Raw genomic sequence first — 81,364 nt, 5'->3', positions numbered from 1 at the left:
GTGTACCCCCACCGATACAACCCGCCCCGCGTCGAGCCCAGCGGATTCTTCACCCCGTGCCGATGCGAGTTATGACGATCCAACTCCCGCCACACCGTCGAAAAGTCGGTACCGACCGCTACCGCGATCTCCTCGAACGTCGCACCCTGCCGCCACAGATTCTCGATCACCAACCGCAAATCCGCCGTCAGCACATGAGCCCTCGCCACCCGCGACCCCTCTCAACCAGCCAGCACCAAGAAGGTCAACGACCCACTTGCACCGACCGGTTGAGAGGAAGGTCGGGCTTGCCCAAAATGCCCGGACATTCGCGCAAGATCGTCGGCGCTCTGCGGATCCGTGAAGAGCGGGGACGCCGTTCGCCTCGGGCGGCTTGGCCTTTGTCGCGACTGTCCGATATGGGCGCCCGGTGGGGTTGATCGTTTACGGCTGTGGTGTGAAAACGGCTGCCGGATGCATGATCGTTTACGGTTCCGGGGCGCGCCGACCGTCCCTGGCTACACCTGACGCGCAAACGATCATGCAGAGCGGGCTGGATTGACACCCCGGCCGTAAACGATCAAGGAATCGGTGATCCCGGTTCACCTGACGGAAGATCGTTCCCGCATCACAGGAAACACTCGACGGCGAGGCGGCGTTGGCGTGATCCACAGCGGCTGAGCGGTAAAACCCGCCTCTCATCCAAGATCCAAAGCGCCTCAGATGCGGCATGTCGGCCCTGGCTACATCCCAGCCGCACTGGATCGAGGGAGCGGCCCGAAAACTACATCTCAGGCGCGAACGATCACCAGCGAACCGACCCGCCCGACCTCCATATCGGACAGTCGCGACAAAGGCCAGGGGTCGAGGCGGACCAGGGACGCGGTGAACGGCGACCGGGCGGCGGCGAACGATGCTTCGCCCCACTCACCTGGCAGTGGAGGCGCCCCCGGCGCCGGAACGGTCTCCCGCGCGAGGAGCGGAGGTGAGATCGACGAACCCGGGAAATAATGATCTTGCAATAGATCTTGAGGCACCCTTCAGTGGATTGTCAGGCGTCACGGTTAGTCTGGGCGCCGGTGGGTATGGACCGCCCCGGCCATCGGTGACTGGAGTGGAGAACATGCAGATCGAGCACGACCTGACGGGTTCCGGCCCTTCCCTTGTTCTCGCCCTCACCGGCGAGTTGGACATCGCGACCGCCGAGCACGCCGGTGCGGCACTGCTGGCGGCGGTGGAGATGCCGGGCCTGGCCCAGCTCGCGATCGATCTGGCAGCGGTCCCGTTCATCGACAGCACCGGCGTGACGCAGCTGATCAGGGCCGTCGGCCGGGGCAAGGTGCGCGGGGTCACGGTGAAGGTCATCAATCCACGGCCGGCCCACCGATATGTCTTCAACGTGCTGCAACTCAACCCGCTGCTCGGCGTCGAGGACGAGGCGGGGGCCGCGGCCGCCGTGTGATGCCGCTCAGGTGAGCATTTTGACCGGGCATCGGGGGGTTTACGCCGATCCCGGGCGGGTACGCGCGCCCGCATGCACGTCGCCATGATCTCCGCGGACGGTGGCGCTCGCCCGCTCGCGGAGGCCCTGCACCAACTGGGGCACCAGGTCAGCCTGTACGCCGACGCCACCGACCTGCCGTCCGATGATCCACCGGATGTCGTGCACGCCTTCGCGGGCCTCGCCGACGCTGTGGCCTACCGGGAGAAGACCGGGGCGCCGGTGGTGGCGACACCCGCCGCGCTGGCCGCCGGAGGCGTCCCGGCCGCCGACGTCGACCGGATCGTGGCGCCGACGGCGGTGGGCGTACCGGCGTTGCTGCAGGCCGGGGCGGTGCGTACGCAGATCCAGGTGGTTCCGCCCGGCATCGACGTGGACTTCTTCCAGCCGGGTCCGGACGGGCCCGGATCGAGGACGCCGGACCGGCCCGCGCGCGTCCTGTGCGTCGCCGGGCCGGGCGGGGCGGGACTCGCCGACGCCGTGGGGGCGCTACGCCGGGTGCCGGGGGCCCAGCTCATCGTCGAGGGGATCAACCCGTCGGCCACCCCCGGCCGGGTGCACTGGCTCGGCGACGTCCCGCTCGAACGGCGGCCGGCGCTGTTCCGGTCGGTCGACGTGTTCCTGGGTACCGCCCCCGCCGGTATGACCCCGGTCGAGGCGATGGCCTGCGGCACGCCCGTGATCGCGTACGCGCAGGGCGAAGTGGCCGACCAGGTGGCGCACGGGGTCACCGGCACCCTCGTCGAACCCGGCGACGTGGCGAGTCTCGCGGTCGCCCTGCGGGACCTGCTCGACTTCGAACCCCGGCGGTACGCGTACGGGGCGGCAGGGGTCAGTCGCGTCCGCGCCCGGCACGCCTGGCCGCTGGTGGCGGAGCAGATCGAGGCGGTGTATCAGTCCGTGGTCTCGCTGACCGAGCCGGACTCAGCATCCGCCTGATCGCCGCTCCGCATCCGCCTGATCGCCGCTCCGTATCCGCCTGATCGTCACTGCGACGCATATCCCGCCCGGATCGGGGTACGCCTTGGGCAACCGACGAAACGGAGGTAGCCGACCATGGCTCACAAGACCGAGTCCGTCGACGTTGCCGTCCCTGTACGCACGGCGTACAACCAGTGGACGCAGTTCGAGCAGTTCCCCCGGTTCATGCGGCAGGTCAAGGAGGTACGCCAGGTCAACGACACGCTGACGCACTGGACGGTCGAGATCAACGGGATCCGCCGCGAGTTCGACGCGCAGATCACCGAGCAGCAGCCGGACCGGCGCATCGCCTGGTCCTCGATCAACGGCATGCATCAGCGGGGCATGGTGACCTTCGAGCCGATCGACGCCGGCCACACGCGGGTGACCGCGGAGTTGGATCTGGAGCCGAGCGGATTCGCCGAGCACGTCGCCGACGCGACCGGGATGATCGGGCACTCCGTGCACGAGGACCTGGCCAATTTCAAGGAATTCATCGAACATCAGGGCGGCGAGGCCGGCGCGTGGCGGGGCCGTGTCGAGGACGGCCGGGTCACCGGATCATCGGCGGACATCCCCGCCGGGCCGGCCGGACCTGGACGCTCGACCGGGCTGTCCGACCCCGCGACCGGGATGACCGGGATGTCCGACCCCGCGGGAGCACGCGGCATGACGGCACCGGCGGGCACGGGGCCGAGGCCGGGGAGCATGGAGGCTCAGGGCCTGTCCGATCCGGCGGGGATGGCGTCGGCGGACGACGACCGTATGACCCCGCTGAACGACCGGGTCACGCCGCAGACGCTCCGGCAACGCATGACCCCCACACACGGCGCCGGTACGCCGTCCGAACCCGGGGCGATGACCGGCCCTGACACGATGACCGCCTCGGGCGGGGGCGCGATGGCCGGGATGTCCGCGCCGGATCCGCTCGACGATCCGCTGCTGGCCGACCCGGCGCTCAACGACCCGGGGATGGGCGAGCACGACGAGCGCATGCACCGGGACGAGCGCATCCCGGACGACGGCGGGCAGCGGGACGAGCACGGCCGGGACCGGCAGGACCGCGATCCCGACCAGCCCGGCACCTGGCGTCACCCCGACGCCTGATCCGCAGTACCGATCCCGAAGGGCGGGGCTCCGGCCCCGCCCTTCCCTGCTGCCACCCGTCCCTTCTTCCGCGCCCTTCCTCCGCGCCCTTCCTCCGACGATCTTGCGCGAGTGCCCCGAATTTCGCGGCCTATGCCCGAATGGCCCGGACATTCGCGCAAGATCGCCGCAAGAAGAGGGCGGGGGCGGGGATGGGGGTCGATATGGGGTGGTTGGGGGGAGAGATGCGGATAGCATCACGTTTAGGGCCGGCGGAGGGCGGTGAATGATCTCCGATGCACTCAGTCTGGTGGACCGCCGTGGCCGCTGCCGGCGCGGCCGTGCTGGCCCTCATCGCGGTCTCGATCGTCCATAGTGCCGTCGCCCGGCTCGGGCGCCGCTCCGTGGTTCCCGCCGAGATCGCCGCCCACGCCCATCGCCCCTTCCAGATCGTCGCCGTCCTGCTGGCGTTCCGGCTCACGTTGCGCATCTCGCCGGTCCCGGTCGCCGACGGGCTGCTGCACTTTCTCGGGATCGCGCTCATCGTGTCGGCCGCGTGGCTGATCGCCGCGATCCTCATCGCCCTGGAGGACGCGGCCGAGTCCCGCTACCGCATCGACGTGCCGGACAACCGGCAGGCCCGCCGCATCCGCACCCAGGTGGTCATGCTGCGGCGGGTGACCATCGCGGCGATCGTGGTGGTCACCCTGGGACTCATCCTGATGACCTTTCCCGAGGTACGCGCGGTCGGCGCCAGCCTGCTCGCGTCGGCCGGCGTCATCGGGATCGTGGCCGCCCTGGCCGCCCAGAGCGTCCTGGGCAACGTGATCGCGGGACTGCAGATCGCCTTCTCGGACGCGATCCGGCTGGACGACGTCGTGGTCGTCGAGGGCGAGTGGGCGCGGGTCGAGGAGATCACCCTCAGCCATGTCGTCCTGCAGATCTGGGACGACCGGCGGCTCATCATGCCGACGTCCTATTTCACGACGAAGCCCTACCAGAACTGGACGCGGCAGAAGTCCGAGGTGCTCGGCACGGTCGAACTGGACGTCGACTTCGCCGCCGACGTCCAGGCCCTGCGCGAGGAGTTGCGGCACGTCGTGGAGGCCGCCGACCTCTGGGACCAGCGGGTCTGCGTACTGCAGGTGACCGATGCCGTGGAGGGACGCGTACACCTGCGGGCACTGGTCAGCGCGCCCGACGCGCCCCGGCTGTGGGACCTGCGCTGCCTGGTACGCGAGCACCTCGTCGGCTGGATCCGCGACCACCAGCCGACGGCGTTTCCGCGTACGCGGGCGGAACTGGCGACGGCCGACGCGACCAGGAACTTCGGCTGGACCGCCACCCGGCCGGTGCCGCACCGGCCGATGTCCTTTGAGGAGGGTGACGACCGCGTGTTCAGCGGGAGCGTGGACGGCGAGGCCCGGGCGCAGCAGTTCACCGGGCCGGATCCGTCGCTGCAGTCGGTCGTCCTGGCCGAGCAGGCACTCCTCGACGAGCCCGCCGACGAGGCGGATCACGACGGCGAAGCCACCGACGAGTCCACTATGCACGGTCTTTCCTGAACGGTCGCCTCGCCGGTCGCTGTGACTTTGCTGTGCAGGTGGTAACGGAACGAGCTTCCGCGTTTGCGCGGTGCCACTCTGGGTAGAGCGTCGCGCAACACGTCCACGGCGGCCCGCACCCCGGGCCGCCGTCCGAACAACAGGAGGCTGCCATGACCGTCACCGCGGACCGCGCCACGTCCGAACTCGGCAGCCTGCTGCTGTCGCGCTATGAGGAGACCGCCGAGCGGTACCAGACCCAGCTGCACACCGCCGTGGTGCTGCGGCGCGACGGCCGCGAGCTCGGCGACATCGCCGACGAGGGCACCATGGCCGCCGACGTCGAGCAGCAGGACATGCTGACCGCCTCCCTGCACGAGCAGCTCGTCCGCATGGAGGAGGCGCTGCGGCGCTACGAGGACGGCTCGCTCGGCACCTGCGAGCGCTGCGGGGGGCAGATCCCGGAGGGCCGGCTGGAGATCATGCCGTGGGCGACGCACTGCGTACCGTGCCAGGCCGCCGCCGACAAGCACCGGTGAGGGCGGCCGGACAGGGCTTCATCGAGGGGGGTGTCGCGTGATCGGAGTCGCCGGCGGGGCGGCTCCGATCACGCGAACGTCTATGGAGCCGGTCTAGCCCTTCGGGTGCACCGGCAGCGCGGTTGTTCCGTACACAATGGACGCCGGACGGAACGGCAGGGTGGCCGGGTCCGCGGCGAGCCGCAGATCCGGGAAGCGCCGCAGCAGCGCGGGGTACGCCTGCCGCAGCTCCATCCGGGCCAGCTCCGCGCCGACGCAGCGGTGGATGCCGTGGCCGAAGGCGAGATGCGGGGAGACCGCCCGGTGCGGGTCGAATCCGTCCGCGCCGCCGTTGCCCGGGTCCCGGTCGGCCGCGATGAGCGACACGAGCACCACGTCGCCGGCCTTGACGTCGATGCCGCAGATCGTCTGGTCCCGGGTCGCGAAGCGCGGGAAGGCCACCTGCACGACCGTGAGATAGCGCAGCAGTTCCTCGACGACGCGGTGGACGTCGGCCGGGCCGCCGGCGCGTACCAGGTCGGCGGCCTCGGGATGGTCCAACAGCACCAGTACGCCGAGCGCCAGCATGCTCGCGCTGGTCTCCAGCCCGCCGGTGAGCAGGCCGTCGGCCAGGCCCGCCAGCTCCTCGTCGCCGATCGCGTCGCCGTTGTCCCTGATGAGCGCGCCGAGCAGCCCCTCACCGGGATGGGCCCGCTCCCGGGCGACGAGTTCGCGCATGTAGACGAGCGAATCGTCGAGCGCCTCGAAGGAAGCGCTCGTCTTGCCGAACATGTCGAACCGGGCCGCGCTGAGCTCCTGGAACTTCTCGCGCTCGGCGTACGGGACGCCGAGCAGCTCGCAGATCGTCAGTGTCGGGACCGGCAGCGCGAACGCCTCCCAGAGGTCGACCGGGCCGTCGGCGGCCGCGATGGCGTCCAGCCGGCCGGTCACGATCGCGTCGATCCGGGGTTCCAGGCGGGCCAGCCGCCGCATCGTGAACTCCGGGGTCAGCAGCTTGCGCAGCCGGGTGTGGTCGGGCGGATCGGCGAAGCCCAGGCCGCCCGGGTGCGTGGCGCCCGCCTGGCCGACCCCGCCCGCGAGGTGCCGGAAGTCGTTGGAGAAGCCGTCCGCCGTCGAGAGCACGGTCTTGGCTTCCTCATGGCCGGTGACCAGCCACGCGGTGATGCCGAACGGCAGCGGGAAGCGGCTGAACGGGGCGGCGTCCCGCCAGGCGGCCAGCGCCGGGACCGGGTCCATGCCGTCGCGCCGCAGCGGCATGAGCACCGAGGGCGGCAGCATGCTGATCCCGGACAGGTCCGTCGGCAACCGGTCGAGGTGCCGCAGCGCCCGTCCACGCGCCCAGGAGGTCACACGGGCGCGTACCACGTCAAGCATCTGGGTCTCACCTTCCGCCGAGGAGTTGTGCGGTCGAGGCTTGTTGGTCGCGGTTCGCCGCTCAGGAGTTCCCCGCTATGAACAAGTCCACCCGATCACCGGCCGGTTCCCGTCAGAACCTCCGGGTGAACGGCAGCGGTTTGCGCATGCGTACGAGCAGCAGCAGCGGCAGCAGGACGTAGGGCAGGTTGAACGCGAGGAACTTGGCCGGATTCTGCGTACGCGACGCGGCCTCGCCGAAGAACTCCACGCCGAACACGATGACGCCGGTGATGGACGAGATCATCGTCGCATAGATCACGGCCGGCAGCTGTACCCAGTTCCAGCCCTTGACCAGGCTGAACACCAGTACGACGTAGAACGGCATGTACACGAACGCCGACAGGCCGGTCACGATCCGCATCCAGTCCGGCGGGTTCATGAACAGCGGATCGGCGTCGTGCGCGTACCAGTAGTTGGAGTTGACGAAGAAGTTCGACGACGGGTGGGAGAAGTCCACGCCGATCGTGGGCAGCAGGTCGCTGATGATCGAGGTGATCGTGAAGGCCGAGAAGACGACGGCGAGCACGATGTCGATCCGGCGCTCACGCAACGGCAGGTTGCCGGGGGTCATGCCGGATGATCTTAGTGGCCCCGCGGCGGGCCGGGGATCGGTGGAATGGCGCCGGACGTCACCGAAAAGCCGCGAAGTCCGTCGTTTTTGAGCGGAATTGTCGGTTGTCGCGCGAGAATCACACCGGACGGCCCACGGGGGGCCTCCGAAGTGGGGGCCGATCATGACTGCGCTCGCCGACACGTCGCTCCAGCAGACGCTGCTCGCCGACCGGTTCGAGCCGATCCCGTCCTGGCGGACCCTGCCCGCCGTGGCCGTCGGCGACCCGCCGGGCGACGCCGTGCGCGGCGTACCGGTGGCGGTCGGCGCGGTCCCCCGTGGCCTGGACGCCTTCGGTTTCCACGGTGAGATCGGCCAGACCACCTTGACCACCGGGCCGGGCGGCGGACTCGTCGTCGCGTACGGGGTCGGCGAACCGGGTTCGCTGACGCCGACGGGGATACGCGACGCGGCCGCCGCCTGTGCCCGGGCCGCCGCCGACGCCCCCAGCATCGCCCTGGAGATCCCGGATCCCGGGCTCACCGCCGCCGCCGTCGAAGGCGTGCTGCTCGCCCGGTACCGGTACGCGACGTTGCGGAAGGACGCTCCCGGCGTACCCCTGGACAAGCTGACGATCGTCGGCGGCGACCTGGACGGCGTACGCCGGGGTCTGGCTTATGCGCAGGCGGGGGTGCTGGCGCGGGACCTGGCGAACGCGCCGCCGAGCCTGCTGACCGCGACCCGGATGGCGAAGGCAGCGCAGCGGGTGGGTGCCGACGCGGGCCTGAGCGTGGAGGTCTTCGACAAGGCCGCGCTGCTGGAGATGGGGTGCGGCGGCCTGCTCGGGGTGAACGCGGGCAGCGCCGATCCGCCCATGATGATCAAACTGAGGTACGCGCCCGCGGCCCCCACGGCCCGGCTGACCCTGGTCGGCAAGGGCATCATGTACGACTCGGGCGGCATCGCCCTGAAGCCGGCGGACGCGGTGCACGCGACCATGAAGAACGACATGTCCGGCGCGGGGGCGATCTTCGCGGCGATGAGCGTCCTGCGCGACGTGGCCTGCCCGGTCGCGGTGACCGGCTATCTCATGTGCACGGACAACATGCCGTCCGGCTCGGCGACCAAGCTCGGCGACGTCCTGTCCATCCGCGGCGGCACGACCGTGGAGGTGGTCAACACCGACGCCGAGGGCCGCCTGGTCATGGCGGACGCGCTGGTGCTCGCGACCGAGGAGCCGACCGACGCGATCGTCGACATCGCCACGCTGACCGGGGCGTGCATGCGCGCCCTCGGTACGGAGATCGCCGGCGTGATGGGCAACGACCAGCCGCTGATCGACCGCGTGATCGCGGCCGCCGAGGCGGTCGACGAGCCGGTCTGGCAGTTGCCGCTGGCCCGCCGCTACCGCCGGGAGCTGGACTCGCAGATCGCCGACATCAAGAACCTGGGCGGGCTGAACGCGGCCGCCATTCACGCGGCGCTCTTCCTGGAGGAGTTCGTGGCCGGCAGACCGTGGGCGCATCTCGACATCGCCGGGGTGGCGCAGGTGGAGACGCCGTCCTCGTGGCGTACGCCCGGATGTTCCGGTTTCGGCGCCCGCCTCCTGCTGGAGCTGGCCGAACGGTTCGCGCGGTGACCGCCGAGGCGCTGCCGGCGAAGCGCACCTTCACCCAGCGGATGCTGGACGGAGTCGAGCGCGCCGGCAACAAGGTCCCGCATCCCGTCATGATCTTCCTGATCCTCATCGGACTGATCATCGTGCTGTCGGCGATCCTGGCCGCCTTCAACGTCAGGGTCACCTACGAGGTCGCCGCGCCGGCCCCGGTCGTCGCCGAGCAGACCTACGACGGCGGCACCTACGAGCCCGGCCTGGAAGCCCACGACGTGCATCCGCCGGTGGAGACGCACGTCGAGACAGCCAAGATCAAGAGCATGCTCACCGCCGACGGCATCCGGTTCATCTTCACCTCGGCGGTGCAGAACTTCACCAACTTCGGCGTTGTCGGCGTCATCCTGGTCGCGATGATCGGCGTGGGTCTCGCCGAGCAGGCCGGCCTGATCGGCGCGCTGATCCGCAAGCTGGTCGCGGTCGCCCCGAAATGGTCGCTGACCTTCATCATCGTGCTGCTCGGCATCGTCTCCTCGATCGCCTCGGACGCCGGCTACCTGGTCCTGATCCCGCTGGGCGCGGTCGCGTTCATGAGCGTCGGCCGACATCCGCTGGCCGGACTCGCGGCGGCGTTCGCCGCGGTGGGCGCGACCTTCGGCGTCAACGTGCTGATCACACCGATCGACGGCATCGTGACCGAGGTGACGAACGAGTCGGCGGCGCTGGTCGATCCGACGCGGACGATCGGGCTGACCGCGAACCTGTTCTTCGGCATCGGTTCGACGATCTTCCTCGCCTTCCTGATCACCTTCATCACCGAGAAGATCGTCGAGCCCCGCCTCGGCAAGTTCACCGGGAAACCCGTCGCCGCCGGTCCGGACGACGTCGCGGCGGACGCTCCGGACGAGGGAAACCAGCAGCGCGGCCTGCGGTACGCGCTCTGGGGCTTCCTGGTCGTCTTCGTCATCCTGCTGCTGATGACCGTGCCGAGCTGGGGCATCCTGCGCAACCCGAAGACGGGCAGCCTCGTCGAAGACTCGCCGCTGATGGACAGCCTGATCTTCCTGATCATGCTCATCTTCCTGGTCTGCGGCCTGGCCTACGGCTACGGCGCCGGTACGCTCAAGGGCAGCGCGGCGGCCATGAGCGCGATCACGAAGACGTTCGCCGGCCTGGGCGGCCTGATCTTCATGCTGCTCGTGATCGCGCAGTTCATCGCGTACTTCAACTACACGAACATGGCGACCGTGGCCGCGGTGAAGATGGCGGACTGGCTGGAGAGCGCCAACATCGGTCCGTTGTGGCTGCTCATCGGCTTCATCATCGTGACGCTGATCCTGGACATCATCATCCCGGGCGTGATCCCGAAGTGGGCGATCTTCGCCCCCATCTTCGTCCCGCTCTTCCTGCGGCTGGGCGTCGCGCCGCAGACCGTGCTGGCCGCGTACCGGGTGGGCGACTCGCCGATGAACGTGGTCACCCCGCTCATGGTCTACCTGCCGTTCATCGTGCTGCTCGCGCAGAAGTACAAGAAGGCGGCCGGGGTGGGGACCGTGGTGTCGCTGATGATCCCGTACACGCTGATCGTCGCGGTGGGCTGGACGCTCTTCTTCGTGGCCTGGTACCTGATCGGCATCCCGCTCGGCCCCGGCGCCCCGGTGCACCTGCCATGAGGACTCCCGGCACGCCTGGAAGAGCCTCCGTGTCGTGAGCGACGCGACCGTCTGCCTGATCATCCTGGTCGCGGTCGTCGCGCTCTTCGTCTGGAACCGGCTGCCGGTCGAGATCGTCGCGGTCGGTTCCGCCCTCGCCCTGTGGGCCGCCGGCGTCCTGCCGTTCGCGCAGGTCTTCGCCGGGTTCGGCGACCCCGTCATCCCGTTCGTCGCCGGGCTGTTCGTGGTCAGCGAAGGGCTGAACGCGTCCGGCGTGACCGCGTGGCTCGGCCGCCAGCTCGTCCTGCGCGCCGGCGAGAGCCGCCGCCGGCTGCTCGCGGCGACCATGCTGCTCGCCGCCGCCCTGGCCGCCCTGATCAGCGTCAACGGCGCGACCGCCGCCCTGCTGCCGATGGTCGTCCTGCTCGCCGTCCGGCTCGGCCGCTCCCCCGCCGGCCTCGCCATGCCCGTCGCCTTCGCCGGCCACGCCGGCTCGCTGCTCCTGCTCACCGCCACACCGATCAACCTGCTGGTCTCGGAGGGCGCCGTCACCGCGGGCGGCCGGGCCTTCGGATTCGCCGAGTACGCGCTGGTCGGCGTACCGCTCGTGGTCGGCACGATCGCGCTGACCACCGGGCTCGGCGACCGGCTGCTGCCCGCCCGCACGCCCCGGTCGCTGCCACCGGACCTCGGCGGCCACGCGCGTACGCTCATCCGCCACTACGACCTCACCGCCCAGGCGGCCGGGTTACGGGTCGGCCCGCACTCGGACGTGTCCACCCTGGACGAACCGGGTCTCGTGGTCTTCGGCGCGGTGACCGCCGACCGCCGGCCGCGCGGAGACGCCCCGCCCCAGCCCGGCGACGTCCTCGTGGTCCGCGGCCCGGAGGGCGTCGTGCACGCGTACGCCGACCGCCGCGGCCTGGCCCACGTCCCCCGCGACGTGAGCGACAAGCTGGCCACGATCCTGCTCAACAACGAGCTCGGCGTGGCGGAGGTGGTCCTCGGCCCGCGCAGCGCCCTCGTCGGCGACACGGTCAGCCCGGGGATGACCACGGACAGCGGCGAACTCGTGGTCCTGGCCGTACACCGCAACGGCGACCAGCTCGGCCCCGGCGCCGTGGCTCTCGTACCCGGCGACATGCTGCTGGTCCAGGGCTCCTGGCTGGCGCTGGACCGGGTCACCGGCGACCGCGACGTCCTGCTCGTCGACGAGCCCTCGGCCGTACGCCGCCAGGCTCTCCCGCTCGGCCCCGGCGCCCGGCCGGCCCTGGTCATCCTCGCCGCGATGATCGTGCTGCTCGCGACGGGTCTGTTCCCGCCGGCCGCCGTCGCCGTCCTGGCCGCCGGGGCGATGATCGTGTCCCGCGTCCTGACGATGGGGCAGGCGTACGAGGGGATCTCCTGGACCACGATCATGATCGTGGCGGGGCTCATCCCGCTGTCCGTCGCGATGCGACAGTCCGGACTCGCCGACGACCTCGCCCACCTCGTGGTACGCCTGTTCGGCGCGAGCGGGATCCTGCTGCTGCTCGGCATGTTCCTGCTCACGGCGATCTTCGGGCAGGTCATCAGCAACACGGCGACGGCGCTGATCGTCATCCCGATCGGCGCGGCGGCCGCGACGGAGGCCGCGATCTCGGTCCAGCCGGTGATGATGTGCATCGCGGTGGCCGCGGCGGGCGCGTTCCTCACACCGATCGCCACGGCGGCGAACCTGATGGTCAAGGATCCGGGCGGGTACCGGTTCGGCGACTACTGGAAGCTGGGGCTGGTCCTGCTGAGCTGGTTCCTGCTGATCGGCGTCATCGTGGTCCCGTTCATCTGGCCCCTCTGACCGGCGCTCTTTCCAAGATCCCGCTTGGATCAGGGAAATCACTCGAATCTTGGGCTCTTCCCCTGCATGTATTAGGTCGATGACGGTGGGGGTGGATCAAAATCATGATCAATTTCTTGTCCCGGTTTCGTCGATCTCACCTCCGCTCCTCACGCGGGAGACCGTTCCGGCCTCTCCGCTGCGCTCCGAGGCCTCCACTGCCAGGTGAGTGGGGCGAAGCATCGTTCGCCATCGCCCGCTCACGGTTTCACTCCGACCCGCGCCCGTCCCGCGCCCGTCCTGTGTCACCCCGGCCTTTGTCGCGACTGTCCGATATGGGGCTCGGGCGGGTTCGGCGGCTTGATCATGTGACGCTATTCCGGCGGCGGGACCGTCCTGGCCTTGATCATGTGACGCCAGTTCGGCGGGAGAGCGCGATCTCACCGAACTGGCGATACATGATCAAGGAGGTGGCCGTGATCATGTCCGGTATCCACTGCGGGCCTGTCGCCATCCAGGTTGCGGGAGGGATCTTCCCGACAGTGCGACGCGCCTCGTGCTTTGCCCCGACCTTGCCGTTTCCCTGACCACCGGGCCTTGATCATGTCGCTGATATATGTCGAAGTGGATGGCCAAGCCTTGATCATGTAACTCATATATGTCATAGCGGCCGTATTTCGACATATATGAGTTACATGATCAAGGCCGATACGCGCACGCCCGGTTCCGGCCTGACGAGAGCGCACGAGTGGGCCGCCGGGCCTGTGATCATCTGTGGCTGGGAGGTAGATGCGTCTGGGGCCGCCATGGGTCACGTCCGAGCCGTCCCGCTGCCGCCCTTGCTCGGCGATGCAGGGAACGGTCTTCCGTTAGTGAACGGCCGTCGCCGGCGGCCCGCCCAGCGCGCATAGCGGACAGTCGCGACAAAGGCCGGACCGAGACAGGACTGCGGGGCGAATCTCGGCCATGATCGTGTGGATCGCTGATCCACACGGGATCTTGGAAGCCCGTCAGGAGAGGGAGAGGGTGCGGGTGGCGGCGTGGAGGTGGGTGAGGAACTCCGTGACCGCCGGCGACGGCGTACGCCCGGCGGCCGTCGCCGCGAAGACCCGGCGTACCGACTCGTCGGCGGGGTGCAGGCGGAGCAGGGCGATGTCCGGCGGCGTACCCCGGACGGCCAGGGCCGGGATGAGCGCCACGCCCAGCCCCGCGGCCACGCACCCGAGTTTGCCGGTCCAGTCGGCCGCGATGATGTCGATCCTGGGCCGGAACCCGGCCGGCAGGCTGGCTCGCAGCAGCGTCTTCTCGGCCGTCGCCGACCCGGCGATGAAGGGCTCGTCGGCGAACTCCGCGAGGCGTACCGTGCGGCGGCGCGCGAGGCGGTGACCGCGCGCCACGGCCAGCAGCAGCCGCTCGTCGAGCAGGTGGTGCAGCTCGAAGCGCTCCGGTTCCAGCAGGTCCGCGGGCGACGAACTCACCACCGCGAGGTCCGCCTCCCCCGCCGCGAGCCGGTCCAGCAGTGCCGGGGTCAGTCCCTCCACCAAGGACAGAGCCACTCCCGGGTACGCCTCGCGGAACGACGCCAGCGCCCGCGGGACGAGGGCGGCGACCGCGGTCGCGAAGGCGCCGACGCGTAACCGGCCGCTGCCGAGGCGGCGCCGGTCGTCGAGGTCCCGGCGGGCGGCGTCGAGGCGGCCGAGGACGGCGTCGGCGTACGGGAGCAGGGCGGTCCCCTCGTCGGTCAAGGTGACGCCGCGGGCGAGCCGGTCGAACAGCCGCCCACCGAGCTCGGCCTCGAGAGCGGCGATCTGCCGGGAGACGGCCGACTGGGTGTAGCGGAGTTCGCGGGCGGCCGCCGAGATCGACCGCGTCCGCGCGACGGTCCTGAACACTTCCAGCAGTTGGGTCTCCACGCCCGACAGGTTAGCCGGACATGCCGGTCACGCATGGCTCGCATGCGATTCATTCGTTGGTGGCATGCCCGGTCGCGGCCTAGGTTGGTGGCATGACCAAGATCGCCGTGCTCGGCACGGGAACCATGGGCGCCGCGATGGTCCGCCGGCTGCTGTCGGCCGGGCACGACGTCACGGCCTGGAATCGCACTGCGGCCCGGGCGGCCGCGCTCGCCGCCGACGGTGCCCGGATCGCCGCGACCGCACCGGACGGCGTACGCGACGCCGACGTCGTCCTGCTGATGCTCAGCGACGGGCCCGCCGTCGAGACCGTGCTGGACGAGATCGGGCCGGCTCTGCGTACGGACGCGGTGATCCTGCAGATGTCGACCATCGGGCCGGACGAGACGGTGGCGCTCAGCCGCCGCGTGCCCGCGGGAAGGTACGTCGACGCGCCGGTGGCGGGGAGCATCGGCGCGGTGGCGGCGGGGACGCTGACGATCCTGGTGGGCGGTGACCCGGCGCCCGCGCAGGCCGTGCTGGACACGCTCGGCACGGTCGTACGCTGCGGCGACGTCGGCGCGGGCGCGGCGACCAAGCTGGTCGTGAACACGGGCCTGGTCACGGCGCTGGCCGCGCTGCGCGACGCGCTCGCGGTGGCGGCGGCCCTGGGCGTGCCGCGCGAAGCGGCGCTGGCGGCCCTGGGCAAGGGGCCGCTGTCCGGGGCGGTCGGCCGGGCCACGCCGTCGCCGGGCGCGGCCTTCTCGGTCGGCCTGGCCGCGAAGGATCTCCGCCTCGCGATCGACCGCGCCGGCGATCTGCCGGTCACCCTCGCCGCGCTCGGCCTGCTGGACGCCGAGGCGGATCAGTCCGTGGACGTATCCACCCTTGTGACGGAGTAGAAGATGCCGCTGCTGAAGGACAACCCCGTCGCCGCACCGTTCGGCGACCGGTTCGCACATGTCGCCCGGATCGACGGCGGCAGCCTGCTCATCACGGCCGGCCAGGTCGCCGTCGACGACGACGGGGCCGTGGTCGCGCCGGGCGACGTCGTGGCCCAGTCGGAGCGGATCTTCGAGATCCTCGGCGGCATCCTGGCCGCCCACGGCGCCACGTTCGCCGACGTCGCGCACGTGCGTACGTTCATGACGAACCTCGACGACCTGCGCGGCTACGGGTCGGTACGCGACCGCTTCTTCCCCGCCGACCCGCCCGCGAGCACGACGGTCGAGGTGAGCCGGCTGTTCCTGCCGGGGGCGGTGCTGGAGGTCGAGCTCACCGCCGTCATCCCCTCGGGCGGCGCAGCCAGTCCTCGAACGTCGTAGCCGCGAGCAGCGCGCCCTCGTCCGGGATCAGGGCCTCGCCGGACATGCTCAGGCCGAACCCCGCCCGCCAGGTCGGCACGATGTCGATCGTCTCGCCCCGGTGGGCGTACGCGCGGCGGAGCATGTCGACCATGTCCTCCGTCCGGGGCCCGGCGAGGTCCAGCCGGCCCCGGGGAGCGCCGCCCGCCACGAAGACCAGCGTGTCGGCGACGTCCTCCGGGGCGACCGGCTGCAGCAGCAGCGGCGCCAGGGCGACGGTGTCCCCGGTCCGGGCGCGCTCGGCGATCATCTCCGGGAAGTCGTGGAACTGGGTCGCCCGGACGATCGACCACGGGACCGGCCCGGCCGCGACCAGGTTCTCCTGCGCCACCTTGCCGTCGTAGTGCGGATTGCCGGCGATCCGGTCGACGTTGACGATCGAGAGCAGCACGTGGTGGCGTACGCCGGCCCGCTGCTCGGCCGCCAGCAGGTTCTCCGTCGTCCGCGTGAAGTACGCGACCGGCTCCGCCGCCCCGGCGTTGACCGCGTCGACCACCGCGTCCACGCCGTCGAGGGCCGCGTCGAGTCCGTCCCCCGTGGACAGATCCACGCCGAGCGAGCGGCTGACCCCGACCGCCTCGTGCCCGTCCCGTGTCACGGCCGCCATGGCCAGCTTCCCGATCCGCCCCGTCGCCCCGATGATCGCGATCCGCATACGCCGACCGTAACCCGGCCCGGCCGGCCCCCGCCTCATGATCGCCATCACGCTCGTGGCCCGGCTCCGCGCCATGATCCCGTTTGGATCAGGTCTTCCACCCGAATCATGGCCCAAGATTCGGGTGATTTCCCTGATCCAAACGGGATCATGGAACAGGGTCACAGGTGGTAGGTCTTCGCGACCATCACCAGTTCGGAGGTGTGGGAGCCTTCGACGCCGATCCCGGCCGGGCGCGGGATGAAGCCCGGCAGGCCGGCCAGGCCGTCGCTGCCGTCGAGCACCTTGAACGTCGTGGGCCCCGGCTTGTCCAGGACGAGCGAGACGACCAGGCCGTCGGTCGGCACGTTGTGGAACAGCACGCCGAACTCCCCCGCCAGCGCGTCGGCCGGGACGGGGCGGCCGTCGACCGTCGCGCTGATCACGTGGGCGTCGCGTACCTGGAGGTAGGCGAGCCGGACCGACCGCTGCGGCTTCAGGTTCAGGGTGACCGTCCGCTGCCCGCCGGCCGTGCTGTCGGACGTCACCGTGAGCGCCGGGGCGGGCAGGTTCGCGGCCTGCGCCGGCCCGGCGGCCATGTCGTCGCGCAGCAGCGGGAACTCGTCCTTCAGATCGGCCCGGCCGCCGGCCAGCTGCTTCGCCCAGGATCCCGGCCGGTCGTCGCCGCTGACCCACTGCGCCTGGCCGGTGTCGGTGTCGAGCGCGTACATGAGCTGTTCGGGGGCGGGGTGGCGGACGTCGAACGAGTCGACGGCCAGGCCGACGCCGAGGAACACCACGAACGCGAGCGCCGCGCCGATCGCGGGCCACCACGCGCGGCGCGGGATCAGCAGGATCAGCGTCAGGCCGAGCAGCGCCGCGAAGAACGCGGGCGCGGCCCCCGTGGCCAGGCCCAGGGCCGGGAAGAAGAGCAGCACCGTCGGCGCCAGGATGACGACCGCCACCGCCGCGCCGAGGGTCAGGGCGAGCAACTTCACCCATCCCGTACGCACGACCAGCGCCACGATCCCCGCGACGCCCCCGGCCAGCGCGGGCAGCGCGGTCAGGTAGGAGCCGCCGGGCGCGAAGGCCGCGAGGACGATGCCGAGGACGGCCAACCACGCGAGGCCGCCGACGGCCAGCGCCCAGGAGCCGAATCGCTTGCGCAGCAACGCGTACCAGACAAGGACCGTGGTGGCGACGAGGGCGACCACCGCGAGCCGGAACCAGTCGGGCCGCCAGGGGTCGAGCATGGGCCGGTAGCCGGGCCGGACCGCGACGAGGATCGCCCACAGGACCTGGGCCAGGACCGGCGCGAGCAGGATCGGGACGAGCGCGAGGCCGAAGGCGGCCGACAGGCGGCCGAAGCCGAACTTGCCGCGGCGGCGGCCGAGCCAGGCGAGGGCGAGCACGGCGAGCAGCGCCAGGATCGCGAGCGGCCAGACCAGCCAGCCGGGGTAGCGCACGAGGTAGCGCAGGACCGGGAAGTACGTGGCGTCCGAAGCGGACGGCTGCGACAAGGTCTTGAGGTCGGCGCCGCCGAACGCGCGGGCGAGCGCGAACGCGTTGGAGCCGTGGTGTTGCAGGCTCGCCTGGTCCATGTACTCGGGCCGGTCCTCGGGCGAGTGGTAGACCGCCGACCCGTCGATGTACGCCGTGTTCAGCCCCGTGAACCGCCCGGCGTCCCGGAACGGGGAGAAGTCGGTGTCGTTGGGCAGGATCCGGTAGACCTCGACCGCGAAACTGGTCGCGACCGGGTACGGGACCGAGTCGCCGTAGACGCCGACGACCCCGGCGTTCTCGCGGGTGGTCTCGAACATGATGGCCGGGCCGCTCGACCCGCGGGCCTCGAAGTTGAGGACCACGCCGCCGTCCGCGGCCAGCGGGTCGGAGTGCACGAACGCCTCCGCCCCGCACAGGCACGCCTCCTCGGCCTCGGTGAAGACGAAGACGATGTCGTTCTTCGGAGCCGGGCCGGTCTTGAGCGCGCGGACCGTCTCCAGCAGCGTCGCCACGCCCGCGCCGTCGTCGTTGGCGCCGTACGAGACCTGGACCGAGTCGTAGTGGGCCATCATGAAGATCCGGCCGGTCGGATTCGTGCCGGGCAGGACCGCGACGACGTTGCGTACGCGGGCCATGGTGTAGCCGTCGCCGAGCGCGTCGTCCGCGCCGACCGCGTCCTGGATCCGGGGGTCGAGCCCGTCGTCCTGGAGCGTCCGGACGATGTACGCCCGCACGTCGTCGGCCGCGCCCGACCCGGCCACGTGGACGTTCTGCCCGATCTTCGCGACGTGCGCGTACGCCCGGGCGCCGCTGAACTCGCCGGCGGGCGCGTCCGGGCCGAGCGGGGACGGCGGTCGCACGGCCCACAGACTGGCCAGGGTGAGGGCGGCCAGGAAGATCAACGCGACCAGGCCCGCGACGATGCGGCGTACTCCGGTGTGCTCCACGTGCACATGATCGCCCCTGGTCCAGCCGAACGCACGTACCCGGACGGCTGGATCTTGGTGATTGACAGGTCTCGACGTTACACTGTCCACGCGCGACTGATCGTGGGGACGATCCAGCAACACCGGTCCGGGCATACGCATACCCTCACGGCCGAAAGGACCGCCCCCGTGAAACGCATGCTCGGCGTGCTCGCCGCGCTCACCCTCGGCGCCACCGCCCTCCTCGTCACCCAGCTCGGCCCGGCCGAGGCCGCCACCGCCTGCTCGGTCACCTACCGCGTCAACGAGTGGACCGGCGGCTTCGTCGGCTACGTCGACATCACCGCGGGCGCCACCGCCATCCACGGCTGGAACGTCACCTGGACCTACGGCGGCGACCAGCACATCACCTCCGGCTGGGGGGCCACCGTCACCCAGACCGGTGCCAACGTCACCGCCGTCAACCTGTCCTACAACGCGGACGTCAACCCGGGCGCGACCGTGGAGTTCGGCGTACAGGGGACGTGGTCGGCCGCCGACCCGACGCCGACGACGCTGCTGCTCAACGGCGCGCCCTGCGGCACGGCACCGTCGCCGTCGGCCTCCGCCGCCTCCCCGTCGCCCTCGGTCTCCCCCTCGCGGTCCGCGTCGCCGTCGCCGTCGGTCTCGCCGTCGCGCTCGGCCTCACCTTCCGCCTCCGCTTCGCCGTCCGTCTCACCGTCGGCCTCGCCTTCGGTCTCGCCCTCCACGTCGCCGGGCGCGGGCTGCGGCTCGCTCGCCCTCTGCGACGGGTTCGAGAACCAGTCCGGGAGTACGCCGAGCGGCGCCTGGCAGGCCACCTACCAGGACTGCCAGGGCGCGGGTACGGCCGTGGTCGACTCGACGGTCGCGTACCGGGGGGCGAAGTCGTTGAAGATCAACGGTGCCGAGGGCTACTGCAACCACGTCTTCGCGAAGGCGACCGCGAACCTGACCGGGATCGGCCCGATCTGGTACGCCCGCTTCTACGTACGCCACACGACGGCCCTCCCGACGGCGCATGTGACGTTCGCCGCGCTCAAGGACTCCGCCGACGGCGGCAAGGACCTGCGCATGGGCGGCCAGAACGGCGCCCTGCAGTGGAACCGGCAGTCGGACGACGCCACCCTGCCCGAGCAGAGCCCGGCGGGCGTCGCCCTGTCCGTGCCGCTGCCGGTGAACTCGTGGAACTGCGTGCAGTTCATGGTGAACGGGACCGCCGGGACGATGTCGACCTGGCTCAACGGGACCGAGGTCGCCGGGCTGCACGAGGACGGGGTCGCCACGCACGACGTCGACTCGCAGTGGCTGGGCCGGGCCGGCTGGCACCCGGCACCCGCCGACTTCCGGCTCGGCTGGGAGTCCTACGGCGTCGGCACCGACACCCTCTGGTTCGACGAGGTGGCCCTCTCCGCCACCCCCATCTCCTGCTGACCCGTTCGTCACAGCCGTCCCCGGCCGCCCGCCGGGGACGGCTAGCCTCGGGGGATGCGAACCGCATTCGAGCAGGCATGGGCGGCGCTGGGCGGCGGGCAGCGGCCGGAGGTCGAGGTCGTCGACGCGCCGGTGCTGCCGGGAGCGCTGCCGACCGCCGATCTCGCGCTGGCGACCGTCGCCGCGTGCGCCTGCGCCGCCGCCGAACTGGCCGTCGCCCGGGGCGGCCCGCCCGTCCCGGTGGTACGCGTCGACGCCGCCCGGGTCGCGACCGCGTTCACCAGCGAACGGCACCTCCGCCGGGGTACCGAGGCGTTCACGGGGTTCGCCCCGGAATCCGCCTTCTTCGCGGCGTCCGACGGCTGGGTGCGTACGCACGCCAACTATCCGCACCACCGCGACCGGCTCACGTCCGTGGTCGGGGCCGACGTGGCGGCCGGGATCGCCCGGCGTACCGCGATCGAGGTCGAGGAGGACGTGCTGGCCGCGGGCGGGTTGGCGTTCGCCGTGCGACCGGCCGGGCAATGGCCGGCCGGAGACGTCCCGCTCATCGCCCGGCGCCCGGTCCCCGGACCGCACCAGCCGCTCCCTACCCCCCATGACGGCCGCCCCAGTGACGGCGTACGCGTGCTCGATCTGACGCGGGTCATCGCCGGCCCGGTCGCGACGCGCGCGCTCGCCCTGCTCGGAGCCGACGTGTTGCGAGTGGACAGTCCGCGGCTGCCGGAGATCGAGGGGCAGCATCTCGACACGGGACTCGGGAAGCGTACGACCCTGCTCGACCTCGACCGGGCGGCCGACCGCGCGACGTTCGAGGAGCTGCTGTCCGGCGCGGACGTCGTCATCACGGGCTACCGGCCGGGGGCGCTCGACCGGTTCGGGCTGACCCCCGACGCGCTGCTGGAACGGCGGCCCGGCCTCATCGTCGGGCGGCTGGCCGCCTGGACGGGCGGCTGGTCGGGCCGGCGGGGCTTCGACAGCCTGGTCCAGGCCGCGACCGGCATCGCCCTCCGCGAGGGGCACGACGACCGCCCCGGCGCGCTGCCCGCCCAGGCCCTCGATCACGGCAGCGGGTACCTGCTGGCCGCGGCCGTGCTGCGGGCCCTGGCCCGACGGCACACCGACGGCCACGGCGCGGTCCTGGAGCTCGCCCTCGCGCGTACCGCGGAATGGCTTCTGGCCTTGCCCGCGCGGGAACATGTCGCCGGGCGCGCGCCGGAACCGACCACTGTGGAGCTCGGCGGGCTGACGGTGGCCCGGCCGGCGTTCGGCGACCTGGAGTGGCCGGCGCCGCCGCGCCCGTGGGGACGGGACGCGGCGGCCTGGTGATCAGCGGCGGCCTGGTGGTCAGCGGCGGCCTGGTGGTCAGCGGCGGCGGGCGGCGCGGCCCAACTCGACCAGCTCGGCCAGGCGCTCGACGCGGTGGACGAACGCGGCCGCGAGCAGGAACGTGACCAGCGGGACGAGGACGAGCCCGGCCCACTCGCCCGCGGTGAGCAGGACGGGCGGATCGAAGCGCGGGCTGGAGGCCGCGAACCCCGCGTAGACCCGGTGCACGACGACGATCAGCGCGACCGGCGGCGCGACGAACGCGGCCAGCCGCAGGCGCACGGCAGGAGCGAGCCGGCGCAGGCCGAGGAGCACGGCGATCGCCGCCGCCGCCAGGAACACGTCGGCGGGCAGGTTGTCCAAGCGCCAGTTGTAGATCAGGTAAACGTGGAACGGCGCGCGGACAAGGGGCTCCAGGGACTCGCCCGGTACGGCGCGGGTGAGGGCGTAAGTGCAGAAGGTGCCGATCACCGCGAGGACGGCGCCGATGGCGAACGTCTTCGGGATCAGCCGCGGAGCGCCGCCCGCGACGGTCAGGCCCAGCGCCGCGATGAACGAGGCGACGATGACCCACGTGCCGTCGAGCACCGCGACCGGATCCTCCAGATAAGACACTCCCAGCACTGCCGCCTGCGCGGCGGCCGCCACCCACGCGGCGACCGCCGCGGTCCGGCGCAGCGGCGTCAGCACGAGCACCGCCGCGACCGCCCAGACCGCCGCGAGCAGCGACACCTCCGGCGTGACGGCGCCCCACGCGCGCGGCAGATGCAGCGCGAACCCGGCCATGACCGCCACCGGGTGCACCGCCTTCACCGCCAGTCCCAGCACCAGCAGTACGCCTGCCACAGCGGCACCCTCCCGCCAGCGGGGATGGCCGAGCGCGGTGCCCGTGCCGGTGATACGCGTACGCAGGCCGGTCACGACGAGGACGGCGGCCTCGGCCGGGGTGGGACGACGCCGGCCGGGCGCGGCATCGTCCAGTAGTACGCCGATCATCTCCTCCTCGTAGTGGTCGCGATGATCGGCGGGATACCAGCGCAGGAGCTTCCGGTAACGGGCGGCGAGAACGTCTTCGGCGGTTTGGCTTGTTCCTTCGGCTTGGACGTCCTGGGGGTCGGTCATGCCGTGCCGCCGGCGGTCCGGAGGTTGCGCAGCCGGCTCGCGGCGGCCTTCGCCTGGGTCTGACGGCGCTCGGTCTCGGCCGCCAGCCGTTCGACTCCCGCGCCCGTCAACCGGTAGTAGCGGCGCAGCCGGGACTGCTGAACCTCCTCGCGCTCGATCTCGACCAGGCCCCCGCGGTGCAGGCGGTCGAGAATCGCGTACAGGGTTCCGGTGTGGAGGGTGACGTCGTTGCGGGAGAGGTCCCGGACGTCGGCGAGGATGGCGTACCCGTGCTGCGGCGGCCCGGCCAGGGCGGTCAGCACCAGGTACGCCGGTTCCGAAAGGGCATCGGTCATGGGCACCACTATATACGTGTTGGACGTATATCCGTCCACACTCTTCGAACGGGGACCGGACCGGATGACGGGTGCTTGACGGGCGAGTGAGAGGCGTCTATGTTGAGCGGGATTCTCGGAAAGCGCTTTCCATCCACGGTCGTCCCAGAGCGCTCAAGGAGCACGCAATGCGTACACGCAGCCTCGGCGGGGTCCTCCTCGCCCTGGGCATCCTGCTCGCCGCCGGCACCCCCGCGTACGCGTGGCCCGGACCCTACGTCACGGTCGCCGTCGACGGCACCGGCGACTACACCTCGATCCAGGCCGCCGTCGACGCCGTACCCGCCGGGAACGCGTCGACCTTCACCATCAAGATCAAGCCCGGCGTCTATCAGGGCCAGGTCGTCATCCCGTCGACCAAGCCCTACATCACGTTCCGCGGCCAGGGCCCGAATCCGGCCGCCGTCGTCATCTCCGACAACCGCGCCAACGGCACCCTCAAGCCCGACGGTACGCCTTGGGGCACGTCCGGCAGTGCTTCAGTGACGATCGACGGCCACGACTTCACGGCCCGCAACCTGACCTTCGAGAACGCGTTCGACGAGGCCGCCCATCCGGAGATCACCAACCGGCAGGCGGTGGCCGTGCTCACCCGGGCCGACCGGATCGTCTTCGACAACGTGCGGTTCCTCGGCAATCAGGACACGCTCTACCTCAACAGCTCGGCCGCGACCGTGGTCGCCCGCGTCTACCTGCGCCAGTGCCATATCGAAGGGGACGTCGACTTCATCTTCGGCCGCGCGACCGCCGTCTTCGACCGCTGCGACGTACGCTCCCTCGACCGCGGCTCGACCACCAACAACGGGTACGTGACGGCGGCCAGTACGAGCATCGGCAACGCGTACGGGTTCCTGTTCACGCACTGCTCGTTCACTGGGTCGGCGCCGGACGGGACCGTCTACCTGGGACGGCCCTGGCATCCGGGCAACGATCCGAACGCCGTCGCGCAGGTGCTGATCCGGGACTCGAAGATCGGCCCGCACATCATCCCGGCCGCGCCGTGGACGGACTTCGGCACGTTCTCCTGGCGCGACGCCCGGTACGCCGAGTACCACAACCGGGGGCCGGGCGCGGTCGACAGCCCGGACCGCCCGCAGATCGACGAGGCCACGGCGGCCGCGACGACTCCCGAGGCCTACCTCGCGGGCTCCGACGCCTGGAACCCCCTCCGCTGACCCCGCCCGCGTCACACCCGCCCGGTCCCGCCCCTTGATCCCGTTTGGATCAGGGATCGCCACGTAATCTTGGCCCAAGATTCGGGTGATTTCCCTGATCCAAACGGGATCAAGGCGGCGGGATCACGGGGCAGGTAGGGGCGGGGTCAGATGCCGAGGAAGTCGGCGACGGCGGGCTTCATGGCGCCGTTGAGGAGCGACACGCCGTGGTCACTCGTGGGCAGGATGCTCAGGACCTTGTGCTTCGACGGGCACGACGCCGCCATCGCCTTCGCGTCGGTCGCGAAGTTGCCGTCGGTCTCCCCGGCCGCGAAGATCACCGGCACGGTCAGGTTCTTCGCGGCCGCGCCGGCGTCCATTCCGTCGTAGAGAGCCGGTCCGGACAGGCTGACCACGCCGTCGACCGGCGGCTGGATCTGCGCGGACGCGACGATCGCCGTGGTCGCGCCCATCGACGTGCCGACGACGAAGACCTTGGTCACGCCCTCCTTCCGCAGGTACGCGACGGCCGCGATCGTGTCGTCCACTCTGGACGGCTGCGTGATGTCGACGGCGAAGCCGCGCAGCCCTCGCTGGGCCAGCAGTTCGGCGTACGGGGTGAGCTGGCAGAGGTCGCCGTCGGACTGGTGCAGCAGGACGACCGCCGTCGACCCCTTCCCGGCCGAGTACGCGAGCCCGAGGTCGTCGCCCTTCGTCGGGTAGGTGACGAGCTTCGCGGCCCGTGCCCCGGGCGCGACGCAGGTGGGGGCGGCGCTGTCGATCCGGGCCTGGCGGGCCTGTTCGGCGGCGGGCACCTGCGGCGCCGACGGGGTCGACGTCGAGCAGGCGGCCACCGCGAACAGCGCCGTGAGCACGCCCACGTGGACGATTGTCTTCAGCATGCCCACGTAACGCCCGAGGCATTGGTGAAGGTTGCTCACAGCGAGCGCTGGTACTCCTCCCAGGTCAGGATCGGCGACACGGCCGGACCGTCGTCGGCGGCCCGGTTCGCCAGCCCGTTCAGGCCGAGGTAGTAGTCGCCGACCTGGTGCTGCGCCGCCGGGGACTGGTCGGTGTCGGAGATCGCCACGGCGTGGATGTGGTACGGCCAGTCGCCCTGCGAGGGATTGCGTACCCAGGCGGCGAAACCGACGACGCGCAACTGCTTCGCCACCGCCGTACGCGTCGCGGCCGTCATCCCGTCCACGCCGATGTCGAGGACGCCGCCGCCGTCGTGCGTACCGGCCGACGCGGCTTCGCCACCGGGGTTGTAGGAGCCCTGCGTGATGGTGAGCGTGCGGCCGAGCAGTCCTTCGGCGGCGAGCAGCATCGACTGCGTACGCGTGTTCATCTGCACGCCGCGGTAGGTGATCCGCGAGCCGGGCGAGAGCAGCTTGGTGACCGTGTACCGGTTGGTGCCCAAGGTTTTCAGCGACGTCGGGCCGGGCAGGCCGGACGCGTCCAGTCCGGTGTACCCGAGCGAGCGCTGGTACGCCGCGTACGCGTCGATGGTCTTCGTGCCGAAGTAACCGTCCACATAGGTGGATGAGAGCAGGCCGGCGGCCGCGAGGGCCTGCTCGACGAGCAGGACACTGGCCTTGGCACCGGGGGTGAGCGTGCTGTCCGCGCGGCGCGGGTCGATCTGCGCGGCCTTGACCACCGCTTCCATGTCGACGACGGGCAGGGCGGCGTCGGCGCGCGCGCCGAGGCCGGCGGTGAGCGCACCGGCGGCGACGGACATCAACGCTTGTCTTCTTGTGATCATGCGCAGACGCTAGGTCGCCCGGCTACAACCCCAGTACAGGGTCGCTACAGGCGCAGGCGGGCGGCGGTCAGCCGGCCGTCGAGGAAGGCCCGCTCGACGTCGTTGTCGGTGAGGGCGAGCGCCTCCTCGTAGGCGGGCACGGCCTCGGGCCAGCGTCCGAGCCGGCCGAGGAACTCGGCGCGGGCCGCGCTCAGATACCCGTACGCGGCCAGCACCGGCTCGTCGAGCAAGGCGTCCAGCGCCGCCAGCCCGGCCGCCGCGCCGTCCCGCTCGCCGACGGCGACCGCCCGGTTCAGCTCCACGACCGGCGAATCCCAAAGCGACCGGAGCACGTCGTACAGGCCCACGATCTCGGTCCAGTCGGTCGCCGCCCAGGTCGGCGCCTCGGCGTGCACGGCCGCGATGGCCGCTTCGACGGCGTACCGGGAAGGCCGGCGGGACAGGGCGACGGTCAGCAGGCGGACGCCCTCGTCGATCCGGGCCCGGTCCCAGCGCGCGCGGTCCTGCTCGCGCAGCAGCAGCAGGCGGCCGTCGGGAGCCTGGCGCGTCGCCCGGCGCGCGTCGATGAGCAGCAGCAACGCGAGCAACCCGGCCACCTCGGCGTCGCCGGGCAGCAGCTCGTACAGCATGCGGGCCAGCCCGATCGCCGACTCCACCAGATCACCGCGTACCAGCCGGTCGCCGATCGGCGCCGTGTGCCCGGTGGTGAAGAGCAGATGCACCACCTGCAGCACCGCACTCACCCGCGCGGGCAGGTCCGCCCGCGTCGGGATCCGATAGGGTACGCGCGCCGCGGCGATCTTCTTCTTCGCCCGCGTGACCCGGGCGGCCATGGTCGCCTCGGAGACGAGGAAGGCCCGGGCCACCTCGCCGGTCGACAGTCCACACAGGAGCCTGAGGGTCAGCGCGACCTGCGCCTCGCGGCTCAGCGTCGGATGGCAGCAGGTGAAGATGAGGCGGAGCCGGTCGTCGTCGACCGCCGGGCGCTCGGGCGCCTCCTCCGGACCCGGCGTGCTCTCCTCGGTGACCAGCAACGGCAACCGCCGCTGCAGCGCGGACTCGTGCCGCAGCCCGGACACCGCCCGGTTGCGGGCCACGGTCGTCAGCCACGCCCCCGGCCGGTCCGGTACGCCGTCGCGCGGCCACGATTCGAGCGCCTTCGCGAACGCGTCCTGCGTACATTCCTCGGCGAGGTCGAGGTCCTTGGTGACGCGTACCGTGGCGGCGAGGACCCGGGCCCACTCGGCGCGGTGGGCCGCCGCGACCGCGTCGGCGATCGCGGCGGACCCGGGCGCGTCCGTCACTGCTCGACCAGCGGCCGGATCTCGACGCCGCTGTGCCCCGCGTGCACCTCGTAGAGGCCGCTCGCCATCTCGACGACCTTGTCCAGGTCCGGCGCCTCGACGAGGTAGAAGCCGCCGAGGGCCTCCTTGGTCTCCAGGAACGGCCCGTCCGTGGGCACCACGCTGCGGTCCGGCCCGCTGCGCAGGCTGGTCGCGGTCGAGGAGCTCTCCAGCTGGGCGCCGAGGACGAGCGAGTCGCCCGCGGCCGCGGAGAAGGCACGGTGGGCGGCGAACAGGTCGGCGACCTCCGACTCCGTCATCGCGTCCCACTTCTGCTCGACGCCGTAGATCAGGATGAGGTATTTCGCCATGTCACAAGGCCTTTCCCCGGGGCCGCCGTTCGGCCCTTCCACCCTAACGACGCACGCGCCCCCGCTCCATCGACACCGCGCCCCGACCTTTCACCCGACGATCTTGTACGCCGGCCGGGTGCGCGTATCGATCCGATGGCGTGCCAATCCCGTTCCGGTGACACGCGGGCGCTGCCCGGTTCGCCGGAACCGGTGCCCGTCTCGTCCCCCTTCCGGAGCGTTCATCGCTCTCCGTAGTGACGGGGTCGACTCCTTACGCCTGGGGACGTCGAGCTCGCTCCGGTACGCTGTGCGCCGACCCGGAAAGGACCGCCCTGTGACCTCGACACCCCCGCGACGGCGCACCTCGGCCAGGTTCGTACGGAGAGTAGCGGCACTACTCGCCATGGTGATCGTCGCGTCCCTGTTCACCGCGCCCGGCAGCGCGTACGCCACCGGCGGCGAGGACGACCCGAAGCTGCTGCAGAACGTCGAGGCCGCCGCCCGCGGCTACGTCGCCGCCAAGCAGGCCTACGATGCGGCCAAGGCCCGCCAGCAGGAGCTGAACAAGCGGCTGGACCAGATCGAGTCGGACCTGCTGCCGCTGCGCATCCAGGTCTCGAAGATGGCCGCGCAGGCGTACGAGAACGGCCGCTTCTCCAGCGTCACGGCCCTGCTGTCCAGCCCGACGCCGTCGGCGTTCCTGGAACGCGCCACCATGCTCGAAGAGATCAACACTCGCGACAACGACGCCATCGGGGCGCTGGCCTCGGCCGAGGACGAGATCTCCCGGGACAAGGCGGAGATCGACGCGCAGGTCAAGATCATGGCGCAGCAGACCACCGAGATCCAGTCCCGCATCCACGCGGCCGAGCTCGCCCTCTCGTCGGCCGGCGGCAGCCGCGCCAACCCCAACTTCGTCGACCCGGCGGTGAAGACGGCCGTGCCGTCGCCCAAGACCTCCAGCGGCAACTGGCCGAAGCAGAGCGCCTCGCTCGACGACCCGACCTCGGGCGGTCACATCACCCCGCGCCTCGCGCATGCGCGTACGGAAGCGATGAAGGCCGGCTTCACGTGGTTCAACGCCTGCTGGCGTGAGCAGAGCTGGGGTGAGCATCCGCTGGGCAGGGCCTGCGATTTCGCGACCTATCCCAGCGGCTTCATGGGCCCGGCCAAGGGCGAATACCGCCTGTACGGCCAGCGATTGGCGTACTTCTTCGTCTACAACGCCGACCGGCTGGGGATCTTGTACGTCATCTGGTACCGCATGATCTGGCTACCGGGCCTCGGCTGGCGGAACTTCACGCCGTCCGGCGGCGAGTCCGGACCGTCCGGCGAGCACACCAACCACGTACACCTCTCCATCATCTAGCGCCGCCCCCTTCCGACGATCTTGCGCGAATGTTCGGGCCCTTCGGGCATTCCGGACGAAATTTGGGACACTCGCGCAAGATCGTCGGGGGTCGGATCTTTTGAGGGCATTTTGTCCCGGGTTCGTCGATCTCACCTCCGCTCCTCGCGCGGGAGACCAGGAGGCCCCGTCACCGTCTCACCCCCGCGTCTTAGGCTTTGTCGCGACTGTCCGATATGGACACCGGGGGCCGCTCGATGCCCATGATCATGTAGCACTATTCCGGCAATGCTGGCGGTCGAGCGTTGATCATGTAGCGCCATATCGGCGGGAGAGCGTTTTCTTGCCGATATGGCGCTACATGATCGAGGATCTCGACGCGATCATCCGGGGCCGCAAAGCTCCTCGCGCCGACTTTGTCGCGACTGTCCGATATGGCGGTCGGGTGGATCGGCTGGTCGGTGATCGTTCGCGGCTGGGATGTAGTTTCGGGTCCGTTCCCTCGATCCAATGCGACTGGGATGTAGGCAGGGGCCATTCTCTGCATCCCGACCGCTGTGGATCTTGGGCGAGGGGCCGGTTCTACATCTCAGCCGCTGTGGATCACGTCCACGCCGTCCCGCCGATGGCCGTAGCCCGTGATGCGGGAACGATCTTCCGATAGGTGGACCCGGGGCGCCGTCTTCTTGATCGTTCACGGCTGGGGTGTCCATCCGGCCCGAACTGCGTGATCGATGACGCCCCAGGTGCAGCAGAACCCGGTCAGCGCGCTCCAGAACCGTAAACGATCATGCATCGGGTGGCTGTTTCCACACCTCAGCCGTAAACGATCACGCCGTCAAGCCGTCGGTCGACGGCGGGCGCGCAAGTCGGACAGTCGCGGCAAAGGCCGGGGCGAAGGCCGGGGCGGTGGGGTGAGACGGTGGCCGGTGACGGATGCGGCGGCCGGCTCAGACGGCAGGGCTTTCCGGGGAGAAGGATGCTCGGGCAGACCAGCGCCCGTCACGGCGCGTCACCTCGATCGGGTGGTCGAACGCCGCCGACACGTTGCGCGTCGTGACCGTCGCCGCCGCCGGACCGGCCGCGACCACCCGCCCGTCCGCGATCAGCACCGCGTGCGTCGTGGTGGAGGGCAGTTCCTCCAGATGGTGCGTGACCAGCACCGACGTCACTCCGGGATGCGTACTGTCGAGCAGGTCGATGGTCGCCAGCAACTGCTCCCGCGCGGCCACGTCCAGGCCCGTCGTCGGCTCGTCGAGCAACAGCAGCCGCGGCTCGATGATCAGTGCCCGCGCCACGAGCGTCCGTCCCCGCTCTCCCTGCGACAGCACCGGCCAGACGTCCTCGGCCTTCTTCGCCAATCCCAGCGTACGCAGAAGGTGGTCGGCCTTGTCCCGTTGCTCGGCCGTCGGCGTCCACCGGGCCGGCAGGTCGATCGAGCCGGTGAGACCGGTGTACACGACTTCGCGTACCGTCAATGCGTAGCGCAACGGGTGGCGCGGGTTGACGTGGCCGATCGTGCGACGCAGGGCCTGCAGTTCGACGTGGCCGAGGCGGTGGCCGAGGACGTCGACGGTGCCGGTGCTCGGGTGGGTGACCGCGCCGCAGAAGCCGAGGATCGTGCTCTTTCCCGCGCCGTTCGGGCCGAGCAGCGCCCAGTGCTCGCCGGAACCGATCTTGAGGTCGATCCCGTGCAGGATCTCCTTGCCGTCGCGGCGGAAGGTGACGTCGCGCAGTTCGATGGCGGCGGTCATGCCAGGGCCTCCTTCAGCGAGGTCAGGTGCGTGCGACTGTCCGCGGCCGCGGCCCGGGCGTCGCGCGCCGCGATGGCGTCGGCCAGCGCGATGTGGGCGTCGTGGTCGGCGGCGGGCGAGGCGAGCGGGCGGGCGCGCAGCATCGCCACCATCGCGGTGCGGATACGCGGCACGAACGTGTCGAACAGCTCGATCAGGACGTCGTTGTGGGCCGCGACGAGGACGGCCCGGTGGAAGGCCATGTCGGCGTCCACGTGGTCCTCGATCGACGCGTGCTCCTCCCCCCGGTACGCGAGCGCGCGCCGGATCGCACGCACGTCGGCGGGCGTACGCCGGTCGGCGGCCAGCGCGGCGGCCTCGGCTTCGACGGCGATCCGCGCCTCCAGCACAGCGACGACGGAGACCCGGGTCAGCACGGCGTCCCAGTCCTCGGCGACGTCCAGGGCGGTCACGTAGACGCCGGACCCCTGCCGCGAGTCGAGTACGCCCTTGCCGGCCAGCTCGCGGATCGCCTCGCGTACGGTCGACCGGCCGACGCCGAGCAGCGCCGCCAGGGTCGTCTCGCCGGGCAGCCGTCCGCCGAGCGGCCACTCGCCCGCTCTGATCCGGCCGAGCAGGACTTCCGCCGTCTGCGCCGCCAGCGGATGACGGCGTACCGTGGTGGTCATCGGTGGCCAACTCCTCTACTTGTCTGAGGACTTGGCGAGCGTACTCCCCTGGTCGGCGCGTAGCGGGCGCGGGTACCGGCGGGCGGCACCCGCGCCGGGACGAGACCGTCCGGCGGGACTACTCGGCCGAGCGGATCAGGCGGTCGATCTGGCCGTCCTTGTCGTCGTCGTACATGGCCGCGTCGAACTCGCCGTCCTTGTTCTCGTCGACGAGGATCTTGTCGGCCCGCCCGTCGCCGTCCGTGTCGTACGCGACCACGTCCGCCTGGCCGTCGCCGTCGGTGTCGAAGGCGTACAGCGGGTTTTCACTCATCTCGAACTCCCTGATCTTCCAGCGGTCGGCCTCCTACGGCCGGGTACATCGTGCCTCCGCGAGGGTCGTCGGGGAAGTCCCGAGGTCACAAGCCATCCGCAGAGATCCGACAGCGGTCACCGCCGCAGGCTCGTCGCCCGGCCCATGAAGGTCAGCTTCTCGGGGTTGCGCACGGCGTACAGGCCGGTGACCTGGCCGTGGTCCAGCCGCAGGGCGAGGACGGTCAGGATGCCGTCGTCCTGCCGCACGACCAGGGCGGGATAGCCGTTGACCTGCGCTGTCAGCAGACCGGCCGCGACCGGGATGCGGCGCAGCACGTCGATCACCTTCGCCGCGCCGACGACGGGAGCCAGGGCCGCCGACACCACGCCGCCGCCGTCGGTCAGCAGCACGACGTCCGGCGCCAGGATGTCCAGCAGCCGCTGGAGATCACCGGTCTCGACCGCGCGCTGGAACGCGTCCAGCGCGTCGCGGGTGTCGGCGGCGGAGATCGCCGTCCGCGGCCGGCGGGCGGCCACGTGCCCCCGGGCGCGGTGGGCGATCTGGCGTACGGCGGCCGGCGTCTTGTCCACCGCCGCGGCGATCTCGTCGTAGTCGACGTCGAACACCTCCCGCAGGACGAACACCGCCCGCTCGGTCGGGGTCAGCGTCTCCAGCACCAGCAGCATCGCCATCGACACGCTCTCGGCCAGTTCGACGTCCTCGGCGACGTCCGGGGTCGTCAGCAACGGCTCGGGCAGCCACGGTCCGACGTAGGTCTCGCGCCGGCGGCTGAGCGTACGCAGCCGGTCCAGGGCCTGCCGGGTGGTGATCCGGACCAGGTACGCGCGCTTGTCGCGGACTTCGTCGAGGGCCACGCCCGTCCAGCGCAGCCAGGTCTCCTGCAGGACGTCCTCCGCGTCGGCCGCCGAGCCGAGCAGTTCGTACGCGACCGTGAAGAGCAGGTTGCGGTGCTCGACGAAGGCGGTCGTCGTCTCGTCCAGTACGTCCATCGGCGGTTCCTCGTTCCCTCGCGGCTGTGCCTACCCAGCGTCACCCACAAGACGCCGGTACGCCCGTTCGTGTGACATCCGTGCCCTGGCTCACAGGTGGGAGTCCCTTTCGGACTCCGGAGCACTGGCGCCGCTTCACTAGACTCGCACCGAGAGTGGCCGGTTGATCACCATTCGCCGGAAGGAGCCGCCGGTCCCCGTGGACGACGCGCCGGAACCGCAGCAGACCCCCGCATCCCCCGAGACCCCTGAGCCCCCGGCGAGCGCGGCATCCCCGCCGGCCGTGCCCGTCGTCAGCCGGCGGCGGATGATCCGGACCGCGTGGCAGCGGGAGCGCTGGACCGTCCTGATCGCCCTCGCGTCGGTCGTGGTCGCGACGACCCTCGCCGTCCTGCGCAGCGTGCCGGCCGTGGCCGCGCTCGGTGCCGTCGTCGAGCGGCTGGGCGACGGCGCGCTGCTGGTCAGCGTACTTGTCGGCGTGATCGGCACGCTCCGCGCGTTCAGCGGGGCCGCCCGGGAACAGGTCGCGGAGGCGGTCGCCGACGCCGTCGCCGAGGAGCGGACCAAGGCCGAACGGCCCGCCGACCAGGCTGAACGGCCCGCCCGCCCGGCGAAGCGGGTCGGCCGGTGGGTGGGCTTCCTCGTGCTGCCGGCACCCCTGATGTACGGCGGCTCGGCCGTGGTGGTCCTCCTCGTGTGGGCCGTCTACGTGACGACCGTTCCGCCCGTGATCGGCTTCGGCTTCGACGGCCGCACCGAGGGCGGCGGCAGCGGCACCGGTGGTGGCGGGCATTCGGCGACCGCGGGCGCCCCGCCCGCCTCCCCGTTCCCGTCGGCCGGGCCGTCCGCCGACCCGTCCGCCGGAGTGAGCGCGGCATCGCCGAGCGGATCCCCGCGATCATCCGGACCCGGCGGCGGGTCGCCGAGCCCGAACGGCGGCGGTAGCACCGAGGCCGCCCCCGCCACCTGGGGCTTCGCGTTCGTACGCCACGTCACCGACCCGGTCGGCTCGACCCATCCGCTCACGGCGAGCCCGCAGCACGACACCAACGACGAGGCGAACTGGACCTACGGCCCGTGGCGGCTGGATCCGGCGACCGCCGCGAGCGCGCCGACGGCGTACCACGGGGGGACCGGGCGGCAGGTCGTGACCTTGCCGGGGGTCGGGCGCACCGGCGGGATCGTGCTCGCCCAGGCGTACGACTATGCCGGCACGGGCGCCGTCTGCCAGCCCGTGCAGTGGCGGCGGAGCAACGCCGACGAGGTCGTCGAGGTCGCCTGCTTCGACCACACCGGCGCGCCGGCCGACATCCCGGTCGCCGTGCTGTTCCTCGGCGGCACCGGCGGCTCGGCGTACGCGGCCGGGGGCGAGCGGGGTTTCGTCCACGCGTCCGCCCCGGCGGCCCAGAGCTACACCCCCGGTACGCCGAACGCGTCCGGCACCGGACGGATCAGCCGGACGGGCCGCGGTGCGTACACGGTGGAGCTGACCGCCGGAGCCCGCTCGGTGCAGGTGTCCCCGGTCGGCGGGGCGGCCCGGTACTGCGCGCTGGCCGGGCGTACGGCGACGGCCGTGCGGATCACCTGCGCGGCACCGGGCGGTACGTCGGCCGACACCGCTTTCGTGCTCGCGTACGCGGGACGGGGCAGCCTGCTCGACGACGTACGCCGGCCCCAGGCCGCCGCGGTCGTGGTCGACGACGCGGGCGGCCCGGTGGTCTCGTCGTGGTGGCTCACGAAGCCGGGGACGCCGACGGTCACCCGGCCGCGTACCGGCCATTACCAGATGAAAGTGCCGCTCGGGCAGGTGCCCAGCTTCACCGGGGTGACCGCCCACGGCGGCGGGTACTGCTCGGTCGAACTGCGCAACGACTACAGCGCCAAGGACGACGTCACCCTGTACGTCGAGTGTCTCGACGCGTCGGGCCGGCCCGCGAACAGCGGCTTCGACCTCGCGTACGCGACCGCGTCGGCGAGCGACTGACCACGGGGCGCGATCACGGGGCGCGATCACGGTGCCTGGTACGCCGTCCGGTACCGCCGGGTGAAGTCCCAGTCCCCGTCGAACGGCACGGCGACGCTGACGAGCGCGGACCGTTCCGGACCGGTGAGGTCGGACGCGTCGGCGGGGGTGTAGTTCAGGGCCACGAAGACCTGTCCGAAGCCGCCGACGAACGCGTGGAAGGTGTTCACGGCGTCCACCCTGTACCCCGGCTGCTCGAAGACCCGGCTCAGCAGCACGGTGCCGTCGGCGCCCAGCACGGTCAGCCGCAGCCGCCGGCAGGTCGCCGCGGATCCCTGGGCCACGCAGGCGTAGTCCTGCTGGCTCAGGTACGCGATCCGGCCCGTCGCGTCCGCCGCCACCGCGGCCCCGTCGAGGCTGTCGATGCCGTAGAGCGATCCGCCGGGGAGTGTCTCCGGACGGGACCACGCGATCGTGCCGCCCGGCCGCACGCGGGTCACCGTGGTTCCGTGTCGGTCGGCGCTCACCTGCACGAGGTAGCCGCCGCCGTCTCCCGTCGCGTAGAAGTCCTGGTACGCACAGCTCGCGTACGCGGGCGGGACGGTGACCGTCCACTGCGGACCCGACCTGTCCATGCGCTCCATGTCGGAGCCGCAGTCCCCGCCCGACGGCGACCAGACCGCGCTGACCTGCCGGGCCGCCAGCGCGGCGGTCTCGTCGGCCGGTCGCGTGCCGAATCCGTCGGGCAGCGGGTCCGTGCCGGTCGCGTGCGCGCCGGTGGCCCGGTACCGGTAGCCGATGCCCCGGTTGACGCCGTCGGGCTTGAAGACGAAGTAGTCGGCCGTCGCCGCCAGCGGTCCCCAGGCCGAGTCGCCGAACACGTACTTCACCGCACCGGTGTGCGGGTCGAGGACGGCCGAGTGCTCGCCGATCAGCAGCAGCTGCGTCCGGTCGGGCGTGACGTCGATGAGGCCGGTCTGGCCCGCGACCGGGTAGGTCCACCGCACCGTCCCGTCCGGACCGTACGCCCGCACGACCTTGGTGGCCGAGGTGTCGAGCACGTAGGTCCAGCCGTCCGCGCTCCAGACGGTGTCCCCGGCCGAGGTCAGCTCGTAGAAATGGTTGTCGCGCGGGAAGTTCGCGTTGTCGCAGACCGTCGTCGGCGCCGGCCCGGAGACGGAGCCGTCCCGGGCGATGTAGGAGGCGGCGCGGACCAGTCCGGAGCCGGTGCCGGTGAAGCCGCACAGGAGCACCTCGCCGCGCGGGCCGGGACCCCAGATGCTCGGCAGGTAGAGGTCCGTGGTCGCGAACTCGTGCACCGGCGGCGATCCCGGCAGCGGCAGCACGTTCGACGAGCCGGGCGCGATGACGTCGACGGCGAACGCCTGCTGCGCCGACCGCCCGGCGCCGTCGCTCACCTTCAGCGTGAACTGGGCGTACGCGGGTGCGGTCGGCGTACCCACGAGGTGGGAGCCGCTGAGGGACAGGCCGGCCGGCAGCGTTCCGGCGGTCTTGGTGACCGTGAGCGGCGGCGAGCCGGCCAGGCCGAGGGCGGCGTCGTAGGCCAGGCCGACCTCGCCCCGCGGCAGGGTACGCGTCGTGAACCTGGGCCCCGGCCAGGGACCGCTCGCGCGGGCGAGCTGGAACCGGCCGAACACGTACGCGCCGAGTTCGTAGCTGAAGTCGGTGAACCAGAGGTCGGCCTCGAACGCGACCTCGACCTCCAGGCCGCCGTCGACCTTCCACCACGGGTCGCCGCTCGTGGAGACGGTGCTCTCGGCGAACAGGCCGCCGAACAGCGAGACCCCGACCGCGTCGGCGAACTTCACGGACGCCTTGGGACCGAAGGTCACCTTCGCGGTCAGCTCACCGGCCGCGGCCGGCGCCGGTTCCGTGCCGGACACCGATCCACTGTGGATCCACTGCATGCCGCCGTTCCGGTACGCGGCGCCGACGCGTACCTGGCCCTTCACCTCGCTCGTGAGGGTGAGGCCGCCGGAGAACTCGAGTTTGAACGCCGGCTGGAGCACCGGCACGAAGCCCCACACCGGCGGCAGCGGGATCGCCGGCGGCAGGCCGATCTCGCACGACGCGTGCCCGCCGACGGTCAACGTGATCGTCCCGGCGACGTCCAGCTCGAAGACCAGGGACAGCTCGTCGACCGAGCCGAGCCCCCAGCGTACGTCCAGCACGAAACGGGCGTGGATGCCGAGGTTGACGTCGTAGGTGATCGGGCTGCCCTCGCAGTCCGCGTGGACGGGACCGGTCGCGGTGTGCACGAAACCGTTGCGGTCGGCCACTTTCCGGCCCGCGTACGCCCGCAGTGCCGACGGGCCGGCGAGCTCGCTGGAGTCGACGCTGCCGTGGATCTCGCCGCTCGGGAACGCCTCCTCCAGGCGGGCGGGCGTGGTGTGCACGATGGTGCCGCCGCCGCCCGGCGTGGTGCCGGTGACCTTGCCCAGGATCGTCCCGGCCGCCGAGGTGCCCGGCTCGACGAAGACGAACTGGCCGGTGGCCGGGGCGGCGCCGGTGACGGTCAGGTCGCCGCTGCTCTCATCGACCTGGCTTACCTGGTCACCCGGCACGATGGTCGTGCCCGCCGGCTTCTCGACGGTCCCGGTCAGGCCGGTCGAGATCCAGCCCACCACGTCCACGATCAGATGCACCGTGCCGGAACTGTTGTAGAGCCGGATCGCCCCGTCCGCACTCAGTTTGGTGACGACGAGGTTGGCGGCGGTCTGGCCGCGTACCAGATTGAGGTTGCTCGCGGTGGGACGCGCGGCGCCGTCGGGATAGACGGTGACGAAGGTCCCGGCCGAGGCCGCGGTGCCCGTCAGGTTGAGCACGACGGCGCCGACGCCGTCCGGCGGCACCTCGCCCTCGCCCGTGAGCTGCAGCCGGACGCCGGCATCGGGCCCGACCGCCTGGCTCTCCCGCGTGTCGAGGAACCGCGCCGGCGTCAGGCCCGTGTAGTCGCCGCCCGCGGCGATCCAGCCCACGACGTCCGCGATCAGGTGCACCGACCCCGAGTTGTTGTAGAGCTTGACGACGCCGTCGGCGCCCAGCTTGGCGATGACCAGGTTCGGGCGCGTCTGGCCCGCGGTCAGGTTCAGGTTGCTGGCGGTCGGCCGCACGGCGTCACTCGGGTACGCGGTGACGAAGGTGGCCGCCGTCGGAGCCGTGCCGGTGAGGTTGAGCACGACGGCGCCCGCCGTGTCGGGGATGTCCGCGACGCCGCCCAGCCGCAGGCTGATCGTCTTCTGTGGACCGACCGCCCCGGCCGGCGCCCCGAGCCCGGACCGGGTGTCCAGTACGCGCACCGGCGTGAGCCCGGTGAACGCCCCCGCCGCCGCGAACCAGCCGAGCACGTCCGCGATCAGGTGGACGCCGCCCGCGTAGTTGTAGAAGCTGATCCGGCCCTGCGCGTCCGGCTTGGCGACGACCAGGTTTGGCGAAGTCTCGCCGCTGGTCAGGTTCAGGATGCTGGCCGTCGGCAGCGGACCGCCGGCCGGGTACTCGCTGACGAAGGTGGCCGCGGTGGCACCCGTCCCGGTCACGTTGAGCACGACCGCGCCGACCCCGGACGCGGGTACGCCGCCCGTGCCGGTCACCTTCAGCGTGATGCTCTGCCCGGCGCCGACCGGTCCGGCCGCCCCGAGTCCGCTGCGCGTGTCCAGGATCCGTGCCGGATCGACGGCCTGGTACGCCCGGTCGGAGATCGTCACGGTGCCCGCGGCGGCCGTCGCCGGACCGGCGGGAACCGCCGTGACCAGCGAGAGTCCCAGCAGCAGACTGGAGCCCAGCCCGAGTACGCGTCGAAAACGCATCCGCCCTCCCGGCGCCGCAGTGACCTCCGACTCTAGGTGCGACGGTCCTCAGCGGACACCGGGTGATCGCTTCCGGTGGCGGGCCGGAGGGCGGCCGGGGCGCGGTCCGTTCGACCTACCCCGGCCTGGGTACCACGGGAGTGTCGGCGCGGGGCCGGCTCGCCGCGGGCAGCCGGGTTCACAGCAGGGACAGGGCCGCCATCGTGATCCGGCCGACCACCGGCGCGTCGGTCGCGGACTTGGCGTCGGTCGAGTTCACCGAGTAGACGACGCGCGAGGCGGCGTCCGGCGTACCGGCGATCGCCGCCTTGTAGCCGTAGCGGGAGCCGCTCTTGCCCCAGACGACCCGGCCGTCGGGGAACGTGACCAGCTTGGTCAGCCCGGCACTGTAGGTCGCGGGCCCGCCGGTCTCGTGGTCCGGCACCTCCGGCACGGTGAACAGCGCGGCCTGCTGCGCCGCGGGCAGCAGCCGGCCGCGGAAGAGCGCCGCCATGAAGGTGTCGAGATCGCGTACGGACGAGACCATGTCCCCCGAGCCGGGCGTCGAGGACTGGTTCCACCGGCTCACGTCGAACAGCGTGCCGTCCGGCATCACCTGGTATCCGTGCGCGTGCGGGCCGTGGATCGCCGGATCGTCGCCCGGCAGCGAGCTGTCGCGCAGTCCCAGCGGGCGCAGGATCCGCCGCTCGATCTCCTCGGCGTACGTGTTCCCGGTGACGCGCCGGATCAGCACGGCGGCCACGATGTAGCCCATGTTCGTGTAGTTCTGCCGGGTGCCGGGCGCGAACTCGGGTTCGCCGCGCAGGGCCAGCCGGACCAGCTCCTCCGGCGTGTACCGGTCGAACCGGTGCTCCACCTGCCACACGATGCCGTCCGGCCAGGCCGGGCTGGGCAGCCCGGTCCGGTGGTCGAGCAGGTGGCGCACCGTCACCGCGTCGTACGCCGAGGGCAGGAAACCCGGCAGGTAACGGCGTACCGGGGCGTCGAGGTGCAGGCGGCCCTCCCCGGCGAGCTGGAGCACCACCGTGGCGGTGAACGTCTTGGTGATGCTGCCGATCCGGAACCGCGCGTGCTCCGGGACCGGGGCTCCGCTGTGGACGTCGCGGACTCCCGACCGCCCGTCCCACCGGTCGGCGCCGCGGGTCAGGCGTACCTGGGCGGCCGTCGCGGTGGACTCGGGCAGTCCGGCGATCGCGTCGCGCATGGGGGCGTACCACTCGGCAGGCGTGGCGGCGATCGCGAGGCCCGGGTAGGACGCCGTGGCGGCGACCCCGCTCAGGGCGGCGAGGGAGAAGAGGGTGCGGCGGGAGAGCGTCATGCCTACGAGCCTCGCAGCGCGCCACGTTCCGGACATCAGGGCCGCAACCCGGAAAGATTCTCCGGTGCATCCCTGAGGCCTACCCGAGAAGGCTGCCCGTACGCAGCACGGCCAGGATCGCGATGTCGTCGGAGACCGCCTGGTCACCGGCGAGGCCGACGGCCGCGTTGCAGATCTCCAGCGCGCTCGATCCGGCGACCGTACGCGCCAGTTCGGCGATGCCGTCGTCGATGACCCGGTCGCGCCGCTCGACCAGCCCGTCGGTGTAGAGCAGCAGCGTCGCGCCCGTGGGGAACGGCAGGGTGTACGTCCGGCGCGGCGCGTCCGGGAAGACGCCCAACGGCAGGTCCGGGCGGGTGTCCACCGGACGGGCCGGGGCGCCGGGGCCGGCGTACACCGGTGGGAGGTGGCCGGCCAGCGACAGGTGCATCACGTCCCCGGCGGGCGGGATGACCACGTACGCGGCCGTGGCGAGGGCACCCGGCTCGAACAGCTGGATCTTGCGGTCCAGCCGGGCCAGCACCTCGGCCGGGTCGTCGTCCTCCAGCGCGTACGCGCGCAGGGCGCTGCGGATCCGGCCCATGATCACGGCCGCCGCGAGGCCGCTGCCGGCGACGTCGCCGATGACCAGGCCGGTGTGGCCGCTCGGCAGCCGGAACGCGTCGTACCAGTCGCCGCCCACGCCGACCTGCTGGCCGGGCAGGTAGCGGGCGGCCAGATCGAGCCCGGGCAGCGGGGCCGGCCGGGCGGGCAGCAGGCTGCGCTGCAGGGCGAGGGTGGCGGCCCGGTCGAGCCGGCGCAGCTGGGCGCGGGTGGCGAGGCTCGCCCGGTCGGCGACCAGCCGGAGCACCTCCACGTCCTCGCCGGTGAAGGTGCCCTGGCGCCGCCGGCCGACGTACAGGACGCCGATGACCTCGTCCTGGTCGAGCATCGGTACGCCGGCCATCGAGATCAGGTGCTGGTCGAGCAGGACCGGGCTGAACACGTTACCGGGGTCGACGTGGTCGAGGATCATCGGCCGCGCGGTGGCCGCGATCCGTCCGGTGAACCCCTCCCCCACCGGTACGCGGATGCCCAGCCGCACCTCGTCCTCCAGCCCGGCGGCGGCCGTGGCGACCAGTTCCGTGCCGGACGGGTCGAGCAGCATGATCGCAGCGGTGTCGGCGTCGAGCACCTCGCGGGTGCGGTCCAGCAGCTCGGCGAGCATCGCGTCGAGGTCCAGACTGGACAGTGCCGCGTCGGTCACGGCCTGGATGCGTCGCAGCTGGGCGGCCGCGGTACGCGTAGCGGTCACCGCTGCGGCCATTCCCCGGACAGGAACTGCCGGACCCCGGTCATCTCCAGGATCCGCTCGACGGTGCCGGTCGCCTCGGTGACCGTCAGCGGCACGCCGGCCTCCCCGGCGGCCCGGCGGGCGTTGGTGAGCACGGCGATGCCGGTGGAGTCCATGAACGTCAGCCCGGACAGGTCGACCACGACCGGCCGGCCGGCCTCGATCGCCTCGGCGAGCGCCGCCTGCAGCCGCGTACGCGACCCGAGGTCCAGCTCGCCGGCCAGCGCCACGACGGTCGCCTCCGCCTGGTGGTCAGTGGTGATCGACAGCTGCGTCACGCCGGTCCTTCCCATGCGCCGGGCACTTACCCGCACTGTATCCAGGTTCCTGGGCTTTCGCGCAGCTGGACGGGCAGTTCAGCGGATCAGTCCGGACCGGTAGGTGGCGAAGAACGGCTCCCAGCCGAGCGCGGCCCGGGCCCGGGTGTTGCGTACGCGCCAGGAGGGGAAGGCGATCCGGCCGCCCGTCACCGGGGCCGCCGCCCCGGCCATGGTCGCCACCTGCCCGAGGACGTCCCGCCAGGGGGCCGGCTCGTCGTCGGCGACGATCAGGGTCTGCCGCGACGGCCACCACTCGACCGCCGCCGCGGTGGCCGCCGCCATGTCCTCGACGCGGACCAGGGAGACGTAGTCCTCGCCGTCGCCGGGCAGCCGCAGCCGGCCGGAGCGCGCCCGCTCGAACCAGTCGTCGTCGAGCCCGGTGCCGGGGCCGTAGAACAGGCCGCCGCGCAGGATGAGCCAGTCCACACCGGACCCGCGGATGCCCTCCTCCATGTCGCGGGCGGCCGCGATGGCCTGCCCGGCGACCGAGTCGTCGGCCGGCAGGCAGGTGTCCTCGTCGGCCCACTCCGCGCCGGCGCCGCTGTTGACCATCGAGATGCTCTGCTGCAGCAACCGGGGTACGCCCGCTTCGCGGCAGGCGGTCACGAGGATCGGCGTACCCTCGCGGCGCAGCCGGTCGTTGGCCGCGAAGTCGCCGCCGCCCCGCGGGCCGGGGAGGGTCGTGGCCAGGTTGACCACCACGTCGCAGCCGCGCAGGGCGGCGGCGAGCGACCCCGGCTCCAGCAGGTCGGCGAACTGGACCTCGGCGCCGCACGCGTGGGCGACGGTGGCCGTCTCGGGCCGCCGCGCGAGCGCCCTCACCTGCAACCCGCGCCGGGTGAGCAGGGGCAGGAGATGGCGGGCGTAGACGCCGGACGCGCCCAGGACCGCGACGGTGGTTCCCACGGCCGCAGCCTACCCCCGCCGCCCGTCGATGAACCGCCCCGTCGCGGGCGGCCCCCTGGCGCAGCCCCGCCCGATCGTGACACGACCGTGCCGACTGACGGCCGGATACTGCGTCAACTTGGCCAACACATGCATGTATGTCTATTGATAGACACAGTGCATGTCTGTCATCGCCAGGTCCCTGGATTCCCTGATCGACGACCTGCCCCAGCTGCCCGCCGACACCGACTTCGGCCCAGACATCGACCGAGCCAACCTGATCCTGCTCTCGGACGCCGACCGGGCCGAGAAACGCGCGGCCTTCTGGAAATGGTGCGCCCGGTTCACGCCGTGCCTGTTCGGACGGCTGTCCTCGCACGCCGACAAGGGCATCGCGCCGTCGAAGGGGCTGACCGCGTACCTGCTCTGGCTGGACGACGCCGACCTCGCCCTCGGCGCCACCCACGTCAGCGCCGAGATCCAGCGCGGCCGCCGCGAGTTCAAGGATCTCGCCGAACGGGGCGAGGCCAGCGGCTTCCTCATCATGATCAACAGTGCCCGGCTCGCGTACGCGGCGCCGGGGCAGGAACTCATCGACGTCTGCGTCGAGTTGTCGAACCTCTACCTCACCGAGCACGCCCCGATCCAGCAGGACGTCATCTATACCGAAGCGGTGCCGCTGCGGACGGCCGAGGGGCAGCTCACCCTGTTCAAGGCCGGCTGCAACATCTTCTACGGCGGCGCCCACCGCACCCGCAACCACGACCGGCGGGTCCCCGGCGGCCTGCTGTTCTCGATGAACTCCCCCGGCCACTACGCCCAGTCGATGCACCTGCGCGGCCTCATGCCCAAGCTGGAGGACGCCATCGAGTTCGTCCGCGACACCGCGTACCGGTCGATCGGCAACGGCGGGCTCGGCGTCGACGGGGTGGCGAGCCAGAGCTGGCACAACCGGCTGGCCGAGGGCAAGTGCCCGGTGCAGCACGACGGCAAGCTGCCCGGCTACGTGCCGAAGGACTTCGACCCGGCCCGCTACTCGGCGCTCTACCACACCGACGTCCTCGTCCCCACCGACGCGACCCGCGACGGCCGCGACGTCACCGGCGTCGCGTACGAGGAGACGGACCTGGAGATCTGGTCGCACCTGATCCTCGACTACATCACCGACCAGCGGTTCCCGCAGGACCACCTGAACTACGGGCTGTTCCACGGCCACCCGACCGAGGACAGCAACAAGTACCACAACCCGTGGCCGGCCCGCCGCGCGCACAACACCGAGCTCTTCGAGTACTGACCGGCCGCCACCGACCGGCTCCTACCGACCGGCTGCTGAAGGCCGGTTCCATCGGCAGTGAGGAGACCCCAAGGACGATGAACATCTCCAGCCCCTCGGCCGGCGTCGGCGACGCCGAGCAGCAGACACCGTACCTGCTGTTCGACGTCGGCGTCGCCGTCGCCCAGTACCGGCGCCTCACCCAGGCGTTCGGCGACGCGACCGCCTTCTACGCGGTGAAGGCCAACCCGCAACCACGCCTGCTCTCGGCGCTCGTCGCGCACGGATCGGCGTTCGACATCGCCAGCCCCGCCGAGATGGATCTCTGCCTCGACCTCGGCGCCGACCCGTCGGCGCTGTCCTACGGCAACACGATCAAGAAGGCCGCCGACATCGCGTACGCCTTCGACCGCGGCGTACGCATGTTCGCCTTCGACAGCGAGTCCGAACTGGACAAGCTGGCCAAGTACGCGCCGGGGGCCGCGGTCTACTGCCGCATCGCCGCCAGCAGCGCCGGTGCCCAGTGGCCGTTGAGCAACAAGTTCGGCTGCTCCCCCGAGATGGCCGTCGCGCTGCTGCTCGCGGCCGCCGACCAGGGACTCGCCCCGGTGGGTGTGTCGTTCCACGTCGGGTCGCAGCAGCTCGACCCCACCCGCTGGGGGCCCAGCGTGGCCGACGCGGCCCGGGTGTTCAAGGCCGTCGAGGCGGGCGGCGTACGCCTGACCCTGCTCAACGCGGGCGGCGGTTTCCCGGCCGCGTACCGGCAGCCCGTGCGGCCGATCGAGGACTACGCCGGGGCGATCCGCGCGGCGATGGACCGGCACTTCGACGGCGACCCGCCGGCGCTGGCGATCGAACCGGGCCGGTACGTCGCGGCCGCGGCCGGCGTGCTGCGGGCGCAGGTCGTCCTCGTGGCGCGCAAGTCGTTCACGGACGACAAGCGCTGGGTGTACCTGGACGTGGGCCGCTTCGGCGGTCTGGCCGAGACCGAGGGCGAGGCGATCCAGTACGCCATCGCCACCCCGCACGACGGCGACGGCGAGGACGGCCCGGTGATCCTGGCCGGGCCCACCTGCGACAGCGTGGACGTGCTCTACCAGCGCGCGGCGTACCGGCTGCCGATGGCGCTCGGCCCGGGCGACGTGGTGGAGATCCACGGCACCGGCGCCTACACCACCACCTATTCGTCCGTCGGCTTCAACGGGTACGACCCGCTGGCCACCGTCTGCATCGGAGACTCCGCATGAGCGACGACTTCCCGTCGATCCGGCACGACGGCCGGGTGCTGGTGCTGGGCTGCGGCTCGGTGTCGCAGTGCCTGCAGCCGCTGCTGCTGCGCCACCTCGACATGGACCACGGCCGGCTGACCGTGATGGACATGCTGGACCTGCGCGACCGGATCCCCGAGACCCTCGCCGCCGGGGCCCGGTTCGTCCAGCGGCAGATCACGCCGGAGAACCTGGCCGCCGAGCTCGGCGAGCAGCTGGGCGAGGGCGACCTGCTGGTCAACCTGAGCTGGAACATCGACACCGGCGACATCATCGAGTGGTGCCAGCGCAACGGCGTGCTCTACGTGGACACCTCCGTCGAGGACTGGGACCCGTACGCCAACCAGGCCCTCACCCCGCCGCAGGACCGCACCCTCTACCACCGGCACATGAAGCTGCGCCGGCGCGCGGCGGGCTGGCCGGCCCACGGGCCGACGGCCGTCGTGGAGCACGGCGCCAACCCGGGCCTGGTCAGCCACTGGACGAAGGTGGCCCTGACCGACATCGCCCACGCCATGCTCAAGGAGCCGGAGCGGCTGCCCGCCCCGCTCGCGCCCGAGCGGCGGGACCGGATCGAGACCGCGCTCGGCGACCGGGACTTCGCCCGGCTGGCCCGCGAGGTCGGCGTCAAGGTCATCCACATCTCCGAGCGCGACACGCAGATCGGCGACGTGCCCAAGCGGGTCGGCGAGTTCGTCAACACCTGGTCGGTCGAGGGCTTCTACGAGGAGGGCATCGCCCCCGCCGAGATGGGCTGGGGTACGCACGAACCCGAACTGCCGGCGTACGCGTACGAGCACGAGTCGGGTCCGCGCAACCAGATCTGCCTGGCCCGGACCGGGATCAGCACGTTCGTGCGGTCCTGGGTGCCGGCCGCCGGTCCCATCATCGGCATGGTCGTACGCCACGGCGAGGCCTTCACGATCAGCGATCACCTGACCGTGTGGGAGGGCGACCGGGCCGCGTACCGGCCGACCGTGCACTACGCGTACCTGCCGACGGATGCCGCGATGGCGTCGCTGCACGAGTGCCGGATGAACGGCCACCGGCTGCAGACGGACCAGCGGATCATGAACGACGAGATCGTCGACGGCGCCGACGAGCTGGGCGTGCTGCTGCTCGGCCACGACCTCAACGGCTGGTGGGTCGGCTCCCAGCTGGACATCCACGAGACGCGTACGCTCACCCCGCACCAGAACGCCACCACCCTGCAGGTCGCCGCGTCGGTGCTCGGCGCCGTGCACTGGATCCTGCGCAATCCCGACCGGGGGCTGTGCGTACCGGACGACCTCGATCATGAGCAGGTGCTGGCCGTGGCCAACCCCTACCTGGGCCCGAGCCCGTCGGTGGCGACCGACTGGACGCCGCGGTCGGCCGCGTACGAGCCGTTCTCGACCTTCCGGCCGGCCACCGGTTCGAGTGTAGAACCATGGGCATTCGGCAACTTCCTCGTAGAGTGATCCCTCGTCGGGGGCGCGGTCGCGGTCGCCCGCCGCCGCGCCCCGTGTCCGCTAAGGAGCTTCCGTGCGCCACCGTCTCGCCCTGTTCGCGGCCGCGCTCTGCTGGGGCACCGCCACGGGGATCACCAAGTACGCGCTCGGCGGCTTCGCCCCGATGACCCTGCTGCTGTTCGAACTCGTGGTGGGTACGGCGCTCATCTGGATCGTGCTGGCCCTGCGCGGCCGGATCGGCTTCCCGGGCCGGCCGGGACTGCTCGCCGTCATGGGACTGTTCGAGCCGGCTCTCGCGTACGCGGGGCTGACGGTCGGGCTGACCCGCACGACGGCCGGCAACGCCTCCCTGCTGTCCAGCCTGGAGGCCGTGTTCGTGGTGGTCCTCGCGGTGGTCGTGCTGCGCGACCGGATCGGGGTCCGCTCGGTGCTCGGCGTGGTGCTCGCGGCCGTCGGGGTCACCGTCATCGAGGGCGCCCATCCGGTCGCCGCGGTGGGCCTGGGCGACCTGCTCATCATGGGCGGCGCGCTGTCGGCCGCGATCTACGTGACGCTGGCCGGCCGGATGGCTGGTTCCATCGACCCCACGCTGATGACGGCCTGGCAGTTCCTCTTCGGACTGATCTTCACCATCCCCGTCGCCGCCTGGCAGTGGGGCACCGGCGCGGAGAGCGTCTCGACCTCGATCCCGGCCCGGTTCTGGGTCGCCGGGGCGCTCGCGGGCGTGCTCGGCTTCGCCGCCAGCTTCCTGCTCTACAACTACGCGATCACCGGCGTACCGGCCAGCTTCGCCGGCTTCACGCTCAATCTGATCCCCGTCTTCGGGCTGCTTACCGCGATCGTCTGGCTCGGCGAGCCGCTGCACGCGGGCCAGGCCCTGGGCGGCGTGCTGATCCTGGCCGGGCTGGTGCTGTTCTCCGCCCACACCGACGCCCCCGCCGAGGCCTCTACCGACGCTCCTACCGAGGTCCGCACCGAGGTCGTCTCCGCCGGCGACGAGGCCGAAGCCGCGCGGGTCAGCGACTAGTCGCGCAGGACGCCCCACTGGGCGGCCAGCGCGATCGCCTCGGGTCGGGTGGCCACGCCCATCCGGCGGTAGAGCTGCGCGAGCCGCCGGTGCAGTTCCCGCTGCGAGTAGCCGACCCGCCGGGCGAGATCGACGACCGAGCCGCCGCGGGCGAGCTGCCGCAGCCAGAGCGTCTCCTGCGGATCGAGTTCCACCATCGCGGCCCGGCCCGGCACCGTACGCGCCATCGCCCGGGCCACCTCCGTCGGCAGGGTCGTGAACCCGCCGAGCGCGGACAGCAGCGCCTGCAGGATCTCGGCCGACGACGCCGACCACGGGATCGCGGCGTGCGCGCCCGCGTCGAGCAGCCACCGGCAGTCCACCGGATCCGGTGCGGACAGCAGCCCGACGATGGCCAGCTTGGGATGCTCGGCGTTCAGCGTACGGATGATCTTCTCGGCCGCGGGGGTGCCGACGATCACCACCGCGGCGTCGGCCGTGGTGTCACGCAGCCACCGCAGCGGGTCCACCGGCTGGGCGACGTCGAACCCTTTCCCGGTCAGGTACGCCGCGATCCCCTCGCCGAAGGCCGGCACATGGGAGACGACAAGAATCCGTTCGGCCACCATCTCAGGCTACACAGCCATTGTGAACTAGCAATCCATAGTGGAGGAATTATCGGGGCTGGTAGTGCCACCAAATGGCATAACATTGACAAATTTCTACATTGACGCAACACGTTGCCTGTCACTTTAGTGTCAAGGCCCCCGGCCGCCGGGTGGTCGCCGGACGCCCGCGTCCCTAGACTCGGACACCAGACTCCCCCCGGCGGAGACGAGGTACCGTCTTGCTGTTCCGGATCCTCGGTCCGGTCGAGATCCAGCATGACGCGGGGCTGATCGACCTCGGCCCGCGGCGTGGCGAGCGCTGCCTGCTCGGCCTGCTCCTGCTGGCGGCCGACGGCGGCATCCTGGCCAACGACCGGCTGCAGACCCTGCTGTGGGACGACGATCCGCCCGCCGGCGCGCAGCGCACCGTGCACACCTACGTCGCCCGGCTGCGGGCCCGCCTCAAGCCGCACGGCATCCGGATCGCCACCCGCGGCAACGGCTACCGCATCGAGATCGACCCGGCCCAGGTCGACGCGCACCGCTTCACCGCCGCCGTCGCGCGGGCTCGCGACACCGACGATCCCGGCGTACGCGCGGCGGTGCTGGCCGAGGCCCTCACGCTGTGGCGCGGCCCGCTCCTGGCCGACGCCGCCGGGGACTATCTGCGGGCCCGGGTCGGCGCCGCCCTGGAGGAGCGGCGGTTCACCGCGATCGAGCTGCTCGCCCAGGCCGACCTGGACTGCGGCCGGCACGAGAAGGTGCTGACCGACCTGACCCGGCTCGTCGAGGAGCACCCGACCCGCGAGCACCTGACCGAACTGCTGATGCTCGCGTACTACCGCGCCGGACGGCAGGGCGACGCGCTCGCCGCGTACCGCCGGGTGTGGAAGACCTTGGACACGGAGCTCGGTGTCGCGCCGGGGCCGGGACTGCGCGACCTGCAGGCGCGGATCCTGGCGAACGACCCGGGCCTGGCGATGGCGACCGTGCCGCGGTTCCTGCCGCGCGCGGTGCCGGACTTCGCCGGGCGCGAGGCCGACCTGCGGCGCCTGGACGAGATCGCCGGCGAGAGCGCGGCCGTCGCGGGGTCCGCGCTGATCACCGGCGCGCCCGGCGCCGGCAAGACCGCGCTGGCCGTCCACTGGGGACACGCTGCCGCCCATCGCTACCCCGACGGCCAGCTCTACGTCGACCTGCGCGGCTTCGCCACCGGCCGCCCGCTGCGCCCGGTCGACGCGCTCGCGCAGGTGCTGCGCGCGCTCGGCCAGCCGAGCGACCGGATCCCCGTCGATCCCGCCGAAGCCGCGGGCCTCTACCGGTCGCTGCTCGCCGAGCGCAGGGTGCTGGTCCTGCTGGACAATGCGGCCACCATCGACCAGGTACGCCCGCTGCTGCCCGGCGGCGCCGGCAGCCTGGCCCTGATCACCAGCCGCGACCGGCTCAGCGGCCTGGTCGCCCGCGACGGCGCCCGCCGGCTCGACCTCGGCGTCCTGTCCGCCCGCGACGCCGAAGACCTGCTCGCCCGCGTCCTCGGCCGGGACCGCGCGGGCGGCGAACCCGACGCCGTCGCCGACCTCGCCGCCGCCTGCGGGTACCTGCCTCTGGCCCTGCGCATCGCCGCGGCCAACCTCGCCGACCAGCCCGGCAAGCCGATCGCCGACTACGTCTCGCAACTGCGCGGCGGCGACCGGCTCGCCGCCCTGGCGATCGACGGCGACCAGGACAGCACGGTCCGCGCGGCCTTCGACCAGTCCTACGCCCGCCTCACCGCACCGGCCGCCCGCCTGTTCCGCCTGCTCGGCATGGTCACCGGGCCCGACATCCCGCTGCCGGCGGCCGCCGCGCTCGCCGATCTGCCCCTCGACACCACCGAGACGCTGCTGCGCCGCCTGACCGCCGCGCATCTCGTCCAGGAGCGGGCCGACGGCCGCTACTCGCTGCACGACCTCCTGCGGCTGTACGCGTACTCGCTCCGCGACCCGGAGACGCCCGGGGCCCGGCAGCGGCTGATCGGGTGGTACCTGGTCCGCGCGGACGCGGCCGCCCGCCGGATGATGCCGAACCTGCCCCTGCTGCCGCTGCCCGCTCCCGTCCCGGCGCCGGTCCCGCCCGGCGACGTCCCCGCCGACTGGCTCGACGAGGAAGCCGCCAACCTCGTCGCCTGCGTACGCGACGCGTACGACCACGATCTGCCGGAGCACTGCTGCGCCCTGGCCGACCGGTTGCGGCCCTACTTCCACCTGGCCCGGGACATGATCGACTGGTTGCCCACCGCCGAGTACGCGCAGTCGGCCGCCCCGGCCGTCGCCGACCCCTTCCTGGCCGCCGCCGAAGCCGCCGCGGCCGAACTCAGCATCGCCTTCTACTTCCGCGGCCTCGGCCGGTACGACGAGGCGAAGGCGTACGGCCGCCGGGCGGTCGACCTCGCCGAACCGATCGGCTGGGCCGACGGCCACGCGGCCGCCCTGGTCAACCTCGGCGTCGTCCACTTGTGGACCGGCGAATACGAGCAGTCGGCCGGGTACGCCCGGCGCGCCCTCGACGCGCACCGGCTGACCGGCAACGGTGCCGGCCAGGCCCAGGCACTCGGCACCCTGGCGTTCGTCTGCCTGTCGGTCGGCGACCTCGGCGAAGCCGAACGCTGCTTCCGCGAAGCCGTCGGCCTGCACCGGGAGGCGGGTGCCCGCAACAGCGAAGGGCTGGCCCTGGCCAACCTCGGCGACACCCTCCGGTACGCCGGCCGCCTCACCGAAGCCGCCACCGTCCTGCGGGAGTCGCTGACCGTCCTGCGAGCCGCCGGCGGAAGACTCGCCGAAGCGGTGGCACTGATCAACCTCGCGTACGTCGAGTGCGAATCCGGCGACCTGGACACCGCCCTGCACTCCGCGACGGCAGCCCTCGACCTGGTACGCGAAACCGGCGACCCCAACGCGGAGGCCAACGTCCTCAACCGCGTCGCGATCGTCCACAGTGCCCGCGGCGATCACCGGCAAGCCGTCGACCTGCTCCAGACGGCGCTCGACCTGTGCATCATGACCGGCGGCCGGGACCCCGAACTCGACGCCCGGGTGGCCCTGACCCACGCCCTGCTCGGCCTGGACGATCCGGCGGCCGCCCTGCCGCACGCGCGGACCGCTCTCGACCTGGCCCGCGAACTCGGCATCCGCGTCACCCACGGGTACGCCGCGGCCGCCCTCGCAGCAGTCAAGCTCCGGCTCGGCGAGGTGGCGGAAGGGCGGCGGCTGGCGGCAGAGGCGCTCGCGTACCACGAGGAGATCGGGCAGCCACTCGGCATCCGCGCAGCACAGGCACTTCTGGAAATTGTCTAGCGCGCCGGTCAGCGCCGCTTTCCGCTACACCGGTCGACGCGATTCGCCTTGATCAGATACCGCTATTACGGCAGCGCGACCCCGATTGTCTTGATCAAATACCCCTATGACGGCACGGGAGCGCCCCTCTGCCGTATTGACGGTATTTGATCAAGGAAATCGGGGTCGGCTTGCCGTAATGACGGTAAACGATCACCGCGCCAGGACTGCTCGATGGGTTGGCCGATTGTGGACCGTCAGCCGATGCCTGGGCGGGTGAAGCGGTGACCGATCCGCGGTGGATGATGCGTCGCCCCACTGTGCTGGCAGTGGAGGCGCCCCGCGCCGGAACGGTCTCCCGCGTGAGGAGCGGAGGTGAGATCGACGAACCCGGGACATGAAATTGATCTTGATTTTGAACGTCAGGCTCGGCGGAGCTGGAGGACCGCCACCCGGGCGTCGTGGTCGTCGACGTTCATCGCGACCGTGAACTTGTTGCGCAGCTGGATCTGCACTCCGTTCGTGCTCAGGACCCACCCGATCTGGTCGATCCCGTTGGCGAACGCGCGCGCCTCGCGCGCCGGGAAGAACTTCGGCATCGGGTCCCGGTTGGTGTCCCCGGTCCAGATCACCGGGTAGCCGCGGTCGAGCCAGTAGGACATGGTGTCGCGCATCTTGTCGAAGTGGATGCCCCACATCTGGTCGCGCCACGCCTCGTAAGGATCTTCCTTCCCGTTGTACGCGCCCGCCACGAAATGCGTGTTCAGGAAGGCGAACTGGAGCGCGGGGTCGTCGGCCGCGCCGAGGAGGACCTCGGTGATGACCCGGTTCGGCGAGACGCCCGCCTTGCCGGCGTGCACGGAGGTGACGCGCTGCGCGAGCACGTTGTACGCCTTGGGCGCCGAGATCGGTACGAGCTGCCCGCCGTCGTTGAGGTGCAGGTTGTTGTAGTACGGGCCGAAGTGGTCGTTGATGTAGCCCTTCTCCTTCTCGTCGCCGTCGCCCTCGCCGATCTCCTGCCAGCCGACCAGCGGACGGTCTTGCGGGCCTTCCATGCTGAGGGCGTTGCGGACGGCGATGATCGCGGCGTCGCGCCGGCCGAGGTTGTCACGGCCGATGTTGGCGGTGATGACGCCGAGGTTGCGCCAGGCGGTGGCCGCCCCGGCGGGTTCGGTGGCGGCGAGGGCGCCGGTCGCGCCGGCGAGGGCGGCGCCGCCGGCCAGGCCGAGGGCGCGGCGCCTGCTGATGGGTCCCATGGGATCTCCTTCACGAGAGGGGTTGCGGAGAATCGGGCGGGGTTCGCGAAGGTTCAGGAGACGAGCCAGCCCGACGTCGGCCGCGTCAGGACGCCGGTCATCGGGAACCGGTGCGTGCCGTCCCACCAGTGCCAGACCACGCGGGCGGTGCCGTCGGCGGCGGTGAACACGTCCATGCCGCCGGGACCTTCGTGGTTGCCGGGCAGGCCGCGGAGCGGGTCCAGCCCGGCGGCGCCGGTGAAGCCGAAGAACGGGTGGGCGACGCCGTCGCGGATGGGCGTACAGCGGGAGGCGGGCAGCGGGGTCGTGCCGCAGTTCGCGATGCCGGTCGCGTACCGGGGGCTGTCCCAGTTGTTGCCCGAGTACATCAGGTACCAGTCCCCGTCGGCGGCCTTCCACATCGACGGGTTCTCGACGACATGCGTGCCGCCGCTGGTCTTCGCCGTGTCCCAGGTGATGTCGGTGCTCTTGAGCATGTCCCGCCGGGTGTCCCAGATCGCGCGGCCCTCACTGTCGGTACGCACGGTCGAGATGCCGGTCTCCGCACCCGTCGCGATGGCGTCGTCGCGGTAGGTCACGTACAGGTTCCCGCCGGCGACGAAGGGGTTGGGGTCGAGTGCCCACCGGCCCGCGTCCGGACAGGCCCACTCGCCCTGGTTCTGGAACGGGCCGTGGGCGCTGGTGGCGATGGCCCGGCCGATGCACTTCTGGCCGGAACCGCTGCGGGAGGCCGTGTAGAACATGAAGAACCGGCTGCCGAAGCGGACGACGCCCGGCGCCCAGATCGCGCCGCCGGGCTCGGCCCACGCGCCCGGGCCGGACGGGAGCGCGTCGTACGAGGCGCAGTTCGCCATGCCGACGGCGCTGCCGGAACCGTGGACGAGGACGGGAACGTAGAGGCGGCCGGTCGCGCCGCAACGCGTACCGGTCCCGGCGCCGACCGTGGTGCCGTAGGTGACGTAGGTGCCGTCCTCCGCCAGCAGCGTGTCGGGGTCGGCCAGCGGGAAGGTGGACGTGCTCGCCTGGAGGGAGAACCGGGCGTCGTCGCGTACCGGCGCCGCGGGGGCCGCCGACGCCGTGGTCACCACCAGAGCGGTCGTCGCGAGGGCGACGAACGCCCCGCGCAGTCCGAGATTGCCCACGGGCTCCTCCTACCGAAGCTCGACGAAAGATGTTCAGGTTCCGACGCTATAGAGGTCGACTACATTCGATGCACAGAATTCCTACATGGACAGTGGATGGCCGGTGTATGAAGTCCGCACTTCTATGTACCTTGACGGGTACGTAACCTGCTGGGTACATTGGCCGCATGGAGGCAGTTCTGCACGCCCTGGCGGACGAGAGCCGGCGTACCGTGCTGGACGCGCTGGTCGCCGGCGAGGCGACGGCGGGCGAGCTGGCGGCGCTGCTGCCGATCGCCCGGCCGGGCGTCTCCCGGCATCTGCGCGTGTTACGCGAGGCCGGCCTGGTCGAGGTTCGTCAGCGGGCGCAGCAGCGCATCTACAGCCTCCGCCCCCAGCCGCTCGCCGAGATCGACGAATGGCTGGGCCGTTACCGAGCCTTGTGGCAGCAGCGGATGGACGCGCTGCACGCCGAGGTGGCCCGAGGCAGGCACGAGCGAAGGAGCACCGGATGACCACTGGGACAGGCGGCGCCACGCGCATTCTGGGCAGCCTGCGGGCGGCCGACGGCAGGGGCGTCGTCCGCATCGAGGACCGCTACGACACCGACATCGACGACCTGTGGTCGGCGCTGACCGACCCGGCGCGGCTGGCCCGCTGGTACGGCACCGTCGAGGGCGACCTCCGCCGGGGCGGCGAGTTCCGGGTCCACATCGAGGCGGCCGGCCTGGACGGGGTCGGGCGGGTGGAGGTGTGCGAGCCGCCGAGGCGGCTGCGGGTCGTCACCACGGAGGTCGACGAGTCCTGGCGGGAGAACGGCGGCGTGCCGCCGTTCGACCATGTCATCGAGGCCACGCTGACCGCCGACGGCGATCACACCGCGCTCGTCATCGAGACCAGCGGCATGCCGCTGGAGAAGGTCGCCTACTACGGGGTCGGCTGGCAGGTCCACGCCGAGAACCTGGCGGCCCACGTCGCCGGGCGCGCGGGCGGCGACGACGCGGCCCGGTGGGCCGAGCTGCTTCCGTCCTATCTGGAGCAGGCCACGGCCGTCGCCTGACGGCCGCGCCGACAAGGAAGGTCGCCCCGTCCGTCGGGACGGGGCGACCTCGTGGGTGACCGGTCAGTCCCGGACGTCGGAAGGATCGGGGTTCTCGCCCTCGCCCTCACACTGCCGCGACGTCAGCGCTCCGGTGCGGAAGTACGCGACCAGCAGCGCGGAGCAGTCCTGCGTCCTGGCCACGGATCCGTGCACGTCGTCGTTGACGGTGAGGACCGTGCCCCCGATGGCGTGCTGCATCTGCAGCGTCCAGGGATAGATGGAGACGGACTCGTCCCGGTGGCCGGACAGGACCAGGGCGCCGGTGCTGTACTTGAGGGTCACCGGCCGGACGGGGTCCCAGCCGGCGCAGCCCGCGTCGAACTGGGCCAGCAGGCCGCTCAGCGGCAACGTGCTGAGCTGCTGGTAGGTGTTCCACGCGGTGTCGAAGTCGCGCCGCCCGAAGTCTTCGTTGCAGATGGCGGCGTGGTTCATCACATCGTTGAAGTCCTGCGGCGCGTCGGCCGGCGGCGGCGTGTCGCCACCGTCACCGCCACCGTCGTCACCGCCGAGGACCATCTTCACGTGCGGCGGTGCCGGCGTACCGTCGTGGGAGTCGCGCATTTCGGCCAGGACGACGGCGGCCAGCGGCCACACCGGTGACGGCTGCACGGTCGACAGGGCGACCACGATGGCGTCCACCGGTTTCGGCAGGTCGGTGAAGACCCGGGGGTGATCGGTCAGCGACTGTTCGAGGGCGAGCAGCGATGCCTTGACGGCCGACGCCGTGGTGCCGAAGTGGTAGACGTCGTCGTGCTGCGCGATCCAGACGGTCATCCGGTCCGCCCCGGCTTCCGCCGCGGTCGACCGGGCGGTGATGAACTCGTTGCCGTAGAACCGCGTCGGCGCACTGCTGTCGATCCACATGCGATCGACGTGGCTCGGGAACAGGCTGCGGTAGACGGATCCGAACCACGTGCCCCACGACACGCCGAAGAAGCTGATCCGCCGCTCGCCGAGGCCCGCGCGTACGGCATCGAGGTCACGGGAGATGTTCTCGGTGGTGACCTGGCGGAGGAACTCGCCCTGAGCGGCCAGGCACGTCCTGTTCTTGATAACGGAGTCGGCGTAGATCGCCAACGCCTGCTCGCGGGTGAGCGCGTCGGGGTTCGTCACCGCGGCCAGGCCGCGGGACTCCTGCGCCGCGGCCACGCTCGGGGGTTCGTCGCAGGTGGCCCGCGTGCTGTAGCCGACGCCGCGCGGGTCCATGCCGATCAGATCGTAGGTGTCGTGCAGCCCGGCGGTCGTCGGGGACATGCTCAGGTCGATGGGCATGAGGTAGGCCGAGCCGCCCGGTCCGCCCGGGTTGACCGCGAGGGTTCCCTGCCGGTGGGCGCGGTCGGCGGCCGGCAGGCGGGTGAAGCCGATCGTGATCGACTTTCCGCCCGGTCGCCGGTAGTCCAGCGGCACCCGCAGGGTGCCGCACTGCAGCGTGGACACGAGCTCGCGGTACCGGTCGAGGTCTTCCGGCGGCACCCGGTCGGTGCTGGTCACCGCCGAGGGGCAGGGGGCCCAGACGATCGCCGGCGGCCCCGCGGCCGCCGGTACCGCCGCCACGACCGCGCCGGCCAGGCCCGCGAGGCCCGCCAGGGTCAGGGTTCGGGTGAGGTTCATGAACCCAGCCTCGGCCGCGACCGCCTCAACCCGCGTCGCTCCACCGTCGTCCGCTCCCTCTTCCTTCGGATGTACGCGGAAGGCTTCGCATGTCCCTCCTGAGACAGATCCGGAGTGGACACTGCCGACGTATGCTGCGATGACCATGAATGCAGTGGGGAATCGTCGGGTGTGGACGGACGCCGGGCTGGCCGTGGTGCTGCTCGTCGTCTCCGCGGTGGTGAACTCGCCCGCGGGGCTGCTGGACGGTCTGAAGACCGCCACGTTGCCGGAACCCCTGATGATCTGGTGGCTGGCGACCCTGGCCTGCACCGCCGCCCTCGCTCTGCGCCGGGTCGCACCGTTGTCGATGCTCGGCCTGAGCGTCACGGCGGCCGTCGTGCACCTGGTGCTCGGGTCACCGATCACGGCGGCGGATCTGACCGCGGCGGCCGTGCTCTACACCGTCGCCGACCTGCGGCCCCGAGCGGTGTCGCTGAGCGCCCTCGTCCTCGTGGTCGTGGTGGCGGCAGGCGCCTTCATGCTGTGGAAGTCCGCCGCCGAACGGGACGGCAAGAACGTCGAAGTGTCGGACGTCAAATACGCGATCGCCCAGGATCCGCAGCCGGACCTGCCCGTCCTCGTCATCGCCCCCAAGATCTTCATGATGGACCAGACCGGCCTGCTCTCGCTGCTGGGCTCGCTGTTCCTGGTGGCCTGGGCGACCGGCGCGGCCGCGCGCAGCCGCCGCGCGTACCTGGAAGCCCTGCGCGCACGAGCCGACGACCTCGAGCGTTCGCAGCACCAGCAGGCCGCCCTGGCGGTCGCGGCCGAGCGGGACCGCATCAGCCGGGAGCTGCACGACGTGGTGGCGCACGGCTTGTCCGTGATGGTCGTGCAGGCGCAGGGCGGCGTGGCCGCTCTGGATCATCGGCCCGAGGACACCCGGGCGGCGCTGGCGGCGATCGTCGAGACCGGCCGGGAGTCGCTGGCCGACATGCGCCGGGTGCTCGGTGCGGTGAACCCCGGTGCCGGCTGGCATCCGGTACCCGGCCTGGCCGCCCTGCCGAAGCTCGTGGCCCAGCTCGCCGCGGCGGGGGTGGCGGTGGACTTCGCCGAGAGCGGTGAGCGCGGCGCCGTGCCGACGGCCGTGGGGCTGGCCGTGTACCGCATCGTGCAGGAGGCGCTGACCAACACCGTCAAGCACGCCGGACCCGGCGCCACCGCCCGGGTCGAGATCATCTATCAGCCGGGCAGCCTGACGGTCGTCTGCACCGATGACGGCACCCCGGCCAGGCCGGCCGGGGACGGCGCCGGGCTGCGCGGCATGCGCGAGCGCGCCGAACTGCTCGGCGGGCGCTTCACCGCCGGCCCGGCCGACGTCGGCTTCCAGGTCACGGCCTGGCTGCCACGGCAGCGAACGGAACGGGGAGGAGGCCGATGATCCGGGTCCTGATCGCGGACGACCAGGCGCTGGTGCGTACCGGGCTGAAGATGATCCTGGAGAACACCGGCGACATGTCGGTCGTCGGCGAGGCCGGCGACGGCGGCGAGGCCGTGGACCTGGCCCTGGAGCTGAACCCGGACGTCGTCCTCATGGACGTACGCATGCCGGACGTGGACGGCGTGGCGGCGACGAGACGGCTGCGGGCCCAGGCCCCGCACATCCACGTGCTGGTCCTCACGACGTTCGACCTCGACGAGTACGTCTACGCCGCCCTCCGGGCCGGGGCGAGCGCCTTCCTCCTCAAGGACACCCTGGCCGACGACCTCCTGTCGGCCATACGCGTCGTCGCCCGCGGCGATGCGGTCGTCGCGCCCTCGGCGACCCGGCGGCTGCTGGAGCGCTACGTCGGCGTCGGTGACGAGCCGCCGCCCCCGGCCGACCTGGGCCGCCTCACCGAACGCGAGCGGGAGGTGCTGGGCCTGGTCGCCAAGGGCATGTCCAATCTGGAGATCGCCGCCGCGCTCTTCCTCACCGAGGGTACCGTCAAGACCCACGTGAGCCGGATACTGTCCAAACTGGAGTTACGCGACCGTGTCCACGCGGTGGTGTACGCGTACGAGCGGGGGGTGATCCGACCCGCGACCTGATGAGCCGGCCGGATACGCCGTGCCTGCGAGAACCGCCTCGACGCGCTGCGTACAGCGGGCGTAACCGGTGTGCTCGACGAGTTCCCGAGCCAGCTCGGCCTCGGCCGCCGCGGCAACGGGGTCGCCCGCCCGCAGCCGGATCTCCGCGAGCGTCGTACGGGCATGCGTCTCGATCACCGCGTAGCCGTCGGCCCGGGCGAGGTTCAGGGCTGCGGTCGCGCGTTCGGCCGCCTCGGCGACCCGGCCGCCGGCCAGCAGGACCCGGGCGTGCTCGTCGAGGAGGTCGGCGTACAGGTAGGTGTGGCCGTCGACGCCGGGCAGCGCGAGGGCGCGCTCCATCCGATCGGCCGCGGTGCCTGGATCGCCGGATCCGAGCGCCACCATGGCCAGCAGCCCGGTGGCGGCCGCCTCGTGCTGGACGTCGCCGGTCTGCCCGGCCAGCTCGACCGCGGCCGCCAGCCGCGCCGCCGCATCGTCGAGATCACCGGCATCGAGGCTCAGCCGGCCCAGCGCGGTCGACGCGATCGCCTCGCCGTACCGGTCGTCGAGCTCCCGGTGCCCGGCCAGCGCCTCGGCGAGCAGTTCCGCGGCGCCCGCCGCGTCACCCAGTTCGTGCCGGGTCATCGCGAGGTTCGTCAGCGTGACGGCCTCGCCGGCCCGGTTGCCCGAGGCACGGTAGACGGTCAGCGCCTCGGCGAGGTCGCCCTCGGCGCGCCGCAGCTCACCCAGCCGGCGCCGCAGACCCGCGGCATTGCCCAGTTGCACGGCGAGCGGGCCGACCCGGCCCAGCCGCCGGTTGATGGCGACCGCCTCGTCGAACGCGGCGAACGCCGCCGGGCCGTTCCCCGTCTCGGCGTGCGCGATGCCCAGGCTGCCGACGACCGTGGCCTCGCACTCCGCCCATGCGCAGGCGCGCGCGTACGCCAAGGCCGCGGTCAGGTGCTCGATCGAGCCGTCGAGATCACCGGCGGCCCGCCGGGCGACCCCGAGGCTCACGTGCATCGCCGCCTGACCGGTGGTCGACGCGGCGGACGTCGCGGCCGCCAGCCCTGTCTCCGCCATCGCGGTCCAGGCGTGCAGATCCCGCCGGATCCAGAAGTAGCCGCGCAGCGTGTCGGCGATCGACCAGGCGAACGAGGACAGCCCGGCCCGGTCCGCGTACGCCACGGCGGCGGCGAGGTTCGGCTGCTCCACGACCAGCCAGGCGAGCGCGGCCGACGAATCCGCGAAACGGACCTCGGAACTCCGCTCGCCGGCCGGGGCCGGTAGCCGGGTGGTCTGCGGAGACACCACTTCGACGGCACTTCGGGCGACCGCCGCGTAGTACGCGTACCAGGCGTGCAGCGGTTCGGCTGCTTCGGGCGCCGCGACCTGCTCACGCGCGTACAGCCGGACCAGATCGTGCATCGCGTAGCGGTCGGCGTCCTTCGCCACGATGAGGTGCGCGTCGAGCAGGCCGGCGAGCGCCTGCGCGGCGTCGGCCGCGGGCCGGCCGGTGAGCGCGGCCACGGCCGCCACGTCGAAGTCGTCGCCGGGGATCAGGCCGAGCAGCCGGAAGGCGCGCCGGCGTTCGGCGGACAGGGCGCCGTACGACTGGTCGAAGATCGTGCGGACGGCGCTGGCCGGATCGTCGGCGACCGCGAGCGCGCCGATGCGGACCGCTTCGCCCAGACTCGCGACGTAGTCGGCGACACTGCGGCCCGGCTCCGCGACGAGGTTGGCGGCGGCGATCCGCAGCGCCAGCGGCAGGTGCCCGCAGATCTCGCCAAGTCGTTGCACGGCAAGCGGTTCAGCCTCGGCCCGATCGGCGCCGAGGATGGCCGCCAGCAGTTCGGCGGAGGTCTCGGCCGGCAGGACGTCGAGGGTCAGCCGGGCGGCCCCCTCGCGGGCCACGAGGCCGCCGAGCACGGTCCGGCTCGTCACGAGCACCACGCAGTCCGGTGTGCCGGGCAGCAGCGGACGGACCTGCTCGGCGGCGGCCGCGTTGTCCAGCACCAGCAGCAGCTTCCGGTCGGCCACCAGGCCGCGGAACAGCGCGGCCGCCTGGTCGAGCCCGGCCGGGACCCGCTCGGGTGCCACCTCCAGCTGGGCCAGCAGGTGGCTGAGCGCCTCGCGGGCCGACATCGGGGCGCGGTTGTCGAACCCCCGCAGGTCGACGTACAGCTGGCCGTCCGGGAACAGGGACGCCGACCGCCGCGCCCAGCGCACGGCCAGCGCGGTCTTGCCGACCCCGGCGGTCCCGGCGATCGCGGTGATGACGATCATCGCAGGGCCGGCCGGCCCGCTCAGCCTGCGGTCGAGTTCGTCCAGCTCGGCCTGCCGCCCCGCGAAGTCCGGGATGTCACGGGGCAGGAACCGGCGTGCGGTCGTCCGGCCGGTGGGAGCGCGGAACGCCAGATCGGGGTCGCCGGCCAGCACCCGCCGATGCAGCGACTGCAACTCGGCCGAGGGATCGAGGCCCAGCTCGTCGGCGAGGATCGCCCGGGTCCGCCGGTAGAGGTCGAGCGCGTCCGCCTGCCGCCCGTTGCGGTACAACGCGGTCATGAGCGACCCGACGAGCCGTTCCCGGGTCGGCTGCTGTTCCAGCAGCGCGGTGAGCGACACGACCAGGGTCTCGTGGCAGCCCGCGGCCAGCGCCGCGTCGGCGTGCAGTTCCAGCGCCTCGAAGCGCAGCTCCTCGAACGGCCGGCCGAGCCGGACGGCGAGCGCGTCGTCGGCCACCCCGGCGAGGACCGGTCCGCGCCACAGCCCGAGCGCGGCGGCGAGGACTTCGACCCGGGCCGCGGGATCGGCGATGTCGCGGGCCCGCTCGACCTCGGCCCGGAACCGGTGCACGTCCACCTGGTACGCGTCCACGCCGACCGCGTACCCGCCGTCGCGGGCGGTCACGGGAATCCCGAACGGGCTGAGCTTCGAGCGCAGGCGGGCAGCGTAGGTGTGCAGGGTCGCGCGGCTGGCGGCGGGTGGTTCCACCGGCCACAGCAGGTCGACGAGCCGGTCCATCGTGACGACCCGGCCCGCCTCCAGCAGGAGCAGACCCAGCAGGCACCGCTCCTGCCGCCGGCCGAGCTCCACCGCCCGGCCGGCATGCTCCGCCGCCATGCCCCCCAGCACCCGGAATTCCACGCGCCGAGCCTAGATCACCACGGCAAGAAGGATCATGGGGAGAACCGGCGGTACGCCGGCCCTCCCCATCGCATTACGGGAAGTACTTCCAGCCCGTGCTGTGGCCGTTGCGGTCGTGACCGTTCAGGTCGATGATCCGCCAGCCGCTCGGGGTGGTGTAGTCGCCGCAGCCACCGGCCGAACCGTTGGTGTCACTGAGGGTCTTGTACTGCGCGGCCTCGCCGTTCTTGTAGATGTGGAACTCGACGTAGACGCCGACGCCGTCGGACAGCTTGTCGCAGATGTCGATCCAGGTCTGCTGGACGTTCATGGAGGTATATCCGAATACCACCTTGTCTCCGTCCGTGATGTTGAACTTGTAGTCCACCGCGGCCGCCGGCTCGCTGATGCCGACGACCAGCCCGAGGACGGCCACGGCGGCGACCGCCCAGCGCGTCAGGGTTTTCCTCACTGTTTCCCCGTTTCAGTTCTCTCGCCGTCCCCCGTGGCCGGCGATCTGCGGGGAATCCTGGATCGGCCGCCTTACCACCGCCTTACCACGCTCGCTCACAACGCTTGCCCACCCCGCGCTTGACAGCCGAAGTTAATGCCACTAACTTATGAGTTAGCAACCTTAACCTTCTCGCACACCTGGAGCGGCTGTGACCGACCTCGCCACCCCCACCACCACCCCCACCCGCGTACGCCGCTGGTGGCTGACCGTCCCGGCCTCGGCCGGCATCGCGTACACGGCCGCCTGGATCGCCGGGCTGAGCGTCTCGTCGGCGAGCACCGACGTCCACTCGACCGGAGCGGAACTCGTCGCCGCGTACACCGGCCACCAGACCGGCGCGATAGCCCAGTTCGTCCTCACCGAGGGTGTCGCCTCGGTGTTCCTGGCCGTCGTGGCGTTCGGGCTGGCCCGCTCGGGCCGGGCCGCCGGCGCCCGCCGGGCCGCCTTCTGGACCGCCGCGACCGGCGGCATCGCGGCGCTGATCGCGTTCGTCCAATGCGGACTCGGCATCGTCGTCGCCGGCCCCGCGACGTCCAACGGGGATGCCGCCACGGCCGGCACGCTCAGCGAAACGATCAACCGGCTCGACGGCGTGAAGATGTTCCTCCTCGCCGGGCTCGCCCTGGCCGGAACAGCGCTCGCCCGGCGCGTCGGGCTGCCCGCCTGGCTGCGCTTCACGGGCCCGGCCCTCGCCGTGGCGATCGTCCTGTCGGGTGTGGGCTACCTCTTCCTGCTCGACGGCTTCTCGGTCGCCGCCTGGGTGTCGCTGCCGCTGCTGCTTGTCTGGGTCACCGGCACGGGTATCGTTCTGGGCCGCAACCGACGCTGAGGAGGACCGGTGCCCCGCATGGGTCTGACGCGCGACCGCGTGGTCGCCGAGGCCGCGGCGGTGGCCGACGAGGTGGGTCTCGACCGCCTCGCGCTGGCCACCGTCGCCAAGCGGCTCAACGTCTCGCTGCCCGGCCTCTACAAGCACATCGACAGCCTCGACGGGCTGCGACGCGACCTCGCGGTCCTCGGCGTCCGCGAGCTCACCGCCGCGCTGGGCACCGCCGCGGTCGGCCGCTCGGGCCGCGACGCCCTGTTCGCCGTGGCCACCGCCTACCGGGAGTACGCGCACCGCCACCCGGCCCGGTCCGCGGCGAGCGTACGCGCACCCGACCCGGCGGACGCCGAGCACATCGCGGCGGGGACGGCGGCGGTCGGCGTACTCGCGGCCACTCTCGGGGACTACGGCCTGGCGGGTGAGGATCTCGTCCACGCCATCCGGTCGCTTCGCGTGCTGCTGCACGGTTTCGTGGCGCTGGAGGCGGCCGGGGGATTCGGGCTGCCGGCGTCGGTCGACGAGACGTTCGCGCGGCTCGTCGACGGTCTCGACGCCGCTTTCCGGCGACAGTGATGCTTTCCGGAGAGAGTGACGCTTTCCGGCGACAGTGACGCTTTCCTGATCGTCCTGGGAACTCCGGAGGGCCATACTCGTGCCCACACGGACGGGAGGGCAATCGATGACGACGGAACTGGCGGTCACCGCAGCCGCCGAGCGGGTGAAGCTGGACGGGCAGGGCCGGGCCGAGGTCGCGTTCACCGCGACCAACTCGGGAGCCGCACCGAACCAGGTGGTCTTCGAGGTCGTACCCGGTGACGGCGCCGACGGCGGCTGGTTCGGCGTCGACGAACCCCAGCGCCGGGTGGACGCCGGCACCTCGGTGTCCTATCTGGTCAGGATCGCCGTGCCCGCCGGGACGGCCGCCGGCGCCTACACGTTGCAGGGACGCGTATACCCTGCCGACTCGGCCCCCGAAGAGGCCTCGCGGCTCAGCACCCGCGTCGCCTTCGACGTGGCGCCCTCCGCCCGGCCGGCCAGACCCTGGTGGCCGTACGCGGTAGCCGCGGGACTGGTGATCGTCGCACTCGGTGTGATCGGCTGGCTGGTCTTCGGCGGCGACGGTGGTGGCGGCGGCGAGTCCACCGGTACGCTGGCGGTCGATGTCAGCGGCACCGGATCCGTGAGCAGCAGCCCGGCCGCCATCACCTGCCCGACCGGCTGCCGGAGCGGCTATCCCCTCGGCACGGTGGTCACCCTCACGGCGACACCGGCCGAGGGCGCGACGTTCGGCGGCTGGCAGAACTGCCCAGCGCCCGACGACACGCGCTGCACAGTGACCATCGCCGCCGGTACGCAGACGGTGGCCGCGACCTTCGCCGTCGCCACCTTCACGATCAAGGTGCAGGTGTTCCCCGCCTCGGGCGGCATAGTGAACGCGACGGGCGACCACACCTGCACCGCGGAATGCGACTTCACCTACCCGGTGGGCACCACCGTCACCCTCAACGCCCTGCCCCTGGCCGGCTTCCGGTTCGACGGGTGGGCCGGCGCGTGCAACACGGCGACAGGCCGCAACAACCCCACCTGCACGCTCTCCTTCCAGCAGAACACCGGCGTACGCGCCGTCTTCGTCCCCAGCAGCTGAGAAGGGTCGCCGAGATCCGGATACAACCAATTTCATATCTATCATCCCGCTAGCATCAGGTTCGGCGGGCTGCGCTGCCCGCACCATGGCCGAGGGGGATGCAGTGGCGGACGGCGAGCGCACGGATCGTGTGAACATCCTGGTCATCTGGGGCGATGACATCGGCACGTCCAACCTGAGCTGCTACTCCGACGGCGTCATGGGGTACCGGACGCCGAACATCGACCGGATCGCCGCCGAGGGTGCGCGGTTCACCGACTATTACGGCGAGCAGAGCTGCACCGCTGGGCGCGCCGCCTTCATCTGCGGGCAGAACCCGTACCGCACCGGCCTGACGAAGGTCGGCATGCCCGGCGCCGACCTCGGGCTGCGGGCCGAGGACCCCACGATCGCCACCGCCCTCAAGAGCATCGGGTACGCGACCGGCCAGTTCGGCAAGAACCACCTCGGCGACCGTGACGAGTTCCTGCCCACGGCGCACGGGTTCGACGAGTTCTTCGGCAACCTCTACCACCTCAACGCCGAGGAGGAGCCGGAGCAGCCGGACTACCCGACCGAGGAGGACATCCCCGGATTCCGGGAGAAGTTCGGCCCGCGCGGGGTCATCCGTTCCTGGGCCAATGCCGACGGGACGCAACGCATCGAGGACACCGGCCCGCTGACCCGCAAGCGGATGGAGACGTGCGACGAGGAGTTCCGCGACGCCGCGATCGACTTCATGCGCCGCCAGAGCACCGACGGCAAGCCGTTCTTCCTCTGGTTCAACTCCACCCACATGCACTTCCGTACGCATACCAAGCCGGAGAGCAAGGGCCGGGCCGGGCGGTGGCAGTCGGATTACCACGACACGATGCTCGATCACGACGACGTGGTCGGCGATCTCCTGACCGCGCTGGACGAGCTGGGCATCGCCGACAACACGCTGGTCATCTACTCCACCGACAACGGGCCGCACATGAACACGTGGCCCGACTCGGGCATGACGCCCTTCCGCAACGAGAAGAACTCCAACTGGGAGGGCGCGTACCGGGTGCCGGCGATGATCCGCTGGCCCGGTCACGTCCCGGCCGGCACGGTCCTGAACGGCATCGTCAGCCACAACGACTGGTTCGTGACGCTCCTGTCGGCGGCGGGCGTACCCGACATCGCCGACCGGCTGCGGGAGGGCACCGAGCTGAACGGCGTCCGCTACAAGGTCCACCTCGACGGCCACGACCAGCTGCCCTACCTCACCGGCGAGGTCGACCAGAGCCCGCGCAAGCATTTCTTCTACGTCTCCGACGACGGCGATCTGACCGCGCTGCGGTACGACAACTGGAAGTTCGTGTTCCTGGAGCAGCGCGTCCCCGGCACGCTGCGCGTCTGGGCCGAGCCGTACACGCAGTTGCGTGCGCCGAAGATATTCAATCTGCGTACCGATCCCTACGAGCGGGCCGACATCACCTCGAACACCTACTACGACTGGTGTCTCGATCATGCGTGGACGCTGGTACCGGCGCAGGCGTACGTGGCCAGGATGATCGCGACGCTGGCCGAGTTCCCGGCCCGGCAGGCGCCGTCGAGCTTCGGTGTCGACCAGGTCCTGGAGAAGCTCAAGGCCGGCGTCTCCAGCTCATGAGCGAGCCCGTCCTGCTGGCGTCGCCCGGAATCCGGCGGGCGACGCCCGACGATGCGATCCGGTTGCCCGGCGGCACCTTCGTGATGGGCTCCGACCGGCACTACCCCGAGGAGGCGCCGGCCCACCGCGTGTCGGTGGACGGTTTCGCCATCGACCGGTACGCGGTCACGAACGAACGTTTCGCAGCCTTCGTGACGGCGACCGGATACGTGACCGTCGCCGAGCGGCCGCTCGACCCGGCCCAGTTCCCAGGTGCCCCGCCGGAGAACCTGGTACCCGGGTCGATGGTGTTCACGCCGACCCGGGGCCCGGTCGACCTGCGCCACCTGAACCAGTGGTGGACGTGGCGGCCCGGCGCGTCGTGGCGCCACCCCCGCGGACCCCGTTCCGGCATCGACAAGCTCGGCGAGCATCCGGTGGTCCACATCGCGTACGAGGACGCCGCATCCTTCGCGCGCTGGGCCGGCGCCGCCCTGCCGACCGAGGCCCAATGGGAGTACGCGGCCCGCGGCGGCCTCGACGGCGCCGACTTCACCTGGGGCGACGAGCCGCGCCCCGGCGGTCGGATCATGGCCAACACGTGGGACGGCCCCGACTTCCCGTGGCGCAGCACCGGCGAATCGGGCTGGATCCGCACCGCACCCGTAGGATCGTTTCCCCCCAACGGTTACGGCCTCTTCGACATGGCCGGCAACGTGTGGGAGTGGACGGCCGACTGGTGGACCGACCAGCATCCGGTCGCCGATTCCTGCTGCGCACCGGCGAACCCCCGCGGCGGCACCGCGGCCGCCAGCCTCGACCGCCGGCAGCCGCAGTTCTCCGTACCCCGCAAGGTGGTCAAAGGCGGGTCACACCTCTGCGCCGACTCCTACTGCCTGCGCTACCGGCCCGCCGCCCGCCGCCCTCAGATGATCGACACCGGCATGAGCCACGTCGGCTTCCGCTGCGTCTGGAGTTGACGCCGAGGTCGCGTACGCCTCGATGGGTTCGATGGTTTCCTCCGCCGGGCGCGCGAGGCGCAGTGCGGCCTCGACCCGGCGGTTGGTGGTCATGGTCGCGGTGACCGCGGTCATCGCGAGCAGCAGGCCGGCCGCGGCATAGAGCGGGGTACGCAGGTCGAAGGTGGTGGCCAGCCACCCGCCGAGGAAGGCGCCGAAGGGCGCGGCGCACATGGCGAGCATGCGGGAGGTGGAGGCGACCCGCCCCATGAGATGAGCCGGGACGATGGCCTGCCGGAGGGACGGTCCGAGCACCATCGTGGCGCCCATGCCCGCCCCGCAGACGGCGAGCGCGAGCCCGGCCACGTACGCGTTCGGAGCGGCGGCGAGCCCCATGATGGCGAGGCCCTCGATGGTGGCGGTGCAGGTCAGCGCCGTACCGGTGCCCAGCCGCCGGCCGAGGAACGAGGCGATGCCCGCGCCGAGCAGGCCGCCGGTGGCCTCGGCGGTGAGCAGCAGGCCGAAGCCGAAGGCGCCGACGCCGAGGCGTTCGCGGGCGAACAGCGCCAGCACCGTTTCCACGGCGAGGAAGGCGACGTTCCCGACCGCCGGACGCAGCGCGAGCCCGAGGAGCAGCCGATCCTTGAACACGTAGGAAGCTCCCGCACGCGCCTGCCGCAGCAGCGATTCGCGGGCGCTCACGGCCGGCCGCGGCACGGCGGGCAGCGACCGGACGAGCAGCGCCGACAGCGCGAACGAAGCCGCATCGGCGAGCAGCGGAACCGACCGCCCGAGCGCGAGCAGCGCACTACCCGCCGGCGGACCGGCGAAGCCGGAGGCCGCGGTCTGAGCACCCCGCAGCCGAGCGTTGGCCCGTTCCAGCCGTCCAGGATCGCGCCCCAGCAGATCCGGCAGGTACGCCGTGGCAGCCGTGTCGAAGAACAGACCGCCCAGGGCGAGCAGGAAAGCGACGGCCGCCAGCAACGGGATGCTCAGCGCGCCGAACACAGCCGCCCCGGCGGTCACGCCCAGCAGCACCGTACGCGCAGCGTCCGTGACCCACATCGTGCGCCGACGATCCCACCGGTCGACCAGCGCCCCGCCGAGTACGCCGAACAGCAGCCACGGCACCGTCCCGGCGGCCGTGACGACGGCCAGCGCCATCGGATCCCGGGTCAGCGTCAACGCGATCAGCGGCAGGGCGGCATGCGTCACGCCGTCGCCGAGGGAGGACACGGTCTGCGCGGTCCACAGCCGCCCGAACCCGGTGGGCATCTTCATTCGGCGTCCTTCGCGGTCGGTCGGCTCGAAGGCGGCTGGCATCGCACTCATCGGGCGTCCTCCTCGACCGGCTGGCCCGAGGCCGGCCGGAACAGCGCGAAAACCAGCGACACGTCGGGGAGCGCCGAATCCGACAGCGCCCGGTACTCGTCCGCCAGCGCCTGCAGCCGCTCCCCGAGCTCCGTGAACTGCTCGTCGGTGAGTCGCAGGTGCGCCATGCGTACGTGCCGTTCACCGTCCACAGGCGACGCCTCCAGGTCGGCCACCGCGTTCCGCAGCAGCACATCCGGCTGCCCCGGCCCGGGATCCGGCAACTCGATCGACCGCGCGGCCATCGCGTAGTAGCGCTCGACGACTCCCCTCACCTTCGCCGTCCGCACCACCTTCACCAGGCCGGCCCGCTCCAGCAGGCGTACGTGATAGCTGGAACTGCCCTTCGCGAGGCCCATCCGGTGGGCGATCTGCGTGATCGTCGACGGCTCGAACCGGAGGATGGCCATGATCCGGTGGCGGGTGAGGTTGGAGACGGCGCGCAGCTGCTCGTCCGTGGTGACGTGGAAGGTCTCGGGAAGATCATCGGTAGGCACGGGACAATGGTCAACGATTCTTGACCATTACGCAAGGGGTTAAGGCAAAGGGAAGGAAGCTAAGGTCCGGCCAGCCGACGAGCTGACGCCGATCAGGCGGTCGGGGCTTCGAGTAGAGCGCCGAGCTGCCGAAGATTGGCCACGACCGGTCGGTAGTAGACCCAGGTGCCGCGGCGTTCGCCGTCGATGAGCCCGGCTTCGCGCAGGACTTTGAGGTGGTGGCTGATCGTGGGGCCGGTGACGTTGAAGTCGTCGCCGGTCAGGTCGCACACGCAGATCTCGCCGCCTTCAGCCGAGGTGATGCGGGAGAGCAGCCGCAGCCGGATGGGGTCGCCGAGGGCTTTGAACATGCGGGCGAGGTCGGTGGCGGCTTCGGCGTCCAGGGATGCCTCGGTGATCGGCGCGCAGCAGGCGGCCGCCGTGTCGGCGGGGTTGTCCAGGACGACGAGTTGCTTCGACATGCCTCTAGGTTGACAGATCTCGAATCAGGGTGCAAGCTTCCCTCGGTCGACTGATTCGATAAACATCAAGACAGGAGGCGGTCATGTTCGCCAAGCTGCGTCAGCGCCTGGGACAGGTACGCGGGGTGGAGTTCTGCGAGTCGTGCAGTGAGGTGTGCACGGCCGGCTGCCGGGCCGACGCCCGCTACGACCGGATGCGTACCGAGGCGATGTTGCGCATCGGCCTGCCCCGCTGATCTGGAGCACCGGGTTCTGATCTGACGCACCGGGTTCGAGGAGAAGGAGTTCGTGATGAGTGTGGAGACGACGAAGGTCGGCGGGTTCGCCGGCGATCCGGCCGAGGCACTGACCCCGCCCGAGGCGGCCGGTGGCTGTTGCGGCGGCCCGGCCGCCGGCGCGACGCAGCCTGCGCAGGCGAGCGCCTGCTGTGGGACGGCGCAGGAGGCGGCCGCCGAGGGTGGCTGCTGCGGGACGGCGGCGAAGGCGGATGCGGTGGCTTCGGGTGCGGGGTGCTGCGGGTGACCTCGCCCGTCCTCGGGCCGGCACCGACCGGTGCCGGCCCGGACCCTCACGCGATGCGCCGAACCGTCACCGCCCTGGCCGCTGATGCGTACGCGGGCCGTCGGGTCGGTACGCCCGGCGGCCGGGCCGCCGCCGATCACCTCGCCGACCGCCTGCGGGATCTCGGCGCGGTCGTGGTGCTGGACGAGTTCGCGGTCACCGGCTCGGTCCGCGAGGTGTACGCGACGCCGACGCTGACGATCCGCGACCGCGACGGCTCGCGGGACTTGATGTTCCGGCGGGAGTTCTGCGAACACCTCGCGACGGCCGACGTGCCGACCCCACGGGCCGGGCGCCTGGCCCGGTTCGGAGACAAGGACGTATCGGGGGCGTGGGTTCTCGACAGCGGCTTCTCGGCCGAGCGCGTCGCATCCGCGTACGCCGCCGGCGCTGCCGGGGTTCTGCTCCCGCGAGGCACCGACGGCGCGGGGTGGATGCCGAAGATGATCGCCGGCCCGGCGCCGGTCGGCCTACCGGTGCTGGCTGTGCGTGCCGACCTGCACGAGGGACTCGCCACCAGCGAAGCGGTGGTGTCGGCGTCGACGCCGGTACGCCCGGTCGACGTCACCGGCGTCAACGTCCTGGCCACGTTCCGGGCACCGGCGCCGGGCCGGTTGTCGGTGCTGCTGACCGCGCATTTCGACGGGGTCGGCGACGACCCGGACGGAGTACGCTTCCCGGCCGCGTGCGACAACGCCTCCGGCGTCGCCGCGGTCCTGGAAGCCGCCCGCGTCCTGCACACGGTCCTACCCCTTGAGGTCGGTCTGGCGGTCGCGCTGCTGGACGCCGAGGAGGCCGGCGCGTACGGGTCGGCGCATCATGCCCGGTTCGTCGAGGAGGGCACCTTCGTGATCAATCTCGACGGTGCCGCGCAGCTGGCCGATGCCGCGCACGTGCAGGCCGGCGGCCCGTCCCGGCCCCTGCTCACCGCGCTCGACCTGGCGGGCCGTGAGGTCGGCGTACCCCTGGTCGCCGCGGCGATGCCGTCGGACAACCGCCGCTACGCCGCCGCCGGACTGCCCGCGGTCGGGATCGGCATGGGCATGCCCGGCTACCAGACCCCCGCCGAAACCCCCGACCGAGTCGATGACGCGACCCTTGACCGGGCCGCCCGACTGGTGGTGGGGACGGTGGCGAACCTGGCCAGGTCGTTCAACGGCGTACGCGGCTACGCCACCTGACCGGGCAGTTGCCGCGTCTCCGCGGCCCGGCGTAACATCATCGTTGATCGGCGATGAACGATGATGTTGATGGGAGCGTCGGGTGGAGTTGTTGGAGCGGGCGACCGCCGAACAGTACGCGTCGTGGTTTCGAGCCCTGGCCGACCCGTCGCGCGTACAGCTGGTCGAGCTCCTCGCCCGGGTCGGCGAGCCGATGAGCGTGGGGCAGATCGTGGCCGCGATCGGGTTGGCGCAGTCGACGGTCTCGCAGCATCTGAAGGTCCTGACCGAGGTGCGGTTCGTGCTCGTGGAACCGGTCGGCAACGCCCGCCACTACCGCATCAACGCCAACTGCATCGCCTGCTTCCCGAGCGCCGCCGACATCGTGATGGGCAAGCCCGCTCCCGCGGCGGCCGGTGGCTGCTCATGACCGTTGCGCCGCACGACATCCGGCTGATGACCACCGCCGACGGCCCCCGCGTACGCGAGATCTATCAGGCCGGCCTCGATGGCGGCTTGGCGTCGTTCGAGACGATCGCTCCGGACTGGCCCGCGTTCGACGCGGGCAAGCTGCCCGAGCACCGCCTCGTCGCGGAGATCGACGGCGTGGTGGCCGGCTGGGTGGCGGTGTCACGGGTGTCGGCCCGCCCGGTGTACGCCGGGGTGGTCGAGCATTCGGTGTACGTCGACCCGGCCGTCCAGGGCCGCGGCGTCGGGAGGGCGTTGCTGGCGGCGCTGTTCGCCTCGACGGAGGCCGCCGGTATCTGGACGATCCAGTCCGGCGTCTTCCCCGTCAACACGGCGAGCCTGCGCCTGCACGAGCGGGCCGGATTCCGCGTCGTCGGCGTACGCGAACGCGTCGGACGGCACCCCCTCGACGGCTGGCGCGACGTCGTGATGATCGAACGCCGCAGCCCGACCGCCGGCATCGACTGAACCAGCCCGCCGGACCCTGGTTTGACAAACCTCTAAGTAGGCGGCAGTCTAGACAACGTTGGTTTGAAAAACCTCTAAACAGTCTCGGCCGTGTGCCGGGGAGGAGCGCGACCATGGACACCAGCACGCAACGGCTTCCCGTCGCGGTGATCGGCGCCGGCCCGGTGGGCCTGGCCGCCGCCGCCCAACTGGCCACCCGCGGCCTCGACTTCGTCGTCCTGGAGGCCGGCGACCGGATCGCGGCGTCGATCGGCGAGTGGGCACACGTGCGGCTGTTCTCCCCGTGGCGCTACGACACCGACCCGGCCGCCCGTACGCTCCTCGAAGCGACCGGCTGGGCCGCCCCGGACCCCGAGCGGCTGCCGACCGGCGGCGAACTCGTCGACGACTACCTCACTCCGCTGGCCGCGCATCCGGCGATCGCCCCCCACATCCGGCTGAACGCCGCAGTGGTCGCGATCGCCCGGCAGGGCTTCGACAAGGTCCGCACCGCCGGGCGGGAAGCCGCGCCGTTCCTGATCCGCCTGGCCGACGGCACAGAACTCCCCGCCTCGGCCGTGATCGACGCATCCGGAACGTGGCGTACGCCGAACCCCGTGGGCGGCAACGGCATCCCAGCCCAAGGCGAGATCGGCGCGTACGCCGATGGGCGGGTCTTCAACGGCATGCCCGACGTCACCGGCCGACTGCGTACGCAGTTCGCCGGGCGCAGCGTCGCGGTCGTAGGTGCCGGCCACTCGGCGACCGGGACGCTCATCGCTCTCGCCGACCTCGCCGCCGCCGAGCCGGGCACCACCGTGCACTGGGTCCTGCGCGCCTCGACGCCTGTGCGCGCGTACGGCGGCGGGGACAACGACGCGCTGCCCGCACGCGGCGCCATCGGCACCCGCATCAAAGCCTTGGTGGACGAAGGGATCGTGACCGTCCACACCGGATTCCTCGTCCAGGAGGTCACCGACGAGGGCCTGGTGTCGGCCGACGGGCGCAAGCTCGACGCGGCCGTCATCGTCAACGCCACCGGCGCCCGCCCGGACCACTCCCCCGCCGCCGAACTGCGCCTCGACGTGGACCCGATCCTCGGCTCGACGCGTACGCTCGCCCCGTTGATCGACCCGAACGAGCACTCCTGCGGTACCGTGCCGCCGCACGGCGTCGACCAACTCGCCCACCCCGAGCCCGGCTTCTACGTCGTCGGCGCCAAGTCCTACGGCCGCGCCCCGACCTTCCTGCTCGCCACCGGGTACGAGCAGGCCCGCTCGGTCGTCGCCGCCCTGGCCGGGGACTGGACCGCCGCCCGCGACGTCCGGCTCGACCTGCCCGAGACCGGCGTGTGCAGCTCGGACTTCACCGACGACAGCGCCGGGAGTTCGTGCTGCGGCCCGGCCCCGGCGACGGTGGAAGTCGGGCGGGGACTGGCGACCGGCGTCGCGGGCGGACTGCTGTCGCTGCCACTGGTCGACGTCAGCGCGACCGCGTCGGCCGGCGGATCCTGCTGCGGCTGACCCGCCCCCGACCACCGCCTCGGTTCCCGCCGCGGGAACCGAGGTGCGGGCCGCTGCGCTTCGTGATCTATCGTGATGATCACTGACCACTCCAAGGATGTACATCGATGGCTCGCACACACCTGTACCTCGTCCGGCACGGCGAACAGGACCCGTCCTCGGATCACGCTCCGGACGGCGGCCTGTCGCGACTCGGTCGCGAACAAGCGGATCGGCTCGGCCGGCGGCTCGCAGCCGTCCCGTTCGCAGCCATCCATCACAGCCCGCTGGCCCGGGCGGAGCAGACCGCCGGCATCGTGGCCGGCCATCTTCCCCACGTGCCGAGCCACGCCTGCGACTACGTGGCGGACCGGACGCCGGTGCCGTCGCCGGGGCAGCGTGACGGTTACCCGGAGCGGTGGCATGCGTGGCTGGAGGGCGTACCGGAAGACGAGCGCGATGTGGACGCTGTCGCGTTGCAGGGCGCCGTCGACCATTTCGGCGTCGCCGGGGAGCAGGACCGCAACGAGCTGCTGATCACGCACAACTTCGTGATCGGCTGGTTCGTCCGGCACGTGTTGGACGCGCCCACGTGGCGGTGGATCGGGCTGAACCAGGCCAACTGCGCCATCACCATCGTGCAGTGGGACGACGCCCGGCCGCCGACCTTGGTCGCCTTCAACGACACCGGACACCTGTAGGTGGGCGGGTAGCCGTCGCCGCCAGCCGATCTCCGGCACTGGCTTGCGCGACCAAATTTACTCAATGTATTTTGAGGCAATGAGCGTTGAGCTTTCGTCGGTCGAGCTGCGGGCGCGGATCCACGCCGCCCTCGGCGACCCCGCCCGGCTGGCGATCGCCGACATCCTCGCCACCGGGGACGCCTCACCCGGCGAGATCGGCGCCCACCTCGGGATGCCGACCAACCTCGTCGCCCACCACCTCGGCGTCCTGGCCGACGCCGGGGTGATCGACCGCCGCCGGTCCGAGCACGACCGCCGCCGCTCCTACCTCCAGCTACGCCCGGCCGCGCTCGCCGCGCTGCACCCGCCCCGCCTGTCGGCACCGCGGCGGGTGGTGTTCGTGTGCACCCGCAACTCCGCCCGCTCCCAGCTGGCCGCCGCCCTGTGGACGCAAGCCAGCCCGATCGCGGTCGCGTCGGCCGGCACCGAGCCCGCCACACGAGTCAACCCCCGGGCCGTACGCATCGCCCGACGCCACGGACTACGCCTCGATCCGACCGGTACGCGTCGGCTCGACGACGTCGCCGACGACGGGGACCTCGTGATCGCCGTGTGCGACCACGTCCACGAAATCCTCCCGGTCGACACCGCCCGGCTGCACTGGTCGATCCCCGACCCCGTCCCGGTCGACACCGACGAGGCGTTCGAGACCGCGTACGCCGACCTCGCCGACCGCATCCACCGGCTCGCCCCGACCATCGAGGAGCAGCACCCGTGAACCCCGGCCGCACCCTTCAGCCCCGGCGACTGCTCGCCGAATACCTCGGCAGCCTGCTGCTGGTCGTCGCCGTGGTCGGCTCCGGCATCATGGCCGCCAAGCTCTCCCCGGGCGACGTCGGCGTACAACTGCTGGAAAACTCGATCGCCACGATGCTCGCCTTGGCCGTGCTGATCCTCGTCCTCGGACCCGTGTCCGGCGCTCACTTCAACCCGGTCGTCACCGCCGCCGACTGGTGGCTGCACCGCCGCGATCCCGACCACACCGGCGTCGCCGAACTCGGTGGATACGTTGGCGCACAAGTGATCGGCGCGATCAGCGGCACGATCGTCGCGAACCTGATGTTCGGCCTGCCCGCCGTCACCTGGGCTACGACAACCCGTACGGCGCCGCATCTGTGGATCGGCGAGACCGTCGCGACCGCCGGGCTGATCCTGCTCATCTTCGCCCTCGTCCGCACCGGCCGGACTCAGTACGCGCCGGCCGCCGTGGGCGCGTATATCGGCGCCGCCTACTGGTTCACCAGCTCCACTTCGTTCGCGAACCCGGCGGTCACGATCGCCCGCGCGTTCACCGATACGTTCGCCGGGATCAGCCCGGCCTCGGTGCCCGGGTTCGTCGCCTTCCAGATCGTCGGCGCCGCGCTCGGACTCGGCCTCGCCGTTGTGCTGTATCCGCGTACGCGGACCGTCGCCGGCGACACCGCTGTCATCGAGCCGGCTGGGAATCGCGTACCCGCCCTGCTCACCGAACTCACCCAGGAGCCGACCCGATGACCACCCCGACCAAGCCGAGCGTGCTGTTCGTCTGCGTCCACAACGCCGGCCGTTCCCAGATGGCGGCCGGATTCCTCCGCGCGCTCGCCGGTGACCGCGTCGAGGTCCGCTCCGCCGGATCACAGCCCGCCGACCAGATCAACCCCGTCGCGGTCCAGGCGATGCAGGAGGTCGGCATCGACATCACCGACCAGACCCCGAAAATCCTCACCGTCGAGGACTCCGAAGCGTCCACCGTGGTCATCACCATGGGCTGCGGCGACGTCTGCCCTTACTTCCCCGGACAGACCCACCTCGACTGGGAACTCGACGACCCGGCCGGGCAAGGTATCGAGGCGGTGCGCCCCATCCGCGACGACATCCGCTCCCGCGTCGAGGCGCTCGTCGCCGACCTCACCACGGCGGCGTAGGCTCGCGCCGCCCCGCGTTCTCCCGGCGCAGCGCGCTGGACGTGGGCCGGTCGTCGACGTCGGGCGCCAACCTCCGCGAGCTGATGCGCCGCATGGGGCACTCCTCCACCCGGGCCGCGCTGATCTACCTTCACGGCTCGCCGGAGCGGGACCGGGAGATCGCTGCGGAGATGGATCGCAAAGCCCGTGAGGCCGAGGAGAAGAAGCGGCGGAAGGACGCCCCCGAGGACGGCGATGAGCCCGAGGACGGCTAATGGCCCACGGGACCGTTTGAAGATCAGAGTGAGAAAGGCCCAGGCTCGCGATCTTGCCGCTGGCCTGGGCTTTTCTTCGTTGAGCGGGCGATGAGAATCGAACTCACGTAATCAGTTTGGAAGAACGTACCAACCTCGGTGAAGGACCCGAACTGCCCCGGTTTGAGCGTGGAGCGAGAGGCCGTTGGTGACCGCTCGCGACCCCCACGGGACACGTTGAATGGCCCGCAAATGGCCCGGCTTCCGACCGTCGTTCCGTGCTCGCGGCTCGTCGTCCGACGCCATGCGCCGTCAAGCTTTCCTTGACACCAGAACGCGCCTGGCGGTTCTCAAGGACGGCTCCAGTGGCTGGCGCTGTTACCACCACTGGTCCCACTCCTCCGTAGGTACGGCTTCCCACGACACATCGGCTGGTTCGGCCAGCATCACAGGACGGGTGAGCATGAAGTCGCCAGCGCGTTGCACCCGAATGATGAGGCCGAGCTCGTACAGTTCCGGATCGGCGTACGTGCTGTAGCGCAGCTGATGTCCATTAGCAAGATGCTGGTCGACCGCCCACTGTTCGAGTTCCGACGGGACCCGCCCGACCAGCGCCTGATCGTTGTAGATCACCTGCGGCCCGGAGCGGGCATGAACCGCCACGATGCCCAGCCGCCCGTCGCGGTAGTAGACCGTTACGCCGCTGCGGAACTCGGCCTGGATCCACCACCGGTAGTCCCTACAGATCTGCGTGCGTGGCTCGCTGCCGATGACCGCCTCTACCTCATCGCGGCTCGCACCAAAACGTAGTGGCCCGACACTCACGAGCGGGACCCAGTTCCATTGATCCCTCGCTGCGTCATCTCGCACATCCCACAAGCCCATACATGAATCATGACGGAGGGCCGAGATGAGTCAGCACGACCTTGACATCCGAACGTGCGGATGGCCCACTCGGCTGTCCCGTCGCTGTCGGCCCGCCCACCGGGGAGCGGGCTTCTCTTGGGGCGCATAGGTGGAGCGCCCTACCGGACGTACGACCTATGCGCCCCAAGAGAAGTCTGCTCAGCTCAGCTCGGGACGTCAGTGACGGGACCAGTCCCACCGAGCATGACCACCATCCCCACCAGGCAGCGCACCGCGGTCGCCACCCTCCTGTTGCCGAGCGCCCCTGCCAGGGGCATGCCCTTCGGCTCGGTCGTCCTGGGCGTGGTCGCCGCCGGCCGTCTGGTCATCGTGCGGAGGATCGGTCCGAAGTCTCTGGGATCGTCGCCGAGCTGCACCGTGCACGCCAGCCGCCGGGCCGGTCGCCGTTGCCGAAGGCACAAGGCGATCCGTGCCCGAGCGAGCAGGCGTGCGCGCCGCGCTTGTGCGGCGCCTTGATCCCTAAGAGACAAAATCGGCAACAAATCTGGCTGATCCGCACCCCGTATTCAGCCCATCGTATAGCCGAATCTGACGAGGCATGCAACCACGGTGTCACTACAGACGCTTACGTGCGTTGATCAGATGGCTATTCAGAGATGATCGGGCAAGTATAGAAGTCCCCTGTCTCACCACACTATCCTCAAAGCTGTCGACCTCACTGGGGCGTACGTGCGACGTTCATAATGCCTGGAAGTCGACGAGTACTGGAGCCAGTGATGATATTGCAGATTGTGGGCGGCACACTGATTGTGACTGGCCTAGCTCTTCTCGTATGGCGTCGCATGGCGGAGCGTGAAGGAAGCGCCAATGGTGGAGTGGTTCATGTGCGTGGACCAGTTGGCCTATTCGTATTTCTGGTCGGCGCCGCATTGTTTGCGATGCCCTATGTGCTCCCAAATCTACAAGGCGGCAGTACGCCGGAAGTGCTGGCCACCGCCGCTCATAGATCTACCTCATCGCCAGCGAGCGTCCCCTCCATGCCAGAAGGTACTCGTATAACAAGCCCAGCAGACTACACGTCGGTGTCAGGAAAGGATGGGACCGTCGTACAAGGAACTTCGACTGACTCAGACAAAGACCTTTGGGTTTTCGTCATCGCCGATGATGAAAACGACACGAGCGTCTTTTACCTTTCGGTAAGTGACCCGCTCCCTGTCGTGGATGGACATTGGAGCCTGCTGGTCCAGCCAATCGGTGGCGGATCATCAGACATCGGAGTGACGTTCCCGATTGTTGTCGTCGAAGCCAACGGCAGTTGCAGTAAGCAGATCTCGTCTAAACCCGCAAACCGGGTAGGCGATATAACTTTCTCTTCACTTCCGACGGGCTGCAAAGAGGCAGATCGGGTACGAGTCGTGATGGCCAAGGCTTAGGTACGTTCCTAGAATGAACTGATGACGAGCACAGTTCGAGGACTGTAGTCCCATCGTGCAGGCGACGGCTATATCATCATCGCTAACTGGTGCGGCCCAGTTGCGCTACCCTCTACTCCGTGGGTGAGCTGACCGAGCGGGTAGAGGCGACGATCCGAGGCATGATCGAGCGGGGCGAGTACAAGGCGGGCGAGAAACTTCCGTCCGAACGCCAGCTCGCCGCCGACCTCTCCGCCGGCCGAACCACGATCCGCCTGGTGCTTTCGAAGTTGACGGCGTTGGGCCTGGTGGAGGCCCAACACGGCCGCGGCTACTTCGTCGTGAACACCACCGGTCGCTAGTTCTCCAGCGACGGCCAGCGAACGGTCAGGATCACCGAGTCCTCCAGCGCTTCCCAGGTGTGCTCGATCCCGGGTCCCCACACTGCATAGTCGCCCTGGCGTTCCATCAGCACCTCGCCGACCGAGAGGTCGATGCGGTGGCGGCCCGAGATGAGAACCACCATGGTCGTGCGGTCCTCCCCGGTGGTCCAGCCCGCGCGCTTGTCTCCAGCCGGGTGAACTCCCCACTTGATCTCAAGAGCACCGGTGGAGCGGATGGATTCCTCGGGCTTGACGAAATGTCCGAGCAGCCAGCCGCGATGTACATCGCCGTCATTGTTGGCGTTGCCGGTGTACCAGCCGTCAGCCACTACAACTCCCACTCGATCGCCGGGAGGTCTACGCGGTCGCCCCCGATTTCCGCGAGGCGGCGTAGGCCCTGGAGGAAGGCGAACAGACCTTCGTTGCTCCAGGAGGCATCATGCACCAAGTGCGCGATCAGTTCACGGTCAAGGCTTGAATACTGACGGAGACCGTCCGCCTCCCAGTTGGCCTGGATGCTTCCTCCGTGCGTATGCCACCAGTCCTCGTCTTCGATCACGATCACGCTGGCGAACTCGAAGTTGCCGCTGACCAGGTTGAGCCCGAACCCGCTGCACTCCATTCGCCAGTTGTCCATGTCGTTGAGCAGCGCCCGGAACGGTGGCGTCAGGCGGCTTGGATGAAGCGGCTCTGCCAGCCTGAAGCCGTCGCCCGTCGAGTCGACCTCCGGTCGTCCGAACAGCTCCTCCTCCATCTCCCGGTTGAGGGTCATGGAGATGGCCGCCTCGGCCCGGAGATCCACCATCGGCTGATGGAATGCCTTCGGGATCACGGCCAGCCGATGAGCTGCGTTGAGGACTCGCCCGGATCGCTGCTGGACCAGCAGGACGAAGTCAGGCTTCCTCCGCGTACGCGTGGCCGGCCGGGCGGCGGCGAACAGAGCGAGGGGGCCTCCAGCACACAGCCTGTCGCCAAAGCGGATCACGCTATCGACCGTGGGCAGGAACTGCGCTCGAAGAGGCGTGCTGTCCGGCTCGGGCGGCAAGTTGGCCACTATGGCGTCGATTGTCTCGCCCTCAAGCAGGTCCATGGTCAGGGCGTAGGTGACGAAGTCGGTGAGCGCTACCGCGCCTTCGATCCCTCCGCGCCTGATCACCAGATCAGTCAGACGGTAGAGGGTCGAGTTGACGAGTCGACCACCCGTTGCAAGTCCGACCGCAAGTCGTTGCGCCGCAGCTTCGGCGGCGGTGCGATCTAGAGACGTCAGAAGGGCGTCGCGGCCGTCGTCGAGCACGAACCGTTCGAGGCTGTCGCCCAGACGCACCTTGAGATCGAGCCAGTCAGGCCGAGTGAGGACGCTCGTCTCAGCGATGATCCCGCCGACACTCGCGCGAAAGGCTCCGTAGCCGGCGGCGGGAAGGTCGTAGTACGCCCGTAGAAACTTGGCTATGTCGTTCCTGCTCACTCGACTGCGGGCTCGCGCCAAGTCCTGCACGCGGCGCGGATCGACTTCGCGCGCCAGCCTGGCGACCAACCTGCGTGCCGAGCCGTCTGTCCAACTAGCCGCCTCGTCCAGCCAGCTCAAGGCTTGATTCGCGGCGTCGTCAGTGGCGAGCCGGGTCTCACTGGCCGCGTCGATCTCCCGTTCCGCTCTGGTCGCGGCGAAGACCAGCCCGAGCCGACGACGTTCATCGTCTGTGGCTCGGGAAAGCATCGTGTCCAATGCTCGCTGGAGCTCGGGCGATGGAACGACTTCGGGTTCGGCGTTCCATTTCGCAACGGTGCGGACGGCGGTTCCGAGCTGGCGTGCCATCGCCTCGTTCGTGAGGCGTAGTGCCAGGCGTAGCGCGTTTGCATGTCGCCCGGTCCACAGCTCGACCACGTCCACGGACACGACCTCCCCAAGTCGTCCTGCGCACGCGGAGTGCATCGCGGGTGCATCACGCGTTCATCGTCGCCAGGTGATCACCGTACTTCAATGGAGACATAGGAAGCGAGCCTCAAGAAACGCTTGTATGCCAACGGCTCTAGCGAGTGTTGACAACTGGTGCGCACCAGTTGCAGACTACTGGTGCGCACCAGTTGCGCTCAGAGAAAGCCCC

General features: G+C 71.2%; 75 protein-coding genes and 1 pseudogene. 42 read left to right on the top strand and 34 right to left on the bottom strand.

The annotated features are described in order from the left end of the window. The coding region (locus tag G401_RS55130; protein WP_157546583.1) for a helix-turn-helix domain-containing protein at nt 1-209 on the bottom strand (209 nt) is incomplete at its 3' end. 893 nt (nt 210-1,102) lie between these two features. Between G401_RS55130 and G401_RS56900 the strand changes: the two genes are divergently transcribed. The 5 genes and pseudogenes from G401_RS56900 (at nt 1,103) to G401_RS53530 (ending at nt 5,609) form a co-directional block, all read left to right on the top strand. Beyond that, nucleotides 1,103-1,441, top strand: coding sequence for an STAS domain-containing protein (locus G401_RS56900; RefSeq protein ID WP_211240882.1), 339 nt, complete (start codon nt 1,103-1,105; stop codon nt 1,439-1,441). Between the two features lie 72 nt (nt 1,442-1,513). Continuing rightward, on the top strand, nt 1,514-2,419 hold the full coding sequence (locus G401_RS53535; protein ID WP_051367367.1) for a glycosyltransferase family 4 protein: 906 nt from the start codon (nt 1,514-1,516) through the stop codon (nt 2,417-2,419). A gap of 117 nt (nt 2,420-2,536) precedes the next feature. Then, nucleotides 2,537-2,983, top strand: a pseudogene (locus tag G401_RS56270) (SRPBCC family protein); the annotation flags it as partial. 839 nt (nt 2,984-3,822) lie between these two features. Further along, nucleotides 3,823-5,091 carry a mechanosensitive ion channel family protein gene (locus tag G401_RS49495; protein WP_064741888.1) on the top strand — a complete coding sequence of 423 codons (1,269 nt, stop codon included), beginning with the start codon at nt 3,823-3,825 and terminating at the stop codon, nt 5,089-5,091. A gap of 152 nt (nt 5,092-5,243) precedes the next feature. Beyond that, on the top strand, nt 5,244-5,609 hold the full coding sequence (locus G401_RS53530) for a TraR/DksA family transcriptional regulator (protein ID WP_051367366.1): 366 nt from the start codon (nt 5,244-5,246) through the stop codon (nt 5,607-5,609). Between the two features lie 93 nt (nt 5,610-5,702). On the opposite strand, the gene G401_RS0130440 is transcribed toward G401_RS53530, so the two are convergent. Both G401_RS0130440 and G401_RS0130435 read right to left on the bottom strand, forming a co-directional pair. Beyond that, on the bottom strand, nt 5,703-6,983 hold the full coding sequence (locus G401_RS0130440) for a cytochrome P450 (RefSeq protein WP_034593612.1): 1,281 nt from the start codon (nt 6,981-6,983) through the stop codon (nt 5,703-5,705). 112 nt (nt 6,984-7,095) lie between these two features. Then, a complete protein-coding gene (locus G401_RS0130435) occupies nt 7,096-7,596 on the bottom strand; it encodes an EXPERA domain-containing protein (RefSeq protein WP_027345462.1) in 501 nt (166 codons plus the stop codon). Nucleotides 7,597-7,759: 163 nt separating this feature from the next. Here G401_RS0130435 and G401_RS49485 point away from each other — a divergent pair, with 163 nt between their 5' ends. From G401_RS49485 to G401_RS0130420, 3 genes are read left to right on the top strand one after another with little or no spacing between them, the layout of a single operon-like run. Further along, nucleotides 7,760-9,214 carry a leucyl aminopeptidase family protein gene (locus tag G401_RS49485; RefSeq protein WP_051367365.1) on the top strand — a complete coding sequence of 485 codons (1,455 nt, stop codon included), beginning with the start codon at nt 7,760-7,762 and terminating at the stop codon, nt 9,212-9,214. Continuing rightward, the gene (locus G401_RS0130425; RefSeq protein ID WP_245601891.1) at nt 9,211-10,860 is read left to right on the top strand and encodes an AbgT family transporter; all 1,650 of its coding nucleotides are present in this window, start codon (nt 9,211-9,213) and stop codon (nt 10,858-10,860) included. The genes G401_RS49485 and G401_RS0130425 overlap by 4 nt, the downstream gene beginning before the upstream one ends. A gap of 34 nt (nt 10,861-10,894) precedes the next feature. Then, a complete protein-coding gene (locus G401_RS0130420) occupies nt 10,895-12,676 on the top strand; it encodes an SLC13 family permease (RefSeq protein ID WP_027345460.1) in 1,782 nt (593 codons plus the stop codon). A gap of 989 nt (nt 12,677-13,665) precedes the next feature. On the opposite strand, the gene G401_RS0130410 is transcribed toward G401_RS0130420, so the two are convergent. Further along, nucleotides 13,666-14,568: a LysR family transcriptional regulator gene (locus G401_RS0130410; protein WP_027345459.1), complete on the bottom strand. Its 903-nt coding sequence runs from the start codon at nt 14,566-14,568 to the stop codon at nt 13,666-13,668. Nucleotides 14,569-14,660: 92 nt separating this feature from the next. On the opposite strand from G401_RS0130410, the gene G401_RS49480 reads away from it, so the two are divergent. Continuing rightward, nucleotides 14,661-15,449 carry an NAD(P)-dependent oxidoreductase gene (locus G401_RS49480; protein ID WP_034593608.1) on the top strand — a complete coding sequence of 263 codons (789 nt, stop codon included), beginning with the start codon at nt 14,661-14,663 and terminating at the stop codon, nt 15,447-15,449. Nucleotides 15,450-15,452: 3 nt separating this feature from the next. Then, nucleotides 15,453-15,872: a RidA family protein gene (locus G401_RS0130400; RefSeq protein WP_027345458.1), complete on the top strand. Its 420-nt coding sequence runs from the start codon at nt 15,453-15,455 to the stop codon at nt 15,870-15,872. On the opposite strand, the gene G401_RS0130395 is transcribed toward G401_RS0130400, so the two are convergent. Further along, nucleotides 15,832-16,566: an SDR family oxidoreductase gene (locus G401_RS0130395; protein ID WP_027345457.1), complete on the bottom strand. Its 735-nt coding sequence runs from the start codon at nt 16,564-16,566 to the stop codon at nt 15,832-15,834. The genes G401_RS0130400 and G401_RS0130395 overlap by 41 nt on opposite strands. Nucleotides 16,567-16,727: 161 nt before the next feature. Continuing rightward, entirely contained in the window at nt 16,728-18,995 is a 2,268-nt protein-coding gene (locus G401_RS0130390; protein ID WP_027345456.1) for a M20/M25/M40 family metallo-hydrolase, read from the bottom strand. Nucleotides 18,996-19,172: 177 nt separating this feature from the next. On the opposite strand from G401_RS0130390, the gene G401_RS0130385 reads away from it, so the two are divergent. Both G401_RS0130385 and G401_RS0130380 read left to right on the top strand, forming a co-directional pair. After that, on the top strand, nt 19,173-20,426 hold the full coding sequence (locus G401_RS0130385; RefSeq protein ID WP_034593606.1) for a cellulose binding domain-containing protein: 1,254 nt from the start codon (nt 19,173-19,175) through the stop codon (nt 20,424-20,426). 54 nt (nt 20,427-20,480) lie between these two features. Further along, a complete protein-coding gene (locus G401_RS0130380; protein WP_027345454.1) occupies nt 20,481-21,755 on the top strand; it encodes a CoA transferase in 1,275 nt (424 codons plus the stop codon). Between the two features lie 36 nt (nt 21,756-21,791). Here G401_RS0130380 and G401_RS0130375 read toward each other — a convergent pair whose 3' ends face one another. Both G401_RS0130375 and G401_RS0130370 read right to left on the bottom strand, forming a co-directional pair. After that, nucleotides 21,792-22,877, bottom strand: a complete 1,086-nt coding sequence (locus G401_RS0130375) for a hypothetical protein (RefSeq protein WP_027345453.1) — start codon at nt 22,875-22,877, stop codon at nt 21,792-21,794. Further along, the gene (locus G401_RS0130370; protein ID WP_027345452.1) at nt 22,874-23,212 is read right to left on the bottom strand and encodes a PadR family transcriptional regulator; all 339 of its coding nucleotides are present in this window, start codon (nt 23,210-23,212) and stop codon (nt 22,874-22,876) included. Before G401_RS0130370 ends, G401_RS0130375 begins: the two co-directional genes overlap by 4 nt. A 167-nt stretch (nt 23,213-23,379) precedes the next feature. On the opposite strand from G401_RS0130370, the gene G401_RS0130365 reads away from it, so the two are divergent. Then, nucleotides 23,380-24,426, top strand: a complete 1,047-nt coding sequence (locus G401_RS0130365) for a pectinesterase family protein (RefSeq protein WP_034593604.1) — start codon at nt 23,380-23,382, stop codon at nt 24,424-24,426. 146 nt (nt 24,427-24,572) lie between these two features. On the opposite strand, the gene G401_RS0130360 is transcribed toward G401_RS0130365, so the two are convergent. From G401_RS0130360 to G401_RS0130345, 4 genes are read right to left on the bottom strand one after another with little or no spacing between them, the layout of a single operon-like run. Further along, nucleotides 24,573-25,286 carry an alpha/beta hydrolase gene (locus tag G401_RS0130360; RefSeq protein ID WP_169734273.1) on the bottom strand — a complete coding sequence of 238 codons (714 nt, stop codon included), beginning with the start codon at nt 25,284-25,286 and terminating at the stop codon, nt 24,573-24,575. Between the two features lie 56 nt (nt 25,287-25,342). Further along, nucleotides 25,343-26,170: a peptidoglycan-binding domain-containing protein gene (locus tag G401_RS0130355; protein ID WP_027345449.1), complete on the bottom strand. Its 828-nt coding sequence runs from the start codon at nt 26,168-26,170 to the stop codon at nt 25,343-25,345. 44 nt (nt 26,171-26,214) lie between these two features. Next, nucleotides 26,215-27,447: an RNA polymerase sigma factor gene (locus tag G401_RS0130350; RefSeq protein ID WP_211240886.1), complete on the bottom strand. Its 1,233-nt coding sequence runs from the start codon at nt 27,445-27,447 to the stop codon at nt 26,215-26,217. Between the two features lie 23 nt (nt 27,448-27,470). After that, nucleotides 27,471-27,824: a YciI family protein gene (locus tag G401_RS0130345; protein ID WP_027345447.1), complete on the bottom strand. Its 354-nt coding sequence runs from the start codon at nt 27,822-27,824 to the stop codon at nt 27,471-27,473. Nucleotides 27,825-28,209: 385 nt separating this feature from the next. Between G401_RS0130345 and G401_RS0130340 the strand changes: the two genes are divergently transcribed. Further along, complete coding sequence (locus tag G401_RS0130340) at nt 28,210-29,175, top strand: coiled-coil domain-containing protein (RefSeq protein ID WP_051367363.1); 966 nt, start codon at nt 28,210-28,212, stop codon at nt 29,173-29,175. Between the two features lie 929 nt (nt 29,176-30,104). On the opposite strand, the gene G401_RS0130335 is transcribed toward G401_RS0130340, so the two are convergent. The 4 genes from G401_RS0130335 to G401_RS49470 all read right to left on the bottom strand — a co-directional run bounded on the left by G401_RS0130335 (nt 30,105) and on the right by G401_RS49470 (nt 32,881). Next, complete coding sequence (locus tag G401_RS0130335) at nt 30,105-30,908, bottom strand: ABC transporter ATP-binding protein (protein ID WP_027345445.1); 804 nt, start codon at nt 30,906-30,908, stop codon at nt 30,105-30,107. Beyond that, nucleotides 30,905-31,576: a FadR/GntR family transcriptional regulator gene (locus tag G401_RS0130330; protein WP_027345444.1), complete on the bottom strand. Its 672-nt coding sequence runs from the start codon at nt 31,574-31,576 to the stop codon at nt 30,905-30,907. Before G401_RS0130330 ends, G401_RS0130335 begins: the two co-directional genes overlap by 4 nt. A 118-nt stretch (nt 31,577-31,694) precedes the next feature. Then, complete coding sequence (locus G401_RS49475) at nt 31,695-31,889, bottom strand: hypothetical protein (protein ID WP_034593601.1); 195 nt, start codon at nt 31,887-31,889, stop codon at nt 31,695-31,697. A gap of 116 nt (nt 31,890-32,005) precedes the next feature. After that, a complete protein-coding gene (locus G401_RS49470) occupies nt 32,006-32,881 on the bottom strand; it encodes an RNA polymerase sigma-70 factor (RefSeq protein ID WP_034593600.1) in 876 nt (291 codons plus the stop codon). 163 nt (nt 32,882-33,044) lie between these two features. Here G401_RS49470 and G401_RS0130315 point away from each other — a divergent pair, with 163 nt between their 5' ends. Beyond that, nucleotides 33,045-34,865: a hypothetical protein gene (locus tag G401_RS0130315; RefSeq protein ID WP_157546581.1), complete on the top strand. Its 1,821-nt coding sequence runs from the start codon at nt 33,045-33,047 to the stop codon at nt 34,863-34,865. Nucleotides 34,866-34,891: 26 nt separating this feature from the next. On the opposite strand, the gene G401_RS53525 is transcribed toward G401_RS0130315, so the two are convergent. The 5 genes from G401_RS53525 to G401_RS0130290 form a co-directional block, all read right to left on the bottom strand. Next, entirely contained in the window at nt 34,892-38,671 is a 3,780-nt protein-coding gene (locus G401_RS53525) for a putative Ig domain-containing protein (protein WP_027345442.1), read from the bottom strand. Between the two features lie 178 nt (nt 38,672-38,849). Further along, nucleotides 38,850-39,989 (bottom strand): serine hydrolase domain-containing protein, encoded by a 1,140-nt coding sequence (locus tag G401_RS49460; protein WP_051367362.1) that lies wholly within the window; start codon nt 39,987-39,989, stop codon nt 38,850-38,852. A 79-nt stretch (nt 39,990-40,068) separates the two neighbouring features. Further along, on the bottom strand, nt 40,069-41,295 hold the full coding sequence (locus tag G401_RS49455; protein WP_051367361.1) for a PP2C family protein-serine/threonine phosphatase: 1,227 nt from the start codon (nt 41,293-41,295) through the stop codon (nt 40,069-40,071). After that, nucleotides 41,280-41,600 (bottom strand): STAS domain-containing protein, encoded by a 321-nt coding sequence (locus tag G401_RS0130295; RefSeq protein ID WP_169734272.1) that lies wholly within the window; start codon nt 41,598-41,600, stop codon nt 41,280-41,282. The genes G401_RS49455 and G401_RS0130295 overlap by 16 nt, the downstream gene beginning before the upstream one ends. A gap of 78 nt (nt 41,601-41,678) precedes the next feature. Next, complete coding sequence (locus G401_RS0130290; protein WP_027345440.1) at nt 41,679-42,548, bottom strand: NAD-dependent epimerase/dehydratase family protein; 870 nt, start codon at nt 42,546-42,548, stop codon at nt 41,679-41,681. 160 nt (nt 42,549-42,708) lie between these two features. On the opposite strand from G401_RS0130290, the gene G401_RS0130285 reads away from it, so the two are divergent. From G401_RS0130285 to G401_RS0130270, 4 genes are all read left to right on the top strand, one after another. Further along, a complete protein-coding gene (locus tag G401_RS0130285; protein WP_027345439.1) occupies nt 42,709-43,821 on the top strand; it encodes a hypothetical protein in 1,113 nt (370 codons plus the stop codon). Between the two features lie 77 nt (nt 43,822-43,898). Next, nucleotides 43,899-45,047, top strand: coding sequence for a type III PLP-dependent enzyme (locus tag G401_RS0130280; RefSeq protein WP_051367359.1), 1,149 nt, complete (start codon nt 43,899-43,901; stop codon nt 45,045-45,047). Continuing rightward, nucleotides 45,044-46,528: a saccharopine dehydrogenase NADP-binding domain-containing protein gene (locus G401_RS0130275; RefSeq protein WP_027345437.1), complete on the top strand. Its 1,485-nt coding sequence runs from the start codon at nt 45,044-45,046 to the stop codon at nt 46,526-46,528. Before G401_RS0130280 ends, G401_RS0130275 begins: the two co-directional genes overlap by 4 nt. A 64-nt stretch (nt 46,529-46,592) precedes the next feature. Continuing rightward, a complete protein-coding gene (locus G401_RS0130270; RefSeq protein WP_027345436.1) occupies nt 46,593-47,546 on the top strand; it encodes a DMT family transporter in 954 nt (317 codons plus the stop codon). On the opposite strand, the gene G401_RS0130265 is transcribed toward G401_RS0130270, so the two are convergent. Next, complete coding sequence (locus tag G401_RS0130265) at nt 47,543-48,151, bottom strand: helix-turn-helix transcriptional regulator (RefSeq protein ID WP_157546579.1); 609 nt, start codon at nt 48,149-48,151, stop codon at nt 47,543-47,545. The two genes, G401_RS0130270 and G401_RS0130265, sit on opposite strands and share 4 nt — an antisense overlap. Nucleotides 48,152-48,372: 221 nt before the next feature. On the opposite strand from G401_RS0130265, the gene G401_RS0130260 reads away from it, so the two are divergent. Continuing rightward, nucleotides 48,373-51,465 carry an AfsR/SARP family transcriptional regulator gene (locus G401_RS0130260; RefSeq protein ID WP_027345434.1) on the top strand — a complete coding sequence of 1,031 codons (3,093 nt, stop codon included), beginning with the start codon at nt 48,373-48,375 and terminating at the stop codon, nt 51,463-51,465. A 401-nt stretch (nt 51,466-51,866) separates the two neighbouring features. Here the strand turns inward: G401_RS0130260 and G401_RS0130255 are convergent, their stop codons facing one another. Further along, nucleotides 51,867-52,700, bottom strand: a complete 834-nt coding sequence (locus G401_RS0130255) for a hypothetical protein (RefSeq protein WP_027345433.1) — start codon at nt 52,698-52,700, stop codon at nt 51,867-51,869. Nucleotides 52,701-52,753: 53 nt separating this feature from the next. After that, entirely contained in the window at nt 52,754-53,842 is a 1,089-nt protein-coding gene (locus tag G401_RS49450) for a family 43 glycosylhydrolase (protein WP_084557777.1), read from the bottom strand. 167 nt (nt 53,843-54,009) lie between these two features. Here G401_RS49450 and G401_RS0130245 point away from each other — a divergent pair, with 167 nt between their 5' ends. After that, on the top strand, nt 54,010-54,336 hold the full coding sequence (locus tag G401_RS0130245; RefSeq protein WP_027345432.1) for an ArsR/SmtB family transcription factor: 327 nt from the start codon (nt 54,010-54,012) through the stop codon (nt 54,334-54,336). Next, complete coding sequence (locus tag G401_RS0130240; protein ID WP_027345431.1) at nt 54,333-54,881, top strand: SRPBCC domain-containing protein; 549 nt, start codon at nt 54,333-54,335, stop codon at nt 54,879-54,881. Before G401_RS0130245 ends, G401_RS0130240 begins: the two co-directional genes overlap by 4 nt. A gap of 63 nt (nt 54,882-54,944) precedes the next feature. On the opposite strand, the gene G401_RS49445 is transcribed toward G401_RS0130240, so the two are convergent. Continuing rightward, nucleotides 54,945-56,534: an alpha/beta fold hydrolase gene (locus G401_RS49445; protein ID WP_051367358.1), complete on the bottom strand. Its 1,590-nt coding sequence runs from the start codon at nt 56,532-56,534 to the stop codon at nt 54,945-54,947. A 154-nt stretch (nt 56,535-56,688) separates the two neighbouring features. On the opposite strand from G401_RS49445, the gene G401_RS0130230 reads away from it, so the two are divergent. Beyond that, entirely contained in the window at nt 56,689-57,957 is a 1,269-nt protein-coding gene (locus tag G401_RS0130230; protein WP_211240881.1) for a sensor histidine kinase, read from the top strand. Beyond that, nucleotides 57,954-58,607 carry a response regulator gene (locus G401_RS0130225; RefSeq protein ID WP_027345429.1) on the top strand — a complete coding sequence of 218 codons (654 nt, stop codon included), beginning with the start codon at nt 57,954-57,956 and terminating at the stop codon, nt 58,605-58,607. The genes G401_RS0130230 and G401_RS0130225 overlap by 4 nt, the downstream gene beginning before the upstream one ends. Here G401_RS0130225 and G401_RS49440 read toward each other — a convergent pair. Together G401_RS49440 and G401_RS0130215 are read right to left on the bottom strand one after the other, a co-directional pair. Further along, the gene (locus G401_RS49440; RefSeq protein ID WP_051367356.1) at nt 58,542-61,733 is read right to left on the bottom strand and encodes an AfsR/SARP family transcriptional regulator; all 3,192 of its coding nucleotides are present in this window, start codon (nt 61,731-61,733) and stop codon (nt 58,542-58,544) included. The two genes, G401_RS0130225 and G401_RS49440, sit on opposite strands and share 66 nt — an antisense overlap. A gap of 73 nt (nt 61,734-61,806) precedes the next feature. Then, on the bottom strand, nt 61,807-62,184 hold the full coding sequence (locus G401_RS0130215) for a hypothetical protein (RefSeq protein ID WP_157546577.1): 378 nt from the start codon (nt 62,182-62,184) through the stop codon (nt 61,807-61,809). Nucleotides 62,185-62,374: 190 nt separating this feature from the next. Here G401_RS0130215 and G401_RS0130210 point away from each other — a divergent pair, with 190 nt between their 5' ends. The 5 genes from G401_RS0130210 to G401_RS0130190 all read left to right on the top strand — a co-directional run bounded on the left by G401_RS0130210 (nt 62,375) and on the right by G401_RS0130190 (nt 67,274). Next, entirely contained in the window at nt 62,375-63,055 is a 681-nt protein-coding gene (locus tag G401_RS0130210; protein ID WP_027345427.1) for a hypothetical protein, read from the top strand. A gap of 18 nt (nt 63,056-63,073) precedes the next feature. Then, the gene (locus tag G401_RS0130205) at nt 63,074-63,625 is read left to right on the top strand and encodes a TetR-like C-terminal domain-containing protein (RefSeq protein ID WP_245601893.1); all 552 of its coding nucleotides are present in this window, start codon (nt 63,074-63,076) and stop codon (nt 63,623-63,625) included. 106 nt (nt 63,626-63,731) lie between these two features. Continuing rightward, entirely contained in the window at nt 63,732-64,697 is a 966-nt protein-coding gene (locus G401_RS53520; RefSeq protein WP_051367355.1) for an InlB B-repeat-containing protein, read from the top strand. A 103-nt stretch (nt 64,698-64,800) separates the two neighbouring features. Beyond that, entirely contained in the window at nt 64,801-66,315 is a 1,515-nt protein-coding gene (locus tag G401_RS0130195) for an arylsulfatase (RefSeq protein ID WP_027345425.1), read from the top strand. Next, entirely contained in the window at nt 66,312-67,274 is a 963-nt protein-coding gene (locus tag G401_RS0130190; RefSeq protein WP_084557776.1) for a formylglycine-generating enzyme family protein, read from the top strand. The genes G401_RS0130195 and G401_RS0130190 overlap by 4 nt, the downstream gene beginning before the upstream one ends. Here G401_RS0130190 and G401_RS49430 read toward each other — a convergent pair. The 3 genes from G401_RS49430 to G401_RS0130175 form a co-directional block, all read right to left on the bottom strand. Further along, complete coding sequence (locus tag G401_RS49430; protein WP_211240880.1) at nt 67,164-68,534, bottom strand: MFS transporter; 1,371 nt, start codon at nt 68,532-68,534, stop codon at nt 67,164-67,166. The genes G401_RS0130190 and G401_RS49430 overlap by 111 nt on opposite strands. Before the next feature lie 47 nt (nt 68,535-68,581). After that, complete coding sequence (locus G401_RS0130180; protein WP_027345423.1) at nt 68,582-69,121, bottom strand: ArsR/SmtB family transcription factor; 540 nt, start codon at nt 69,119-69,121, stop codon at nt 68,582-68,584. Between the two features lie 92 nt (nt 69,122-69,213). Further along, on the bottom strand, nt 69,214-69,582 hold the full coding sequence (locus G401_RS0130175) for an ArsR/SmtB family transcription factor (protein ID WP_027345422.1): 369 nt from the start codon (nt 69,580-69,582) through the stop codon (nt 69,214-69,216). A gap of 83 nt (nt 69,583-69,665) precedes the next feature. Here G401_RS0130175 and G401_RS56265 point away from each other — a divergent pair, with 83 nt between their 5' ends. From G401_RS56265 to G401_RS57275, 11 genes are all read left to right on the top strand, one after another. Further along, nucleotides 69,666-69,818 carry a hypothetical protein gene (locus G401_RS56265; protein ID WP_157546575.1) on the top strand — a complete coding sequence of 51 codons (153 nt, stop codon included), beginning with the start codon at nt 69,666-69,668 and terminating at the stop codon, nt 69,816-69,818. Between the two features lie 55 nt (nt 69,819-69,873). Next, on the top strand, nt 69,874-70,104 hold the full coding sequence (locus tag G401_RS0130165; RefSeq protein ID WP_027345421.1) for a hypothetical protein: 231 nt from the start codon (nt 69,874-69,876) through the stop codon (nt 70,102-70,104). A gap of 53 nt (nt 70,105-70,157) precedes the next feature. Continuing rightward, a complete protein-coding gene (locus G401_RS0130160; RefSeq protein ID WP_084557785.1) occupies nt 70,158-71,324 on the top strand; it encodes a M28 family metallopeptidase in 1,167 nt (388 codons plus the stop codon). 82 nt (nt 71,325-71,406) lie between these two features. Continuing rightward, nucleotides 71,407-71,733: an ArsR/SmtB family transcription factor gene (locus G401_RS0130155; RefSeq protein WP_027345419.1), complete on the top strand. Its 327-nt coding sequence runs from the start codon at nt 71,407-71,409 to the stop codon at nt 71,731-71,733. Continuing rightward, nucleotides 71,730-72,239 carry a GNAT family N-acetyltransferase gene (locus G401_RS0130150; protein WP_051367353.1) on the top strand — a complete coding sequence of 170 codons (510 nt, stop codon included), beginning with the start codon at nt 71,730-71,732 and terminating at the stop codon, nt 72,237-72,239. The genes G401_RS0130155 and G401_RS0130150 overlap by 4 nt, the downstream gene beginning before the upstream one ends. A gap of 113 nt (nt 72,240-72,352) precedes the next feature. Continuing rightward, the gene (locus tag G401_RS0130145; protein WP_027345417.1) at nt 72,353-73,741 is read left to right on the top strand and encodes an FAD-dependent oxidoreductase; all 1,389 of its coding nucleotides are present in this window, start codon (nt 72,353-72,355) and stop codon (nt 73,739-73,741) included. Between the two features lie 107 nt (nt 73,742-73,848). Next, a complete protein-coding gene (locus G401_RS0130140; RefSeq protein WP_027345416.1) occupies nt 73,849-74,421 on the top strand; it encodes a histidine phosphatase family protein in 573 nt (190 codons plus the stop codon). A 79-nt stretch (nt 74,422-74,500) separates the two neighbouring features. Then, nucleotides 74,501-75,181, top strand: a complete 681-nt coding sequence (locus G401_RS0130135; protein ID WP_027345415.1) for an arsenate reductase/protein-tyrosine-phosphatase family protein — start codon at nt 74,501-74,503, stop codon at nt 75,179-75,181. Continuing rightward, nucleotides 75,178-75,957 (top strand): aquaporin, encoded by a 780-nt coding sequence (locus G401_RS49425; RefSeq protein ID WP_051367352.1) that lies wholly within the window; start codon nt 75,178-75,180, stop codon nt 75,955-75,957. Before G401_RS0130135 ends, G401_RS49425 begins: the two co-directional genes overlap by 4 nt. Then, complete coding sequence (locus G401_RS0130125) at nt 75,954-76,367, top strand: arsenate reductase ArsC (protein WP_027345414.1); 414 nt, start codon at nt 75,954-75,956, stop codon at nt 76,365-76,367. The genes G401_RS49425 and G401_RS0130125 overlap by 4 nt, the downstream gene beginning before the upstream one ends. A gap of 92 nt (nt 76,368-76,459) precedes the next feature. After that, nucleotides 76,460-76,621 (top strand): hypothetical protein, encoded by a 162-nt coding sequence (locus G401_RS57275; RefSeq protein WP_211240879.1) that lies wholly within the window; start codon nt 76,460-76,462, stop codon nt 76,619-76,621. 357 nt (nt 76,622-76,978) lie between these two features. On the opposite strand, the gene G401_RS49415 is transcribed toward G401_RS57275, so the two are convergent. After that, nucleotides 76,979-77,485 carry a hypothetical protein gene (locus G401_RS49415; RefSeq protein WP_034593595.1) on the bottom strand — a complete coding sequence of 169 codons (507 nt, stop codon included), beginning with the start codon at nt 77,483-77,485 and terminating at the stop codon, nt 76,979-76,981. Between the two features lie 185 nt (nt 77,486-77,670). Further along, the gene (locus tag G401_RS0130110) at nt 77,671-77,835 is read right to left on the bottom strand and encodes a hypothetical protein (protein ID WP_157546573.1); all 165 of its coding nucleotides are present in this window, start codon (nt 77,833-77,835) and stop codon (nt 77,671-77,673) included. 408 nt (nt 77,836-78,243) lie between these two features. Here G401_RS0130110 and G401_RS56255 point away from each other — a divergent pair, with 408 nt between their 5' ends. Further along, nucleotides 78,244-78,900 carry a hypothetical protein gene (locus G401_RS56255; protein ID WP_157546571.1) on the top strand — a complete coding sequence of 219 codons (657 nt, stop codon included), beginning with the start codon at nt 78,244-78,246 and terminating at the stop codon, nt 78,898-78,900. A gap of 119 nt (nt 78,901-79,019) precedes the next feature. Then, on the top strand, nt 79,020-79,241 hold the full coding sequence (locus tag G401_RS0130105) for a winged helix-turn-helix domain-containing protein (protein ID WP_027345412.1): 222 nt from the start codon (nt 79,020-79,022) through the stop codon (nt 79,239-79,241). On the opposite strand, the gene G401_RS0130100 is transcribed toward G401_RS0130105, so the two are convergent. After that, entirely contained in the window at nt 79,238-79,591 is a 354-nt protein-coding gene (locus tag G401_RS0130100; RefSeq protein WP_027345411.1) for a hypothetical protein, read from the bottom strand. The two genes, G401_RS0130105 and G401_RS0130100, sit on opposite strands and share 4 nt — an antisense overlap. Beyond that, nucleotides 79,591-81,150, bottom strand: coding sequence for a hypothetical protein (locus G401_RS0130095; RefSeq protein ID WP_027345410.1), 1,560 nt, complete (start codon nt 81,148-81,150; stop codon nt 79,591-79,593). Before G401_RS0130095 ends, G401_RS0130100 begins: the two co-directional genes overlap by 1 nt. Nucleotides 81,151-81,364 lie beyond the last annotated feature (214 nt).

Origin of the sequence: Hamadaea tsunoensis DSM 44101 (assembly GCF_000428945.1) — a bacterium.
Classification (GTDB): Bacteria; Actinomycetota; Actinomycetes; order Mycobacteriales; family Micromonosporaceae; genus Hamadaea; species Hamadaea tsunoensis.
Note: the sequence above shows the minus strand (reverse complement) of the source record. Positions and strands in the feature narration are given on the sequence as shown.

Coding starts and splice junctions, on each gene's coding strand:
- G401_RS56900 (WP_211240882.1), top strand. CDS start 1,103: ATGCAGATCGAGCACGACCTGACGGGTTCCGGCCCTTCCCTTGTTCTC.
- G401_RS53535 (WP_051367367.1), top strand. CDS start 1,514: ATGCACGTCGCCATGATCTCCGCGGACGGTGGCGCTCGCCCGCTCGCG.
- G401_RS49495 (WP_064741888.1), top strand. CDS start 3,823: ATGCACTCAGTCTGGTGGACCGCCGTGGCCGCTGCCGGCGCGGCCGTG.
- G401_RS53530 (WP_051367366.1), top strand. CDS start 5,244: ATGACCGTCACCGCGGACCGCGCCACGTCCGAACTCGGCAGCCTGCTG.
- G401_RS0130440 (WP_034593612.1), bottom strand. CDS start 6,983: ATGCTTGACGTGGTACGCGCCCGTGTGACCTCCTGGGCGCGTGGACGG.
- G401_RS0130435 (WP_027345462.1), bottom strand. CDS start 7,596: ATGACCCCCGGCAACCTGCCGTTGCGTGAGCGCCGGATCGACATCGTG.
- G401_RS49485 (WP_051367365.1), top strand. CDS start 7,760: ATGACTGCGCTCGCCGACACGTCGCTCCAGCAGACGCTGCTCGCCGAC.
- G401_RS49480 (WP_034593608.1), top strand. CDS start 14,661: ATGACCAAGATCGCCGTGCTCGGCACGGGAACCATGGGCGCCGCGATG.
- G401_RS0130400 (WP_027345458.1), top strand. CDS start 15,453: ATGCCGCTGCTGAAGGACAACCCCGTCGCCGCACCGTTCGGCGACCGG.
- G401_RS0130395 (WP_027345457.1), bottom strand. CDS start 16,566: ATGCGGATCGCGATCATCGGGGCGACGGGGCGGATCGGGAAGCTGGCC.
- G401_RS0130385 (WP_034593606.1), top strand. CDS start 19,173: ATGCTCGGCGTGCTCGCCGCGCTCACCCTCGGCGCCACCGCCCTCCTC.
- G401_RS0130380 (WP_027345454.1), top strand. CDS start 20,481: ATGCGAACCGCATTCGAGCAGGCATGGGCGGCGCTGGGCGGCGGGCAG.
- G401_RS0130375 (WP_027345453.1), bottom strand. CDS start 22,877: ATGACCGACCCCCAGGACGTCCAAGCCGAAGGAACAAGCCAAACCGCC.
- G401_RS0130370 (WP_027345452.1), bottom strand. CDS start 23,212: ATGACCGATGCCCTTTCGGAACCGGCGTACCTGGTGCTGACCGCCCTG.
- G401_RS0130365 (WP_034593604.1), top strand. CDS start 23,380: ATGCGTACACGCAGCCTCGGCGGGGTCCTCCTCGCCCTGGGCATCCTG.
- G401_RS0130355 (WP_027345449.1), bottom strand. CDS start 26,170: ATGATCACAAGAAGACAAGCGTTGATGTCCGTCGCCGCCGGTGCGCTC.
- G401_RS0130345 (WP_027345447.1), bottom strand. CDS start 27,824: ATGGCGAAATACCTCATCCTGATCTACGGCGTCGAGCAGAAGTGGGAC.
- G401_RS0130340 (WP_051367363.1), top strand. CDS start 28,210: ATGGTGATCGTCGCGTCCCTGTTCACCGCGCCCGGCAGCGCGTACGCC.
- G401_RS0130335 (WP_027345445.1), bottom strand. CDS start 30,908: ATGACCGCCGCCATCGAACTGCGCGACGTCACCTTCCGCCGCGACGGC.
- G401_RS0130330 (WP_027345444.1), bottom strand. CDS start 31,576: ATGACCACCACGGTACGCCGTCATCCGCTGGCGGCGCAGACGGCGGAA.
- G401_RS49475 (WP_034593601.1), bottom strand. CDS start 31,889: ATGAGTGAAAACCCGCTGTACGCCTTCGACACCGACGGCGACGGCCAG.
- G401_RS49470 (WP_034593600.1), bottom strand. CDS start 32,881: ATGGACGTACTGGACGAGACGACGACCGCCTTCGTCGAGCACCGCAAC.
- G401_RS53525 (WP_027345442.1), bottom strand. CDS start 38,671: ATGCGTTTTCGACGCGTACTCGGGCTGGGCTCCAGTCTGCTGCTGGGA.
- G401_RS49460 (WP_051367362.1), bottom strand. CDS start 39,989: ATGACGCTCTCCCGCCGCACCCTCTTCTCCCTCGCCGCCCTGAGCGGG.
- G401_RS49455 (WP_051367361.1), bottom strand. CDS start 41,295: ATGGCCGCAGCGGTGACCGCTACGCGTACCGCGGCCGCCCAGCTGCGA.
- G401_RS0130285 (WP_027345439.1), top strand. CDS start 42,709: ATGTCTGTCATCGCCAGGTCCCTGGATTCCCTGATCGACGACCTGCCC.
- G401_RS0130280 (WP_051367359.1), top strand. CDS start 43,899: ATGAACATCTCCAGCCCCTCGGCCGGCGTCGGCGACGCCGAGCAGCAG.
- G401_RS0130275 (WP_027345437.1), top strand. CDS start 45,044: ATGAGCGACGACTTCCCGTCGATCCGGCACGACGGCCGGGTGCTGGTG.
- G401_RS0130255 (WP_027345433.1), bottom strand. CDS start 52,700: ATGGGACCCATCAGCAGGCGCCGCGCCCTCGGCCTGGCCGGCGGCGCC.
- G401_RS0130245 (WP_027345432.1), top strand. CDS start 54,010: ATGGAGGCAGTTCTGCACGCCCTGGCGGACGAGAGCCGGCGTACCGTG.
- G401_RS0130240 (WP_027345431.1), top strand. CDS start 54,333: ATGACCACTGGGACAGGCGGCGCCACGCGCATTCTGGGCAGCCTGCGG.
- G401_RS49445 (WP_051367358.1), bottom strand. CDS start 56,534: ATGAACCTCACCCGAACCCTGACCCTGGCGGGCCTCGCGGGCCTGGCC.
- G401_RS0130225 (WP_027345429.1), top strand. CDS start 57,954: ATGATCCGGGTCCTGATCGCGGACGACCAGGCGCTGGTGCGTACCGGG.
- G401_RS0130205 (WP_245601893.1), top strand. CDS start 63,074: ATGGGTCTGACGCGCGACCGCGTGGTCGCCGAGGCCGCGGCGGTGGCC.
- G401_RS53520 (WP_051367355.1), top strand. CDS start 63,732: ATGACGACGGAACTGGCGGTCACCGCAGCCGCCGAGCGGGTGAAGCTG.
- G401_RS0130190 (WP_084557776.1), top strand. CDS start 66,312: ATGAGCGAGCCCGTCCTGCTGGCGTCGCCCGGAATCCGGCGGGCGACG.
- G401_RS49430 (WP_211240880.1), bottom strand. CDS start 68,534: ATGAAGATGCCCACCGGGTTCGGGCGGCTGTGGACCGCGCAGACCGTG.
- G401_RS0130175 (WP_027345422.1), bottom strand. CDS start 69,582: ATGTCGAAGCAACTCGTCGTCCTGGACAACCCCGCCGACACGGCGGCC.
- G401_RS56265 (WP_157546575.1), top strand. CDS start 69,666: ATGTTCGCCAAGCTGCGTCAGCGCCTGGGACAGGTACGCGGGGTGGAG.
- G401_RS0130165 (WP_027345421.1), top strand. CDS start 69,874: ATGAGTGTGGAGACGACGAAGGTCGGCGGGTTCGCCGGCGATCCGGCC.
- G401_RS0130160 (WP_084557785.1), top strand. CDS start 70,158: ATGCGCCGAACCGTCACCGCCCTGGCCGCTGATGCGTACGCGGGCCGT.
- G401_RS0130150 (WP_051367353.1), top strand. CDS start 71,730: ATGACCGTTGCGCCGCACGACATCCGGCTGATGACCACCGCCGACGGC.
- G401_RS0130145 (WP_027345417.1), top strand. CDS start 72,353: ATGGACACCAGCACGCAACGGCTTCCCGTCGCGGTGATCGGCGCCGGC.
- G401_RS0130140 (WP_027345416.1), top strand. CDS start 73,849: ATGGCTCGCACACACCTGTACCTCGTCCGGCACGGCGAACAGGACCCG.
- G401_RS0130135 (WP_027345415.1), top strand. CDS start 74,501: ATGAGCGTTGAGCTTTCGTCGGTCGAGCTGCGGGCGCGGATCCACGCC.
- G401_RS0130125 (WP_027345414.1), top strand. CDS start 75,954: ATGACCACCCCGACCAAGCCGAGCGTGCTGTTCGTCTGCGTCCACAAC.
- G401_RS57275 (WP_211240879.1), top strand. CDS start 76,460: ATGGGGCACTCCTCCACCCGGGCCGCGCTGATCTACCTTCACGGCTCG.
- G401_RS49415 (WP_034593595.1), bottom strand. CDS start 77,485: ATGGGCTTGTGGGATGTGCGAGATGACGCAGCGAGGGATCAATGGAAC.
- G401_RS0130110 (WP_157546573.1), bottom strand. CDS start 77,835: ATGACCAGACGGCCGGCGGCGACCACGCCCAGGACGACCGAGCCGAAG.
- G401_RS56255 (WP_157546571.1), top strand. CDS start 78,244: ATGATATTGCAGATTGTGGGCGGCACACTGATTGTGACTGGCCTAGCT.